At 69.6% G+C, this 107,746-nt stretch carries 111 protein-coding genes and 1 tRNA gene (2 of these 112 cut by a window edge); 55 read left to right on the forward strand and 57 right to left on the reverse strand.

Translation table 11 applies throughout. The annotated features are described in order from the left end of the window. A protein-coding gene (locus EOD42_RS09695; RefSeq protein WP_240655103.1) for a YjbH domain-containing protein crosses the window boundary here: on the reverse strand, window positions 1–1,469 show its 5' portion. It extends 631 nt beyond the left edge of the window; the window shows 1,469 of its 2,100 coding nt (coding positions 1–1,469); its start codon is at window positions 1,467–1,469; its stop codon lies beyond the left edge, outside the window. Further along, a complete protein-coding gene (locus tag EOD42_RS09700) occupies window positions 1,466–4,141 on the reverse strand; it encodes an SLBB domain-containing protein (RefSeq protein ID WP_240655104.1) in 2,676 nt (891 codons plus the stop codon). The genes EOD42_RS09695 and EOD42_RS09700 overlap by 4 nt, the downstream gene beginning before the upstream one ends. Window positions 4,142–4,308: 167 nt before the next feature. Here EOD42_RS09700 and EOD42_RS09705 point away from each other — a divergent pair, with 167 nt between their 5' ends. Continuing rightward, a complete protein-coding gene (locus EOD42_RS09705; protein ID WP_240655105.1) occupies window positions 4,309–5,712 on the forward strand; it encodes a heparinase II/III family protein in 1,404 nt (467 codons plus the stop codon). On the opposite strand, the gene EOD42_RS09710 is transcribed toward EOD42_RS09705, so the two are convergent. Then, window positions 5,709–6,977 carry a D-alanyl-D-alanine carboxypeptidase family protein gene (locus EOD42_RS09710; protein WP_240655106.1) on the reverse strand — a complete coding sequence of 423 codons (1,269 nt, stop codon included), beginning with the start codon at window positions 6,975–6,977 and terminating at the stop codon, window positions 5,709–5,711. The genes EOD42_RS09705 and EOD42_RS09710 overlap by 4 nt on opposite strands. Window positions 6,978–7,433: 456 nt before the next feature. On the opposite strand from EOD42_RS09710, the gene EOD42_RS09715 reads away from it, so the two are divergent. The 4 genes from EOD42_RS09715 to EOD42_RS09730 all read left to right on the forward strand — a co-directional run bounded on the left by EOD42_RS09715 (window position 7,434) and on the right by EOD42_RS09730 (window position 11,474). Next, the gene (locus EOD42_RS09715) at window positions 7,434–7,970 is read left to right on the forward strand and encodes a phasin family protein (RefSeq protein ID WP_127787335.1); all 537 of its coding nucleotides are present in this window, start codon (window positions 7,434–7,436) and stop codon (window positions 7,968–7,970) included. Window positions 7,971–8,230: 260 nt separating this feature from the next. Further along, on the forward strand, window positions 8,231–8,569 hold the full coding sequence (gene clpS / locus EOD42_RS09720) for an ATP-dependent Clp protease adapter ClpS (protein ID WP_127787336.1): 339 nt from the start codon (window positions 8,231–8,233) through the stop codon (window positions 8,567–8,569). Window positions 8,570–8,675: 106 nt separating this feature from the next. Further along, on the forward strand, window positions 8,676–11,051 hold the full coding sequence (gene clpA / locus EOD42_RS09725) for an ATP-dependent Clp protease ATP-binding subunit ClpA (RefSeq protein ID WP_127787337.1): 2,376 nt from the start codon (window positions 8,676–8,678) through the stop codon (window positions 11,049–11,051). Window positions 11,052–11,123: 72 nt separating this feature from the next. After that, complete coding sequence (locus EOD42_RS09730; RefSeq protein ID WP_164867859.1) at window positions 11,124–11,474, forward strand: carboxymuconolactone decarboxylase family protein; 351 nt, start codon at window positions 11,124–11,126, stop codon at window positions 11,472–11,474. 87 nt (window positions 11,475–11,561) lie between these two features. On the opposite strand, the gene EOD42_RS09735 is transcribed toward EOD42_RS09730, so the two are convergent. Beyond that, the gene (locus EOD42_RS09735) at window positions 11,562–11,969 is read right to left on the reverse strand and encodes a hypothetical protein (RefSeq protein WP_127787338.1); all 408 of its coding nucleotides are present in this window, start codon (window positions 11,967–11,969) and stop codon (window positions 11,562–11,564) included. Then, a complete protein-coding gene (locus EOD42_RS09740) occupies window positions 11,969–13,864 on the reverse strand; it encodes a propionyl-CoA synthetase (RefSeq protein WP_127787339.1) in 1,896 nt (631 codons plus the stop codon). Before EOD42_RS09740 ends, EOD42_RS09735 begins: the two co-directional genes overlap by 1 nt. 77 nt (window positions 13,865–13,941) lie before the next feature. On the opposite strand from EOD42_RS09740, the gene EOD42_RS09745 reads away from it, so the two are divergent. After that, the gene (locus tag EOD42_RS09745) at window positions 13,942–14,898 is read left to right on the forward strand and encodes an amidohydrolase family protein (RefSeq protein WP_127787340.1); all 957 of its coding nucleotides are present in this window, start codon (window positions 13,942–13,944) and stop codon (window positions 14,896–14,898) included. Between the two features lie 19 nt (window positions 14,899–14,917). On the opposite strand, the gene EOD42_RS09750 is transcribed toward EOD42_RS09745, so the two are convergent. Beyond that, window positions 14,918–15,907, reverse strand: a complete 990-nt coding sequence (locus tag EOD42_RS09750) for a quinone oxidoreductase family protein (RefSeq protein ID WP_127787341.1) — start codon at window positions 15,905–15,907, stop codon at window positions 14,918–14,920. A gap of 94 nt (window positions 15,908–16,001) precedes the next feature. Between EOD42_RS09750 and EOD42_RS09755 the strand changes: the two genes are divergently transcribed. Next, a complete protein-coding gene (locus EOD42_RS09755) occupies window positions 16,002–16,421 on the forward strand; it encodes a winged helix-turn-helix transcriptional regulator (RefSeq protein WP_127787342.1) in 420 nt (139 codons plus the stop codon). Here the strand turns inward: EOD42_RS09755 and EOD42_RS09760 are convergent. Genes EOD42_RS09760 through EOD42_RS09790 form a run of 7 tightly spaced genes read right to left on the reverse strand, consistent with a single transcriptional unit; the run spans window position 16,384 to window position 22,067 of the window. Further along, window positions 16,384–17,157 (reverse strand): short-chain dehydrogenase/reductase, encoded by a 774-nt coding sequence (locus EOD42_RS09760; RefSeq protein ID WP_127787343.1) that lies wholly within the window; start codon window positions 17,155–17,157, stop codon window positions 16,384–16,386. The two genes, EOD42_RS09755 and EOD42_RS09760, sit on opposite strands and share 38 nt — an antisense overlap. After that, window positions 17,157–18,140, reverse strand: coding sequence for a Bug family tripartite tricarboxylate transporter substrate binding protein (locus tag EOD42_RS09765; protein WP_127787344.1), 984 nt, complete (start codon window positions 18,138–18,140; stop codon window positions 17,157–17,159). Before EOD42_RS09765 ends, EOD42_RS09760 begins: the two co-directional genes overlap by 1 nt. Then, window positions 18,137–19,336 (reverse strand): pyridoxal-phosphate-dependent aminotransferase family protein, encoded by a 1,200-nt coding sequence (locus tag EOD42_RS09770; RefSeq protein ID WP_127787345.1) that lies wholly within the window; start codon window positions 19,334–19,336, stop codon window positions 18,137–18,139. The genes EOD42_RS09765 and EOD42_RS09770 overlap by 4 nt, the downstream gene beginning before the upstream one ends. Window positions 19,337–19,371: 35 nt before the next feature. Then, window positions 19,372–19,770 carry a VOC family protein gene (locus EOD42_RS09775; RefSeq protein ID WP_127787346.1) on the reverse strand — a complete coding sequence of 133 codons (399 nt, stop codon included), beginning with the start codon at window positions 19,768–19,770 and terminating at the stop codon, window positions 19,372–19,374. Then, the gene (locus tag EOD42_RS09780; protein WP_127787347.1) at window positions 19,771–20,160 is read right to left on the reverse strand and encodes a RidA family protein; all 390 of its coding nucleotides are present in this window, start codon (window positions 20,158–20,160) and stop codon (window positions 19,771–19,773) included. Then, complete coding sequence (locus EOD42_RS09785; protein WP_127787348.1) at window positions 20,160–20,399, reverse strand: DUF1272 domain-containing protein; 240 nt, start codon at window positions 20,397–20,399, stop codon at window positions 20,160–20,162. Before EOD42_RS09785 ends, EOD42_RS09780 begins: the two co-directional genes overlap by 1 nt. A gap of 18 nt (window positions 20,400–20,417) precedes the next feature. Next, entirely contained in the window at window positions 20,418–22,067 is a 1,650-nt protein-coding gene (locus tag EOD42_RS09790) for a fumarate hydratase (RefSeq protein WP_127787349.1), read from the reverse strand. Window positions 22,068–22,206: 139 nt separating this feature from the next. Here EOD42_RS09790 and EOD42_RS09795 point away from each other — a divergent pair, with 139 nt between their 5' ends. The 6 genes from EOD42_RS09795 (at window position 22,207) to EOD42_RS09820 (ending at window position 28,159) form a co-directional block, all read left to right on the forward strand. Then, window positions 22,207–22,482: a hypothetical protein gene (locus EOD42_RS09795; protein WP_127787350.1), complete on the forward strand. Its 276-nt coding sequence runs from the start codon at window positions 22,207–22,209 to the stop codon at window positions 22,480–22,482. 810 nt (window positions 22,483–23,292) lie between these two features. After that, complete coding sequence (locus EOD42_RS09800; RefSeq protein ID WP_127787351.1) at window positions 23,293–23,607, forward strand: hypothetical protein; 315 nt, start codon at window positions 23,293–23,295, stop codon at window positions 23,605–23,607. A 163-nt stretch (window positions 23,608–23,770) separates the two neighbouring features. Beyond that, on the forward strand, window positions 23,771–24,322 hold the full coding sequence (gene hslV, locus EOD42_RS09805; RefSeq protein ID WP_127787352.1) for an ATP-dependent protease subunit HslV: 552 nt from the start codon (window positions 23,771–23,773) through the stop codon (window positions 24,320–24,322). Then, window positions 24,322–25,626 (forward strand): ATP-dependent protease ATPase subunit HslU, encoded by a 1,305-nt coding sequence (hslU, locus tag EOD42_RS09810; RefSeq protein WP_127787353.1) that lies wholly within the window; start codon window positions 24,322–24,324, stop codon window positions 25,624–25,626. Before hslV ends, hslU begins: the two co-directional genes overlap by 1 nt. Before the next feature lie 242 nt (window positions 25,627–25,868). Continuing rightward, window positions 25,869–27,107: an MFS transporter gene (locus EOD42_RS09815; protein ID WP_127787354.1), complete on the forward strand. Its 1,239-nt coding sequence runs from the start codon at window positions 25,869–25,871 to the stop codon at window positions 27,105–27,107. Between the two features lie 95 nt (window positions 27,108–27,202). Then, a complete protein-coding gene (locus EOD42_RS09820) occupies window positions 27,203–28,159 on the forward strand; it encodes a Bug family tripartite tricarboxylate transporter substrate binding protein (protein WP_127787355.1) in 957 nt (318 codons plus the stop codon). 127 nt (window positions 28,160–28,286) lie between these two features. Here EOD42_RS09820 and EOD42_RS09825 read toward each other — a convergent pair whose 3' ends face one another. After that, window positions 28,287–29,261, reverse strand: a complete 975-nt coding sequence (locus EOD42_RS09825) for a Bug family tripartite tricarboxylate transporter substrate binding protein (RefSeq protein ID WP_127787356.1) — start codon at window positions 29,259–29,261, stop codon at window positions 28,287–28,289. 113 nt (window positions 29,262–29,374) lie between these two features. Here EOD42_RS09825 and EOD42_RS09830 point away from each other — a divergent pair, with 113 nt between their 5' ends. Next, complete coding sequence (locus EOD42_RS09830; protein WP_164867860.1) at window positions 29,375–30,016, forward strand: class I SAM-dependent methyltransferase; 642 nt, start codon at window positions 29,375–29,377, stop codon at window positions 30,014–30,016. Here EOD42_RS09830 and EOD42_RS09835 read toward each other — a convergent pair. The 4 genes from EOD42_RS09835 to EOD42_RS09850 all read right to left on the reverse strand — a co-directional run bounded on the left by EOD42_RS09835 (window position 30,010) and on the right by EOD42_RS09850 (window position 33,072). After that, on the reverse strand, window positions 30,010–30,942 hold the full coding sequence (locus tag EOD42_RS09835; protein ID WP_127787358.1) for a 2-hydroxyacid dehydrogenase: 933 nt from the start codon (window positions 30,940–30,942) through the stop codon (window positions 30,010–30,012). The genes EOD42_RS09830 and EOD42_RS09835 overlap by 7 nt on opposite strands. 68 nt (window positions 30,943–31,010) lie before the next feature. Continuing rightward, a complete protein-coding gene (locus EOD42_RS09840) occupies window positions 31,011–31,382 on the reverse strand; it encodes a DoxX family protein (protein WP_127787359.1) in 372 nt (123 codons plus the stop codon). Between the two features lie 107 nt (window positions 31,383–31,489). Next, on the reverse strand, window positions 31,490–32,335 hold the full coding sequence (locus tag EOD42_RS09845) for a prephenate dehydratase (RefSeq protein ID WP_127787360.1): 846 nt from the start codon (window positions 32,333–32,335) through the stop codon (window positions 31,490–31,492). A gap of 5 nt (window positions 32,336–32,340) precedes the next feature. Beyond that, a complete protein-coding gene (locus tag EOD42_RS09850; protein ID WP_127787361.1) occupies window positions 32,341–33,072 on the reverse strand; it encodes a 3-deoxy-manno-octulosonate cytidylyltransferase in 732 nt (243 codons plus the stop codon). 181 nt (window positions 33,073–33,253) lie between these two features. On the opposite strand from EOD42_RS09850, the gene EOD42_RS09855 reads away from it, so the two are divergent. Together EOD42_RS09855 and EOD42_RS09860 are read left to right on the forward strand one after the other, a co-directional pair. Then, a complete protein-coding gene (locus tag EOD42_RS09855) occupies window positions 33,254–33,799 on the forward strand; it encodes a c-type cytochrome (protein ID WP_127787362.1) in 546 nt (181 codons plus the stop codon). A gap of 4 nt (window positions 33,800–33,803) precedes the next feature. After that, window positions 33,804–34,583: an inositol monophosphatase family protein gene (locus EOD42_RS09860; RefSeq protein WP_127787363.1), complete on the forward strand. Its 780-nt coding sequence runs from the start codon at window positions 33,804–33,806 to the stop codon at window positions 34,581–34,583. On the opposite strand, the gene EOD42_RS09865 is transcribed toward EOD42_RS09860, so the two are convergent. Then, the gene (locus EOD42_RS09865) at window positions 34,580–35,167 is read right to left on the reverse strand and encodes a tetratricopeptide repeat protein (protein WP_127787364.1); all 588 of its coding nucleotides are present in this window, start codon (window positions 35,165–35,167) and stop codon (window positions 34,580–34,582) included. The genes EOD42_RS09860 and EOD42_RS09865 overlap by 4 nt on opposite strands. Before the next feature lie 160 nt (window positions 35,168–35,327). Between EOD42_RS09865 and EOD42_RS09870 the strand changes: the two genes are divergently transcribed. The 3 genes from EOD42_RS09870 (at window position 35,328) to EOD42_RS09880 (ending at window position 37,798) form a co-directional block, all read left to right on the forward strand. After that, window positions 35,328–36,068 (forward strand): maleate cis-trans isomerase family protein, encoded by a 741-nt coding sequence (locus tag EOD42_RS09870; RefSeq protein WP_127787365.1) that lies wholly within the window; start codon window positions 35,328–35,330, stop codon window positions 36,066–36,068. Beyond that, window positions 36,065–37,042 carry a Bug family tripartite tricarboxylate transporter substrate binding protein gene (locus tag EOD42_RS09875; protein WP_127787366.1) on the forward strand — a complete coding sequence of 326 codons (978 nt, stop codon included), beginning with the start codon at window positions 36,065–36,067 and terminating at the stop codon, window positions 37,040–37,042. Before EOD42_RS09870 ends, EOD42_RS09875 begins: the two co-directional genes overlap by 4 nt. Window positions 37,043–37,168: 126 nt before the next feature. Then, entirely contained in the window at window positions 37,169–37,798 is a 630-nt protein-coding gene (locus EOD42_RS09880) for a glutathione S-transferase family protein (RefSeq protein WP_127787367.1), read from the forward strand. A 49-nt stretch (window positions 37,799–37,847) separates the two neighbouring features. Here the strand turns inward: EOD42_RS09880 and EOD42_RS09885 are convergent, their stop codons facing one another. The 3 genes from EOD42_RS09885 to ygfZ all read right to left on the reverse strand — a co-directional run bounded on the left by EOD42_RS09885 (window position 37,848) and on the right by ygfZ (window position 43,514). After that, complete coding sequence (locus EOD42_RS09885) at window positions 37,848–38,972, reverse strand: S-(hydroxymethyl)glutathione dehydrogenase/class III alcohol dehydrogenase (RefSeq protein WP_127787368.1); 1,125 nt, start codon at window positions 38,970–38,972, stop codon at window positions 37,848–37,850. Next, entirely contained in the window at window positions 38,927–42,580 is a 3,654-nt protein-coding gene (locus EOD42_RS09890) for a hypothetical protein (protein ID WP_127787369.1), read from the reverse strand. The genes EOD42_RS09885 and EOD42_RS09890 overlap by 46 nt, the downstream gene beginning before the upstream one ends. A 124-nt stretch (window positions 42,581–42,704) precedes the next feature. Then, window positions 42,705–43,514, reverse strand: a complete 810-nt coding sequence (gene ygfZ, locus EOD42_RS09895; RefSeq protein WP_127787370.1) for a CAF17-like 4Fe-4S cluster assembly/insertion protein YgfZ — start codon at window positions 43,512–43,514, stop codon at window positions 42,705–42,707. Window positions 43,515–43,569: 55 nt separating this feature from the next. On the opposite strand from ygfZ, the gene EOD42_RS26160 reads away from it, so the two are divergent. The 5 genes from EOD42_RS26160 to EOD42_RS09925 are packed head-to-tail and all read left to right on the forward strand — an operon-like array spanning window position 43,570 to window position 48,396. Continuing rightward, on the forward strand, window positions 43,570–44,670 hold the full coding sequence (locus tag EOD42_RS26160) for a P-loop NTPase family protein (RefSeq protein WP_206020311.1): 1,101 nt from the start codon (window positions 43,570–43,572) through the stop codon (window positions 44,668–44,670). A gap of 36 nt (window positions 44,671–44,706) precedes the next feature. Then, on the forward strand, window positions 44,707–45,606 hold the full coding sequence (locus tag EOD42_RS09910) for a glycosyltransferase family 9 protein (RefSeq protein WP_127787371.1): 900 nt from the start codon (window positions 44,707–44,709) through the stop codon (window positions 45,604–45,606). After that, entirely contained in the window at window positions 45,603–46,367 is a 765-nt protein-coding gene (locus EOD42_RS09915) for a glycosyltransferase family 2 protein (RefSeq protein ID WP_127787372.1), read from the forward strand. Before EOD42_RS09910 ends, EOD42_RS09915 begins: the two co-directional genes overlap by 4 nt. After that, a complete protein-coding gene (locus EOD42_RS09920; protein WP_127787373.1) occupies window positions 46,364–47,377 on the forward strand; it encodes a glycosyltransferase in 1,014 nt (337 codons plus the stop codon). The genes EOD42_RS09915 and EOD42_RS09920 overlap by 4 nt, the downstream gene beginning before the upstream one ends. Next, window positions 47,374–48,396 (forward strand): glycosyltransferase family 4 protein, encoded by a 1,023-nt coding sequence (locus EOD42_RS09925; protein ID WP_127787374.1) that lies wholly within the window; start codon window positions 47,374–47,376, stop codon window positions 48,394–48,396. The genes EOD42_RS09920 and EOD42_RS09925 overlap by 4 nt, the downstream gene beginning before the upstream one ends. Here the strand turns inward: EOD42_RS09925 and EOD42_RS09930 are convergent. The 4 genes from EOD42_RS09930 to EOD42_RS09945 all read right to left on the reverse strand — a co-directional run bounded on the left by EOD42_RS09930 (window position 48,393) and on the right by EOD42_RS09945 (window position 50,521). Continuing rightward, window positions 48,393–48,713: a hypothetical protein gene (locus EOD42_RS09930; protein ID WP_127787375.1), complete on the reverse strand. Its 321-nt coding sequence runs from the start codon at window positions 48,711–48,713 to the stop codon at window positions 48,393–48,395. The two genes, EOD42_RS09925 and EOD42_RS09930, sit on opposite strands and share 4 nt — an antisense overlap. Beyond that, window positions 48,713–49,528: a GNAT family N-acetyltransferase gene (locus EOD42_RS09935; protein WP_127787376.1), complete on the reverse strand. Its 816-nt coding sequence runs from the start codon at window positions 49,526–49,528 to the stop codon at window positions 48,713–48,715. Before EOD42_RS09935 ends, EOD42_RS09930 begins: the two co-directional genes overlap by 1 nt. Further along, window positions 49,528–50,001, reverse strand: coding sequence for a Fur family transcriptional regulator (locus EOD42_RS09940; protein WP_127787776.1), 474 nt, complete (start codon window positions 49,999–50,001; stop codon window positions 49,528–49,530). The genes EOD42_RS09935 and EOD42_RS09940 overlap by 1 nt, the downstream gene beginning before the upstream one ends. 88 nt (window positions 50,002–50,089) lie before the next feature. Then, window positions 50,090–50,521, reverse strand: coding sequence for a MucR family transcriptional regulator (locus tag EOD42_RS09945; RefSeq protein ID WP_127787377.1), 432 nt, complete (start codon window positions 50,519–50,521; stop codon window positions 50,090–50,092). A 101-nt stretch (window positions 50,522–50,622) separates the two neighbouring features. Here EOD42_RS09945 and EOD42_RS09950 point away from each other — a divergent pair, with 101 nt between their 5' ends. Continuing rightward, the gene (locus EOD42_RS09950; RefSeq protein WP_276318137.1) at window positions 50,623–50,844 is read left to right on the forward strand and encodes a sulfurtransferase TusA family protein; all 222 of its coding nucleotides are present in this window, start codon (window positions 50,623–50,625) and stop codon (window positions 50,842–50,844) included. Here the strand turns inward: EOD42_RS09950 and EOD42_RS09955 are convergent. The 5 genes from EOD42_RS09955 to uvrB all read right to left on the reverse strand — a co-directional run bounded on the left by EOD42_RS09955 (window position 50,824) and on the right by uvrB (window position 55,922). After that, the gene (locus EOD42_RS09955) at window positions 50,824–51,261 is read right to left on the reverse strand and encodes a GNAT family N-acetyltransferase (RefSeq protein WP_127787379.1); all 438 of its coding nucleotides are present in this window, start codon (window positions 51,259–51,261) and stop codon (window positions 50,824–50,826) included. The two genes, EOD42_RS09950 and EOD42_RS09955, sit on opposite strands and share 21 nt — an antisense overlap. Continuing rightward, entirely contained in the window at window positions 51,258–51,875 is a 618-nt protein-coding gene (gene tsaB / locus EOD42_RS09960) for a tRNA (adenosine(37)-N6)-threonylcarbamoyltransferase complex dimerization subunit type 1 TsaB (protein WP_127787380.1), read from the reverse strand. Before tsaB ends, EOD42_RS09955 begins: the two co-directional genes overlap by 4 nt. Window positions 51,876–51,888: 13 nt before the next feature. Next, the gene (locus EOD42_RS09965) at window positions 51,889–52,686 is read right to left on the reverse strand and encodes an exodeoxyribonuclease III (protein WP_127787381.1); all 798 of its coding nucleotides are present in this window, start codon (window positions 52,684–52,686) and stop codon (window positions 51,889–51,891) included. A 48-nt stretch (window positions 52,687–52,734) separates the two neighbouring features. Continuing rightward, window positions 52,735–53,421, reverse strand: a complete 687-nt coding sequence (locus EOD42_RS09970; RefSeq protein WP_127787777.1) for a fumarylacetoacetate hydrolase family protein — start codon at window positions 53,419–53,421, stop codon at window positions 52,735–52,737. A 299-nt stretch (window positions 53,422–53,720) separates the two neighbouring features. Beyond that, the gene (uvrB, locus tag EOD42_RS09975; RefSeq protein WP_127787382.1) at window positions 53,721–55,922 is read right to left on the reverse strand and encodes an excinuclease ABC subunit UvrB; all 2,202 of its coding nucleotides are present in this window, start codon (window positions 55,920–55,922) and stop codon (window positions 53,721–53,723) included. 149 nt (window positions 55,923–56,071) lie between these two features. Here uvrB and EOD42_RS09980 point away from each other — a divergent pair, with 149 nt between their 5' ends. Next, complete coding sequence (locus EOD42_RS09980) at window positions 56,072–56,581, forward strand: DUF3421 domain-containing protein (protein WP_127787383.1); 510 nt, start codon at window positions 56,072–56,074, stop codon at window positions 56,579–56,581. Further along, complete coding sequence (locus tag EOD42_RS09985; RefSeq protein WP_127787384.1) at window positions 56,581–57,189, forward strand: GDSL-type esterase/lipase family protein; 609 nt, start codon at window positions 56,581–56,583, stop codon at window positions 57,187–57,189. The genes EOD42_RS09980 and EOD42_RS09985 overlap by 1 nt, the downstream gene beginning before the upstream one ends. On the opposite strand, the gene EOD42_RS09990 is transcribed toward EOD42_RS09985, so the two are convergent. Next, window positions 57,178–58,167 (reverse strand): sensor histidine kinase, encoded by a 990-nt coding sequence (locus EOD42_RS09990; RefSeq protein ID WP_164867862.1) that lies wholly within the window; start codon window positions 58,165–58,167, stop codon window positions 57,178–57,180. The two genes, EOD42_RS09985 and EOD42_RS09990, sit on opposite strands and share 12 nt — an antisense overlap. A 400-nt stretch (window positions 58,168–58,567) precedes the next feature. On the opposite strand from EOD42_RS09990, the gene EOD42_RS09995 reads away from it, so the two are divergent. Then, complete coding sequence (locus EOD42_RS09995) at window positions 58,568–59,584, forward strand: ABC transporter substrate-binding protein (protein WP_127787386.1); 1,017 nt, start codon at window positions 58,568–58,570, stop codon at window positions 59,582–59,584. Window positions 59,585–59,726: 142 nt separating this feature from the next. Then, window positions 59,727–60,767, forward strand: coding sequence for an ABC transporter substrate-binding protein (locus tag EOD42_RS10000; RefSeq protein ID WP_127787387.1), 1,041 nt, complete (start codon window positions 59,727–59,729; stop codon window positions 60,765–60,767). Window positions 60,768–60,866: 99 nt separating this feature from the next. Here the strand turns inward: EOD42_RS10000 and EOD42_RS25875 are convergent, their stop codons facing one another. Then, complete coding sequence (locus EOD42_RS25875) at window positions 60,867–61,040, reverse strand: hypothetical protein (RefSeq protein WP_164867863.1); 174 nt, start codon at window positions 61,038–61,040, stop codon at window positions 60,867–60,869. 171 nt (window positions 61,041–61,211) lie between these two features. On the opposite strand from EOD42_RS25875, the gene EOD42_RS10005 reads away from it, so the two are divergent. Further along, window positions 61,212–61,288 (forward strand) — tRNA-Arg (locus EOD42_RS10005). 253 nt (window positions 61,289–61,541) lie between these two features. On the opposite strand, the gene EOD42_RS10010 is transcribed toward EOD42_RS10005, so the two are convergent. The 3 genes from EOD42_RS10010 to EOD42_RS10020 form a co-directional block, all read right to left on the reverse strand. Further along, entirely contained in the window at window positions 61,542–63,620 is a 2,079-nt protein-coding gene (locus tag EOD42_RS10010) for an ATP-dependent helicase (RefSeq protein WP_127787388.1), read from the reverse strand. A 256-nt stretch (window positions 63,621–63,876) separates the two neighbouring features. After that, complete coding sequence (locus tag EOD42_RS10015; protein ID WP_127787389.1) at window positions 63,877–64,467, reverse strand: TetR/AcrR family transcriptional regulator; 591 nt, start codon at window positions 64,465–64,467, stop codon at window positions 63,877–63,879. Between the two features lie 120 nt (window positions 64,468–64,587). Continuing rightward, window positions 64,588–65,346 (reverse strand): SDR family NAD(P)-dependent oxidoreductase, encoded by a 759-nt coding sequence (locus EOD42_RS10020; protein ID WP_206020312.1) that lies wholly within the window; start codon window positions 65,344–65,346, stop codon window positions 64,588–64,590. Between the two features lie 101 nt (window positions 65,347–65,447). Between EOD42_RS10020 and EOD42_RS10025 the strand changes: the two genes are divergently transcribed. The 4 genes from EOD42_RS10025 to EOD42_RS10040 are packed head-to-tail and all read left to right on the forward strand — an operon-like array spanning window position 65,448 to window position 69,660. Next, window positions 65,448–66,233: an enoyl-CoA hydratase/isomerase family protein gene (locus EOD42_RS10025; protein WP_127787391.1), complete on the forward strand. Its 786-nt coding sequence runs from the start codon at window positions 65,448–65,450 to the stop codon at window positions 66,231–66,233. Between the two features lie 12 nt (window positions 66,234–66,245). Then, on the forward strand, window positions 66,246–67,424 hold the full coding sequence (locus EOD42_RS10030) for a thiolase family protein (RefSeq protein WP_127787392.1): 1,179 nt from the start codon (window positions 66,246–66,248) through the stop codon (window positions 67,422–67,424). Between the two features lie 45 nt (window positions 67,425–67,469). Then, window positions 67,470–68,453, forward strand: coding sequence for a Bug family tripartite tricarboxylate transporter substrate binding protein (locus EOD42_RS10035; RefSeq protein ID WP_127787393.1), 984 nt, complete (start codon window positions 67,470–67,472; stop codon window positions 68,451–68,453). Between the two features lies 1 nt (window position 68,454). Then, complete coding sequence (locus EOD42_RS10040; RefSeq protein ID WP_127787394.1) at window positions 68,455–69,660, forward strand: CaiB/BaiF CoA transferase family protein; 1,206 nt, start codon at window positions 68,455–68,457, stop codon at window positions 69,658–69,660. A gap of 156 nt (window positions 69,661–69,816) precedes the next feature. Here the strand turns inward: EOD42_RS10040 and galE are convergent, their stop codons facing one another. Together galE and EOD42_RS10050 are read right to left on the reverse strand one after the other, a co-directional pair. After that, window positions 69,817–70,830, reverse strand: a complete 1,014-nt coding sequence (gene galE, locus EOD42_RS10045; RefSeq protein ID WP_127787395.1) for a UDP-glucose 4-epimerase GalE — start codon at window positions 70,828–70,830, stop codon at window positions 69,817–69,819. A gap of 24 nt (window positions 70,831–70,854) precedes the next feature. Next, complete coding sequence (locus tag EOD42_RS10050) at window positions 70,855–72,270, reverse strand: WecB/TagA/CpsF family glycosyltransferase (RefSeq protein ID WP_127787396.1); 1,416 nt, start codon at window positions 72,268–72,270, stop codon at window positions 70,855–70,857. 293 nt (window positions 72,271–72,563) lie between these two features. On the opposite strand from EOD42_RS10050, the gene EOD42_RS10055 reads away from it, so the two are divergent. The 7 genes from EOD42_RS10055 to EOD42_RS25880 all read left to right on the forward strand — a co-directional run bounded on the left by EOD42_RS10055 (window position 72,564) and on the right by EOD42_RS25880 (window position 80,711). Next, window positions 72,564–73,820, forward strand: coding sequence for an oligosaccharide flippase family protein (locus tag EOD42_RS10055; protein WP_127787397.1), 1,257 nt, complete (start codon window positions 72,564–72,566; stop codon window positions 73,818–73,820). Between the two features lie 11 nt (window positions 73,821–73,831). Beyond that, window positions 73,832–74,770 carry a glycosyltransferase family 2 protein gene (locus EOD42_RS10060; RefSeq protein ID WP_127787398.1) on the forward strand — a complete coding sequence of 313 codons (939 nt, stop codon included), beginning with the start codon at window positions 73,832–73,834 and terminating at the stop codon, window positions 74,768–74,770. A 5-nt stretch (window positions 74,771–74,775) separates the two neighbouring features. Beyond that, window positions 74,776–75,777 (forward strand): glycosyltransferase family 2 protein, encoded by a 1,002-nt coding sequence (locus EOD42_RS10065; protein ID WP_127787399.1) that lies wholly within the window; start codon window positions 74,776–74,778, stop codon window positions 75,775–75,777. Beyond that, window positions 75,774–76,763 carry a glycosyltransferase family 4 protein gene (locus EOD42_RS10070; protein ID WP_127787400.1) on the forward strand — a complete coding sequence of 330 codons (990 nt, stop codon included), beginning with the start codon at window positions 75,774–75,776 and terminating at the stop codon, window positions 76,761–76,763. Before EOD42_RS10065 ends, EOD42_RS10070 begins: the two co-directional genes overlap by 4 nt. 69 nt (window positions 76,764–76,832) lie before the next feature. Then, window positions 76,833–78,044: a polysaccharide biosynthesis/export family protein gene (locus tag EOD42_RS10075; protein ID WP_164867864.1), complete on the forward strand. Its 1,212-nt coding sequence runs from the start codon at window positions 76,833–76,835 to the stop codon at window positions 78,042–78,044. Beyond that, window positions 78,028–79,539: a GumC family protein gene (locus tag EOD42_RS10080; RefSeq protein ID WP_127787402.1), complete on the forward strand. Its 1,512-nt coding sequence runs from the start codon at window positions 78,028–78,030 to the stop codon at window positions 79,537–79,539. Before EOD42_RS10075 ends, EOD42_RS10080 begins: the two co-directional genes overlap by 17 nt. Next, on the forward strand, window positions 79,539–80,711 hold the full coding sequence (locus tag EOD42_RS25880) for an O-antigen ligase domain-containing protein (protein ID WP_164867865.1): 1,173 nt from the start codon (window positions 79,539–79,541) through the stop codon (window positions 80,709–80,711). The genes EOD42_RS10080 and EOD42_RS25880 overlap by 1 nt, the downstream gene beginning before the upstream one ends. Before the next feature lie 2 nt (window positions 80,712–80,713). Here the strand turns inward: EOD42_RS25880 and EOD42_RS10090 are convergent, their stop codons facing one another. From EOD42_RS10090 to EOD42_RS10105, 4 genes are all read right to left on the reverse strand, one after another. Then, a complete protein-coding gene (locus EOD42_RS10090) occupies window positions 80,714–82,099 on the reverse strand; it encodes a sigma-54-dependent transcriptional regulator (RefSeq protein ID WP_127787403.1) in 1,386 nt (461 codons plus the stop codon). 3 nt (window positions 82,100–82,102) lie between these two features. Beyond that, window positions 82,103–82,456 (reverse strand): Hpt domain-containing protein, encoded by a 354-nt coding sequence (locus EOD42_RS25885; protein ID WP_164867866.1) that lies wholly within the window; start codon window positions 82,454–82,456, stop codon window positions 82,103–82,105. Window positions 82,457–82,730: 274 nt separating this feature from the next. After that, entirely contained in the window at window positions 82,731–83,279 is a 549-nt protein-coding gene (locus tag EOD42_RS10100; protein ID WP_127787405.1) for a HutD/Ves family protein, read from the reverse strand. Window positions 83,280–83,317: 38 nt separating this feature from the next. Next, entirely contained in the window at window positions 83,318–84,082 is a 765-nt protein-coding gene (locus tag EOD42_RS10105) for an IclR family transcriptional regulator (protein WP_127787406.1), read from the reverse strand. A gap of 118 nt (window positions 84,083–84,200) precedes the next feature. Between EOD42_RS10105 and EOD42_RS10110 the strand changes: the two genes are divergently transcribed. From EOD42_RS10110 to EOD42_RS10135, 6 genes are all read left to right on the forward strand, one after another. Further along, a complete protein-coding gene (locus tag EOD42_RS10110; protein WP_127787407.1) occupies window positions 84,201–85,319 on the forward strand; it encodes an LLM class flavin-dependent oxidoreductase in 1,119 nt (372 codons plus the stop codon). Window positions 85,320–85,436: 117 nt separating this feature from the next. After that, window positions 85,437–86,516 (forward strand): ABC transporter substrate-binding protein, encoded by a 1,080-nt coding sequence (locus EOD42_RS10115; RefSeq protein WP_127787408.1) that lies wholly within the window; start codon window positions 85,437–85,439, stop codon window positions 86,514–86,516. Continuing rightward, the gene (locus EOD42_RS10120; protein WP_206020313.1) at window positions 86,513–87,337 is read left to right on the forward strand and encodes an ABC transporter ATP-binding protein; all 825 of its coding nucleotides are present in this window, start codon (window positions 86,513–86,515) and stop codon (window positions 87,335–87,337) included. Before EOD42_RS10115 ends, EOD42_RS10120 begins: the two co-directional genes overlap by 4 nt. Then, window positions 87,334–88,128 carry an ABC transporter permease gene (locus EOD42_RS10125; protein WP_127787409.1) on the forward strand — a complete coding sequence of 265 codons (795 nt, stop codon included), beginning with the start codon at window positions 87,334–87,336 and terminating at the stop codon, window positions 88,126–88,128. Before EOD42_RS10120 ends, EOD42_RS10125 begins: the two co-directional genes overlap by 4 nt. Beyond that, window positions 88,129–88,581 (forward strand): hypothetical protein, encoded by a 453-nt coding sequence (locus tag EOD42_RS10130; protein WP_127787410.1) that lies wholly within the window; start codon window positions 88,129–88,131, stop codon window positions 88,579–88,581. Next, entirely contained in the window at window positions 88,578–89,180 is a 603-nt protein-coding gene (locus tag EOD42_RS10135) for a flavin reductase family protein (protein WP_127787411.1), read from the forward strand. Before EOD42_RS10130 ends, EOD42_RS10135 begins: the two co-directional genes overlap by 4 nt. On the opposite strand, the gene EOD42_RS10140 is transcribed toward EOD42_RS10135, so the two are convergent. The 5 genes from EOD42_RS10140 to purM form a co-directional block, all read right to left on the reverse strand. Next, a complete protein-coding gene (locus EOD42_RS10140; protein ID WP_206020314.1) occupies window positions 89,173–91,194 on the reverse strand; it encodes a putative bifunctional diguanylate cyclase/phosphodiesterase in 2,022 nt (673 codons plus the stop codon). The two genes, EOD42_RS10135 and EOD42_RS10140, sit on opposite strands and share 8 nt — an antisense overlap. Before the next feature lie 108 nt (window positions 91,195–91,302). Next, window positions 91,303–92,466, reverse strand: coding sequence for an FAD-dependent monooxygenase (locus EOD42_RS10145; RefSeq protein WP_127787412.1), 1,164 nt, complete (start codon window positions 92,464–92,466; stop codon window positions 91,303–91,305). 54 nt (window positions 92,467–92,520) lie between these two features. Then, a complete protein-coding gene (locus EOD42_RS10150; RefSeq protein WP_127787413.1) occupies window positions 92,521–92,679 on the reverse strand; it encodes a preprotein translocase subunit SecE in 159 nt (52 codons plus the stop codon). A 63-nt stretch (window positions 92,680–92,742) separates the two neighbouring features. Beyond that, the gene (purN, locus tag EOD42_RS10155; protein WP_276318138.1) at window positions 92,743–93,354 is read right to left on the reverse strand and encodes a phosphoribosylglycinamide formyltransferase; all 612 of its coding nucleotides are present in this window, start codon (window positions 93,352–93,354) and stop codon (window positions 92,743–92,745) included. Next, entirely contained in the window at window positions 93,351–94,430 is a 1,080-nt protein-coding gene (purM, locus tag EOD42_RS10160; RefSeq protein ID WP_408902156.1) for a phosphoribosylformylglycinamidine cyclo-ligase, read from the reverse strand. Before purM ends, purN begins: the two co-directional genes overlap by 4 nt. A gap of 108 nt (window positions 94,431–94,538) precedes the next feature. On the opposite strand from purM, the gene EOD42_RS10165 reads away from it, so the two are divergent. Further along, window positions 94,539–95,135 (forward strand): hypothetical protein, encoded by a 597-nt coding sequence (locus EOD42_RS10165; protein WP_127787414.1) that lies wholly within the window; start codon window positions 94,539–94,541, stop codon window positions 95,133–95,135. Next, the gene (locus EOD42_RS10170) at window positions 95,135–96,265 is read left to right on the forward strand and encodes an AI-2E family transporter (RefSeq protein ID WP_127787415.1); all 1,131 of its coding nucleotides are present in this window, start codon (window positions 95,135–95,137) and stop codon (window positions 96,263–96,265) included. Before EOD42_RS10165 ends, EOD42_RS10170 begins: the two co-directional genes overlap by 1 nt. 171 nt (window positions 96,266–96,436) lie before the next feature. On the opposite strand, the gene EOD42_RS10175 is transcribed toward EOD42_RS10170, so the two are convergent. From EOD42_RS10175 to EOD42_RS10185, 3 genes are all read right to left on the reverse strand, one after another. Beyond that, window positions 96,437–97,315: a sigma-70 family RNA polymerase sigma factor gene (locus tag EOD42_RS10175; RefSeq protein ID WP_127787416.1), complete on the reverse strand. Its 879-nt coding sequence runs from the start codon at window positions 97,313–97,315 to the stop codon at window positions 96,437–96,439. Between the two features lie 76 nt (window positions 97,316–97,391). Next, window positions 97,392–97,850, reverse strand: coding sequence for a carboxymuconolactone decarboxylase family protein (locus EOD42_RS10180; RefSeq protein WP_127787417.1), 459 nt, complete (start codon window positions 97,848–97,850; stop codon window positions 97,392–97,394). Between the two features lie 76 nt (window positions 97,851–97,926). Continuing rightward, window positions 97,927–99,474, reverse strand: a complete 1,548-nt coding sequence (locus EOD42_RS10185; protein WP_127787418.1) for a TSCPD domain-containing protein — start codon at window positions 99,472–99,474, stop codon at window positions 97,927–97,929. Window positions 99,475–99,605: 131 nt separating this feature from the next. On the opposite strand from EOD42_RS10185, the gene EOD42_RS10190 reads away from it, so the two are divergent. From EOD42_RS10190 to EOD42_RS10210, 5 genes are read left to right on the forward strand one after another with little or no spacing between them, the layout of a single operon-like run. After that, a complete protein-coding gene (locus EOD42_RS10190) occupies window positions 99,606–99,956 on the forward strand; it encodes an NADH-ubiquinone oxidoreductase subunit NDUFA12 family protein (RefSeq protein WP_127787419.1) in 351 nt (116 codons plus the stop codon). Next, on the forward strand, window positions 99,953–100,471 hold the full coding sequence (gene mlaD, locus EOD42_RS10195) for an outer membrane lipid asymmetry maintenance protein MlaD (RefSeq protein WP_127787420.1): 519 nt from the start codon (window positions 99,953–99,955) through the stop codon (window positions 100,469–100,471). Before EOD42_RS10190 ends, mlaD begins: the two co-directional genes overlap by 4 nt. Continuing rightward, the gene (locus EOD42_RS10200; protein ID WP_127787421.1) at window positions 100,468–100,680 is read left to right on the forward strand and encodes a hypothetical protein; all 213 of its coding nucleotides are present in this window, start codon (window positions 100,468–100,470) and stop codon (window positions 100,678–100,680) included. Before mlaD ends, EOD42_RS10200 begins: the two co-directional genes overlap by 4 nt. Then, window positions 100,680–101,045 carry a DUF2155 domain-containing protein gene (locus EOD42_RS10205; RefSeq protein ID WP_127787422.1) on the forward strand — a complete coding sequence of 122 codons (366 nt, stop codon included), beginning with the start codon at window positions 100,680–100,682 and terminating at the stop codon, window positions 101,043–101,045. The genes EOD42_RS10200 and EOD42_RS10205 overlap by 1 nt, the downstream gene beginning before the upstream one ends. Window positions 101,046–101,060: 15 nt before the next feature. Next, window positions 101,061–102,314 (forward strand): aspartate aminotransferase family protein, encoded by a 1,254-nt coding sequence (locus EOD42_RS10210; RefSeq protein ID WP_127787423.1) that lies wholly within the window; start codon window positions 101,061–101,063, stop codon window positions 102,312–102,314. 14 nt (window positions 102,315–102,328) lie between these two features. Here the strand turns inward: EOD42_RS10210 and ccmI are convergent, their stop codons facing one another. From ccmI to EOD42_RS10240, 7 genes are read right to left on the reverse strand one after another with little or no spacing between them, the layout of a single operon-like run. Beyond that, window positions 102,329–103,111, reverse strand: coding sequence for a c-type cytochrome biogenesis protein CcmI (gene ccmI, locus EOD42_RS10215; RefSeq protein ID WP_127787424.1), 783 nt, complete (start codon window positions 103,109–103,111; stop codon window positions 102,329–102,331). Next, window positions 103,108–103,551: a cytochrome c-type biogenesis protein gene (locus tag EOD42_RS10220; protein ID WP_127787425.1), complete on the reverse strand. Its 444-nt coding sequence runs from the start codon at window positions 103,549–103,551 to the stop codon at window positions 103,108–103,110. Before EOD42_RS10220 ends, ccmI begins: the two co-directional genes overlap by 4 nt. Further along, window positions 103,548–104,111 (reverse strand): DsbE family thiol:disulfide interchange protein, encoded by a 564-nt coding sequence (locus tag EOD42_RS10225; RefSeq protein WP_127787426.1) that lies wholly within the window; start codon window positions 104,109–104,111, stop codon window positions 103,548–103,550. Before EOD42_RS10225 ends, EOD42_RS10220 begins: the two co-directional genes overlap by 4 nt. Further along, window positions 104,108–106,069, reverse strand: coding sequence for a heme lyase CcmF/NrfE family subunit (locus EOD42_RS10230; RefSeq protein ID WP_127787427.1), 1,962 nt, complete (start codon window positions 106,067–106,069; stop codon window positions 104,108–104,110). The genes EOD42_RS10225 and EOD42_RS10230 overlap by 4 nt, the downstream gene beginning before the upstream one ends. Then, on the reverse strand, window positions 106,069–106,575 hold the full coding sequence (gene ccmE, locus EOD42_RS10235; protein ID WP_127787428.1) for a cytochrome c maturation protein CcmE: 507 nt from the start codon (window positions 106,573–106,575) through the stop codon (window positions 106,069–106,071). Before ccmE ends, EOD42_RS10230 begins: the two co-directional genes overlap by 1 nt. Continuing rightward, window positions 106,572–106,709 (reverse strand): hypothetical protein, encoded by a 138-nt coding sequence (locus EOD42_RS25890; RefSeq protein ID WP_164867867.1) that lies wholly within the window; start codon window positions 106,707–106,709, stop codon window positions 106,572–106,574. Before EOD42_RS25890 ends, ccmE begins: the two co-directional genes overlap by 4 nt. Then, entirely contained in the window at window positions 106,706–107,497 is a 792-nt protein-coding gene (locus EOD42_RS10240; protein ID WP_127787429.1) for a heme ABC transporter permease, read from the reverse strand. The genes EOD42_RS25890 and EOD42_RS10240 overlap by 4 nt, the downstream gene beginning before the upstream one ends. Window positions 107,498–107,557: 60 nt before the next feature. Between EOD42_RS10240 and EOD42_RS10245 the strand changes: the two genes are divergently transcribed. Next, a protein-coding gene (locus tag EOD42_RS10245; RefSeq protein WP_127787782.1) for an EVE domain-containing protein crosses the window boundary here: on the forward strand, window positions 107,558–107,746 show its 5' portion. 222 nt of this gene lie beyond the right edge of the window; only the first 189 of its 411 coding nucleotides appear in the window; the start codon lies at window positions 107,558–107,560; its stop codon lies beyond the right edge, outside the window.

Consider the following 107,746-nt stretch of genomic DNA (forward strand, 5'->3'; position numbering starts at 1 on the left):
CTGCGCACATGTGGCAGCACGGAGTTGCTGGGCAGCCCGCCATCCAGGTTCTGCGCCAGCGTCTGCTGCACGGAACCCGCGAGGGCGATGCCGTGCGCGATCTCCACCCGGCCGCCGGCGGCCACCCCCGCCGCATAGCGCGCGCCCGACCGCGCATCGCCCACCTGCAGGGTCACGCGCGGCTCGATGCCCCAGCTCCAGCGCGGCAGGGGCGCGCGCCAGCCGCCGGGCTCGGGGGTGGCGGGCAGCAGCTGGGCGGCGCCGAACACCTCCTCCGGGCTGCCCTGGCCGCGCGCCAGCCCCTCCATGCCCTCGCGCATCACCCGCAGCCGGCCGACCACGGCGCCGTTCTGCTCCCATATCAGCTGCAGGCGCTCCACCTGGCCCGGCAGATGCGGTTGCGCGGCGCGGGCCACGCGTCCGGCCACCTGGGCCAGGGTGCGGTATCGCCCGCCGCCCAGGGTGATCACGGCTTCCTCGCCCCTGATGTCCAGCGCCAGCGGCTCGAACCCCGCGCGGCGAAGGGCGGGAAACAGGCCGGCGGCGACGCTTTCGTTGGAGAAGCCTTCGACCGGTGCGGGGCGCGGCGCCATGGCGGGCGGGGCGCGATCCAGCAGGCGGGGCGGGTCATGCGGGTCCAGCCGGATGCTGGCGCGGGCCAGGAAGTCGGTCCCGTTCACGAAGCTGGCGCCGATGTCGAAGTGCTCGTTGCGCCACTGCACGCCCGCGTTCACGCGCGACGCCGCCCGGCCCAGCAACCCGCTGCTGCGCGCCGGATAGCCCCCGCGCTCGTCACGCAGCGCGTCGGCGGAATACTCGACCTTCACGCTGAGGCCGGAGAGCTCCCCCAGCGGCGTGCCGATGGCCGGCACATTCCACTCGATGCCGCCGAAGATGCCGGCGCGGGGCCCCCGGAACAGGCTGCGCAGATTGGGCACGCCGCCCTCGCCGACATTGCGGGGGCGGGTGCGCATGGCCGACAGCCCGACGCCGAGCGGGTTGTCGATATCGCTGCCGGTCGCCAGCCGCCCCCAGCCCATGCCCAGGCTGACATCCACCCCCCAGAACCGCTTGGACCCCACGATATACTCGCCGGCATAGATGCCGGTGCCGATCACGTCCTGCACGCCCACGGCCAGGGCCGGGCGCCAGTCATTCTCGGTCCAGAGCCGGGCGCGCAGGTCGAAGGAGCGGTCGGTGCTGCGCCCGCGCCCCAGCGTGCCGTTCAGCCTGTCCGTGACGCGGAAGGTGGCCTCCAGGAAGGGCAGGGCCTGCCAGTTCAGGAACCAGAAATTGCGCTGCCGCCGCAGCGACATGCCGGTCTCGATCACGCCGTCGCCGCGCATGCGGGCGTTGCGCATCTCTATCAGCCCCATGCCGCCGAAATTCGATCCGGTGGGTTCGATCTCCTCGGCGGCCCGGGCCGGTGCGGCCAGCAGCAGAAGGAGGGCAAGGGCCCTCAGCTTCACCTGCCTTGCCTTGAGATCACGGCCAGCGCGGCCGCCGAGATCGCCACCTGCCCGAACACGCTCGTCAGGTCGCGCAGGATGCCCCAATTCTCGTAGGGCGAGGGGTCCTGCGGGACCACCAGCACGGAACCCGGCGGCACCGGCGGCCCACCCGCCTGCCAGGCGCCGAGCCCCGCCGGCACCGATGTCCCGTTCGGCAGCACGATGAAGGCGCGGGAGGCATCGGCGAAGCGCTGCGGCCCGCCGGCGGCGCGCACATAGCGTTCCGCCCGCCAGCCGGTGGTGAATTGCAGGCTGCCCGGATTCAGCACGCTGCCCACCACCGTCACCTCATTGGGGCGCTTGGGCATCACGATCAGGTCGCCGGGTTCCAGCAGGACGTCCAGCTCCGGGCGCCCGGCCAGCACCACGGGGTTGGCCTCCACGACCAGGCGCCCCGCCGCGCGGGCCTGGCGCAGGGCGGTCGCCATCTCACGCCCTGCCGAGATCGCGCCGCCGATGTCGCTGGTGCCGGCGCGCGTGCCCGCCACCGCCTGGCCGGCGGCCACCTGCATCAGCCCCTGTTCCAGCTCCCGCGCCGTGCGGTCGAAGCCGTCCTGCTGGCGCTGGCGCACGCTTTCGCGCGTCAGGATCGCGCCATAGGGGTATGCCTGGGGCGTGAGGCCGCCCGCGCGGGCGATCAGTTCCGACAGGCGCTCCCCACGCCGGATGTCGTACACGCCGGGGCGCAGGAATTCGCCCATCACCGTCACGGGGCCCACCTCGCGGTCCGTGAAGCCGCGCGGAATGCGCAGCGCGTCGCGCGGGGAGAGCCTGACGGCGGCGAAGTTGCGGCTGACGAGGTCCAGCGTGGTGCGGTTGAGCGGGATGGAGCCGGTCTGTTCCGCGGGCTCCCGCGACAGCTCGATCGAGGCGAGGTCGGCGGTGTCGGTCACCTGGCCCGCGGCCTCCAGCACCGCCTCCATGCTGGTGCCGTCCATCACCGGGTACAGGCCGGGCAGGCGTACCTCGCCCAGCAGCAGCACGGACTGGTCCAGCAGGAAGGCCAGCAGGTTCGGGTAGTCGATGAAGATCTGCGGGCAGGGGGTGGTGCCGTAATCAGGGAAGCCCGCCGCGCGCGCATGGGCGAAGCGCTGCGGCGCGCTGCGGGCGGCGACGACCAGCTGCGTCAGGGCCGGGCACTCGCCGTCCATGGGTGCGGCGGCGGGCGCGGGCGCGCCAAGGGGGGCACCAGCGGGGGTACCCGTGGGGGCACCAGCGGGGGAAGCAGTGGCCACCCCCTCGCCGCGCAGGGCGCGCTGCACGGCGGGGCTGGCCAGCCACTGCACATCCGACAGGCCGAGCAGAATGACCTCATCGCCTTCCTGCAGCCGCACATCCGGCCCGCCGGCGAGCAGCCGCCCCAGGTCGAAGGGCATCAGCCGGCGCACGCGGGTGCGCGCCTCCGCCCGCCAGATCAGCCCCATGCGGATATAGGGGTCGGGGCGGACCATGCGCGGGTCGCTGATCAGCCCGCGCAGGCTGGCCCCGCGCCCGGCCGAGGCGCGGGTCAGCGGCGTGCCGACATGGCCCGACAGGCGCAGGCCGCCCGCCTGGGCATCGACGCCCGGCTGCACCATCAGCGCATCGCCCCGGCGCAGCGCGTCGCGGGCCGCCATCTCGCGGAAGCTGCGGCGGCCCTCGGAATCGGTGGTCTCCAGCAGGAAGCGGTTGCCGCTGGGGCGCAGCGCCTCGCCGGCCAGGGACAGCATGGTGTTGAGCGGCTGGGTGGCCGCGCGGGCGGGCAGTTCATAGATGCCGGGGCGCGACACCTCGCCGCCGATGGCCACCAGCGCGCCCACCGGCGGCACCAGGATGCGCTCGCCTTCCAGGATGCGCAGGTCGGGCTGCGGGCCGCCTTCGCCCGCGATGACCGGGTACAGGTCCACGCTGCGGTTGCCGACGCGGATGGCGCGCAGGGACCCCGTGCGGCGCGGGCCGCCCGCGCTCATCAGCGCGTCCAGCACGGTGGCGAGCGGCGAGAGCACCACCATGCCCGGCCGTGCCACCTCACCGCCCACGAAGACCGCGACCTGGCGCAGCTGCCCGATGGAGACAAAGACCTCGCTGCCCGGAAAATCGCGCGCGGTGCGGGCGCTCAGGTCGTCGCGCACGTCGCGCAGGGTGCGGCCGGCGGCGGGCACGGGCTGCATGTCGGGCAGGATCAGCTGCCCCTCGCGGTTCACCCGCGCCGAGACGCTGTGCCGGGCGCGGCCACGGAAGTTCAGCACCACCTCATCGTCGCGGCCCAGCACGTAATCCTCGGGCACCGCGCCGAAGCCGACGCCGGTGGTGGCGCCAGGGATGGTGCTGCGGAAACTGTCATAGCCGAACTGCCGCAGCGGCGGCGTGACGGGCAGGCGCGCCGCGAAAAACGCCTCAGCCGGGGAGAGCGGTTCGTCGGGCTGGGCAGGCCGGGCGACGGGCGGTTGCGGCGCCAGGGCGGCCGCGGGCGGCGTCATCGGCGAAGGCTGAGGCTGGCCCGGCGTGCCGCCCGGCGCCACGGCCCCGGCATCCAGCAGGCGCTGCAGAATGTCCTGCTGCGCGCCGCCCGGCAGGCTGGGAATGGCCGCCCCGCCCGGCAGCGCCGGCGGCAGGCCCGGCACGGTCCCCGGCAGGCTGGGCGCCGACAACAGCGCCCCGCCGGGCTGCTGCGCGTATGCAGGCCCGAGAATCATCCCGGGAATCAGCGCGCTGGATAAAATTAGACGACATGCCTGCCTCATCACGCGGCAGATGTTATCTCAGGGTGGTGAAGACTCCCAGCGCCACAACCTTAAAGAGAGGAAATCGGCTGCTTATGGCCGATGCCGCGTGGCGGCTGGGCTTTCGCAATGTAGGGTTGGGGCTGTGGGGCAAGGGGCCCGGCCATTGGCTGGCCGGGCGGCGGCTGGGGGTGAGCCTCGCGAACCCCCTCGGCGGCGCCGATATCCGACCGCTGTGGGAGGCGAATCGCTGGACCGTTCTGCCCCCGGCCCCTGAGGCCTTCTGCCGTGGCTGGATGGCCGAGAACCCGCCTTTCCAGGGCCCCAACTGGTTGTGCGGGCAGGAGGCGGCGCTGCGCGTGCTGCACCTGGCGCCCCTGCTGCCGCCCGAGCTGCCGGCTTGGGCGCGCGAGGTGGTGGCCGCCCATGCCCGACGCATCGCGGCCAACCCCGCCTATGCCCTGGCGCAGGACAACAACCACCCGATCAGCGAGGCGGCGGGGCTGCTGGCCTGCCGGTTGCTGCTGGGCGGGGATGCGCGCCGGGCGTCCCGCGCGCTGGACCGTTCGGTGGCCCGGCTGGTGGGCCCCGATGGCGGCTTCGCCCAGCCGAGCCCCGCCTATCACCGGCTGATGCTGGATGTGCTGACCGCCGTGGAGGCGCTGCGCCGGCAACGCGGCGGCCCGCCCGCCGCGCCCGTCACGCTGGAACGGGCAGCGGCGGCGGCGCGTGTCCTGGCGCAGCTGGCCTGCCCCGAGACGGGCGCCCTGCCGCGTATCGGCCACCAGGACGGCTCGGCCTTCGACGGCCAGCCGGAGGACGCGCGCGGCAGCCTGGGGCGCGCCGCCGCCCTGTTCGGCGCGCCTTCGACCAATGCCGAATGGCAGTCGGCCGGTTATCGCGGCTGGGCGTCGGGGCAGGCGCGCGCGGTGATGCGCCAGGGGCCGCTGCGCTTTCGCCCCGGCCATGCGGATCTGCTGCATCTGGACCTGTGGGACGGCCCGCTGAACCTGCTGCGCGACGGCGGGACCGGCGCCTACAACCCCGCGCCCGCCGATGCGTGGTGGCTGGACTATTTCCCCTCCACCGCCGCCCACAACACGGTGGAGTTCGACGGGCACGACCAGATGCCGCGCGTCTCGCGCTTCCTGCACGCGCGCTGGGCGCGGGGCGGAGAGGGCTGGGTGCGGGATTACGCCGGCAACCTGCACCGGCGCGCGGTGGCGGCGCGGGGGCGGGAATGGCGGGTGCGGGATGAGCTGGAAGGCCCCTTCGCCTCGGCCGCGCTGCGCTGGCGGCTGGCGCCAGGTGAATGGCGCCTGGTCGGGCAGGGGGTGGAAAGCAGTCTGGGGCGCATCGCCGTGACGGCCGATGCGCCGGTATCCGTCACGCTGGAAGCGGGCTGGGAAAGCCTGGCCTATGGCCAGGTATCGCCCTGCCCGGTGCTAGTGGCACGGGGTAGGGCGGGTTGGGTCGAAACCCTGGTGACGCTGCCCTAGCCCTCGCGGCCTGCGGTATCGACCGCCGTGCGGCGGATCGGGCGGGCGGGCTGCGCCGGCACGGCCGGGCGCATTTCCACCGTGCGGGGCCGCACGGGCTGGGCGCGCGGCGAGCTGGCGACGGCCGGCCGCGGGCGGGCTGCCGGGCGGGTCGAGGCCTCACGCACCGCGCGGGCGGCGGGCACCGGGCGAACCGGGGCAGAGCGCGCCAGCGTGTGCCGGGCGGGTGCGGCATGGCGGCCGGCGCGCGTGGCGGCGGCGCTACCCTGGGCGCTCCCCTGGGCGCTCCCTTGGGCCACCACGCGCTGCGGCGCGCGGCCGGTGCGGGCCGCGGCATGCGCCACCGGGCGGGCCGGGGGCTCCGCCGGGCGCATGTTGCCGCGATTGGTGGCCAGCGCGTCATAGCTGTTGGGCCGGCGCGCGACGCCGGAGCGGGTGAAGCCATCGTCCAGCAGTTCCGCCATGTGGCGGTCGCGCTCGATCCAGCTGCCGCCACCCATCACCACGCCCACCAGCCGCACGCCGTCGCGCTGGGCCGAGGTCACGATGTTGAAGCCGCTGAGGCGGGTGTAGCCGGTCTTGATGCCGTCCACGCCGTCATAGCTGGACAGCATGTGGTTGTGGTTGTGGATCGGCCGGTTGTTCCAGCGGAAATGCGTGGTGGCGAAATAGCGGTACTGCGTCGGGAAATCCGCCATCAGGCGGCGGCCCAGCGTCGCCATGTCGCGCGCCGTGGTGGTCTGCTCGGGGTCCGGCAGGCCGGAGGCATTGCGGAAGGTCGTGCGCGTCATGCCCATGCTGCGCGCGCGGTTCGTCATCATCTGGGCGAAGCGTTCCTCGCTGCCGCCCAGCAGCTCACCGATCGCGGTCGCGACGTCATTGGCGGAACGCGTGACGACGGCGAGGATGGCGTCCTCCAGCTCCAGCGAGTAGCCGGCCGGCACGCCCAGCTTGGAGGGCGGGCGCGAGGCGGCCTCGGCGGACATCGGGACGCGCGTGCCGGCCGGGACGCGGCCGTCGCGCATCGCCTCGAACAGCATGTACAGCGTCATCATCTTGGTCAGGCTGGCCGGGAAGCGGGGCTCGTCCGGGTTCGCGGAGGTGATGGCGTTGCCGCGGGCATCCAGAACGATGGAGGAATAATTCAGCCGGTTCTCGATGCCTGCCTGGGCCGCGCGGGCCGCGACCAGCCCGGTGGCCAGCGTGCACACCGCCATCAAACCGGAAGCCCAACGGGCGAGCCCGCCGCGTGCGAGAGCCGCCATGCGCGTTGCCGTCATTCCATTCTTCCCCAACCCTGGCGGCAGCCGGCCGGCTGCGCCACCCCCTGAACATCGCCCCGGCGCCGCCCAGGCGCCCGGAGAGGCCGCATACCACCCCCGCGATATGTGACACCCGCAGGGTAGCGGCATGGGGGTGTCGCTGTCCACCTCATGTTTCCAAATTTTTCTGTGGCGATATCAAGTGCTTGTTGAGGAAATCTACGACATTGCGTGATGTAAACGGTTTTTGTGCAACGCACAAAAAAGAGCTTGCATTCGGTATGGGCGGCTCCTACATGGCGGACATGTTGCAGCGCACAAAAAAGCTTGCGACAGATCGCCGAGAGTAGCTACTATGCGGCGCATCATGTCGTAGCATGATGTGACTGTGCCTTCCCGGGGCCTTTCCTCTGCCCCTCAAACCCCACGCAGCCCGGGCACTCCGGGCAGGAGCCCGAGATGAGCGCCACCACCAAGAAGATCGCCGCGGTCCCGATGACCGCCCCCACCGCCGCCGACGTGACCAAGATGGTCAGCGACAGCAGCGCCCAGGCCCAGAAGTTCTTCGCCGACGGCACGGCCCAGGCCCGCGCCGCGATGGAGAAGGGCGTCGAGGAGGCCCAGAAGGCCGCCGCCCAGTTCGTGAAGGCCGGCGAGGACGCCGTCGAGTTCAGCCGCGGCAACGTCGAGGCGATGACCCAGGCCGCCCAGTTCTACTTCACCGGCATGCAGGACCTGTCCCGCCAGGCGATCGCCTCCGCGCAGTCCCTGTCCGAGCAGACGATCGAGGGCGTGAAGGCGATGTCCGCCGCGAAGTCCCTGAAGGACGTGACGGAGCTGCAGACCACGCTGTTCCGCACCGCCTTCGAGAAGTCGGTCGCCGACATGAAGGCCCTGCATGAGGCCTCCGTGAAGCTCGCCGAGGGCAGCTTCGCCCCGATCTCCGCCCGCTTCACCCTGGCGGTCGAGAAGTTCGCGAAGCCGGTCGCCGCGTAATTTCAGCCTCCTCTCCTCCCAGGCTGAACCCGGGCCCGGCTGGCGGAATCTCCGCTGGCCGGGCTTTTTTGTGGCGGCGGAAACGCGCCGTTACACCAAACTTATACCGTCGGTGCGCGACACCCTTCACTCTGGGCACGCAGAACCGATATTCTCACCATGCCGCAGCAGCGAACTTCGCCGGGGCATCCCGGCCGGATTCGCGGTTTTGGCATCTGGCCGGGCTTTTTGGGCATGATAGCGTAATGGGCATGACACGGATGAGCGACGACAAGGATCAGAACGGCGGCGGGGCGCCGGGCGGGCCGAATACCTCGGTCGTCACCAAGCCGCGGCCGAAGACCAAGAAGCCGGCCATGTACAAGGTGCTGATGCTGAACGACGACTACACGCCCATGGAGTTCGTCGTGCACGTCCTGGAACGCTTCTTCCAGAAGAACCGGGACGAGGCGACGCGCATCATGCTGCACGTCCATCGCCGCGGCGTGGGGGTATGCGGGGTCTTCACCTATGAGGTTGCCGAAACGAAGGTGACACAAGTGATGGACCTGGCGCGCCAGAACCAGCATCCTCTGCAGTGCACGATCGAAAAAGAGTGACCCGTTCCGTGCAGGCATTTTTCAAGATTTTGACGGAAGCCGGGAGAGACACCAACTGAGTCCCGGATACGGGGTTTATACCCCGAGATGAAAAGGAGCGTTGACCATGCTGTCTCGTAACCTTGAACAGACGCTCCACCGCGCCCTCGGTCTGGCGAACGATCGCCGGCACGAATACGCGACCCTAGAACACCTTCTGCTCGCCCTCGGCGACGACGCCGAGGCGGTGACCGTGCTCAAGGCATGCGGCGTGGACGTCGACAAGCTGAAGCGCGACCTGACCGAATTTCTCGACAAGGACCTGGCCGGCCTCGTGACCGAGCGCGCGGGCGACCCGAAGCCGACCGCCGGCTTCCAGCGCGTCGTGCAGCGTGCCGCCATCCATGTGCAGTCCTCGGGCCGCGACGAGGTGACGGGCGCCAATGTCCTCGTTGCCCTGTTCAGCGAGCGCGAGTCCCATGCCGTGTATTTCCTGCAGCTGCAGGACATGACGCGCCTGGATGCCGTGAACTTCATCAGCCACGGCATCGCCAAGGCGCCCGGCCGCTCCGTGCCGCGCAACGTCCAGGGCTCGACCCCGCCGACCGCCAGCAATGGCGGCCCGCGTGAGGAAGGCGAGGGCGAATCGCGTGAGGAGAAGCCGCGCGGCAAGCAGGGCGGCCAGGACGCGCTGTCCACCTACTGCGTCAACCTCAACAAGAAGGCGCAGTCGGGCAAGATCGACCCGCTGATCGGCCGCGACTCGGAAATCGAGCGCACCATCCAGATCCTGTGCCGCCGCACCAAGAACAACCCGCTGTATGTGGGCGACCCCGGCGTGGGCAAGACCGCGATCGCCGAGGGCCTGGCCAAGCGCATCGTCGAGGGCGACGTGCCCGAGGTGCTGCTGAAGTCGACGATTTTCTCGCTCGACATGGGCAGCCTGCTGGCCGGCACGCGCTATCGCGGTGACTTCGAGGAGCGGCTGAAGGCCGTGGTGACGGAGCTGGAGAACCACCCCGGCGCCGTGCTGTTCATCGACGAGATCCACACCGTGATCGGCGCGGGTGCGACCAGCGGCGGCGCCATGGATGCGTCCAACCTGCTGAAGCCCGCGCTTGCCCAGGGCACGCTGCGCTGCATCGGGTCGACCACCTACAAGGAATACCGCCAGCACTTCGAGAAGGACCGCGCCCTGGTGCGGCGCTTCCAGAAGATCGACGTGAACGAGCCGACCATCGAGGACACGGTGAAGATCCTCACCGGCCTCAAGACCAACTACGAGAAGCACCACAAGGTCCGCTACACGCCCGAAGCCATCCGCGCCGCGGTGGAGCTCTCGGCCAAGTACATCCATGACCGCAAGCTGCCCGACAAGGCGATCGACGTGATCGACGAGGTGGGTGCTTCCCGGATGCTGCTGCCCGAGAACAAGCGCCGCAAGACGGTCACGCTGAAGGATGTGGAGGACACGGTCGCCAAGATCGCGCGCATCCCGCCCAAATCCGTCAGCACCGACGACAAGGAGGCGCTGAAGAACCTGGAGCGCGACCTGAAGTCCATGGTGTTCGGCCAGGACCGCGCGATCACGGCGCTCTCGGCCGCGATCAAGCTGTCCCGTGCTGGCCTGCGGGACCCGGAGAAGCCGATCGGCAACTACCTGTTCAGCGGCCCCACCGGCGTCGGCAAGACCGAGGTCGCGCGGCAGCTGGCCAAGACGCTGGGCATCGAGATCCTGCGCTTCGACATGTCGGAGTACATGGAGCGGCACAGCGTCTCCCGCCTGATCGGCGCGCCCCCGGGCTATGTGGGCTTCGACCAGGGCGGCCTGCTGACCGACGGCGTGGACCAGCACCCGCATTGCGTGCTGCTGCTGGATGAGATCGAGAAGGCCCACCCGGACCTCTACGCCATCCTGCTGCAGGTGATGGACCACGGTAAGCTGACGGACCACAACGGCAAGACCGTCGACTTCCGCAACGTGATCCTGATCATGACCACGAATGCGGGCGCGTCCGACATGGCCAAGCCGGCGCTCGGCTTCGGGCGTGAGACGCGCCAGGGCGAGGACGAGGAGGCGGTGAAGCGCATGTTCACCCCCGAGTTCCGCAACCGCCTGGATGCCGTCATTCCCTTCGGCGGGCTGACGCCGGAGATCGTGGGCAATGTGGTGGAGAAGTTCGTGATGCAGCTGGAAGCCCAGCTCGCGGATCGCAACGTCACCATCGAGCTGTCCTCGGCGGCGAAGGAATGGCTGGCCGAGAAGGGCTATGACCCGCTGTATGGCGCGCGCCCGCTGGCCCGCGTCATCCAGGAATACGTCAAGAAGCCGCTGGCCGAGGAACTGCTGTTCGGCAAGCTGGTGAAGGGTGGTGCGGTGAAGGTGGGGCTGAAGGACGGCGAGCTGTCCTTCGAGTTCATCGAGCCGCCGGTCGCCGCCCTGCCCAAGCCGGAAGGCGAGGGCGACGGTGAGGCGGAAAAGACCCCCGAGACCGCCGACTGACCTGGCGCGTACCCATCAAGGCACCGTGGCCCCTGGCCCCGGTGCCTTTTTCATGTCTGAAGGAGAGAAACGATGACGGCCCAGATCGAGGATTGGAACGAGTACAACGCCGCCCTGCGCGAACAGGGCAAGGTGTTCGCGGCCGCGGCTCCTGAGGCGATGAAGGGCTTCCAGGCCCTGTCGCGCGGCGCCAGCACCACCCAGCACCTGGATGCCAAGACGCGCGAGATGATCGCGCTGGCCGTGGCCGTCACCACCCGCTGCCAGGGCTGCATCGACGCCCATGCGCGCAAGGCGCGGGCCGCAGGCGCGACGAAGGAAGAAGTGGCGGAGGCGCTGGGGGTGGCCATCGCGCTGAATGCAGGGGCGGCGCTGACCTACTCGCTGCATGTGATGGAGGCGTTGGAGAAGGCGGGGACTTGAGGGTATTCTTCTTTTTCTGAAGAAAAAGAAGCAAAAAGACTTTTCGAGTTTAGAGGGGCGTCGCCTTGGAAGGGCGCCCCCCCGAAACTATACCAACCCTTCCGGCAGCCCGAACCTCTCCCGCCAGTCGATATCCGGCGCATGCGGCGCGCCCGCGATCACTTCCAGCACCTGCCACCCGCCATCGCGCCAACCCAGCAGCACATGGCAATCGGCCTCCGGTTCCGTCACGCGGCCCCGGAAATCCGTGTTCTCCCACAGGATGGGCCGCCCGCCCGGGCGGCGCGCCCGCACCCTTGCATAGGCCAGGTCACCCGACCGCCGCATCAGGCGCACCCGAAGCTGCACCGGGCCATAGGTCGCGTTGCGGAACAGGGGTTCCAGCAGCTCCGTCAGCGCGCGCCGGTCGGTGCTTTGCGGGTCCAGGCTTTCCACCTTCTGCGCCTGGGCGACGGAAGGAAGGGCCAGCAGCCCGAACAGCGCGCGTCGCAGCATCAGTCCCCGCCTCTCAGCTTCTCCGCGATCTCGTCCAGGATCGCGGGGTCGTCGATGGTCGCCGGTACCGGGAAGTCCTCCCCATCGGCCATCTTGCGCAGGGTGGCGCGCAGGATCTTGCCGCTGCGGGTCTTGGGCAGGCGGTTCACGATGTGAACCTCTCTAAACGCCGCGACGGGCCCGATGTGTTCACGAACGCGGGAGACGAGCTCGCTGCACACCAGCGCCTCCGGCCGGTTCACACCCGCCTTCAGCACCACCAGCCCCATGGGCACCTGGCCCTTCAGGCTGTCCGAACGCCCGATCACGGCGCATTCCGCGACATCCCGGTGGCCGGAGAGAACTTCCTCCATCTCGCCGGTCGAAAGCCGGTGGCCGGCCACGTTGATCACATCATCCGTGCGGCCCATGACCCAGACATAGCCGTCGGCATCCACCATCCCGGCGTCGGAGGTGTCGTAGTAGCCGGGGAAATGCGCCAGGTAGCTCTGGTGGAAGCGGTCCGGCGCGCGCCACAGCGTGTTGAGCGCGCCCGGGGGCAGCGGCAGGCGCAGGGCCAGCTGGCCCATGGCGCCGCGCGGCAGCTCGTGTCCGCCCTCATCCAGCGCCACCACATGGAAGCCCGGCGCCGCCTTGCCGCCGGAGCCATGCCGCAGCGGGAACATGCCCAGGCCGCGGAAGGCGCCGGTGATGGGCCAGCCCGTCTCGGTCTGCCACCAATGGTCGATCACGGGGTGGCCCAGCAGCTGCTCGGCCCAGGCCACCGTGTCGGGGTCGCAGCGCTCGCCGGCCAGGAACATCGCCTCCAGCCGCGACAGGTCGTGCTTTCGGGCCAGCTTGCCCTCCGGGTCCTCCTTCTTGATGGCGCGGATGGCGGTGGGGGCGGTGAACATCACCTTCACCCCGTATTCCTCGCAGATCCGCCAATAGGTGGAGGCATCGGGCGTGCCGACGGGCTTGCCCTCGAAGAACACGCTGGTCAGGCCGGCCATCAGCGGGCCGTAGACGATGTAGCAATGCCCCACCACCCAGCCGACATCGCTGGCGGTGAACATCACATCACCCGCGTGCAGCCCGTACATGTTGGCGATGGAGGCGTGCAGCGCGACCGCGTGGCCGCCGTTCTCGCGCACGATGCCCTTGGGCTTACCCGTCGTGCCGGAGGTGTAGAGGATATACAGCGGGTGCGTCGCCTCCACCGGCACGCAGGGGTGCGGGGCGGCGGCGGCCACGGCCTCGCGCCAGTCGACATCGCGGCCCGGCACCATGGTGGCGGGCTGCTGGTCGCGCTGCAGGATCAGGCAGTGGTCGGGCTTGTGGCGCGCCAGGTCGATCGCGGCATCCAGCAGCGGCTTGTAGGCGACGATGCGCCCCGGCTCGATGCCGCAGCTGGCGGCCAGGATCATGCGCGGCTCGGCATCGTCGATGCGGGCGGCGAGTTCGGGCGCGGCGAAGCCGCCGAACACCACGGAATGGATGGCGCCCAGCCGCGCGCAGGCCAGCATGGCCATCGCGGCCTCGGGCACCATGGGCATGTAGATGACGACGCGGTCGCCCTTCACCACGCCGCGCGCGGCCATCGCACCCGCCAGGCGCTCCACCTCGGACAGCAGCTCGGCATAGGTGATGCGGCGCCTGGTGCCGGTGACGGGGCTGTCATAGCACAGGGCCGCCTGGTCACCGCGCCCGCGTGCCACATGCCGGTCCAGCGCGTTGTAGCAGGTGTTCAGCTCGCCATCCGCGAACCACAGCCCATAGGCGCCCTGGCCCTCGAAGAAGGCGCGGGACGGCGGCTTGGACCAGTCCAGGCCCCGTGCGCATTCCATCCACCAGCCCTCGGGGTTGGCGGCCCAGGCCGCGCGCGCGGCGTCGTACCCGACGGTTGTTCCGTCCATGGTATCCTCCCTAGTCTTTGGACCATGGGATAGGGCGGCGCCACGCCGCATGTCCAGCAGATTGGGGGTCAGGCGCCATGAACCATTCGTATGCTCGCGGCAGGCGTGCGGCGCTGCTGGCGGCCGCCACGGCGCTGGCCGCACCGCCGGCCCTGGCGCAGGAGGGCGGGGAGCGCATCCGCCGCCGCGCCGCCGCCCCTGCCGCCGCCCCTGGCGAGCGGCCGCCGGGCGAGCTGACGCCCTTCATCGACGCCCATGTCCACCTGAATGACGAGGCCATGCAGCTGGAGCTGATGCAGCGGCATGGCGCCACCCGCGCGGTGGTGTTCTGGGGCCGCAACGGCGACAACGACACCATCCTGGCCGCCGCCACCCGCCATCCGGACCGCTTCATCCCCTTCGCCTGCGTCTCTCCGCTGCGCCGGGCCGACCGGCGGCAATGGGATGCGGACGACCCCGCCGTGGCGTCGGGGCTGGATGCCCTGCTGGCCACCGGCCGCTTCAAGGGCATCGGTGAGGTCTCGGCGGTCCACTTCCCCTCGCCCGGCCTGCCCGAAACCGACTACGACCCGATGGGCCCCACCATGCGCGGCATCATGGAGGTCGCGCGGCGGCACCGCGTTCCGGTGATGGTGCATATCGAGGTGACGCGCCTGCGGGAGATGCAGGCGCTGATTGAGGCCTATCGCGACGTGCCGGTCATCTGGGCCCATGGCGGCTATACGCCGCTGTTCCTGGCCGCGCGGTTGCTGGGGCAGCACCCCAACCTGACCTATGAGCTGAGCGCCCGCACCTGGCCGCGCCACCCGCGCTCACCCGACTATACCATCCTGCGGGACGGCATCGCGGTGTGGCCCGAATGGCTGCGGCTGATCGAGGAACAGCCGGGGCGCTTCATCATCGGCACCGATGCCAGCCACCGCACGCTGGCCAGCGACACGATGAAGTACGACAGCGTGCAGAACGTCCTGCGCCAGCTGACCCCCGCCGTGCGGGAGCGCGTGGCGAGGACGAACATGGAGGCGCTGCTCTGATCCCGAGAGTCCCCAGGCCCTAAGGCAGCAGCACCAGCTTGCCGATCGTATCGCGCCGTTCCATCCGGCGGTGGGCTTCCGCCGCCTGTTCCAGCGGGAAGCGGCCACCGATCGTGACCGTCAGCCGGCCATCGGCGACGAGGCCGAACAGCGTCCCGAGATCGGCCTTCAGCGCCGCCGCGTCCAGCAGGGGCACCACGGCGAAGCCCGTCACCGACTGGTTCCTGAAGATCAGGCCCAGCAGTTCCGGCACGCCCAGCGCGAAATCCTGGATGTTCAGCGCGCCGTAGATGACGATCTGCCCGAGGGGTGCCAGCAGTTGCAGGCTGTCCCTGGTCACGTCGCCGCCGGCGGATTCATAGATGATGTCGGGCCGGTGCCCGCCCAGCGCCGCCACCAGCTCCTCCGTCCAGCCGGGACGGGTGTAATCCACGCCGGCATCGGCCCCCATGGAACGCGCGAAATCCAGCTTCCGTTCCCCGCCGGCAGCCGCCGCGACCAGCCGCGCCCCGGCATGCTTCGCCAACTGCACCAGAAGGGAGCCGACGCCACCCGCGGCCGCATTGACCAGCACCAGCTTTCCCGCGGGCGGCGCCCGGCGCACCAGATGCAGCGCCGCCAGGCCCTGGACCATGACGGCTACAGCCTGCTCGAAGGACAGCGCCGCCGGCAGCGGCACCAGATAATCCGCGGGCATGACGGCATATTCGGCATAGCCGCCGAGGCCGGCGGCAGTGGCGAAGATGGGTGCTGCGACGCGCGCGCCAGGCTCCAGCCCTTCGACACCCGGGCCCAGCGCCTCGATCGTGCCGGCCACCTCGTTCCCTAGGATCGCGGGCAGCGGCGGGGTGACGGCGTAGCGGTCCCGCCGCATCAGCGTATCGGCGAAATTGACGCCGGAGGCCCTGACGCGGACCAACGCCTCTCCCGCGCCGGGAACGGGCAGGGGCATGTCGACCGGTTCGAGGGCTTCGGGCTCGCCGAAGCGGGTCAGTCGGATGGCTTTCATCGGGGGTGCTTTCGCGCTGTTCGGCGCCGTTCTGGCCGTAACCTCCGCCCCGCTTCTACGAACCAGTTCGTGCCATACGCACCCGGAGGTTCCCATGGCCGACCCGATCAAGAAGCTGCCGATCCTGCCGGCCGAGCGCACGCTGAAGCTCATCGCCGGCCGCTGGAAGCCGATCGTCATCTACTATCTGCTGGAGGCGCCCAGGCGCCTGTCGGAGCTGCGGCGCCTGATGCCCGAGATCAGCCAGAAGGTGCTGGTGCAGCAGCTGAGGGAGCTGGAGGCCCACGGCATCCTGCGGCGGGAGGTGTTCCGCCAGGTGCCGCCGCGCGTGGAATACAGCGCCACGCCGCTGGGGCGCAGCCTGGAGGGCGTGCTGATGGCGCTGTGCGACTGGGGCCGCAGCCACGCCATGGAACTGGACGAGCTGGACCGCCTGGTGGACTGCACGGTGCGGCCGCCGCGCTGGCCCGGCCGGGTCAGCCCCGATACATCCCCCCGCCATCCACATCGATGACCGTGCCCGACAGATACCCCCCGCGCGGGCTGGCGCAGAACACGGCCAGTTCCCCGATCTCGGCGGCTTCGATGGGGCGGCCGAAGGGCAGCTTCGTCAGCGTCTCACGCCAGCGATCGGCGTCGCCCAGCGCCTTTTCGGCGTTGAAGCGGGCCTGGCGTTCCATGCGCTCCGTCGCGGTCACGGCGGGGTTGATGCCCACCACGCGCACATTGTCGGCCGGCGTGGCGGCGCCCAGCGCCTGGGTGAAGGCGATCAGCGCCGCATTGCCCGCGCTGCCGGCGATATAGCCCGCCTTGTTGGCCCGGCCCGCCATGCCGATGACGTTCACGATCACCCCGTCCCGCCGCGCCTGCATGCGGGGCAGGAACAGCTGGGTCAGGTGGATATAGCCGAACACCTTCAGGTCCCACGCGGCCTTCCAGCGTTCCAGCGTCAGGTCCGCGATGCCGCCGGAGGGGATGGCGCCGGCATTGTTCACCAGCACATCCACATCGGGGTGGGACTCGAACAGGGCCTGGCGGTCATCCTCTCGGGACAGGTCGGCCGCGACGGCGGTGACGGAGACCTGGAAGCGCCCGCGCAGCCCCTCTGCCGCCTCGACCAGGGCGGCCGGGTCGCGCGCGGCCAGGATCACGGCCGCACCCTCGGCCGCGAAGGCCTCGGCGCAGGCCAGCCCGATGCCCTTGGAGCCGCCGGTGACCAGCACCGTGCGGCCGGAAAGCCCCATGTCCATTATTCGCGCCCCAGCCGGATGCCGGCCTGGTCCACGATCCGGCGGAACTTTTCGAGTTCGCTGGTCAGGAAGGCGCGGGTGGTGTCGGGGGTGGTGGGCGCGGCGGGGTCCACGCCCGCGTCGCGCATCCGGCGAGAGGCATCGGGCTCCGCCAGCACCGCATTGGCCTGGGCGCTGATGTGGCGCGCCAGCGCGGGGTCCATGCCCTTCGGCCCCAGCAGCACGTTCCAGGTCGTGACCTCGAAGCCCGGCAGGCCGGATTCCGCCAGGGTCGGGATGTCCGGGAACAGCGGGTGGCGCTGCAGGGACGTCACGGCCAGCCCGCGCGAGAGCCCGTCGCGCAGGTGGTTCGCCGTGCTGGCCATCACTTCCAGGCTGTATTCCACCTCGCCCTTGGCCAGCGCCTCCATCACGGCGGACCCGCCGCGATAGGGCACATGTTCGGCCACCAGCCCGCCGGCCGCGATCTTCATGTACTCGCCGGTCAGATGCCCGATGCCGCCCGCGCCCGAGGTCGCCCAGCTGGCCTTGCCCGGATTGGCGCGCACATAGTCGAACAGATCCCGCACCGTTCTGAACCGCGATGTGCCAGGCACCACCAGCACCATCGGGCCCCCGCCGACCATGGCGATGGGCGTGAAATCGGCCACGGGGTCATAGGGTGTCTGGCGCGGCAGGGCGGCCGGGTTGCTCGCGTGGGAGGAAGCGGTGCCCAGCAGCAGCGTGTAGCCGTCGGCCGGGCGGTTCTTCACCCATTCGCTGCCCACGGCGCCGCCGGCGCCCGCGCGGTTTTCCACGATGACGCGGCCATTGGCGCCGAGGCGCGGCGAGAGGCGCTCCGCCATGATGCGCGCCGCGATGTCGGTGCTGCCGCCGGCCAGGAAGGGCACGGTCAGCGAGATCGGCCGGTCCGGCCAGCCGGCGGGCTGGGCGTTTGCGACAACAGGGGCGGCCAGCGCCCCCAGGAACAGGCGGCGCTTCATGCGGTCAGTTCCTCCATCGCGGCGGCCACGCCGCCCGGGCGGTGCGGCACGTTGTTCAGCTTCAACGCCATTTCCACGCTGGCCAGCGTGCCCAGCACCATCGGCTCATTCAAATCGCCCAGATGGCCGATGCGGAACACGCGGCCCGCCAGCTTGTTCAGCCCGGCCCCCAGCGAGACGTTGAAGCGGTTGCGGCAGGTGGCGCGCACGGCATCCGCGTCATGGCCATCGGGCATCAGGATGGCGGTCACGCTGTCGCTGGCACGGGCATCGTCCTGGCAGTACAGCTCGGGGCCGCCAACATTGCTATTGGGCCCGTTGCCCGACCAGTGCTTCACGGCGGCCCGCACGGCGCGCGCCAGCCGGGTGTGCCGCGCCCAGACCTGCTCCAGCCCTTCTTCCTCCAGCAGGCGCAGGGATTCCGCCAGGCCATAGAACAGCGTGGTCGGCACCGTGCCGATGAAGCTGCGGTGGCGGCGGGTCAGCATCTCCGACCAGTCGAAGTAATGCTTGGGAATGCGAGAGCCCTTATGCGCCTCCAGCGCCTTCTCCGAGACGCCGGTGAAGGAGAAGCCGGTGGGCAGCATCAGCCCCTTCTGGCTGCCGCCCACCACGACATCCACGCCCCAGGCATCCATCTCGAAGGGCAGGGAGGCGAGGGAGGAAATCGTGTCCGCCAGCAGCAGGGCCGGGTGGCCGGCAGCGTCCATGGCGGCGCGCACCGCGCCGATGTCCAGCATGGTGCCCGCCGCGGTCTCGTTATGAACGGCGCAGACGGCCTTGATGCGGTGCTCGGTGTCGCCCGCCAGCTTGGCGCGCAGGGCGCAGAAATCGGCGCCCTTGCGCCAGTCCGCCGGCAGCGTGTCGATGCACAGGCCCAGCGCCTTGCCCATCTTCGCCCAGGATTCGGAGAAATGCCCCGTCTCGATCACCAGCAGCGTGTCGCCGGTGTTGAACAGGTTGGCCATGCTGGCTTCCCAGGCGCCATGGCCCGAGGCGGTGTAGAAGAACAGGTGCTGCTTCGTGCGCAGGACGCGCTTCAGCCCCGCCACGCAACGCTCGTACAGCTCGAAGAAATCCGCATCGTTGAAGTCGATGCTGGCGTGGGAGACAGCGCGCATCACGCTGTCGGGGATGTTGGTGGGGCCCGGGTTCGCGAAGAACATCCGGCCCCGCGGCTTCTGTATGGCGTTCATTTTCTTGTGTTTCCCCCTGGCGCCCCTCGGCGCCGCTAGTCGCCGTAGGTGCTGATCTCGATCAGGTTCCCGTCAGGGTCGCGGCAATAGACGCTGTTCATCGGCCCCAGCGCGCCGAACTTCACCACCGGCCCCTCGACGATGGCGATGCCGCATTCCTTCAGATGCTCCACCACATCGGCCGACTGCACGGTGACGATGAAGCACAGGTCCTGCGTGCCGGGCTGGGTGTTGGTGCTGCTGTGCCATGCCTCGGGCGAGGCATCATGCGGGCGCAGGTTCACCTTCTGCCCGCCGAAGCGCAGCGCGGTGCGGTTGTCCTTGCCGAACACCTCGCGCTCCATCCCGAGCACGCGCTGATACCAGGAGGCAGAGACCTCCACATCCAGGACATTGATGACCAGGTGATCCAGGCGATCGACGGCAAAGCGCATTCAGGCGTCCTTTGTCAGGCGGGCGGTGACTTCGATTTCGATGCGCATCGCATCGGTCTGCAAACCGGCATGGATCAGGGTGGAGGCCGGGCGGGCGGTGCCGAAATACTTCTTCACGACAGGCCAGCAGGGTTGCCAGTCCTCTCGCCGCGGCACGATGAAGGTGGCGCGCACCACATGGTCCAGGCTGGTGCCGGCCTGTTCCAGTGCCATCGCGATGTTGCGGAAGCACTGGTCGGCCTGGGAGACCACGTCATCCGCGATGGTCATGGTCGAATAGTCGTAGCCGGTGGTGCCGGAGACGAACACGTAGTCTCCATCCACCACCGCGCGGGAATAGCCGATTTCTTCCTCGAAGACGGAACCGGAGGAGATGAGGCGACGGGTCATCAGGCGCATTTCTCCGGGCGGTGCTTGCGTTCAGTGCTGGCGGGGAATTTCGCCAGCATGGCGGCGGGCCGGATGGGCCGCGCCACCAGATTGCCCTGGCAATTGGGGCATTTCATGCCGAGGCGCTTTTCCCCGCATTCCCGGCACCAGGTGCATTCGAAGGTGCAGATCAGGGCCTGGTCGCTGTCTGGCGGCAGGTCCCGGTCGCAGCATTCGCAGTTCGGGCGCAGGGCAAGCATGGCGTTCCTCGGTGTCTGTTACTCCAGACCGTCGTAGAAATCGTTGCCCTTGTCATCCACGACGATGAAGGCCGGGAAATCCTCCACCTGGATCTTCCAGACCGCTTCCATGCCCAGCTCCGGGTATTCCAGAACCTCGACATGCTTGATGCAGTCCTGCGCCAGGCGGGCGGCGGGGCCGCCCACGCTGCCCAGGTAGAAGCCGCCGTATTTCTGGCAGGCGTTGCGCACCGCCTTGCTGCGGTTGCCCTTGGCCAGCATCACGAGCGACCCGCCGGCGGCCTGGAAACCCTCGACATAGCTGTCCATGCGGCCGGCCGTGGTGGGGCCGAAGCTGCCGGTCGGCATGCCCTCGGGCGTCTTGGCGGGGCCGGCGTAATAGACCGGGTGGTCCTTGATGTATTGCGGCAGGCCCTGGCCCGCGTCGATGCGCTCCTGCAACTTCGCATGGGCGATGTCGCGGGCGACGACGATGGTGCCGGTCAGCGACACGCGGGTCTTGACCGGGTACTGGCTCAGCGTGGCGCGGATGGCGTCCATCGGCTGGTTCAGGTCGATCTTGACGACCTCCCCGCCCAGGATGTCGTCCGTGTGCTCGGGCAGGTAATGCGCGGGCTCGGTCTCCAGCTGCTCCAGGAACACGCCCTCCGGCGTGATCTTGGCCTTGATCTGCCGGTCCGCGCTGCACGACACGCCGATGCCGATCGGCAGGGAGGCGCCGTGGCGCGCCATGCGGATCACCCGCACGTCATGGCAGAAATACTTGCCGCCGAACTGCGCGCCGATGCCCAGGTTCTGGGTCAGCTTGTGCACCTCGGCCTCCAGCTCCAGGTCGCGGATGGCGTGGCCGGACTTGTCGCCGCTGGTCGGCAGCGCATCGAGATACTTGGTCGAGGCCAGCTTCACCGTCTTCAGGTTCATCTCGGCGCTGGTGCCGCCGATGACGATGGCCAGGTGATAGGGCGGGCAGGCGCTGGTGCCGAGCGTCTTGATCTTTTCCTCAAGGAACTTCAGCAGCTTGTCCTTGTTCAGCACCGCACGGGTCTGCTGGAACAGGAAGGTCTTGTTGGCGCTGCCGCCGCCCTTCAGGACGAATTGCAGGAAGAACTCGTCGGCGTGGTATTCGCCCGGGCTCGCCATCAGGTCGAACTGCACCGGCAGGTTGTTGCCGGTGTTCACCTCGTCATACATCGACAGCGGCGCCATCATGGAATAGCGCAGGTTCGTCTCGGTATAGGTGCGGGCGACGCCCCAGCTGAGCGCCTCCTCCTCGTCACCCTCGACCCAGACGCGCTGGCCCTTCTTGCCGAACACCAGCGCCGTGCCGGTGTCCTGGCACATGGGCAGCACGCCGCCGGCGGCGATGTTGGCGTTCTTCAGCAGGTCGAGTGCCACGAAGCGGTCGTTCGCGCTCGCCTCGGGGTCCTTCAGGATGTTGGACAGCTGCTGCAGATGCGCGGGGCGCAGCAGGTGAGAGACGTTGTGGCACGCCTCGAAGGCCAGCTTCTCCAGCACTTCCGGCTTGATCTTCAGGATCGTCTTGCCGTCCACCTCGACGGTGGACACGCCCTGGATGTCCAGCTTGCGGTATTTGGTGGTGTCCTCGCCGAGCGGGAACATGGTGCTGAAGGCGTAACCCTGAGGACGGGCGGGCTGGTCAAGCGGCATGGAAGGCCCCTGAAGCTGGCTGGTTATGGGAAACCTATAGGACTAGCTGGGGCGGGGGAACAGGTGCGGAAGAGGGATGGGTGTGGGCGCGAGGGTGGATGTCATTGAGGATCTGATCGCGGAGGGCAGGATTGATTACGTGAGCCTGTCCGACATCCTGTCGGAGGCATACCAGCAAGCGGGAAAAACGCCTGGCTTCGACAGGTTCGAATACGCGATGTCCCTTCTCGAACAGATGTTGGAATACGGGTTCTTCGCCGTCGATCTGGGGCCGGAGGCCGGTGGCTGCACCCCGTGGCAGGACCAGGACCATCAGACCATCCTGGCGCGCGTTCGACATGCCTGGAACGCTGCGCCAGACCCGAGCGTCGTGGCGCTGACCCACTGGTCCTGGCTGCCTGATCATCGGCACTGACGGCAGTTTCAGTAACGCGATCTCACATGTTCCTAGTTTGTTCTTGATTTTGAGTGTGTTTTGATATAGGAAAATAGGCTCATGACGTGGAGATCATTCCGCGGCAGGCCTCACACCAGTCCCCATGCCGGATGCGGGATCTTTCCGAAGCGCGGCGGCGAATGCCGCCAGAGGTCATGTAGCCCGCACCAGCACGCTGGTATCCGTCAGCGGCTATACCCGCGTGCGGGAAGGCCGGACCGAGCATGTGGGTCCGTATCAGCGCAGCAACCCTGGTCATGGCGATACGGGTGGCTTCTCGCTTGCGATGAAGCGGCCGATTCCCGGGCAGCAGCGACCGGGTGAGCCAATCAACCAACCGCTTGAAGGTGGCGGCGTCCTGAGGGGCGGTGGTGGTGGCGGGGGAGGTGGCGGATCAAGTGCAACATCCCCGCGTCCTGCCTAACCCCCTTTGGCGCCCCGGCAAAGCGCTCCTGCGGAATCACCCGCAGAGATCGTGGCTCCAGGTGGACGGCCTATCGGATCGGTGTGGCCTCGATCACGGCCACACGTTCGAAGCCTGCCCGGAGGCGATCAGGCTGCACGAGCGATGTTCGAGCGCCTCACTGCCGGTCGCGGTGGTGTGGAAATCACGCCGCCAGGACATTCAGGCCGGCTTGTCCTGCTGCCCGACGGCAGCAGAATTAGGATATCGGCCTACATCGTCAAGCGGGTCTACGGCCGTTGATATCAATATACCTGGGATGAGAGCTGTTAGAAAAATTCATTCTTTCGATTAGGAGGTATAAAATGTCAAATATAAATCATATCATGGATCAATTCATTGCGGAGGGTGAGATAGATTACATAGCACTGTACCTCATAATAGATGGCGCGAGAGATTATTTTCCCGATTTTACCGAGAAAAATCAAATGGAAAAAACTCTGCAGTTCATCGGTTTGATGATCGATCGTGGCTTCCTGGCAGTCGATCTTCTTCCCGATGGAAAGTGCAAGCCGTGGCCAGACCAGGAAAAATCCAGCATTCTACGCCGGATCGAGCGCGACTGGTCGAGAGACGGGGACGAAATGCGTGTCGGCATGGAATATTGGTTCCATTGGCCTTACCCTCCGCAGCCGGCCTGAGACGCCCCCAGGGCATTCTGCCAGTAAACAAGCTGGGGTGCAGGGGCCTTTCGGCTCCTGCCGGGGGTGTCGGGGGCAGCGCCCCTGACTGCTGCCACGCCCGCCTCCCTTTCATACCCCCCATGCGTTGCAACGCCGCACCGAACACGCCACATCGCCCCCCATGACAAACTCACACGACCCGCTCGGCTGGCATGGCACTACCATTCTCTGCGTGCGCCGGGACGGACAGGTGGCCATGGCCGGCGATGGCCAGGTCTCCATGGGTGCTACCGTGGTGAAGAACAACGCGCGCAAGGTGCGGCGTATCGCCGGCGGCAAGGTTCTGGCGGGTTTCGCCGGCGCCACCGCCGATGCCTTCACCCTTCTGGAACGCCTCGAAGCCAAGCTTGAGCGTTTCCCGGACCAGCTCGAGCGCGCCTGCGTCGAACTGGCAAAGGACTGGCGGACGGACCGTTACCTGCGGCGGCTTGAAGCGCTGCTGGCGGTGGCCGACGCCAACCGTTCCCTGTTGCTGACCGGCAATGGCGATGTGCTGGAACCCGAGGACAGCATCATCGGCATCGGTTCGGGCGGCAATTACGCCCTGGCCGCCGCAAGGGGCCTGATGACCGTGGAGGGCATCTCCGCCGAGGAGGTGGCCCGCCGTTCGATGAAGATCGCGGCCGATATCTGCGTCTACACCAACGGCAATTTCGTGCTGGAGACGCTGTGATGGAACTCTCCCCGCGTGAGATCGTGAGCGAGCTGGATCGCTACATCGTGGGCCAGGCCGACGCGAAGCGCGCCGTGGCCATCGCCCTGCGCAACCGCTGGCGCCGCCAGCAACTGCCCGAGGCCGTGCAGGCCGAGGTGGTGCCCAAGAACATCCTGATGATCGGCCCGACCGGCTGCGGCAAGACGGAGATTGCCCGCCGCGTGGCCAAGCTGGCCAACGCCCCCTTCATGAAGGTGGAGGCCACGAAGTTCACCGAGGTCGGCTATGTCGGCCGCGATGTGGACGGCATCATCCGCGACCTGCTGGAGGTCGCGATCGTCCAGCTGCGCGAACAGGCCCGCAAGGGCGTGGCGGCCAAGGCCGAGCTCGCCGCCGAGGAACGCCTGCTGACCGCGCTGGTGGGCGAAGGTGCCTCCGGCGAGACCCGCATGAAGTTCCGCCGCATGCTGCGCGCCGGCGAGCTCGAAACCCGCGAGATCGAACTCGCGCTGACCGAGCCTGCCGCCGCGCCCATCGGCGTGATGGAAATGCCGGGCATGCCGCCCGGCATGCAGAACATGCAGGAACAGCTGGCCAAGATGTTCGGCAAGGGTGCCAAGCCCCGCAAGGTCACGGTGGCCCATGCGCGTGAGGCCCTGCTGCGCGAGGAAGCCGACAAGCTGCTGGACGAGGATCAGCTGATCCGCGACGCGGTGCGCCATGTCGAGAACAACGGCATCGTCTTCATCGACGAGATCGACAAGATCGCGCGCGGCGGCGAGGGCGGGGTGCGCGGCGGCGATGTATCCCGCGAAGGCGTGCAGCGCGACCTGCTGCCGCTGATCGAGGGCACGGTGGTCAACACCAAGCATGGCGCGGTGAAGACGGACTTCATCCTGTTCATCGCGGCCGGTGCCTTCCATGTCTCCAAGCCGTCCGACCTGCTGCCCGAACTGCAGGGCCGCCTGCCGATCCGGGTGGAGCTGACGGCGCTGAGCCGTGAGGATCTGCGCCGCATCCTGACCGACCCGGAACACTCGCTGGTCAAGCAGTACATCGCGCTGATGGGCACGGAGGGCGTGACGCTCGACGTGACCGAGGACGCGGTGGATGCGGTGGCGGATCTGGCCGCGGACATCAACGCGCGGGTCGAGAACATCGGCGCCCGCCGCCTGTCCACGGTGCTGGAACGGCTGCTGGAGGAGATCAGCTTCACCGCCTCCGACCGCGGGGGTGAGACGGTGAAGGTTGATGGCGGGCTGGTGCGGGAGAAGGTGGCCCCCTTGGCCGGGTCGGCCGATCTGTCGCGCTATATCCTGTAGTGTTGGTGCGGCCCCCGGTTCTTCTTGGGTCGGGGGTCAGACCTTTGTTCTTTTTTATAAAAAAGAACCAAAAAATTTTTGATATTATTATTCGGCGCGGATGTGCGGTTCGTGCGCCCATAAATTCGCAAAAGTCTTTTTGCTTCTTTTTCTACGGAAAAAAGAAGATCAACCAACCACCGATAGCCATCCGCCGCCCGTCGTATAAGCTGCCCCTTCAGCCATGAACGAAGGGGGCGCCGATGCCTGCGAAAGCCTGGGCCTGGTGCCTTTACGACTTCGCGAACAGTGCCTTTCCCACCATCGTCTCGACCTTCGTCATCGCCACCTATTTCACCTCCGCCGTGGCCCCCAGCCCGGTCGAGGGCCAGGCCATGTGGGGCTGGATGCAGGCGCTGGCGGGGGTGGCGATCGGCATCCTGTCGCCCATCCTGGGCGCGGTGGCCGATGCGGGCGGGCGCAGGCGGGCGCTGCTCGCGCTGTTCACCGTGCTGACCGCGCTGGCCAGCGCCGCCATCTGGTTCGTGCATCCGCGCGCGGAGGACGCGCTGGCCGCGCTGCTGCTGATCGGCATCGCGACGGTGTCCTTCGAGCTCGGCACCGTCTTCTACAACGCCATGCTGCCCACCGTGGCGCCCACCGAGAAGATGGGCCGCATCTCCGGCATCGGCTGGGGCATCGGCTATATCGGCGGGCTGCTGTGCCTGGGCGTCAGCCTGGTGGTGCTGCTGAAGCCCGATCCCGCGCCCTTCGGCCTGGACCGCGGCGCCGCCGAGCATGTCCGCGCCACCGCCCTGCTGGTCGGCGCCTGGATCCTGGCCTTCGGCTGGCCGGTGCTGCTGGCCGTGCCGGACCCGCGAGAGAAACCGCCGGTCTCGCAAGCCATCCGTGAGGGGCTGCGCGGCATCCGCGACACGCTGCGGCAGCTGCCGCACCAGCCGGTGCTGGGGCGCTTCCTGCTGGCGCGGCTGTTCTACACGGATGGGCTGAACACCCTGTTCGCCTTCGGCGCCATCTATGCCGCCGGCCGCTTCGGCATGAAGGTCGAGGAAATCCTGCTGTTCGGCATCCTGCTGAACGTCACGGCCGGCGCCGGCGCCTTCGCGGGCGGCTGGCTGGAGGACCGGCTGGGTTCCCGCCGCACCGTGCTGGCCAGCCTGGCCGCCATCATCCTGATCGGCATCGCGCTGCTGATGGTCGAAAGCCGGACGATGTTCTGGGTGCTGGGCGGGGGCTTGGGCATCTTCTTCGGCCCCGCCCAGGCGGCCAGCCGCACGCTGATGGCGCGGCTGGCGCCGCCCGACCAGGCGGCGGGGTGGTTCGGGCTGTTCGCGCTCTCGGGGCGCGTCACCGGCTTCATCGGGCCTTCGCTGCTGGCGCTGGCCACCACGCTGTTCGCCAGCCAGGTGGCGGGCATGGCGGTGGTGCTGGGTCTGCTGGGGCTGGGCGCCCTTCTCTTGCTCAGGGTGCGCGCGGCCTGAGCATTCGCCGCGCGCCGGGTGGCCGCCATGGCCCGAATGGGGCTGGCGCGCGGGTTACGCCGGTGCAATTTGCTTCGAACCGAAGGAGATTGCCCATGTACCGCCGCTCCCTGATGGCCCTGCCGGGGCTTCTCGCGACGCCCGCGCTCGCCCAGTCCTGGCGGCCGACCGCGCCTGTCCGCTATGTCGTGCCTTTCCCGCCCGGCTCCAGCTTCGATCTGGTGGGGCGGCTGGTCTCCGAGGGCGTGGCCGCCACGCTGGGCCAGTCCGTGGTGGTGGAAAACCGCCCCGGCGCCGGCACGCTGGTCGCCGTGCAGGCCGTGAAGGTCATGCCGCCCGATGGGCAGACCGTGGTGATGGTCGCCAACAGCTTCACCGTGAACCAGACCCTGCACCAGCCGCGCCCCTATGATGCGGAGCGCGATTTCGACCCGCTGGCGCTGCTGGTGGAAACCCCGCATGTGCTGGTCTGCCACCCCTCCTTCGCGACCGACTTCGCCTCCTTCCTGGCCAAGGCCAAGGCGCCGGGCGCGGGCGTGGTGTTCGGCAGCAACGGCCAGGGCACCAGCCAGCACATGGGCCTTGAGCACCTGAAGCTGCTGGCCGGGCTGAACGCCGAGCATGTTCCCTATCGGGGCGTGGCGCCCATGATGACCGACCTGCTGGCCGGCCGGGTGAACTACACCCTGGCCAACCTGCCGGATGCGCTGGACCCGATCCGTGACGGGCGCCTGGTGGGGCTCGGCATCGTGTCGGCCACGCGCCACCGCCTGGTGCCGAACCTGCCCACCATGGCGGAGCAGGGCTTCCCGCAGCTGGTCTCCGACACCTGGTATGGCGTCGTGATGCCCTCTGGCGGCCGCCCCGAGGTGAAGGCAGCGCTGTCGGCCGCCATTATCGGCGCGATCGGCAAGCCGGAGCTGAAGCCGCGGCTGGAAGGGATGGGGCTGGATGTGATGGCCCAGGGCCCGGCGCAGCTGGCCGAGCGCATCCGGCGCGATACCGTGACCTATGCCGAGGTGGTGCGGCTGGCGAATTTGAAGCCGGAGTGATCTTCTTTTTCTGTAGAAAAAGAAGCAAAAAGACTTTTGCGAGTTCAGGGTGAAGGCGCGCCTTCACCCCCATAACCACACTTAACTGACAAAGATTTTTTGGTTCTTTTTTGTAAAAAAGAACAAATCACCCTTCCAGCGTAATTCCCGTCAGCGTCGCCATCTCATGCCAGCGCTCCACATCCTGGCGCTGGAACGCCGCGAATTCCGTGGCGCCCAAGGTGGCCGGGTTGAACCCGAAGCCCTGCACGCGACGGATGTTCTCCTGGCTCTGCATCGCCGCCACGAAGGCGTCGGAGTAGCGCTTCACCATCTCCTCCGGCGTGCCGTGCGGCGCGAACATGCCGAACCACGCATCGACGGCCATATAGGGCACGCCGGCCTCGGCGGTGGTCGGCACGTCCGGGAAGTCCGCCATCCGCGCGGGCCCGCCGATGGACAGCGCCCGCAGCCGCCCGTCGCGCACCAGCGCCATGACGGAGGGCCAGGTCGAGACATAGAAATCCACGAGCCCCGCCACCGTGTCCTGCGCGGCCGGGGCGGCCCCGCGATAGGGTACATGGGTGCTGTTCAGCCCCTCGCGGCGGGAGAAGGTCTCGCCCAGCACATGAGACGCCGAGCCCGCCTGGGAGGAAGCATAGGCCAGCCGCCCGCCGTTCTTGCCCATCGCCGCCAGCCCGGCCATGTCGCGCGCCGCATGGCCGGCGGGCACCACGGTGGCGTGATGCACGGAGGCCAGCCGCGCGATCGGCGCGAAGCTGTTGATGACATGATAGGGCAGGTTGCGCGCCAGCCACTGGTTGGAGGCATGGGTCTGGTTATGGCCCAGGATCAGCGTCGTGCCGTCCGCCGGTGCCTCGGCCGCGGCGCGCGTGCCGATGATGCCGCCGGCCCCGCCCCGGTTGTCGATCACGAAGCGCAGGTCGAGCGCGCGGCCCACATCCTCGGCCAGGGCGCGGGCCAGGATGTCGGTGGAACCGCCCGGCGGCGCGGGCACGATCAGGCGGATGGTGCTGCCGGCGCGCTGGGCGCGGGCAATGGCGGGGGCGGCCAAGGGGGCGGAAAAGACGGCGGCAAACAGGGCGCGGCGAGCGGTGAACATGGGTTTTCCTCCGGACCGGCCACCTCTGCGGCGGCCGGGCGTTCCGGTCAAGCCGCCGCTTTCCGCGAGATTACCACATGACATGCCCGTCCAGGTTGTGCGATTCCCTGGCCATGCTCGACAAGACCAGCCAGATGCGCCGCGCCATCGCCAATGACTGGCTGGTGCCCCCGTATTACGAGCAGGCGGAAAACTGGCTCGACCCCTTCTGGGGCGAGGAGACACACTTCCGCCGCTGGTTCGAGATGCTGGACCTGACGCGCGTGGTCGAACTGGCCTGCGGGCATGGCCGGCACGCGGCGCAATGCATCGGGCGGGTGGGCGAGATCACGCTGGTGGATGTGCTGCAGACCAACATCGACGCCTGCCGCGAGCGCTTCGGTGCCGACCCGCGCGTGCATTACCTGGTGAACAACGGCAACGACCTGCCGGGGTTGGAAAGCGGCGCCTATTCAGCCCTGTTCAGCTATGACGCCATGCTGCATTTCGAGCTGCTGGACGTGCTGGATTACCTGCGGGAGACGGCGCGCGTGCTGCGCCCGGGCGGGCGGGCGCTGCTGCATGTCTCCAACAACCTGGAAAATCCGGGCGGCCACTATCACCAGAACCGGCTGTGGCGGAACTTCGGCAGCCTGGACGTGGTGCGCCATGTGGCGGACCGCATGGGCCTGCGCACGCTGGAACACACCACCATCGACTGGGAGGGGCAGGAGGCGATCGACGGCCTCCTGCTGGTCGAGAAGGCGGATCAGTAACCCGCGGCGAAATCCACCAGGTTGATCAGCGGCCGGCCGTCCTTCAGGCGCGTCAGGTTCTCGACCACCTGCGGGGCCGCGCTACGCGGAATGGTGATGCTGCTGGCATGCGGCCACACCAGCACCTTGGGGTGGCCCCAATAGGGGTGGTCGGCCGGCAGGGGCTCGGGCTCGAACACATCCAGCGCGGCGGCGGCGACATGGCCGCTGTCGAGCGCCGCCAGCAGGTCCGCATCCACCACATGCCCGCCGCGGGCGGAGTTGATCACATAGGCCCCCTTGGGCAGCAGGCCCAGCGTGTCCTTGTTGATCACGCCGCGCGTGTCGGGCGTCAGCGGCAGCAGGCAGCACAGGATGTCGGTCTGGGCCAGCATGTCGCGCAGCCCGGCATCGCCGTGGAAGCACCGGATGCCCTCGACCTCACGCGGGTTGCGCGTCCAGCCCATGACGGGGAAGCCCAGGTGGCGGCACAGCTGCGCCGAATGCGCGCCCAGCTGCCCCAGCCCCAGGAAGCCCACCCGCCGTTCGGAGGTCATGGGCGCCGGCAGCTCGTTCCACATGCGGGCTTCCTGCTGGGCGCGGTATTCCAGGTCCTGCCGGTGGAAGCGCAGCACGTTCATCAGCACCCACTCGCCCATGGCGGTGGTCAGCATGTCGTCCTTCAGGCGGGCCACCGGAATGCCCGGCGGCGGGCCCGGGGCGCGCAGCAGGTGGTCCACGCCCGCACCCATGGAGACGATGAGCTTCAGGTTCGGATAGCGCCGCAGCTCACCCATGTCATGCGCGGTCCAGCACACGGCGGCCTCGATGTCCTCGGGGTTGCCGGCCTCGGGGAACAGGCGGATGTCCAGCGTGGGGTCCAGCGCCAGCAGCGCGTCGCGCCAGGCTTCCATGGCATTCAGTTTGGTGGACAGAAGGATCGCCATGGCCTGTTCGCTCTCGGTAAGGGGCAGGGAAGGGCTGCTCTACATCGCCCCCCGCCCCGCGACCAGCCTCAGGCGGCGGCCAGCCCCACGCCGGGGCGGCGGTGCAGCAGCATCAGCGACAGCGTCATGCCGAGTGCCACCAGGGCGGGGATGGTCATCGGCACCGGGTCACCCACGCGCAGGTGGCTGATCACGGCCCCCACCAGGATGGCGGCCATCAGCGCCGCCGCCGGTTGCAGGCTGCGCCGGTGCAGCAGGGCGAAGGCGCCGGCGAATTCCAGCACGCCGATCGCGTACATGAACCAGGGCGCGTAGCCGAAATGCTCGAAGCCATGGATTTCGAAGGGGTGCGCCGTCAGCTTCATGGCGCCGGCGATGGTGAACAGCACGACCAGCAGGGTCCTGAGGACCCGGTCGCTCCAGATGGCGATGTCCGTCATTGATCCGATCCTTGTTGGCCGAAGCCGCCGGCGGCCAGGTGCCGCCGACAGGCCGGATAGTGCAGGATCGTAACGGCGAAAATCGCCAGTTCTGTTGAGGCGGCGCCTCAGTTCCCCACGTTTTCGATGCGGTAGGGATGCGCCGTGTAGGTGCCCAGCACCCGCAGCTCATGGGAGAAGAACTTCAGCTCCTCCAGCGCGCGGGCCATGGCGGGTTCCTCGGGGTGGCCGTCGGCGTCGCACAGGAACTGCACGGCGGTGAAGCGCCCGCCCAGCATGTAGGATTCCAGCTTGGTCAGGTTCACGCCATTGGTCGCGAAGCCGCCCAGCGCCTTGTACAGCGCGGCCGGGATGCTGCGCACCTGGAACACGAAGGTGGTGACGCAGCGCGGCGTGCCGGGCTTGGGCAGGGCCGCATCGCGCGACATCACATAGAAGCGGGTGGTGTTGCCCGCCTCGTCCTCGACATTGCGGCGCAGGATCTCAAGCCCGTAGGTCTCGGCGGCCAGAGAGCTCGCGATCGCCGCGTCCTCCAGCCCGCCGCGCTCGGCCAGCAGCTTGGCGGCGCCCGCGGTGTCGGCCTCGATGACGGGCTGCAGCTTCAGCTCCTTCAGCACCTTCAGCACCTGGCCGAGGGCCATCGGGTGGGAATGCGCGCGCTTCAGCCCCTCGATGGTCGCGCCCTTGTTGCCCAGCAGGCAGTGCTCGACGCTTTGGAAATGCTCGCCCACCACGAACAGGCCGCTTTCGGGCAGCAGGCGGTGGATGTCGGGCACGCGGCCCGCGAGGTTGTTCTCACACGGCAGCATCGCGAGGTCCGCCTTGTGGTCGCGCACCGCCTCGATCGCCGCCTCGAAGCTGGCGCAGGGCAGGGTGGTCCAGCCGGGATAGGCGTGGTGGCAGGCCAGGTCCGAATAGGCACCGGGCATGCCCTGGAAGGCGATGATGGGCATGTCGTTCAGGCTTTCAACAGGGTGCGGGCGTGTTCCAGGTCCTCGGGCGTATCGACGCCGAAGGGGCCGTGCGGCACGCGCGCCACGGCGATGCGCATGCCCGCTTCCAGCGCGCGCAGCTGTTCCAGCTTCTCACGCCGTTCCAGCGGGCTTTCGGGCAGGGTGACGAAGCGTTCCAGCGCCGCCCGGCGATAGCTGTAGACGCCGATATGGTGCCACAGCGGGCCTTCGCCCCAGGGCACGGCGGCACGGCTGAAATAGGGGGCGGGCGCCACCTCGGCGCCTTCGGCGAAGACGCAGGCGCATTTCACGTAACTGTCCTTCGCGGCCTCGGCCGCATCCGCGATGGGCGCGACCAGGCTGCCGATATCCACCGCCGGGTCGGCCAGCGGGCGCAGCACGGCCGAAAGCAGTTCCGGCGCCAGGGTCGGCGCGTCGCCCTGCAGGTTCACCACCACGTCGTGCCGGCCCTCGGGGTCCAGCGCATCCACCGCGCGCTTCACGCGGTCGGTGCCGGAGGGCAGGTCATCGGCGACCAGCACGGCGGTGCCGCCCGCGGCCTGCACGGCGGCGACGATCTCAGGCTCACCGGCAGCGACCGCCACCGGGCCGATCCCGGCCTCCAGCGCGCGCCGCAGCACATGCACGATCATGGGCGCGCCGTGGATGTCGGCCAGAGGCTTGCCGGGCAGGCGGGTGCTGCCCATGCGCGCGGGGATGACGATGATCGGGTTCACGGAACTGACCTGGCCCTTCCCGGGGAGAGTTGATGGCGTTTTGTCACGCCTATATGGTGCGGCGCGTCTTAGGAAGCCCCTGCGCCCCTTGCCAAGCCGGGGGCTGGTGCAGCAATAAGGCATGAGGGCCGTGCGGACGTTTTCGCGCGGAGGCAAGGATACAGGAAGGTTACGGGTCCCGATGGCCAATCTGGAGATGAACAAGATCTTCGCCGCGCCGCTGGTGGCCGGCGTGGTTTTCATGGGCGCGGGCTTCCTGGGCGAATTGCTGGTCCACCCGAACAAGCCGCATGAGACGGCCATCCACATCCAGGGCGCCGCCCCTGCCGGCGGCGGTGCCGCCGCCCCGGCCGCGCCCCCGGCAGAGCCGCCGATCGGCCCGCTGCTGGCCAATGCCAATGTGGACAACGGCCGCACCATCGTGACGCGCCAGTGCGGCTCCTGCCACACCTTCACCGACGGCGGCCGCAACGCGGTGGGCCCGAACCTGTACGGCATCGTGAACCGCGACCACGCGGCGCATGAGGGCTTCAGCTACTCCACCGCGATGCGCGGCAAGGCCGGGCATCCGTGGGATTATGAGGCGCTGAACAACTTCCTGGCGCACCCGGCGGCCACCATCCCCGGCACCCGCATGGCCTTCGCCGGCATCCGCAACATCGAGCAGCGCGCGGACGTGATCGCCTATCTGCGCAGCCTGGCCGCCAACCCCGCGCCGCTGCCCTGATCGCATGACGCCGAACCCGGAGATCGTGGCGGCGGCCACCGAGGCCGCCGACATTGCCGGGCGCGTCATTCTTCCCTTCTTCCGCCGCCCCCTCGATGTTGAGGGCAAGTCGGACGAATCGCCCGTCACCGCGGCCGACCGCGGGGCGGAGCTCGCGATCCGCGAGTTCCTGGGCAAGCGTTTCCCCGACCACGGCATCTGGGGCGAGGAATTCGGCGCCGACCGCGCCGATGCCGAATGGGTCTGGCTGCTGGACCCGATCGACGGCACCCGCGCCTTCATCACCGGCCGGCCGCTGTTCACCACGCTGATTTCCCTGCTGCACCGGGGCCGCCCCGTGCTGGGCATCATCGACCAGCCCGCGACGCGGGAACGCTGGCTGGGCGTGGCAGGCCAGCCCACGACCTTCACCGGCCCCTTCGGCGGCACCGCCGGCTGCCGCCCCTGCGGCCGCCTGGCCGAGGCCGAGCTGAGCTGCACCTCACCCGAGATCTTCACCCCCGCCGACCTGCCGCGATTCGAGAAGCTGCGCGCGGCCTGCAAGCGCGTGACCTGGGGCGGCGATGCCTATGGCTACGGGCTGCTGGCGCTGGGCGCCATTGACGTGGTGGCCGAATCGACCCTGAAGCCCTGGGACTGGGCGGCGCTGGGCCCGGTCATCCAGGGTGCCGGCGGCAGCCTGACGGATTGGCAGGGGCGGGAGCTGACGCTCGATTCGCCCGGCGACGTGATCGCGCTGGGCGACAAGGCCCTGCTGCCCGAGGCGCTGCGGCTGCTGGCCTAGGCGTCATCCCCCAGCGCGCGGCGCCGTAACTCCCGCACGCGCTGGGCACCGCCGTTCAGCATCGGATAGATGACCATCGCGGCCTCCTGGCTGCGCAGCGCGCCCGCGAAATCCCCCCGTTCCTCCTGCCACTGGGACAGCAGCATCAAGGCGGTCCAGTAGCGCGGCTCCAGCCGCAGCGCCTGTTGCAGGTCGTTCACGGCCGCCTGGCTGTCGCCGGCGGCGTGGTTGGCCTGGGCGCGGGCCAGCCAGGCATCCGGCAGCTCCGGCGCCAGGGTCAGGGCGGCGTCGAAATCCTCCAGCGCATCATCGGCCTGGCGCGCGATCATGTTGCGCTGGCCGCGTGCCAGCAGCAGCGTCACGGCGGGCGTCGCGCGCGCCGCCAGCAATTGCAGCAGGCGGCGTTCGACCAGCGCCGCGCCCTCGGCATCCGGGGCGGTGCGCAGGGCGGCGAAGGCGCGGTCCAGCTCCTGTGCGGGGTTGGCGGGCTGGGCGGCGGGCGGCGGCGGCGCGGGTGAGACGCGCGGCTGGGCCAGCGCCGGGCCGGCCAGGCCGAGAAGCAGAAGGGATAGGGCTGCGCGCATCCAGCAGCATGTGCGCAGCCACCCGCCGGGCGTCAACGATTACCAGCGGCAACACGCCCGGCCGTTCCGAAAGTGCTTTGGCACATATCTTGCTCACCAAGCTATGTGGGCTGGTGCGGAATCCGCCGCATCTCCCTGATTTCGTTTGAAGGAGGGGTTCATGGACAACAAGGTTCGCCGTATCGGCGTTCTCGCACCGCCCGGAAACACGGCAATGGAGCGCGAATTGCCGCTCTATGTGCCGCCCGGCATCCTGGTCAACCACAACCGCCTGTCGCGCCCCGACAGCTCCATCAGCGCCGAGAGCCTGCGCGCCATGGCGCAGTCGCTGGACCAAGCCGCGCATGACATCGCCCAGGCCTACCCTGAGGTCATCATCTACGGTTGCACCAGCGCCAGCTTCCTCGAAGGGCTGGGGCAGGAGGCACGGCTGGCCGACCGCATCACCGCGCAGACAGGCATCGCCGCCGTCACCACCTCCACCGCCGTGGTCGAGGCGCTGAACGCCTTCAACGCCCGCCGCGTGTTCATGATCACGCCTTATCCGGATGCGGTGAACGAGAAGGAAGTGGTGTTCCTGGAGCACTATGGTTTCTCGGTCGGCGCCATGGATACCTTCCGCCGCGACACCAGTGAGAAGATCCGCGAACTGTCCTCCGACGACGTGTTCGAGATGGTGCTGGCCAACAAGACGGCGATCGCGGGCTGCGACACCATCTTCCTGTCCTGCACCAACCTGTTGACCATGGATCGCATCGCGGACATCGAGACCGCGCTGGACCGGCCGGTCGTCAGTTCCAACCAGGCCTCGCTGTGGGCTGCGCTTCAGCGCATGAAGGTGCCGCCGCGCGCCAATGGCGCGGGCCGGCTGTTCGAGACAAGCCTGGCGGTGCCGGCATGATTGCGCTGCCCCGCCGCGCCCTGCTGGGCGCACTTGCCACCGCACCGATCGCCGCCCCCTTCACCGCTTGGGCCCAGGAAGCCTGGCCGACCCGTTCCGTGCGGATCGTGGTGCCCTACGGCCCCGGCTCCACCGACATTCTCGCCCGCATGGTGGCTGAGCCCCTGACCCAGGCCTTCGGCAAGCCCTTCGTGGTCGAGAACAGGCCGGGCGGCGGCGGCATCACCGGCACCACGCTGGTGGCGCAGGCGACGGACGGCCACACGCTGCTGATGGCCACCAACGGCACGCACGGCATCAATTCCGGCCTGCATCCCAGCCTGTCCTACGATGCGGTGCGGGACTTCACGCCCATCATCAAGGTGGCCAGCGTGCCGCTGGTGCTGATCGTGCGGCCGGACATCCCGGTGCATTCGGTGGCCGAGCTGGTCGCGCTGGCCAAGGCCCAGCCGGACGGGCTGAACTTCGGTTCCGCCGGCATCGGCGCCTCGGGCCACATCGCGGGCGAGATGTTCAAGCGCCAGACCGGCACGGAATTCGTCCATGTGCCCTATGCCGGCGACGGGCGGGCGCTGACCGACATGATCGGCGGGCGGCTGACCTTCATGTTCGCCAACCTGCCGGCGACCATGGCCTTCATCCGCCAGAACCAGGTGCGCGCCATCGGCGTGACCGGGGACAGCCGCGCCCCCGCCCTGCCGGATGTCCCGACGATGAAGGAAGCCGGCCTCGCGGATTTCAGGATCGACCCCTGGTACGGGCTGATCGCGCCCGCCGGCATGCCGGGGCCGGTGGCGAATCGCATCAACGAGGTGGTGTCGATCTTCCTCGCGCAGCCCGTCGCCAAGGAGCGCCTGGCCGGACTCGGCGCCGAGTTCCGTCCCGAAAGCGCCCAGGCCTTCGCCACCGGCATCCGGGAGGACATCACGCGCTACACCGATACCATCAGGGCCGCGAACATCACGCTGAGCTGACCGGGGGGGTGCGTTGTCCCTGGACCCGACGCTGGGTCCAGGGCGCCGCCGCCCCGGCGCCCGGCTTGACAAGACCCTGCCGGCGTAAGGTGATCGGCGCCTTCGCTGATAACGGAAACGTCCACAATGTCGCTGACCATCTATGGTGTCCTGCGCTCGCGCGCCTCGCGGCCGGTCTGGCTCGCCCATGAGCTCGGGCTCGACTTCCAGCATGTGCCGGTGATCCAGTCCTACCGCCTGGCCGATGCGGCAGCCGCCGACGCGCCGCTGAACACCGCCTCGCCTTCCTTCCTGGCGGTCAATCCCAACGGGATGGTTCCCAGCATGAAGGACGGCGATTTCGTCCTGCATGAGTCGCTGGCCATCTGCCTCTATCTGGCGCGCAAGGCCGGCGGCGAGCTCGCGGCGCGCGACGCGCAGGAAGAAGCGCTGATGACCCAATGGGCGCTCTGGGCCGCGACCGAGGTAGAGCCGCGCAGCCTGTCCATCCTGCGCGGCGTCGAGGCCGAGGCCAATGCCGCCGCGCTGCGCCGCCCCTTCGCGGTGCTGGAGAAGGCGCTGAAGGCCGGTGGCGGCTTCGTGCTCGGCGGCCGCTTCACCGTCGCCGACATCATGGTGGCCGAGATCGTCCGCTATGCCGCGGCCAACAAGGCGCTGTTCGCGGAGTTCCCGGCGATTTCCGCCTGGCTGGCCACGGCCCAGGCGCGCCCGGCGCATCAGCGCATGGCGGCCGACCGCGCGAAGGAGCCGGCGTAAGCCGGCCCCGGAAGCTACATCGAGGGGCGCGAAGCCCCTCGATACGGGTTCAGTAGATCACCACGCTGCGGATCGACTTGCCTTCATGCATCAGGTCGAAGGCGTGGTTGATCTCATCCAGCGGCATGGTGTGGGTGATCAGGCTGTCGATCTCGATCTTCCCGTCCATGTACCAGTCGACGATCTTCGGCACATCGGTGCGCCCGCGCGCGCCGCCGAAGGCCGTGCCCTTCCACACCCGGCCCGTCACCAGCTGGAACGGGCGGGTGGCGATTTCCTTGCCCGCATCGGCCACGCCGATGACGATGCTCTCGCCCCAGCCGCGATGGCAGGCTTCGAGCGCCTGGCGCATGACGTTCACATTGCCGGTCGCGTCGAAGGTGAAGTCGGCACCGCCGCCCGTCAGGTCCTGGATGGCCTGGACCACCTTGTCGTTGCCGACCTCGGTGGGGTTGATGAAGTCGGTCATGCCGAACTTCCTGGCCATCTCGGCCTTGGCCGGGTTCAGGTCGATGCCGATGATCTTGTCCGCACCCACCATGCGCGCGGCCTGGATCACGTTCAGCCCGATGCCGCCCAGGCCGAACACGGCCACATTGGCGCCCGGCCACACCTTGGCGGTGTTGATGACGGCGCCGATGCCCGTGGTCACGCCGCAGCCGATGTAGCAGATCTTGTCGAAGGGCGCGTCCTTGCGGACCTTGGCCAGCGCGATCTCGGGCAGCACCGTGAAGTTCGCGAAGGTGCTGCAGCCCATGTAGTGGAACACGTCCTTGCTCCCGCCCACGCCCTCGCAGCTGAAGCGGCTGGTGCTGTCCGGCATCAGCCCCTTGCCCTGGGTCGCGCGGATGGCGGTGCACAGGTTGCTGCGCTGGGACAGGCAGGTTTTGCACTGCCGGCATTCGGGCGTGTAGAGCGGGATGACATGGTCGCCGACCGCCAGGCTGGTTACGCCCTTGCCCACTTCGCGCACGATGCCCGCGCCCTCATGGCCCAGGATGGCGGGGAACAGCCCTTCGGGGTCGGCACCCGACAGCGTGTAGTAGTCGGTGTGGCAGACGCCGGTGGCCATCACCTCGACCAGCACCTCGCCTTCCTTCGGCGGCTGGACCTTGATGGTCTCGATGGTCAGGGGTTTTCCGGCGGCCCAGGCGACCGCGGCGCGGGTTTCCATGAATAAGTGCTCCCAGCTATCGGCCAGGAGTGTGGCGCAGGGGGCCGTGGGCGCTCAAGGGTGGGGGGAGAATCCAGCCGTGCGAGCCACTGGCGTATCTCAGCTGCCCGCTTCCCAATCGGAATGTCAGTCGGGAACCGTCGGGCAATGTCCAGGCCAGCCTGGGCGGCCTCGCGTGCCAAGGCAGCAGCACTGTCGCCGGCCACCTGCACCCAGGCCTGTGTGGCGAAGCTCCAGGCCGAGATCGCCGTCCTCTGCATCTCGATATCGTCGGGATGGCGCGACGTGATGTCCGTGGTGAGTTTCACCGCCTCCGCGCAGCGGGGCGCCTCTCGGCCCAGCGGGACTTCCGCCCAGGCGTAGGCCTCGTAGAAGCGAGCCTCCGCCATGTCATGGACAGCTTTAGGAATATGCAGGGCGGGCTGCGCCAGGTCTCTTACCGCGTCGGCGGCCTTTCGTACCTTGAGCGCGGTCGCCCCATGCGGAACACACATCCAGGCATAAGCCTCGTACCTGCGTGCTGTTGCGGCCTCCATCTGTATCTCCACCTCATCGGGGAAGCGGGACGCCAGCGCGACCGCGGCATCCGCCGCTGCCTGTGAACGGTTCGCCTGAGCGCCCTGGGGAACTTGGTTCCAGGCAAAGGCTTCATGTGACCGGGCAAGAACGGCGCTCTGTTGAATGTTGATGTTGTCGGGAAAGCTTCGTGCGATCGCGACCGCTTCAGCCGCTGAACGCCGCGCCTGATCGGCGCCGATTCCGTGAGGTATCTTGCTCCATGCCTCGGCCTCGTTGGCGCGTGCGGCCACGGCGTGGCGCATGCTGCGGCCATGATCGAAGACGCCGAGCACACAGGCCATGGCAGCCTCTGCTGCTTCCCGTGCCTGCGCCGCCTGTGCGCCTTCCGGCACATTGGCCGCCGCAAAGCTGGCGCAGTAGAAGGCATGGGCAGTGGCCATTGCCATGATCCGATCGCCCGGGAATCGCCGTGCGATGGCCAATGCAGCCTCCGTCGCCTGCCGGCTCCTCAAGGACTGGCCGCCCCTATCGACGAGGCACCAAGCTAACGCCTCGTGTTGGAGGGTGCGGGCCGCCGCCTGCTGCAACAGGATGTCGGCCGGGAAGCGGGCGGCAGTCGCCGCTGCCTCATGGGCTATCTCATGCGCGCGGGCGCTCGCCGTTCCACCGGGAACGATGCTCCAGGCAACCGCTTCGCAGGAACGGGCAAGGACTTCTTCCTGTCGCAGCGCCGCGTCATCGGGCAGTTGCCGGGCCAACGCCGCTGTAACGTCCGCGGCCTGCCGTGCACGATCCGCCCCCTCGCCATTCGGAAGCCGCGACCAGCAGTCGGCCTCATAGCGATGGGCCATCGCGAGCTCGCGGAGAATGGCGGCATCCGGCGCCGTCGATGCCGCCAACGCCATCGCCAAATTGGCCGCCTCATGGGCCTGCTTCGGATCGCTGAGGCTCGCCAGCGTCGCGTAGCGGGCGGCGCGCGCTGCCCGGAGCGTCTTCTCCTGATCGGTGGCCGGCCGATCCTGGTCTGCATTGAACAACGCGCCCCAGACCGGGGCCAACTTTCCCCTCAGCCCATCAAACCAGTCCCACAGCGCTGCCGCGAACCGGTCGATGTCGCGCGATGTCCGCAGGAGGGCGGCGCTGCGGGCCATGCCATCGAGATCGCCCGGATCGCTCAGTTCGCAAAACATGGTCCGCTCGAAGAAAGTCAGCCACAGCCCGGGCGGCAGGGCGCCCGCCATGCTATTGGCCGCGTGGTTCATCAGGCGGATGGCGGCCGGGACCCGCAACTGCCGTTCCGCGCGCCGCTCGGCGGGAATGTCGCACAGCCGTGTCAGGCCATCGCAGAAGGCACGTTTCTGCTCGTCGTCGAGACGCTCGACGGCCCGCAACGCCTGCTCCATCGAGGCCTTGCGTGTTGCCGCCGTCGTGGGCGTGTCATCCGGCTGGCAGATGATCGCGACATCCGCCCAGGCCAGGGCGAACTCGACGGGGTCCAGCCATTCCTCCACGCTGTCCGGATCGAAGGCGGCCATGGCCTGGCCCATCGCGCTGCCGGGGTCGCGCAATGTGCGCCGCATGCCGCGCAGCATGGCGGCGGCATCGACCGTGCAGGCCGCCTCGACCAGCCGGATGGCATGGCGCGGCCCCATGGCCGCCAGCACCCGTTCGATGAAGACATCGCCGATGATCTCCGGGCGGATCGCCGGCAGGCGCCAATCATTGCCGGGCTGCAAGGGGTCGGCCGGGAAGCAGGCGCGTAGCTGCGCCGGCTCAGGCAATTTCGTCGCATTGGCCCATATCCTGGCGATGCCGGCCTCCACGCGCTCCCGCGAGGCACCGCCCACCAGGGTCGCCAGCGCCAGGGCGGCGCGTTGCGAATCCTCGCGCACGCCGCGCTGCTCGAAGGCGACCAGGATACGCGCTGCCCGGGCGTCCGAAAGCGCCTCCGCGGTGATGCGCTCGACCGGCTTGCCGTCGCGCAGCCATTCGATGGCGAGCTGAATGAGCAGCGGGTTGCCCTCCGTCACCTTGTACAGCTGTGCGCGGATGGTGCGTTCCGTCTGGAGGTCCCCCAGCGCATGGCCAGAGGCGAAGGCGATCTCCAGCGTCTCCTGCTCGCTGAACGCCTGCTGGGCGGGCAGGGAAACCGGCGGCGGGTCGGCGGGTTTGCCGCCTCGCTGCCAGCTGTCCGTGGCCGGTTCATAGGTCAGACCTGTCTCGGGGGGGACGGACTGGTTGATGACCAGAAGACAGACCGGATGGGCGAAAGCCCTGCCCGCGCCCAGTGCTTTCCAGCACTGCCCCAGCCAACCGGCCTCCTCAAGCCGTTCAGGCGGCGGGTCATCCAGCAGCAGGATGGTCGGGCGCCGGGGGCGCCATCCCTTCAGCCGTTCGCAGAACTGGGTGAAATCGGCATCGCCGGGCCCCGGCAGCAGCAGCCCCGCATCCCAGGGGTCGTCGGCGCGCCGCCGCAGGCCGGGCAGGGCGTGCCGCAAGTAGACGCCCAGGCGCCAGGACCGCGTGGCCTTCGGCCTGGCGCCGCCCAGCATGTCCCGGCGGGCCAGATGGCGGGCCAGCTCGTATGCCATGCGGCTCTTGCCCGCGCCGGTGCGCCCCACCAGCACCGCCTGGGAGAGGCGTTGCTGCCGATCGGGGGCAAGCTGGCCTTGGCACCAGCCCATCAGCGTCTTCCAGGCCGCGACCCGCTTGGGTGAGGTGCCAGGCCGCCAGGCCAGATCGACGAAACTGATGTCCGGCCCGTCCTCCCGGTCGGGGCGCAGCCTTTCCGCCACGGGCGCCAGCACTTCATCGTTGAAGGAGGCCAGGAAGCGTTCGTGCAACCAGTCGCGTGCCGCGGCGGGTACCGTGCCGCCGATGATGAAGCCGAACAGGATGGCCGTGCTTTCCGCCGGATAGGCGAGGAGTATGTCCCGGACACCGTAGATTTCCAGCAGGAAGCGGAAAATGCCCAGCTTTTCCTCGACCTGCTCCGACAGGGACTCGGTCTTGAGCCATCCGGTCCAGGCGACCAGCGCCAGCATGGCGCAGGCGGCAACCAGGCCGATCCCCGCGCGGAGCATGAGCATTTTACACGCCTTGCGCGTACTCCATGACAACCGCCGATCCGACCAGCCCTTCGTCACGCCTCAGCCCCAGACAGCTATCGAGAGGCTAGTTGGGCGGCCGTTATCCGTGAACAGAAATCTGTGCTCAGGCCTGGGCGGGCAGTTTCATCCAGGCCGGCACCTCCGGCCGCAGTACCGCCTCGCCGCAGCTCAGCGCCGGTGCCTCCAGCGCCGCCAGCCGCAGCAGCGCCATGCCGCGCGTGCCCTGGGCGGAGCGCATCTCGCCCACCTCCGCGCCGTCCAGCGTGATCAGCGCGCCGGGCTCGGGCGCCGCGCCCTCGATCGCCACCGGCACCAGCCGGCGCTTCACCAGGCCGCGATACTTGGTGCGGGCCGTCAGCTCCTGGCCCATGTAGCAGCCCTTGTCCCAGCTCACGCCGTGCAGCTCGTCAAAGCCGGCTTCCAGCAGGACCGAGTGTTCCGCGCGCATGTCCGCGCTGCCGTCCGGCAGGCCCAGCGCCAGGCGATGCGCCTCATAGGCCGCCGCGTCCTCCGGCGCGGAGCCGGGGGCGACCAGCGCGCGCCAGCCGGCCTCGGGCAGGCGGGGGTCGGGGGCGGCGCCCTCGGGCATCGGCGCGTCGCCCCAGCCGGCCAGCACGGCCAGCCGGTCGCTCGCATCCTCCAGCGCCACCTTGGCGCGCAGCCGGAACTTGGAGAGGCGCGCGACCAGCATGGGCGCCTGTGCGCGCTCCACATCCAGCAGCAGCGCGTCCTCCGCTGCGAAGATGAAGAAATCCGCCAGCCACTTGCCCTGCGGCGTCAGCAGCGCCGCCCAGACAGCCTGGCCCGGCGCGGCCCTGGCCACGTCGTTGCTGACCAGCCCTTGCAGGAAGTGCACGCGATCGGCGCCCGAAATGGCCACGACGCCGCGCTGGGATAGAATGGATACCGGCATGGTCCTGTATGTGGACGGGATGCGCGGGTGGCGCAAGACGGGGTAGAAGCGGCGGATGCGGCGCGTCCTCATCATCGGCCAGCCAGGGGCGGGCAAATCGACGCTGGGCCGCCAGCTGGCGGCGCTGACCGGGCTGCCGCTGGTGCATCTGGACCGTCATTACTGGCACCCCGGCTGGCAGGACAGCGACCCCGAGGCCTGGAAGGCCACGGTGGACCGCCTGGCGGCCGAGCCGCGCTGGATCATCGAAGGCAATTATCCCGGCACGCTGCCTGCCCGCCTGGCCCGCGCCGATACCGTGATCCACCTGGATTTCCCGCGCTGGCTCTGCTTCGCGCGGGTGGTCCGCCGCATCCTGTGGGGCAAGCGCCCCGGGGAACTGCCGCCCGGCTGCCCGGAGCGTTTCGATGCGGAGTTCCTGCACTACACCTGGCAGTACCGGCGCCGCCAGCGCGCCAAGGACCTGGTGCCGCTGGAAGGCTTTCCCGGCACGATGCTGCGCTTCGCCACGCCTCGTTCGCTGCGGGACTTCCTGCGCGGCCTGGGCCGGCCCCCGGCCCCCATGGACGCCCCCACCGCCTTCCGCCGCTATGCCGCGATGGGCGGCGTGCTGGATTTTTCCGTGCGGGAGGACGCACAGGGAAGCCGCGCCGAGATCCTCGCCGCCCTCGCCCAGCTGCTGGGGGAGGTGGATGTCGCCGCGCTGCGCCCGCGCCCCATCGAGCGCGACAGCTTCCTGGGCGACTGGCACGACGCCGCCCAGGGCCTGCTGCTGAAGCGCGGAGAGTACGTCACCGCGGATGGCGTCACCCTGGTCAACCCGCCCTTCACCCTGCTGGAAGGCGTGCGCATCCGCACCGGCATGGGCCAGGTGCCGGAAATGGGGGCGGGCGGCCAATTCGCCTACGCCTTCGCCGAACCGCCTTATCCGCTGACCGCCCCGCCCGGCGAGGTGCAGGCCGCCTTCGCCGGTATCCGCGACTTCATCCTGCCGCCCGGCCAGGCCGCGGAGATCCTGGACTGGAGCAGCCCGGAACTGGCCCGCGTCGCGCCGTATTTCGAGCAGGGGGCGGAATGGTGGGGCATGTTCCTGTTCAGCATCCATGTGCCGGCGCTGAAGCGGCTGACCATCATCGCCGGTTCCGCCACCGACTGAGTTGCAGCGCGCCCCATCCCGGCCTACGCAGCGGGGGTGCGCATCCTGTTCATTTCATCGACCCGCATCGGCGATGCCGTGCTGTCCACCGGCCTGCTCTCGCATCTGATGCGCCAGTATCCGGCCGCCCGCTTCACCGTGGCCTGCGGCCCGGTGGCAGAGGGCGTGTTCAGCCGCATGCCGCAGCTGGAACGGCTGATCCTGGTGCGCAAGCAGAAGCATTCCCGCCACTGGCTGGCCTTGTGGAAGCAGGTGGTCGGCACGCGCTGGGATCTGGTGATCGACCTGCGCGGCTCCGCCCTCTCCTTCGTGCTGTGGGCCGGGCGGCGGCTGGTAATGCGCGGCGGGCGCCGGCCCGGCCATCGCATCAACCACCTGGGTGCCGTGCTGGGGTTGAACCCCGCGCCGCTGCCGGTCGCCTGGTGGAGCGAGCAGGATGCCGAGGCCGTGGCTCATCTGCCGCAGCGCTTCCTGGCCATCGCGCCCACCGCCAACTGGGCGCGCAAGGTCTGGCCCGCCGGGAACTTCGTGGCGCTGGTGAAGGCGCTGCCGGAGATGCCCGTGCTGGTCCTCGGCGGCCCCGGCGAGGCCGAGGCCGCCATGGCCGCCCCCGTGCTGGCGGCCCTGCCGGGCGCCGTGGACCTGGTGGGCAAGCTGACCCTGCCGCAGGTGGCGGCCCTGCTGTCCCGCGCGGCGCTGTTCGTCGGCAATGATTCCGGGCTGATGCACCTGGCCGCCGCGGCCGGGGCACCGACCCTCGGCCTGTTCGGCCCCACCCCCGCCGACGAATACGGCCCCTGCGGCCCGCGCGCCCGCGTGGTGCTGGCCGACCAGCACGACTACCCGCCCGGCGCCGACGATCTGACGCGCTTTCCCTTCATGGAGAACCTGCCGGTGGAACGCGCCCTGGCCGCCGCGAAGGAGTTGCTGGCATGAAGCTCTCCGCCCTGGTCGTCGCCCGCAATGAGGAAGCCCGCCTGCCGCGCTGCCTGGCCGCGCTGTCATTCGCGGATGAGGTGGTGGTGGTGCTGGACCGCAGCACCGATGCCAGCGCGCAGGTCGCGCAATCCGCCGGCGCGCGTATCCTGGAAGGCGCCTGGGCCGTCGAGGGCGACCGCCGCAACGCCGGCATCGAGGCCTGCACCGGCGACTGGATCCTGGAGGTCGACGCCGACGAGATCGTGCCGCCCGAACTCGGCGCGCTGGTGCGCGACACCATCGCCGCCAGCACCGCCGACCGCCATCAGGTGCGTATCGACAACTACATCGGTGAGCGCCTGGTGCGGCACGGCTGGGCCGGCAGCTTCGGCACCACCAGCAAGCCCATCCTGTTCCGGCGCGGCGTGAAGGTGTGGGGGAAGCAGCGCGTCCATCCCTCCCTGCGCTGGACCGGGACCGAGGGCGCCAAGATCACCGCCCATGGCATCCGGCATGAGGTGGATGCCGATATCTCCGACATGCTGCGCCGGCTTGACCGCTACTCCAGCCTGAAGGCGACGGACATGCTGGAGGCAGGGGACATCGGCAGCCTGCCCAACAACATCCGCCGTTTCCTCAGCCGCTTCTTCAAGGCGCTGGTCAGCCGCAAGGGATACAAGGAAGGCGGCTGGGGGCTGCTGCTGGCCTTCTGCGCCGGGCTGTTCCCGCTGCTGTCCCACCTGAAGGCGCGGCTGGAGCCGGAGCGCCACCGGCCTTGAGAATCGTCCTGGCCACCGAGACGCCCCGCCTGCCGGCGGAACGCGCGCTGGCCGAGCCCTGCGGCGGGGTGGAGATCGCGACCGCGCTGCTGGTGCGTGCCTTCGCGCGGGCCGGCCATGATGTGACGGTGCTGTCCGGCACCGCCCCGGCCGAGCGCGACGCCGACGGCGCGCTGTGGGCGCCCGAGGCCCATGGCCGCGCCGACCTCGTCATCGCCAACCGCGCGCCCAAGCTGTTCCGCACCCTGCCGCAAGGGCGGCGGGTGCTGTGGATGCACAACCCCGCGCGGTATCTGCGCAAGCCGCGCCACATGTGGCCGCTGCTGTTGGCCTGGCCGCGCATCGTGGTGCTGGGGGGCTATCACCGCTCCAGCCTGCCGCGCATCGTGGCCGGGCGCGCAATCGAGATCCCGCTGGCGGTGGCCCCGCCCTTCGACGGCGGCGGGCAGGAACAGGCGGCCCCGCCGCCGCCGGTCGCGGTGTTCGCCTCCAACCCCATGCGCGGGCTCGACCCCCTGCTGGGGCTGTGGGCCGCGCGCATCCTGCCGGCGGTGCCGGAGGCGCGGCTGCATGTGTTCTCCGGCCCCGGCGTCTATGCCGGCGATGCCAAGCTGGCGGCCCGCGCCGCCCCCGTGCTGGAGCGCGCGGCCCACACCCCCGGCGTGGTGCTGCGCGGCCCGCAGCCGCGTGAGGTGCTGGCCCGCCAGTACGGCCGCGCGCGCGGCATGCTGTATCTGGGCGATGCGGGTGAGACCTTCTGCCTGGCGGTGGCCGAGGCCCAGGCCATGGGCCTGCCCTGCGTGCTGGGCACCGAGGGCTCGGTGCCCGAGCGCATCGTCGATGGCCGGACGGGCGTGCTGGCCCCCGACCAGGACCGCTTCGCCGAGGCCGCCATCCGCCTGCTGCGCGACGACGCGCATTGGCGCGCGCTGCACCACGGCGCGCTGGCGCGCGGCCCGGGGGCGGATTGGAACGAGGTCGCGGCCCGCTTCGTGGAACTGGCACGATGATCACGCTGCTGACCCAGTGCTTTCCGCCCGATCATGGCGGCATCGAAACGCTCATGGGCCAGATGGCCGAGGCGCTGCACGCGGCGGGCCACCCCGTGACGGTGCTGGCCGACCACATCCGCGGCGGCGCGCCGGAACCGGCCTGGCCGTTTCCCGTCCGGCGCTTCGGCGGGCCGCGCCCCTGGCGGCGCTGGCGCAAATCCCGCGCGGTGGGCAGCGGGCCCGTGATCGCCGACAGCTGGAAATCGCTGGAGGCGCTGCCGGCCCGCACCGGCCCCGTGCTGGTGCTGGCCCATGGCAATGAGGTGCTGCGCACCGAGGGCGCGCGCGGCGAACGCATCCGCGCCGCACTGTCGCGCGCCACGGTGGTGGCGGCCAATTCGCGCTACACCGCCGGGCTGCTGGCGGGCCTGCACCCGGACGTGAGCGTCATCAACCTGCCGGTGAAGCCGCCCCCGCCCGGCGGGCGCGTGGCGAGGCGCGGGGACCACATCATCAGCCTGGGCCGGCTGGAGCCGCGCAAGGGCATGGACATGGTGCTGCGCGCCCTGCCGGGCCTGCCGGACGCCCGCTACACCATCATCGGCGAAGGCGCCGACCGGCCCCGGCTGGAAGCCCTGGCGGCCGAGCTGGGTGTCGCGGAGCGCGTGCGCTTCGCCGGCGCCGTGGATGACACACGCAAGGCCGCGCTGCTGTCTGCCGCCGACATCTTCGCCATGCCGGCCCGGCGCGAGGGCGCCTCGGTCGAGGGCTATGGGCTGGTCTATCTGGAGGCCGCCTGGTTCGGCCTGCCCGGCGTGGCGGGGCAGGAGGGCGGGGCCGCCGACGCGGTGCTGGACGGCGAGACGGGCCTGCTGGTGGACGGCACCGACGCGGCCGCCGTGCAGGCGGCGCTGGCACGCTTGCTGGGCGACAGCGCACTGCGCGAACGCCTGGGTGCCGCCGCCCGCGCGCGGGTGGAAAACGAGCTGTCCTGGAAGGCAGTGCTGCCGCGCTACCTGGCGGCGCTGGGGCTTTAGCCGCGCCGGCGCCAGGCCCATTGCGCGGCCTGCGCCAGCACCGCCACCAGCCACAGCAGCAGCAAAGCCAGGCCGCTCGGCAGGGTGAACAGGCTGAGCCAGCCCATGACGAACATGCCGTAGAGCGTGCCGCCGGCATCCCACCCGCCGATCAGGCAGGGATGCGCGTCGCCTTCATGCAGGACGCAGCCGTAGTGCGCGGCGACCGTGGCCGAGGCGAAGACGGAGATCAGCGGCAGCGCCGTCCAGAGCAGAATGATCAGCAGGGCGATCGCGTAGCCTTTCGGCGTCACGATCCGCCTTCCCGCGATCCTCATCAGCTCGACTTGAAGCTGACATCCTCGGCACCGAGCTTGCGCTCGTAATGCTTGGAATACTTGCTGGTGATGAGGTCCGTCTTCACCACGATGGAGACATCGGTGGTGTTGAACGGCACATCCAGCACCGCGCCATCCCCCACGAAACCGCCGAGCCTGAGATAGCCCTTGATCAGCGGCGGCAGGTCCAGCAGCGCGCGCTTGGCGTCATAGGCCTCGGGCGGCAGCAGGTTCATGGATTCATAGCGGCTGGGCAGGGCCACGGGGCGGATCGCCTCGGGCGCCAGGTGCTTGTGATACAGGTACGAAAGCTGCGCGGCATTGGCCTGCAGGTCCACGCCGGGCAGGCTGGCGCAGCCGAACATCACCTCGATGCGGTAATGCGAGACATAGGCCGCGATGCCTTCCCACAGCAGCTGCATGGAGCCGCGGTTGCGGTATTCCACCGCCACGCAGGAACGGCCCAGCTCCAGAACCTCACCGGGGAAGTTCTGCATGCAGGAGATGTCGTATTCATCGGCGCTGTAGAAGCGCCCGACCTTGGACGCGGCCGCGCGTCGGATCAGCCGATAGCTGCCGACGACGGCGGCCTCGTCCTCACCGCGGTTGTGGTCCAGCACCAGCAGATGGTCGGCCACGGCGTCGAACTGGTCGGAGTCGATGCCGGTGGCGCGCGCCGCGTCATCGGGCTGCGCGCCCATTTCCTCGACGAACACCTTGTAGCGCAGTCGCTGGCTGGCGACGATTTCCGCTTCGCTTTTAGCGATCCGCACGCCGAGGTTGCCGGCGCGGATCTCCTCGAAGGGCAATGACATCACTTGGGCTTTTTCTGTTCGGGCCGCCTGGCGAAGAGCTGCAGCCTTACGTCGACGAGCTCGAAGCCCAGCTTGGCCGCGATATCGCGCGCCAGGGCATCATGTGCCTCGTCCTCGAATTCGATGACCTTGCCGGTATCGACATCGATCAGGTGGTGGTGCTGGCCGCGGTCCGTGGGGTCATAGCGGGACCGTCCCTCACCGAAATCCCGGCGGGCGACGATGCCCTTTTCCTCCAGCAGGCGGACGGTGCGGTAGACGGTGGCGATGGACACGTCGGCGTCGAGGGCGACCGCGCGGCGGTACAGTTCCTCGACATCGGGATGGTCTTCGCTCTCACTGAGAACCCGCGCGATGATACGGCGCTGCCCCGTCATCTTGAGGCCACGCTCGATACACATCTGCTCGATCCGCGAGGCCGGGCGGCTATCGGTATTCGCCCTCGACCGTCGCGCCGGGCCTGGCTGCGTCATCAACGCCAAATGCTCTCATCTCCCGCGCAATGGCCGGAACATACCCGCTGTTCCGTCCATCGCAAAGCGGGGAAGGCAGAAACGGGCTTCAGCCCTTCGCGCGGCCGGGGCGACCGCGGGGCTTGGTGCCCAGGCCGATCTGCTTGGCCAGGTCCGAACGCTTCTGGGCATAGGCCTCGGCGACCATGGGGTAATCGGCCGGCAGGCCCCACTTCTCGCGATACTGCTCGGGGGACATGTTGTAGGCGGTCTTGAGGTGGCGCTTCAGCATCTTCAGCTTCTTGCCGTCCTCCAGGCACACCAGATAATCCGGCGTGACGGACTTCTTCACGGGAACGGCCGGTTCCTGCTTCTTCGCCTCGGGCTCCGGCGCAGGCTTGCCCAGATTGGTCAGCGCGCTGTGAACCTGGGCGATCAGCCCCGGCAGGTCTGCCATGGCAACGGGGTTGTTGGAGACGTGCGCAGACACGATCTCCGCCGTCAGGCCCAGTAGATCCTGTGCCGATTCATTATCAAGCATGAAAACCGTCCCCTATTTGGATGATGAGTATCGATACGTGAGTTTCCCGTGTCGGGGCAATATCCTATAGGGCGGGACTTAGGAAAGAAATGTTGAAAAGTATGTCAGATCAGCCGGACCAACAGCTCGATATACGCAGCGAAACTTGCCCGATGACCTTTGTGCGAACTCGGCTGAAGCTGGATCGCATGGCGAAGGGTGAGCTTCTGGAGGTACTATATGCGGGCGAGGAGCCTGCAAGGAATCTCCCGAAAACCGCTACAGAACAGGGCCATGCGGTGATTTTACATGAGGAGGGAAGATTAATTATTCGGAAGGGATAACGATAGCACGAGAGCGTCGCTTCCATCGCTGTAGTAGTGCCGACGCAGGCCCTGCGCCTCGAATCCGCTCGTACGATACAAATGCAGCGCACCAGTATTGTTCGATGCAACCTCAAGGAAAATTGTTGTTGCCTCGACTTCTCGCGCCACGGCGATCGCGCCGCGCAGCAACAGCCCGCCCAGGCCCATCCGCCGGAAGGCGGGCGCGACGGCCAGGGTCAGGATTTCCGCCTCTCCGGCGATCGCGCGGGCCATGATGAAGCCCTGCCCCGGAAGCCACAGCGCATAGCAGCCGGGGCTGGCCAGCAGCCCCGCGATCGAGGTGGCGCTCCAGGCGTCCGGCCCGGTGAAGGCGGTGGCGTGCAGGGCGGCCAGATCGGCCGCCTGCCCGACGCCCGCGGGCTGCGGCTCGATCATGGCCGGGGCGATGTGGTGGCCGGGGCGTCGATATAGAGCGGCTCGGCCGCGCGGCGCGGCAGCTCGCCCGCCAGCATCGCGGCCGCGACCCGCGCCACGCCGCGCGCATGGGCCAGCAAGGGCGGCACGGCACGGGCATCGGCGCCGCGCGCCGCCAGCGCCGCCGCCGTGCGCTCCGCCGCGTCGCCGGCCAGCAGGATCGGGCCCTCGGGCATCGGCAGCGCCGCCTCATCCAGCGCCACCGGCGGCAGGGCAGGGCGTTCCAGGAAGATCCGGCCGCGCTTGTTGTCGATGGCGGCCCAGACAGGCAGCGCATCGGGGTTATCCGCCTCGGCGGCCAGGGCCTCTCCGGTTGTCACGCCCAGCAGCGGCACGCCCAGCGCCAGGGCCAGGCCCTGCGCCAGCGCCAGCCCGGCGCGCAGGCCCGTGAAGCCGCCGGGCCCCACCCCCGCCGCCACGGCCGAAGGCTGCCGTCCGGCCAGTACCTCCTGCACCAGCACCGGCAGGATGGAGGCATGGCCGCGCGCCTCGTCGCGTGAGGCCTCGGCCACCACCGCGCCGTCCCACAGCGCGACCGAGCAGCGCGGGCCCGCCGATTCCAGCGCCAGGATCATCCCAGTTCCACCATCACCCCAGTTCCACCATCACCGGCACATGGTCGCTGGCCTTCTCCCAGCCGCGCGCCTCACGCAGCACCTGCATGCCCTTCAGCGCGGGGGCCAGGTCGGGCGAGACCCACACATGGTCCAGCCGCCGCCCGCGATTGGACGCCGCCCAATCCTGCGCGCGATAGGACCACCATGTGTAGAGCTTCTCCTCCGCCGGCACGAAATGGCGCATGGCATCGTACCACGCGCCCTTTTGCATCCAGCGGTTCAGCGCCTCCACCTCGATGGGCGTGTGGGAGACGACCTTCAGCAATTCCTTGTGCGACCAGACATCGTGTTCCAGCGGGGCGATGTTCAGGTCGCCCACCAGCACGCGGCGCGGGGCGGCGGCATTGGCCACCGACCATTCCGTGGCCTCGGCCAGGAAGTCCAGCTTATGGGCGAACTTCACGTTCACCAGCCGGTCCGGGATGTCGCCGCCGGCGGGGATGTAGAAGTTGTGCAGCTCGATCGGGCCGCCCGGTGCGTCGAGCATCACGCCCAGATGCCGGCAGTCGCCCTTCAGGCACCAGTCCGGGGTGTCGGGCAGCACGGTGAACGGGTGGCGCGAGAAGATCGCGACGCCGTTGTAGCCCTTCATGCCGCGCATCGCGACATGCGGATAACCCAGCGCCTTGATGCCCTCCAGCGGGAAGAACTCGTCGGGGGTCTTGGTTTCCTGCAGGCAGATCACGTCGGGCGCCAGCGCATCGCGCACCCCCGTCAGCAAAGGCAGCCGCAGGCGGACGGAGTTGATGTTCCAGGTGGCGATGCGCATGACTACCAGCCGCCCCCCGAAGGGAGCGGCCCCAAAAAGTGAACCAGTTCAGCCGATCTTGACGGCGATGGTGCCCACGCCCTCGACCATGCCTTCCAGCAGGTCGCCGCGCTGCACGGCCGCCACGCCCTCGGGCGTGCCGGTCATGATCAGGTCGCCGGGGTGCAGCGTGACCAGGCCCGACAGGTTGGCGATCACTTCCGGCACCGACCAGATCATCTTGGACAGGTCGGAGGTCTGGGTGACCTTGCCGTTCACCTTCAGCTCGATCTTGCCCTTGCCGGGGTCGACGCCCTCGGCCGGCACCAGCTCGCTCATCGGCGCGGAGTGGTCGAAGCCCTTGCCCATGTCCCAGGGGCGGCCGGTCTTCTTCGCCTCGTTCTGCAGGTCGCGGCGGGTCATATCCAGGCCGCAGCAATAGCCCCAGACATGCTTCAGCGCGTCGGCGGGCGCGATGTCGAAGCCGCCCACGCCGATGGCGACCACCAGCTCCATCTCGTGGTGCAGGCTCTTGGTCGCGGGCGGATAGGGCATGCCCTCACCCGGCAGCACCACCGCATCGGCGGGTTTCGCGAAATAGAAGGGCGGCTCGCGGGTCGGGTCGCTGCCCATCTCGATCGCGTGCTCGGCGTAGTTGCGGCCGACGCAATAGATGCGGCGCACCGGGAACACCGCGTCGCTGCCCTTGATGGGCAGAAAGGCCTGCGGCGGGGCAGGGATCACGTATTCGGGCATCGGAGCCTCTTCGCGCATGAATGCTGGCCAAGCGTTACCAGCGCATCGCGGTGCAGGGAAGGGCGGCGGTACTTAAAGTAAAATCTGAGGAGCGCGCGACAACGATACGTTGTGAAACAAAAAAGCGCCCGACCAGGGGGGTGGTCGGGCGCCCATTGTTGTACTTCCGATCGGAGTGGTAGGGCGAGCCGGCAGGGGATACCGGGCCGTCCGCCGGCGTTCAACATGCGCCGACTAACGCCATACTAGCGCCAGACTCTCATTTTGGCAAAACCAGAATCTCGTGATGGTTGTGGGACTCAACGTCCACGCTTCTTCATCTTTGCGGGATCATAGCCGCCGCCGCCGGGGCCCAGCGGTTTCGGCTTCCAATCGGCCTTCGGGCGCTTTCCCTTGACCGGCACGCTGTCCTGCAGGGACCGCCCGGCCAGGTTGGGCGTGGCGGCGCTGTCCAGGCCAAGCTCCAGATTCTCCAGCCGCTTGATCTCGTCGCGGATGCGCGCGGCCTGTTCGAATTCCAGCTCGGCGGCGGCGGCGCGCATGCGCTTCTCCAGCTCCGCGATGCTGGCGCGCAGGTCCTTGCCGACGAATTCGGCGGTGGCGTCGCCCTCGACCGCTTCCACGGTGACGTAGTCGCCCTGCGACACGTCCTTCAGCACGTCCGAGATCTCGCGCCGGATGGTGGTCGGCGTGATGCCGTGCTCCTCGTTATAGGCCAGCTGCTTGGCCCGGCGGCGCTCGGTCTCGCCCAGCGCGTTCTTCAGGCTCTGGGTCATGCGGTCGGCATACAGCACCACCCGGCCCTCGGCGTTGCGCGCGGCGCGGCCGATGGTCTGGATCAGGCTGGTGGTGCTGCGCAGGAAGCCTTCCTTGTCCGCGTCCAGGATGGCGACCAGCGCGCATTCGGGGATGTCGAGGCCCTCACGCAGCAGGTTGATGCCCACCAGCACGTCGAACACGCCACGCCTGAGGTCGCGGATGATCTCGATGCGCTCCAGCGTGTCCACGTCGCTGTGCAGGTAGCGCACACGGATGCCGGCCTCGGTCATGTACTCGGTCAGGTCCTCGGCCATGCGCTTGGTCAGGGTCGTGACCAGCACACGGCCGCCCTTCTGGTTCACCTCCCGGCATTCGGCCAGCAGGTCGTCCACCTGGCCTTCCACCGGGCGGATGTCGCAGACCGGGTCCAGCAGCCCGGTGGGGCGGATCACCTGCTCGGCGAACACGCCGGCGGTGCGCTCCATCTCCCACGCGCCGGGCGTGGCCGAGACATGGACCGTCTGCGGGCGGAAGGCGTCCCATTCCTCGAACTTCAGGGGGCGGTTGTCGATGCAGGAAGGCAGGCGGAAGCCGTGCTCGGCCAGGATGGCCTTGCGCGCGAAGTCTCCGCGGTACATGCCGCCGATCTGCGGCACGGTCACATGGCTCTCGTCCACCACCAGCAGCGCGTCGGTCGGCAGGTATTCGAACAGGGTCGGCGGCGGGTCGCCCGGGTTACGGCCCGACAGGTAGCGGCTGTAGTTCTCGATGCCCTTGCAGCTGCCCGTCGTCTCCATCATCTCGATGTCGAAGGTGGTCCGCTGGTCCAGTCGCTGCGCCTCCAGCAGCTTGCCCTCGCTTTCCAGCTCCCGCAGGCGCTCCTTCAGCTCGATCTTGATGCGGCCGATGGCCTGGCTCAGCGTCGGGCGCGGCGTCACATAGTGGCTGTTGGCATAGATCGAGACCTTGTCCAGCTCCGAGGTGATCTCGCCGGTCAGCGGGTCGAATTCCCGGATGCCGTCCACCTCGTCACCGAACATCGAGATGCGCCAGGCGCGGTCCTCCAGCTGTGACGGCCAGATGTCCACGCTTTCGCCGCGCACGCGGAAGGTGCCGCGCTGGAAGGCGTTGTCGTTGCGGCGGTACTGCTGCTCGACCAGCCCCTTGATGAGCACGTCGCGGTCGATCCGCCCGCCACGCTCCAGCTTGACCACCATGCGGGAGTAGGTCTCGACCCCGCCGATACCGTAGATGCAGCTGACGGAGGCCACCACGACCACATCGTTGCGCTCCAGCAGCGCCTGGGTGGCGCTGTGCCGCATGCGGTCGATCTGTTCGTTGATCTGGCTGTCTTTTTCGATATAGGTGTCGCTGCGCGGAATATAGGCTTCCGGCTGGTAATAGTCGTAGTAGCTGACGAAATACTCCACCGCGTTGTTCGGGAAGAAGCTTTTCATCTCGCCGTACAACTGCGCGGCCAGGGTCTTGTTCGGCGCCAGGATCAGGGTGGGCTTCTGCACCGCCTCGATCACCTTGGCCATGGTGAAGGTCTTGCCGGACCCCGTGACGCCCAGCAGGACCTGGTCGCGCTCGCCGCTCTCGACGCCGGCCACCAGTTCCCGGATCGCCTGCGGCTGGTCGCCGTTGGGCTGGAACGGGCTTTCGACCTTCAGCGCCTTGGTGAACTCCGGGATCGGCCGGCGCTCGGGCTTGAAGGTCATCGGCATCAGCGTGTGGTCCATGGGCGCAAGATAGGCGCTGCCGGCGGCTTTCGCACCCCTGTTCTCGCGATGTTCCTTGCGGCGCCCGTGCCTGGCTCATGGCGCGATAAGGACCGTACATCCTGCCGGCACCGTGTTAACGTTTCTCACGAAATCCGGAGGAACCCCCCATGGCATTGATGTTGCGCGTGCTGTTGGCGGCGCTGCTGGCGCAGGCGGCGGTGCGGGCTGAGGCACAGGTCCGCGCCCCGCATGGCGGCATCGGCTGGGTGGAGCAGCGCGGCGGCCAGATGCCCTCCGGCGCGCAGCCCATGGGCCGGGATACCAACGGCCAGTCGCTCTATGTCTGCTCGGGCTTTCACCGTGGCGGCCAGCACCCCGGCAAGCTGCGCGAGGGCTTCATGGGCTGCGTCATCGGCTTCGGCGGCAGGGAGTTCACGACCGAACGCTACATGACCATGACCGGCAGCGGCCGCTGGACCCCCGCCCAGGGTGGGCAGGTGCCGGCCCGCGCGCTGCAGGCCGGCAATGAGGCCGACCAGCGCCCGCTGTTCGTCTGCCGTGGAGAGTTCCGCGGCAGCATCCAGCTCGGCAAGATCCGGCCGGGGTTCGAGGGTTGCAACATCAGCTACGGGAGCGCCGAATACACGCTGAACCGCTATGAGGTGCTGGAGGGCTGATGCGCGTCTGCTTCTTCGGCGACAGCATGGTGAACGGCACGGGCGACGATGAATGCCTGGGCTGGGTCGGCCGCGCCTGCGCTGAGGCACGCCGCGGCGGCACGGATCTCACCTGCTACAACCTCGGTATCCGGCGCGACACCAGCGCCGACGTCCGTGCCCGCTGGCGGAGGGAGGCCGAGGCGCGGCTGCCTGCCGCGCATGACGGCAGGCTGGTCTTCTCCTTCGGTGCCAATGACTGCTGCGCGAACGACGCGGGCGGCGGCGTGCGGGTCGACCACGCCGCGGCGCTGGCGCATGCGGAGGCGATACTGCTCGCGGCTGCCGCCTGGCGCCCGGTGCTGATGGTCGGCCCCTTCCCGATCCATGAGCCGGCGACGGACGCACGCATCGCGGCCCTGGGGCAGGGCTTCGCCCAGCTCTGCGCGCGGCTGGGCGTGCCTTATCTGTCGGTGTTCGAGACGGCGGCGGGCTCGGCCGCCTGGGCGCGGGAGGTCGCGGCCGGCGACGGCGCGCACCCGAATGCCCAAGGCTATGCCGAGGTCGCGGCGGTGTTCAGCCGCTGGCCAGCATGGCGCGCCTGGCTCGGCGCGGCCTCAGCGCCGTAGCGGCATTTCCAGGCGCAGCAGCGACCCGCCCTGCGGCTGCGCCGTCAGGCTGACGCGCCCGCCGAAGCGCTCGGCGAAGCCTTCCATGATGGTCATGCCCAGGCTGCCGTCCCGCATCGGGCCGGGGCCCGGCCCGTCATCGGCGACGCACAGCGCCAGGAGCGCGCCTTCACGCCGCAGCGTGATCGTGAGCTGCCCGGTGTCGCGCTGCGCGAAGGCGTGCTTGATGGCGTTGCTGGTCGCTTCCAGCGCCACCATGGCCAGGGTCGTGGCGCTGTCCTGGTCGGGCGGCGGGCTGGTGACGGAAACATCCAGCCGCACCGCCTGCAGCCCCGCATTGTCCAGCATGTCGCGCGCCAGGCCGTGCAGCACGCTGCCGAAGCTGGCGGTGGCCAGGGCGGGGTCATGCAGCTGGCGGTGCACCGCCGCCACACCGCGCAGCCGCGTCGCGGCGTCGGTCAGCGCCATCTCGGCGTCCTCGGCATCCGCGATAGTGGCCGCCTGGATGGACAGGATGGAGGCGAGGGACTGGATGCCGTTGGCCACGCGGTGCTGAAGCTCGTGATACAGGTGCTTCTCGTGGTTCAGCAGCTTCTCCACCCGCTCGCGCTCCTGCGCGAGTTGTTCCAGCGCGCGGTGCAGGAAGGCGAGCACCGCCGTCTCGGTGCCGGAGACCGCCAGGAAGAAGGCCAGCGCGATGTAGCCCTGCGGCCAGGGCAGCGCGAAGCTGGCATAGGGATGCAGGAAGAAGTACCAGGACGCGAAGAAGGACAAGGCAATGACCAGCACCGCCGGGCGCCACCCGGCGACGACGGTCGTGGTCAGGCTGGCCAGGAAGAAGGTGACGAAGGGCAGGTTGCCCATCGTCGGGCCTGCCCAATAGCGCACCGCGAACGCGACAATGAAGCACAGAAGGCCGAAGCTGTAGCCGGCGAGCGGCCGTTGCCGCAGGGGCGACATCCTCAATAGGCGATGCATGGGTGCTGGTCGGGATCCTTCTGCCAAGTCAGCCTGAACGCCAAGTCGTTCCGGCACCATAACACATGTTAGTCTGACTGATTTCCGCGACCGGGGGGCGGTCGCGCGGGCCGATGATGCCGATGCGGCGGCGCTGCGCCAAGAGCGGCCCGATTTACCCTGCGAATACAATCGCCTGTCGCTGCGGCATAACATTCTGCGTGATGCATGCCCTGTTTCTGCGCGCGCGGCGGGTCTTCGGCGTGCCTGGGGCCGGCCGACTTGCCCGCGCCACGGGCAGCCGCGCGGGTGGCTGCGCGCGGCGCGGGCGGTGGCTGCGTGGCGCGCCGCGCGGCCCATTGCTTGCCGCTTGCCGCGCCACCCCCGCTTCCTGTCCTGTGACGCGCATCAGGAGGACCCCATGATCTTTCGCCGCAGCACCCTGGCGCTGGCCGCCGCCCCGCTTTTCGCGCCCGCCATCGCGCGCGCGCAGCGCACGCCCGTGCGCTTCTCCTTCGACTGGATCTACAATGGCCCCTATGCCTTCGGTGCCGCCGCCGAGCGCGAGGGCTATTTCCGCGAGCAGGGCCTGGACGTGACCATCACGCGCGGCTTCGGTTCCGCCCGCGTGCCCATCGACATGTCCGCCGGCACCTTCGACATCGCGGCCTGCGACCCCACGCCGCTGCTGCGCTTCATGTCGCAGAACCCGAACAACGACCTGCTGGCGGTGGGCCTGATGTGGGACCAGGCGCCGGGCTCCGCCACCGTGCGCGCCGACGGCCCGATCACCCAGGTGAGCCAGCTGGCCGGCAAGACGCTGGCCGCCCCGGAATTCGACGGCGGCCGCCAGGTGTTTCCGGTCTTCGCGCGGCTGAACGGCATCGACCCCGCCAGCGTGAACTGGATGTCGGTCGCGCCCGAGCTGCGCGAGGTGATGCTGGTGCAGCGCCGCGCCGACGGCATCACGGGTTTCGTCACCTCCACCGCGCTGTCCCTGAAGGCGCTGGGCATGGACCTGCCCGCGCAGCGCATCTTCCGCTATCGCGAGCACGGGCTCGACTTCTTCTATGGCTCCGTGATCCTGACCACGCGCACCTTCGCCCAGCGCAACCCGGAGGCCGTGCGCGGCACGGTGGCCGCCCTGCTGAAGGGGCTGAAGTATTCCTTCCACAACCGCGCCGCCGCCATCCAGGCGCTGCGCGGCAAGGAACCGCTGACCGACGTGGCCATCGAGGGCACCCGCCAGGACATGGCGATGCAGGAGCTGGTGGACAGCCCGAATGTCCGCCGCCTCGGCCTCGGCATCATCGAGGCGCCGCGGCTGGAGCGGCAGATCGCGGCCGTGAAGGAGGCCTACAGCCTGGGTGAGATGCCCAGCGTGGACCGCTTCCACACCGACCGCTTCCTGCCTCCGGCGGCCGAGCGCATGCTCTAGCCCGTTTTCTGTGCGATCTCACGGGGCATGTGAACAGCCATGCCCCAACCCCTGCGCCGTGGGGGCAATCCGGCGCGTTTCCTGAATTGCTCCGCAGGGGGTGGGCGCGCCTCAATCGCCCATCTCACCCGGGAGCATCACGATGACCATTCTGCTTTCCCGCCGCACGGCGTTCGGCGCCGCCGCGGCCCTCTCGGCGCCGCTGGTTTCCGCCCCGCTGGATTCCGCCCGGGCGCAGGGCCCCGCCGTCCGCTTCTCGATCGACTGGATCTTCCACGGCGCCTACACCTACGCCGCCGTGGCCGACCGGCGCGGCTTCTTCCGTGAGGCAGGCGTGAACGCCACCGTTTCCCGCGGTTTCGGTTCCGGCCGGGTGCCCATCGACATCGCGGCCGGCACCGTGGACATCGCGACCTGCGACCCCACGCCGCTGATGCGCTTCATGTCCCAGAACCCGGACAATGACCTGGTGTGCCTGGGCCTGGTGTGGGACCAGCCGCCCCATTGCGCCACGGTGCGCGCCGACGGACCCATCAACAGCTTCCGTGATCTGGCCGGCAAGACGCTGGCGGCCCCCGAGTTCGACGGCGGGCGCCAGGTGTTCCCGGTGGCGGCCAAGCTGAACGGCGTGGACCCGGCCAGCATCAACTGGCTCTCCGTCTCGCCGGAGCTGCGGGAGCCGATGCTGGTGCAGCGCCGCTGCGACGGCATCACGGGCTTCATCACCAGCAGCATCATCAGCCTGAAGGCGCTGGGCATGGACACGCCGCAGCAGCGCATCTTCCGCTATCGGGAGCTGGGGCTGGATTTCTTCTACGGCTTCGTGATCGTCAGCACCCGCACCTTCGTGCGCAACAACCCCGAGGCGGTGCGCGGTTCGGTGGCGGCCATCCTGCGCGGGGTGAAGTACGCCTTCCACAACCGCGCCGACGCGGTGCAGGCCTTGAAGGAGCGCGAGCCCCTGACCGACGTGCCGACCGAGCTGGCGCGCCAGGACATCGCGATGGGCGAGCTGACCGACAGCCCGAACGTGCGCCGGCTGGGCCTGGGCGTGATGGAGGCGCCGCGTATCGAGCGCCAGCTGGCCGCCGTGAAGGATGCCTACAGCCTGGGTGCGATGCCTGCGGCCGACCGTTTCTACGACGACCGCTTCCTGCCGCCGGCCGCCGCCCGCGCCCTGTAAGGGGGGGCGGCCACCGGTGCCGGTACAGGGGTGGGAGAAGCCCGGCACCGGTGGCCATCGCGGATGGAAAGCGGCCATCCGCGATAGGTTGTGGCGCTGTCAGCGCCGGCGCGGCGCCCGCAGGGCCAGCGTGATCGCGGAGCGGTCCTTGGCGGCCGCGTAGTCCCGGGCCTGGGCCTCTGCCGCGGTGTCGCGCGCCGGGGGCGGGGCGGCTGTCGCGCTGCCGGTGGCCAGGGCCAGCACCAGGGCGGAAGCGGCGGCGAAGCGTGTCATCGGTCTCATCCTCTCGCGGCTGGAAGCGGCGTGTGAGGGGACCTTATGCCGGGCGGGGCGGGGCCGCGACGCCGGGCTTTCGATGGGCCGGATAGTGGTTTTCTATCGGCGGATTGCGGCCGCCGGGCGCTTTCCATGTCGCGACGAATGGGTTAGGTGTGGCGCCGGCGTGGACCCGTAGCTCAGCTGGATAGAGCGCTGCCCTCCGAAGGCAGAGGTCGAAGGTTCGAATCCTTTCGGGTCCGCCAATCAAATCAGTAGGTTATCTGACTGGTAGAGAGGCTGGCAGCCTCATCTGTCGCGCAGCGGGTTGCCTCGGCATGGCGATTGAGCCTTGTGCGGGAGATTGCATCGGTACGGCTGACCGACGCCAAACGCCTGGCATACCCGACGCTGGCTCGCTCTGTGTCCCCGGTGCCGACCCATCCATGGCGGATCCAGGGCATCAACACGCTAAACTCACCATGCATCAAAGCGGCAGCAGCTCAGTGCCCTGTCATCCTAGTCCCACATCGCCTTCATCCGGCTGCTGAGATCAACCCTGACCTTGCTCTTTGCCGGCGATAGGGCTTCGGGGTCCTGGCCGGCCCAATGATCCTGCTCGAAATGCTCCAGCAGTGCGTCGGGGATGAAGCGCGTGCGCGCGGCATAGACATGCCGGTCGCCATATTGCGCCTGCCGGTGCACGAAGAAGCGCTGCGGCACCATCAGGGTCAGGGCCTCCTTCGCGCGGGTCATCGCGACATACAGCAGGCGGCGCTCCTCCTCGATGTCATGCTGCTGGCCGGTGCCGATGTCGGACGGCATGCAGCCATCGACGACGTTCAGCAGGAACACCGACTTCCACTCCTGCCCCTTGGCGGAATGGATGGTCGATAGCGTGCAGTAATCCTCGTCACGGCTGGGGGCGCCGGCCTCGTCGCTCGTGGCGCCAGGCGGATCCAGCGTCAGCTCCATCAGGAACCGGTCGCGTGAGGGATAGCCGCCGGCGATCTGTTCCAGCTGCACCAGGTCGGCACGGCGGGTCTCGGCATTCTCATGCAGGCGTTCCAGATGCGGCTCGTACCAACGCCGCGCCAGGGCCAGCTCCGAGGGCCAGCCATGAGCACGCTCGTGCAGGGATCGCAGCGCGGTGACCAGCGCGGGCCAGGCGGTGCCGGCCTTCGGTGGCGGCGGGGCGTCGGCCAGCGCCAGCAGCGGTGACGGCGCGGGCGCGATGGCATCCAGCACACGCTGCGCCGCGGCCGGCCCCACATGCGGTAGCAATTGCAGCACCCGGAAGCCCGCCACCCGGTCGCGCGGGTTTTCCGCAAAGCGCAGCAGCGCCAGCACATCCTTCACATGCGCCGCGTCCAGGAATTTCAGCCCGCCGAACTTCACGAAGGGGATGTTGCGCAGGCGCAGCTCCACCTCCAGCGCCGCGCTGTGACTGCTGGTGCGGAACAGCACGGCCTGGTCCTTCAGCGTCATGCCTTCCTCGCGGTGGCGCAGGATGCGCTCAGCGATGCAGCGGGCCTGGTCTGCCTCGTCGCGCACGATGGTCAGCAAGGGGCGCTGGGTCGCCTCGCGATCGGTCCAGAGGTTCTTGGTGAAGCGCTCATGCGCCAGGCTGATCACGGCGTTGGCGGCGGCCAGGATGGGCCGGGTGGAGCGGTAGTTGCGCTCCAGCGTCACCACCCCGGCAGGCGGACTGAACTGCTGCGGAAAGTCCAGGATGTTGCGCACCGTGGCGGCGCGGAAGGCATAGATGGACTGCGCATCGTCGCCCACCACCACCAGCCCGCGCCCATCCGGTTTCAACCGCAGCAGGATCGAGGCCTGCAGCCGGTTGGTATCCTGGTACTCATCCACCAGCACATGATCGAAGCGCGCGCCCATTTCGGCCGCGATCGCGGGCTCGGCCAGGGCGTGGCACCAGTAGAGCAGCAGGTCGTCGTAATCGAGCACGCCTTGGGCCTGCTTGGCCTCGACATAGCCGGCGAAGAGCTTCCTGAGTTCCTCCTCCCACACACCACACCAGGGAAAATGTGCTGCCAGCACATCGCCCAGCGGCATCTCCGCATTCACGGCGTGGGAGTAGATGGCCAGGCAGGTGCCTTTGGTCGGGAAGCGTTCCGTCGTCTTGGAAAAGCCGAGCTGGTGCCGGACCAGGTTCATCAGGTCGGCGCTGTCCTCCCGATCATGGATGGTAAAGGCAGGGTCGAGGCCGAGCTGTTCGGCACAATCGCGCAGCAGCCGGGCGCCGATGCCGTGGAAGGTGCCGGCCCAGTGCAGTCCATCGGTGGTGAGCCGCGCATCGCGGCCGGCGAACTGGCCGGCGACGCGCTCCACCCGCCGGGTCATCTCGACGGCGGCTCGGCGCGAGAAGGTGAGCAGCAGCATCCGGCGCGGATCCGCGCCGAGGGCAATCAGATGGGCGACGCGGGTCGCCAGCGTGTCTGTCTTGCCGGAGCCCGCGCCCGCGATGACCAGCAGCGGCGGGCCAGGCCGCACGCCATGGGTGGCGATGCCGTGCTCGACCGCCAAGCGCTGCGCATCGTTCAGTCGCGCCAGCGGCGCGCGCGTTCCACTTTCCGCCACGGCGGCCCCCAAGAGACGGCGCCCGCCCCCCGGGCGCTCGGCGCCTATTGTAGGGTGCTGCGAACAGAGAGGGAACAGCCTTCCTCAAGCGGCTGCGGGAACGGTCAACGCCAGCCAACGGGAATGCAGCGCCTCCACGGCACCCTCCCTGGTCCAAGCGCGAGAACACCTTGACGATGCCCAGGTCCGGCGGAGCGTTGGGGCCGATATGCTCAGCCTCCAGCGATGCCGGACAGCGCTATCATTGGCGGAGCGTTCAGTCCCGCGCCTTGATCGCCTCGGTCAGCAGCGAGACATAGACCTCGGCGATCTCGGTGCCGGACAGCTCGCCGGCATTGTTAAACCAATGGGGAATGGCGTTGGTGGCGCCCATGAACCAGAAGGTGACCAGCTTGGGGTCGCATTCTCGGATCGAGCCGTCCCGCACCCCGTCCAGAATCATCTGCCGATACGCGGTGTCGAAGTAACGTCGCCTTTCGCGCAGCGTGGTGCGCTGTGTCTCGTTCAGATCCTTCAGGTCCGACAGCAGTGAATAGGCATAGAAATCGTGCGTGATCAGTTCGATGTACTTGAACAGCGCCCGCTGGATACGCTCTAGCCCGGTGGCGCCGGTCTTTGCGTAGTCCAAGGATTCCTCGCCCATGTCCAGCGCGTATTGGTGGCACTGAAACAGCAGGTCCTGCTTATTCTCGGCATAATAGTAGATGGTGGGCTTCGTCACCCCCAGCGCCTCGGCCACATCGTTTAGGGATGTGTTGTGAAAACCCTTCACCTTGAACGCGGCGCCCGCGGCTCGGATGATGGCGATGCGCTTGGCTTCCCCCACCTCCTGCCGGTTGAACGGCATGGGGAGCAGGTTCTTATCGAGGGCGGATTTTCGCACAGGCGCCACGCCGATCTTGTCCTTTGCTGCGCCCGCGAAGGGCGTATTCGACCTACATAAACCCGCGCGCCACACCCGGCCAGTTCACAGGTTGAAGGCGTATCCGCCATTGACCGACAGGGTCTGTCCGGTGATCCAGGCGCCTGCCTCGGAAGCCAGGAACACCGCCGCCCCCGCCACATCCGATGGTTTCCCCTGCCGGCGGATGACATAGCGCGCGAGCTTCTTCTTTACCCGCTCCGGGTCACTGTTGCGCTCGGCCAGGCCCGGCGTCTCGATGCTGGCCAGCGAGATGCAGTTCACCGTGGTCATGTAGCGACCCATCTCCTTGGCCATGGCCCGCATGAAGCCGGCCGCGCCCGCCTTGGCGCCGGAGTAGACGGCATAGCCGGGCTCACCCACCCGCGCCGCGTCGGAGATGACGGTGATGATGCGCCCCTGGTCGTGCTGCATCAGCAAGGGTGCGGCGGGGCGGCAGCAGTTCATCACCCCAATCAGATTGGTGGCCAGCCAGGGCTGCCAATCAGCCGGGTCCATCTCCCAGAACTTCGGCAATTCGGCGGGGATCAGGCCGGGGCCTGCATTGCCCGCATTATTCACCAACACGTGCAAAGCGCCATAGCGCGCCCGCACCGCCGCCATCATCGCGTCGACCGAGGTGGGGCTGGTGACATCCGCCTGCGCGGCCATCGCCTCCAGCCCCCGCGCCGACAACTCCGCTGCCACGGCCTCCGCGCGCTCCTGGAAGAAGTCGTTGACCACGACGGCGCGGGCGCCGCCCTCCGCCATGGCGGTGGCGATGGCGCGGCCCACGCCCTGGCCGGCGCCCGTCACGAGCACCACGCGCCCCTCTAGCGAAAACGGGCTCTTGCAAGTCATCCTACCCTCCGGTAACTAAACATACCTAGTGTTAGATCGATTGACCGAGGAGGGCAATCCGCAAGATGGAACCGCAAGAGGTCCTGGCATCCACCGTGGGGCGGGTGCGCATTCTGACCCTCAACCGCCCGGCGTCGCTGAACGCACTGACACCCAGCATGGTCACGCTGCTGATCGAACAGGTGGCGGGCGCCGTCGCCGCGCCCGAAGTGGGCGCTATCATCCTGACCGGCACCGGCCGCGGTTTCTGCGCGGGCGCAGATTTGAAGGAGAGCGAGAAGCGCGCCATGGCTGGCGTGGACAACACGCCCTTCATCCGCAGCATCTTGCGCCTGGGTTCGATGCTGGAGGGCGGCCCCAAGCCCGTGATCGGCGCGGTCAACGGCATCGCTGTGGCCGGCGGGCTGGAGCTGCTGCTGGCCTGCGACTTCCTGTTGGCCGCGTCCTCGGCGCGGCTGGGCGATGCGCATTCCAACTATGCGATGTTCCCGGGCGGGGGTGCCACCATGCGCCTGCCGCGCCGCATCGGCCTGGCCCGCGCCAAGCGCCTGATGCTGACCGGCGATATCTGGAGCGCGGACCAGGCACTGGAAGCGGGTCTGGTGGACGCCGTCCATCCCGACGACGCACTAATGCCCGAGGCGCTGGCGCTGGCCGACCGCCTGACGGTCAAGAGCCCGCTGGTGCTGGCCCGCATGAAGGAGGCGCTGACGGACGCCGTCAGCCAGTCGCCCGAGACCGCGCTGCGCCGCGAGCGCGACCTGAACGAACTGCACGCCACATCATTCGACCGCGCCGAGGGACTGGCCGCCTTCCGCGAGAAGCGCAAGCCGGCCTTCCAGGGCCGCTGAGAGGAAACGACCATGCAACAGCAATGCGCCGTCATCGGCATCGGCATGACGCCGTTCGGCAAATTCATGGACCGAGGCATCCGCGAGATGAGCGAGGCCGCGGTGGCCGAGGCGCTGGCGGATGCCGGCGTGGCCGCCACCGAGATCGGCCATGTGTATTTCGCCAATTCCGCCGCCGGGCTGATCACCGGGCAGGAGATGATCCGCGGCCAGGCCGCGCTGCGCTTCACCGGCCTCGCCGGCAAGCCGGTGTCCAATGTCGAGAATGCCTGCGCCTCCGGCAGCACCGCCCTCTACCACGCCTGGCTCGCGGTTTCGGCCGGGGAGATCGACCTGGCGCTGGTGGTCGGCGCTGAGAAGCTGACCCATCCGGACAAGACCGTCTCCTCCCAGGCCTTCGCGCGGGCGGTGGATTTGGAGGAGAAGCTGCCCGACCATGTGGGCGCCGGCAACGGCTCCATCTTCATGGACATCTACGCCGAGAAGACCCGCCGCTACATGGCCAAGACCGGCGCCACCGCCGAGGATTTCGCCGGCATCGTGGTCAAGAGCCGCCAGGCCGGTGCGCGCAACCCCTATGCCCAGTTCCGCACCGAGACCACGGCGGAGGCGGTCCTCGGCGCGCGGATGATCAGCAACCCGCTGACCCTGCCCATGTGCTCCGCGATCGGCGATGGGGCGAGCGCGATCGTGCTGGCCTCGGCTGCCGCCGTGCGGCGGCTCGGCAGCCCGAAGCCGGTGTGGATCGGCGGCATCAGCGTGGTGTCGGGCCTGGCCGACCTCAGCCTGCCCAACTGCGCGGAGCGCTGCGCCCAGGCGGTTTATGAGCGCGCGGGCATCGGCCCGCAGGACGTGCATGTGGTGGAACTGCACGACGCCACCGCGCCGGCCGAGCTGCTGCACTATGAGAATCTCGGCCTGTGCGGCCAGGGCGAGGCGCCCGCGCTGCTGCGTTCCGGCGCGACGGGCCTGGGGGGGCGGGTCTCGGTCAACCCCAGCGGTGGGCTGCTCAGCCGCGGCCACCCGATCGGGGCCACCGGCGCCGCGCAGATCGTCGAGCTGACCCAGCAGCTGCGCGGCACCGCGACGGGCCGCCAGCGGGAGGGTGCCAAGGTCGCGCTGGCCGAGAACAATGGCGGCCAGATCGGGCCCGATGCCGCCGTGGGCGTGGCGACCGTCCTGCACGTTTGAGATCAAAGGGCGCCGCAAGAGCGCCCGCCAACGGGAGAACCCAGAATGAGTGAATGGATGAGCCGCCCCGCGCGGCGGACCGTGCTGCAGGCCCTGGCGGGGACGGCGCTGAGCGCGCCTGCCTTCGCCCAGGCCTATCCGGCGCGGCCGGTGACGCTGGTGGCGCCCATGGCCGCCGGCGGCAGCACCGACTATGCCGCACGCCTGCTGGCACAGCGCCTGACCGAGGCCTTCGGCGTGCCGATGGTGGTGGAGAACCGCCCAGGCGCCACCGGCTCCATCGGCGCCAACTATGTCGCCCGCGCCAACCCGGACGGCTACACGCTGCTGCTGGGCAACAGCAGCGTGGTGGTGGTGAACCCGCTAACCAGCCAGGTGACCTATGACATGGCGCGGGACTTCCGGCCCGTCGGCATGCTGGCCACCGTGGAGACCATCCTGGTCGCCAGCCGCAAGAGCGGCATCCGCTCCCTGCCGGACCTGATCGCGCGCGCGAAGGCCAGCCCAGGCAGGCTCAGCTATGGCTCCAACGGCCAGGGCAGCGCCTTCCATCTGGCGGGCGAGTTCCTGTCCCTGACGGCGGAGATCGAACTGCTGCACGTTCCCTATCGCGGCGCGTCGGAGGCCGAGGCGGCGCTGCTGTCGGGCGACATCGATGCCGCGATCACCAACACCGTCTCGGTCATTCCCCATATCCGCGAGGGGCTGGTGACACCGCTGGCGATCATCAGCACGGCGGAGCCCTCGCTGCCCGGCGTGCCGCGCGGGTCCAGCGTGCTGCCGGGCTATGTGGTCGATACCTGGGTTGGTCTCTATGCGCCGCGCGCCACGCAGGACGGGCCGGTGCAGCGGCTGAACGAGGCGCTGAACACCTTCCTGCGCGCGCCCGCGAACGCGGAGGCCATGCGCGCGCGCGGACTGGAGCCCGCCCCGGGCACGGTGGAGGAAGCGATCCGGTTCCAGGATGCCGAGCGTGCCAAATGGGCGCGGGTGGTCGATTTCGTCCGGGCCGGCGGGCGGTTGAACTGAGATGGCGGCCACGCGACAGGGCCCCCTGGCGGGGCTGCGGGTCATCGATCTCGGCACCATGCTGGCGGGGCCGGTTGCCTGCACGCTGCTGGCGGATTTCGGCGCCGAGGTCATCAAGGTCGAGCAGCCCGGCACCGGTGATACGCTGCGCCATATCGGGCCGTTCCTGGAAGGCGAGAGCCTGTTCTGGAACGTGGAGGCCAGGAACAAGAAATCCGTCACCCTCAACCTGAAGGCGGCGGAGGGTCGGGAGCTCTTCCTCCAACTGGTGCGCGACGCCGATGCGGTGGTGGAGAATTTCAGGCCCGGCACGCTTGCCAGGCTGGGCCTGGACTATGAGGCGCTAAAGGCCGTCAACCCGCGCATCGTGCTGCTCAGCATCTCGGGCTTCGGGCAGGATGGCCCCTATGCGGGCCGCGCCGGCTATGACCGGATCGCGCTGGCCTTCGGCGGCCTGATGCACATCACCGGTTTTCCGGACCGGCCGCCGGTGAAGTCGGGCGTGTCCATCGCGGATTATCAGACCTGCCTGTTCGGGGCGCTCTCGCTGATGATGGCGCTGTATCACCGCGATGCCACGCCGGCGGGCACGGGGCAGCATATCGACCTGGCGCTGTATGAATCGGTGTTCCGCTTCACCGACGTGCTGACCGTGGCCTATGACCGGCTGGGCCAGGTGCGGGAACGCCAAGGCAATATCGGCCTGGCGGGCGCGCCGGGCGAGCACTTCCGCACGCGGGATGGCCGCTATCTGATCCTGACCATCTCCAACGACGCCATGTTCGGGCGATTGTGCAAGGCGATGGGCCGGGACGAACTGCCGAGTATGGAGAGGTTCAGCAGCCACGACCTGCGCTGGCGGCATATCCACGAGATCAATGCCATCGTCGCCGCCTGGATCGAGGGCAACGAGGTCTCAAGCGTCACGGCGGCGCTGGACGCGCATGGGCTGGCCTATGCCATCGTGCTGTCGATAGATGAGATTGTGGCCGACCCGCACTACCAGGCACGCGGCAACATCGAGACCGTCCGGCATCCGCGCCTCGGAGAGTTGCGGATGCAAGGCGTGGGACCGAAATTCTCGGCAACACCGGCAGGAAGCATCGCGGCGGCGCCGGCGCTGGGCGAGCACACCGACGAGATCCTGACGGGCCTGGGTCTCGACCCCGTCAAAATCAGAATGCTGCGCACCGCAGGCATCCTCTGACACCGGGTGCCTCAGGCCAGGGATCTGGTCCGGCATTGGGCCTCGTGAAAGCCGAGGTGGCACTTCCGTGCCAGTTGGCTCAGATCGCGAATCCCGGATCGTTAAGCATGCCGGCGCTCAGGATGGTCCGCCGCTCCTCCTCGATCGTGACCCCCCCTAGGCGGCCAGGGCCGCCTGGGGGGCCGCCGCCGCACCATGCGCCTTCAGGTGCCACCGCCAGGATGATTCGATGATCCGGCTCATCGCCGAATGCCGCGTCGTGAAGCCCAGCTCCTGCCGGGCCAGCGCGCCGTCGGCCACCAGCACCGGCGGGTCACCGGCGCGGCGCGCGCCGCTCACCTTGGCCATCGGCCGGCCGGTCACGCGCTCGATCTCGTTCAGCACCTCCAGCACGGAGGCACCGCGCCCGCTGCCCAGGTTGTAGGCGCCGAGCTTCTTGCCGCCGAACAGCGCGCCCAGCGCCAGCACATGCGCCTGCGCCAGGTCCCGCACATGGATGTAGTCGCGGATCGCCGTGCCGTCGGCCGTCGGGTAGTCGCTGCCATGCACCGCGAAATCCCGGATGCGGCCCAGCAGCGACATCATCGCCCGCGGGATCAGATGCGTCTCGGGGTCGCGCATCTCACCGATCTCGGCATCCTCGCTGGCGCCGCAGGCGTTGAAATAGCGCAGGCAGATGCTGTTCAGCCCATGGGCGGTGTGGAAGTCGCGCAGCACGCGCTCCACCATCTGCTTGCTGGCGCCATAGGGGCTGATGGGCGCCTGGGCCGTCGCCTCCGTGATCGGGCCGGTGCCGGGGTCGCCGTAGATGGCGCAGGTGCTGGAGAACACGATGGACCGGCAGCCGGCCTGGCGCATCCCCTCCAGCAGGCCCAGCGTGCCGCCGACGTTGTTGGCATAGTACAGGCCCGGGTTGCTGACCGATTCCCCGACCAGGGAGGCAGCGGCGAAGTGCATCACGCCGGCGCAGCCGTGGCGGGTGATGGTCTCCGCCACCAGGGCGGAGTCCGCGATGTCGCCCTTCACCTGCGGGCCCCAGCGGACGAAATCCGCATGGCCGGTGGAGAAGTTGTCCAGCACGACGGGCAGGTAGCCCGCCGCCGCCAGGGCCTTGCACGCGTGGGAGCCGACATAGCCGGCCCCGCCGGTCACCAGGATCGCGGTCTTCATGGCGTCATCTCCTCCGAAGGGTTCTCAGTAGGCGCCGCGGGCGGACAGAACCGCCGGGACGGTGCGCAGCAGGATGCGGATGTCCTGCAGGACAGAGCGGGTGGCGACATATTCCAGGTCCAGCTCGACCTGGCGCTCGAAGGGCAGGTCGGCGCGGCCGGAGACCTGCCACAGGCAGGTCAGGCCGGGCTTGGCGGCCAGGCGGCCGGTCTCGCGCTGGGTATAGCGCGCGACCTCATGCGGCAGCTGGGGGCGGGGGCCGACCAGCGACATGTCGCCGACCAGCACGTTCCACAGCTGCGGCAGCTCATCGATCGAGGAGCGGCGCAGCAGGCGGCCCAGCGGGGTCACGCGCGGGTCATGGCGCATCTTGAAGGTGACGCCCGCCTGGCCGTGCTGGTTGGAGGCCAGCAGGGCGGCGCGGCGCGCCTCCGCATCCTGGTACATGCTGCGCAGCTTCAGCAGGGTGAAGGGCTTGCCGTCCTGGCCGATGCGGGTCTGGCGCAGCAGCGCCGGGCCCTGGGAGGTCAGGCGGATCGCGGCCATCACCGTCAGCAGCATGGGCGCCAGCGCGACCAGCCCGGCGCCGGCGGCCGTGATGTCCAGCGCGCGCTTCGCGGCGGCATCGACGCGCGCCAGGGCCGGGGCGGCGGCGGAGCGCGCGGCCCGCGCCAGGAAGGCGGGGTTGCCCAGCACATAGCGGCGGGCCAGGCGGGCCGGCTCCTGCGCCAGGCGCCAGGTCCACTCCAGGCCGGCGGCGCGCAGCCAGGACGGCGCGCGGGAAACCCGCTCCGCCAGGAAGTCGAACAGCGCGCCGACGCCGATCGCGACGCAGGGGCGCAGCCGGCCGACATTGCGCTCCAGGAAGACATCCTGCGCGGGCACGCCCAGCGCGGTCAGCAGCACGTCGGCGCCGGAGTTGTTGACGGTGCGGATCACCTCATCCTCCTGCTCCGGGGTGAAGAAGCCGTGGGCGGTGCCGGCGATGATCAGGCCGGGATGGCGCGCCTGCAGGGCGGCGGCGGCGGCCTCGGCCACGCCGGGGGCGGCGCCCAGCAGGAACACGGAGCGCCCTTCATGCGCCAGGCGGCCGCACAGGGCGGGCACCAGGTCCGTGCCGTTCAGGTTGGCGCTCAGGCGCTGGCCCTGCATGCGGGCCGCGATGGCGACGCCGGAACCGTCGGGCAGCAGGGCCGAGGCGGTGGCGATGGCGCGGCGATAGCCGGCATCGGCCGCGGCGACATTGGCGCAATGGGCGTTCAGGAAGGCGATGCGGGTGGGCGTGCCGCTGCGGATGCGCGAGCAGATCCAGTTCAGGGCGGTCTCGGCCGTCGCATCCGCCACATCCAGGCCCAGCAGGCGGATGGCGGGCAGGGAGGGCTGGCCGGCGTGCCGGTTCAGTTCCGGCACCAGGGCATCGCGCTTGGACAGGTAGGACATGGCGGTCTCTCCGACTGGGGTGGTCGGAAGCCCCATTGCGGGAGACGTGCCGGTCTCTCAGGTCTTTGAATTTACTGAATATTAGGAATTGCCTTGTCGCTGCGCAGGACAAACCGTTGCGGAATGCAACGGTCGGCTGACGCAAAATCGGAAAACCTCCCATTCTGCAACGGTTTCGGGTTGGCACGCGGTTGGCACGGGGTGGGGGACGAGAATTAACCAAGCAAAAACAACTGACTAAAAATCTGGCACGCGTTTTGGAAGACACCTCTCGTCCTGAAGGGATCGAGATCATGTCCGCCACTTCCTCCTCCGCCTGCGCCGCCGACGCAGCCCCCAGCCGGCGCCGCCTGCTGGGCCATCTGGGCTGGTACGGCGCGGCCGAGGTCGCGGGGCGCGTCACGCGCCTGGCCACCACGGTGGTGCTCGCGCGCCAGCTTGAATCGGTCGAGCTGGGCGTGGCGGCGGCGGCGCTGACGGGCTTCGAGATCATCCGCGCGCTGGTGAACAGCGGGCTGGGCCAGGCGCTGATCCGCGCCCCGCAGGAACAGCTGGCCGCCACCTGCGCCACCGTGAACCGGCTGGCCTGGGCCATGTGCTGCGCGGTGGCGGCCTTCCAGGCGGCGATCGGGCTCGGCATGCAGGCGATGGGCATCGGCGGCGGCGCGGGGCTGATGCTGGCCGTGCTGGCGGGCGTCTATCTGGTGATGGCGCCCGGGCTGGTGCCCGTCTACCTGATCCTGCGCGACCAGCGGCTGCACGTCACGGCGGGCGTCTCTGTCGCGCAGGTGGTGGCGGACAATGTGCTGACCATCCTGCTGGTGCTGGCCGGCTTCGGCGCCTGGGGCGTGGTGCTGCCTAAGCTGCTGGTGGCGCCCATCTGGCTGGCGGGCGTGCGCCGCGCCCAGCCCTGGCGACGCGACCGCGCGGCGGGCTTCGCGCCCGCCGGGCCGCTGCTGCGCTATGCCGGGCCCGTGCTGGGCGCCGACCTGCTGGTGACCGCGCGCATGAACCTGGACAACCTGCTCGTCGGCTCGATCCTGGGGGTGGAGGCGCTGGGCTTCTACTTCTTCATCTTCAACGCCGGCATCGGCTTCAGCCTGTCGCTGACCAGCGCGCTGTCCAATGTGCTGTTCCCGCACCTGGCGGCCGCGCGCGGAGACCGCGCCGCGCTGGTCCGTGCCTTCGACCGGGCGCTGCGCAGCATCGTGCCGGGCGTGGCCGCGCTGATCGCGCTGCAGGCGGCCGCCGCCATCTTCTACGTGCCGCTGGTGTTCGGCGCCCGGTGGGAAGGGGCGGCGATGCTGGTCGCGCTGCTCTGCGCCTCCGCCGTCACGCGGCCCTTCGCGGATGCGGGCAGCCAGCTGCTGCGCGCGGCAGGCGCGGCGCGCACGGATCTGTTCATCTCGGCCGCGAACACGATCGTCTATCTTTCGGTCTTCGCCGCCTGCCTGCCCTTTGGCCTGTCCATTGCCATCACCGCGCTGACGCTGACCGCCACGGTCCTGCAGGTCGGCGCCGTGCTGGTCGCCCGCCACACCGTCCGTTGAGGAGCACGGATATGGAAAACCCGATCTTCTCCGTCGTGATCCCGGCCTTCCAGGCGGAAGCCACGGTCGCCGTCGCCGTCCGCAGCGCGCTGCTGCAGACCGAGCCCCGGCTGGAGGTCATCCTGGTCGATGACGGCAGCAGCGACGACACGGTGGGCCGGGCCATGGCCGCCGCCGGCGAGGACCGCCGCCTGACCGTGCTGCGCCAGGCCAATGCGGGCGTGGCGGCGGCGCGCAATGCCGGGCTGCGCCTGGCCCGCGGCGAATACATCGCCTTCCTGGATGCCGACGACCGCTGGGTGCCCCAGGCGCTGGAGGTGCATGCCGCGGCCTTCGCCATGGACCCCGGCCTCGGCCTGTCCTTCGGCCAGGTGCGCTTCCATGACCCCGCGATGCAGATCGGCGGCCGCCTCTCGGCGCCGGTGGGGCGGATCGGGCTGGTGGACATCCTGGGCGAGAATCCGCTCTGCACCACCTCCAACATGGTGTTCCGGCGCCGCGTGCTGGAGGATGTGGGCGGCTTCGATGAGGCGCTGAGCCATGCCGAGGACCAGGAACTGGTCGCCCGCGTCCTGGCCGTCACGGGCTGGAAGGTGCAGGGCATCGCGCAGGAGCTGGTGCACTACCGCACCTCGGTGGGCGGCCTCTCGACCGATCTGGGGCGCATGCAGCGCGGCTGGACCGCGATGATGGATAGCCTGGCAGCCCGCGCGCCTGCCGCGATCAGCCGGGCGCGGCCGCGCGCCACCGCCCGTTTCGGCCGCTATCTGGGCCGCCGCGCGCTGCGCACCGGCCAGGGCGGGGCGCTGGGCCACCTGCTGGGCGCTTTTCGTGCCTCGCCGGTCGAGCTGCTGCGCCATGATCCGCACCGCAGCCTGTTGACGCTGCTGGGCGCGCTCGGCGCCGCCCTGCTGCCAGGCCGCCTGATCCGCAACCTCGTGAGCCGGTGACCGCCATGACCCAGAACCTGCCCGCAGTCAGCGTCGTGATGCCCGTCTACAACGTCGAGCGCTTCGTGGCCGCCGCCATCGATTCCGTGCTGGCGCAGAGCTTCACGGATTTCGAGCTGATCATCGTGGACGACGGCGGCAACGACCGCAGCGTCGAGATCTGCGCGGCCTATGCCGACCCGCGCATCCGCATCCTGCACCAGGCCAATCGCGGCCTGGCGGGGGCGCGCAACACCGGCATCGCCGCCGCGCGCGGCCGCTACATCGCGCTGCTGGATTCCGACGACATCTGGCTGCCCGGCAAGCTGGCAGAGAATGTGGCGCACCTGGATGCCGACCCCGATGTCGGGGTCAGCTATTCCGGCGCCATCCTGGTGAATGAGCGCGGCGAGGACCTGGGCGTGCGCCAGACCCCGCTGGTCGGGCGCATCGATGCGCGCCAGGTCTTCTGCGGGCGGGGCGTGTGCAACGGCTCCATCCCGGTGTTCCGGCGTGAGGCGCTGGAGCAGGCGGCCCTGCCGCGGGATGCCGAGGGCCGGGTCTGGTATTTCGACGAAAGCCTGCGCCGGTCCGAGGATGTGGAGTGCTGGACGCGCATCGCGCTGCGCAGCCCGCTCGCCTTCGAATGCCTGCCGGGCTTCACCACCCTGTACCGGGTGAATGCCGGCGGCCTGTCGGCCGACATCCCGCGCCAGCTGCAGTCCTGGGAAGATGTGGTGGACCGGATCGCCGCCTTCGCGCCCGAGTTCATCGCCCGCCACCGGCGAGAGGCCCGCGCGCGTGAGGTGCGCTATCTGGCGCGCCGGGCCGTGGCCATGCGCGATGCGCGGTTGGCCGTCTCCCTCTCGGTGGAGGCCGTCACGCTGCAGCCCGCGCTGCTGGTGACGGAACCGCGCAAGACGCTGACGACGCTGGGTGCCGCGCTGGCGCTGCGCGTCCTCTCGCCGTACCGCTTCGAGCGGCTGCTGCGCCGTGTGAAACCTGGCCTGGCCGGAGATGTGTCATGATCCGCGTGCTGCACCTGATCGACGATGCGAAGCTTGGCGGCGTCAACCGCACGCTGGATGCCCAGGCGGAGCTGCTGGCCGGCGAGATCGAGGCCCGCCGCCACCTGTTGGGCCCCGGCCAGCCCGAGCCCGACCTTGAGGGCATCGACGTCGTCATCGTCCATTTCACCCTGGCCTGGCGCAAGATGCCCTTCATGCTGCGCCTGTGGTCGCGGCTGGGCGGGCGGTGCCTCGTGATCGTGGAGCACAGCTACACCGAGGCCTATGAGCGGTGCCTGGTGCCCAACCGCCTGCGCTTCCGCAGCATGCTGCGCCTGGGCATGGCGCTGGCGGACAAGGTGGTGGCCGTGTCCCACGGCCAGGCGCGCTGGCTGCGTGAGGCCGGCATCGCGCCCGCCCGCAAGGTGCAGGTGATCGAGCCGCTGTCCGATCTGGCGCCCTTCCATGCCGTGCCGCCCCTGCGGCCCGGGCGCGGGCCGCTGCGCCTGGGCTATTACGGCCGCTACGCGCCGCAGAAGGGGCTGGAGCAGCTGATCGACGCCATGCGCCTGCTGCCGCCGGGCACTGCCACCCTGGCCATGGCGGGCTATGGCCCTGACGAGGAGGCGCTGCGCGCGGCCGCCGCAGACCTGCCGGAAGTGACGATCGGCGGCCCGACCTCCCACCCCGAGGCCTTCCTCGAGGATGTTGACGCCATCGTGATGCCTTCCCGCTGGGAGGCGTATGGCCAGGTGGGGGTGGAGACGCGGGCCGCCGGGCGTGCCCTGCTGGTGGCCGACCTGGACGGGCTGACGGAGCAGGTGCCGCCTGAGCTGCTGATCCCGAATGCCACGCCTGAGGCCCTGGCCGCGCGCATCCGCTGGTTGAGCCACCAGGATGTGGTGGGGCTGGGTGAGTCGCTGCGCGCCACGGCGGCCGATGCGCAGGACCGCCATCACCGCGGCTGGCTGTCGCTGCTGCGGGGCCTGAAGCCCGAACTGGCCTAGGGAAAGCGGGGTGGCTTTCAATCAATGACTTGGTGCAGACTTCCCGCAGCAAGTAAGGGGATAGGAATCGTGCGCCGCCTGGCGAGCCTGCTGCTTCCGCAGCTTGCCCTGCTGCCGCTGTGCGGCTGCCTGGCCTGGCAGGAGCCGGATAACCCCGGTGACCTGCAACGCGCCGGCTATATGGCCGAGCGCCGGGCCGTGCCCGATGAGCCGGTCGAGACCGCGCATGACGCCACGGCCTGGAACCTGGCGCGCTGCACGGAACCCCGCACCCGCCCCTCCACCGTGATGCTCGACGCGGCGGACCCGCTGGTGCTGTCGCAGGGGGACCTGCTGCGCATCGTCGTGACGAATGACGAACTGCCCACCGGCAATTACGAGGTCGGCAATGACGGCGCCATCGCGCTGCCGCGCATGAACCCGCTGCGGGTGGTGGGCATGACGCCGCGCCAGGCCGAGGTCGCGGTCGAGCAGCGCCTGGTCGCGGCGGGCTGGTATCGGCCGGGCCACGGGCGGGTCGCGCTGTCGCTGCTGGAACGCGGGCCGGTGCGCGTCATCGTCTCGGGCGCCGTGTTCCAGTCGGGGCGGGTGGTCATCAACCAGCGTTCCCCGCAGGAGACGGACACGGCGCGCCAGGGCGCCATCGGCGCGCATGCCCTGACCAGCACCCTGTCCAGCGCCATCACCTTCGCGGGCGGGGTGCGGCCCGACGCGGACATCGCCCATGTCGAGGTGCGGCGCGGCGGCCAGGTCTCGGTGGTGGACCTGTCGGGCATCGTCTCGGATGAGCCGGTGAACGACCTGATGCTGATGGACGGCGACCGCGTGGTGGTGCCCAGCAGGCGCTGCTTCCAGGCGGAGCTGGCGCGCCCCACCCCCATCACCCCGCCGGGCGTGCGGGCCTATATCTCCAACCTCAGCGTGCCGGCGAACAACAATGCGGGTGCTGCCATCGGGCGGGATTCCAGCAACTTCCCCTATGGCATCCGGCTGCTGCAGGCGCTGGCCTCGATGAACTGCATCGGCGGCGCGCAGATGACCAACGCGGACCGCTGGGCCATCCTCATCTCGGTCAATCCGCTGGATGGCCAGACGGAGGTGATCCAGCGCCGGATCGAGGGGCTGGTGCGGCGGCGCGACCGTGACGCCTACAACCCCGTCATCATGCCGAACGACGCCATCGCCTGCTATGATTCGGCCGTGACCAACGGGCGCGAGCTGCTGCGCACATTGAGCGACGCGGTGCTCTCGGGAAGCCTGAGCCGTGCCATCACCCGCTGACCCGCCCGACACCGCCGTGAAGCCCGGCTTCGGCATGCGGCTGCGCCGCCGCCTGATCATGGGCGGCGCGCGGGGCGGGCGTTGGCGGCGCTATGTGCTGACCATGGTCATCGGGCTCAGCGTGATCTGGGGCATGTCGATCGCCTATCTGGTGCTGGCGCCGCGCAGCTATGCGGGGGGCTTCGTCTTCGTGCTGCCGGGCACCGGGGCGGGCACCAGCGTGAACCTGGAATCCATCGGCCAGGCGGTCAGCACCTCCGCCTCCGCCTTCTCCAGCCCCGATTTCAGCCCGACGCAGAACTACCGCCGCATGCTCCTCAGCCGGCGCGTGCTGCTGGAGACGGCGCAGCGCCTGGGCATTCCCGAATCCGCCTTCCCGCAGCCGCGGGTGGACCTGGCTGACCAGGCCAAGCTGATCACCGTGACGGTGCGCGGCCCGACGCCCGCGATAGCGGAGGAACGCGCCCAGGCCCTGCACGACACTTTCCTGGCCGTGCTGGACGACCTGCGCCGGCGAGAGATCGAGACGCGCGACGTGTCCTACCGGGAGATGCTGACCGGCTATCAGGCGCGGCTGGATGCGGCGCGGCAGCGGCTGGTGATGCACCAGGCCGAGACGGGCCTCGTCTCGCTCGACCAGTACGGCACCATCGTGGCCTCGGTGGAGCGCCTGCGTGAGCAGCAGCGCGACGTGACGGCCCGCCTGGCGCAGAGCCGCGCGGGCACGGAGCGGCTGGTCACGCTGCTGGGCGCGGGGCCCGAGACCGCCAGCGCCGCGCTGATGCTGCGCGCGGACCCGATCAGCCAGGAATTGCTGGGCCTGCTGGCCCGGCAGGAGGCGGAGCTGTCCACCCTGACCGGCACGCGCGGCCAGGCCAACCCGCGCGTGGCGGACCTGTCGGCCGAGCGCGCCAGCACCATCCGCCGCCTGGCGGACCGCGTGCAGGAGATCACGGGCCAGCGCCCTGCCAATGTGCTGCGCCTGCGCGACCTGAGCCTGCGCGAGGAACGCGCCCGCCTGTTCGAGCGCATGGTCAGCGCCATGGCCGACGAGACCGCGCTGGAGGGCATGCAGGCCGAGATCGCCCGGCAGATCGCGGCCGAGCAGGCGCGCAGCGTCAGCCTCGCGGGCCAGGCGTCGCGGCTGGATGAGCTGCGGCGCGAGATGCAGGTGGCGGAGGCCGTGTTCTCCTCCGCGCTGGCGCGCATCGACACCAGCAAATCCGACATCTTCGCCTCCTACCCCATGCTGCAGACGCTGGAGGCGCCGAGCCGGCCGGAGCGCCCGGTCTCTCCGCTGCCCATCCTGGCGGTGGCGGGCGGCATGGGGGCTACCTTCTTCCTCTTTTTCGCATTGGGGCTGACATGGTTGCGCGCCGCATTGCTGCACAGAATCCTGAGGAGCGGATCGTCTTCGCAGCCCTCGCCGGCGCCTGGGGATGGTACGTCATCGGCGCCCTCTATATCGTCGGTCCCGCAGCGGCGGCCTGCCTGATGATCCTCTATGCCTGGCGCGCCTTCTCGGCGCCCTGGCAGCCCGAGGAACGCCGCCCCGCCCCGGTGCCGCCCGGCGTCTGGGTCTGGGTCATGGGCATGTTCGGCATGCTGCTGGCGCTGTGGGTGGCCCATGCGGTGGAGCAGCTGGGCACCGGCCAGACCATCAAATCCACCATCGGCTGGGTGAAGGGCTGGGCGCTGCTGGCGGCCTTTCCGCTGGTGGGCGCCTGCCTGGCCATCAGGCCGGAGCTGCTGATCCGCGCCATGGGCTGGTTCGCGCTGCAGACGCTGATCCTGATCCCCATCCTGGTCGCGGCCGCGCTGGTGCGCCTGCCTTCCAAGCTGTTCGTGTCGCCGCTGCAGGCGGTGGGCGGGCCGGGGCCGGAGTTCTTCTCGGTCTATCTCTACACCATCGATCCCTCGAACGGCGCGCTGCGCTGGCAGTTCATCGCGCCCTGGGCGCCGGCGGCGGGCATGATCGGCTGCCTGATGTTCGTGATGGCGGTGTTCGAGCGTGACCGCTTCTTCCGCTGGGTGGGCATCGCCACGGCCATCCTGATCTGCCTGATGACGAAATCCCGCATGGCGCTGCTGTTCGTCATCATGTTCCCGCCCGCGCTGTGGATCGCCTCGCGCCTGACGCGCAGCTCCGTGCTGCTCGGCTTCTCCGTGCTCAGCGCGCTGTTCGGGGTCGCGGCCAATGCCGTGATCGTGGCGGTGCAGGACGCGATCGCGGCCTTTCGCGGCGCGCGCGCCGATTCAACCCGCGTGCGAGAGGCGCTGGGCCGGATCGCGACCGGCCGATGGCGTGACGAGGCACCGCTGTGGGGCCACGGCATCGTCGAGCGCGGGCCGCATTATGTGGAGTTCATGCCGATCGGCAGCCATCACACCTGGTTCGGCCTGCTGTTCGTGAAGGGGCTGGTGGGGTTCATCTCCCTGGCCGTGCCCCTGCTCTGGACCTTCGTGGAGATGCTGTTGCTGGCGCAGATCTCGGCGCTGGGGCGGATGGGGCTCGCGGTCGCCTTCATCCTGTTCTTCTTCAGCTTCGGCGAGAATCTGGAGATCCTGGCCTATCTGTTCTGGCCCGGCCTGGTGTTGCTGGGCGCCGCCTTCACCGAGGCGCACCGCCTGGCAGCCCCGGCGGTGGAGGCGATGGCCGCCGAATAGGCTCAGGCCGGGCCCGCCGCCTCCCAGCTTTCCTTCTTGCGGTAGATGGTGGAGGGGCTGACCCCCAGGCGCCGCGCCGCCAGGTGAATGTTGCCGCCGCAGCGCCGGATCGCCTGCTCGATATAGCGCTGCTCCATGTCCTTCAGCGGCAGCAGCTCGCCTTCCGGGTTCCACTCGGCGGGCTGCGGGGCGGCTGCCGGCATGGCGGGATCGGCCGGCGGGCGCGTGACGCGCAGCGGCGGCAGCATGTCCGCGGTCACCACCTCTCCCTGGTTCAGCACCGTGACGTTGCGCACGATGTTCTGCAGCTGCCGCACATTGCCGGGCCAGTTGTAGCCCAGCAGGATCGCCTCGGCCTCCGGCGCGAAGGAGCGGAACCGCCGCCCTTCCGACTTCGCGAATTGCAGCAGGAAATGGCGGGCGATCAGCAGGATGTCGTCCCCGCGCTCACGCAGCGGCGGCATCACCACCGGCACCACATGCAGGCGATAGAACAGGTCCTCTCTCAGCGTGCCCTGGCGGATCGCTTCCTCGGGGTCTCGGTTGGTGGCGGCCACGAAGCGGATGTTGGCGGTCATCAGCCGCGTATGCCCCACCGGCTGATAGGTGCCGGTCTGGATGAAGCGCAGCAGCTTGGTCTGCAGCGGCATCGGCATCTCGCCCAGCTCGTCCAGGAACAGGGTGCCGCCGTCGGCGCGCGCGGCCGCCCCCTCCTGGTCCGCGATGGCGCCGGTGAAGGCGCCCTTGCGGTGGCCGAAGATCGTGCTTTCCAGCAGGTCCTGCGGGATGGCGCCGCAGTTCAGCGGCACGAAGGCCTTGTTGCGGCGCGGGCTGAGGGAATGCAGCGCCTCCGCGGCCAGTTCCTTGCCGGTGCCGCTCTCGCCCGTGATGAACACGCTGGCGGTGCTGGGGGCCGCTGCCTCCAGCACGCGATAGACGGTCTGCATCGCGAGCGACCGGCCGACGAAGCCGCCGAACTGCGCGCGCTGGCTGGTCTTGCGCAGCGTCTCCACCTCTCGCCGCAGCTCGGTGTTCGCCAGGGAGTTCTCGACGGTGGTGCGGATGCGCTCCGCGCTGAAGGGCTTGACCAGATAGTCGAAGGCGCCCGCGCGCACCGCCTGCACGGCGGTGGTCAAGGATGCATTGGCCGTCACGATCACCACCGCCGGCGGGCTTTCCCGCGCGCGGACCTCGGCCAGGATGTCCATGCCGCTCATGTCAGGCAGCATCAGGTCCAGCAGCACGCAGTCGATGACGTTGGCGTTCAGCGCCTCGAAGGCGGCGCGCCCGTCCTCCGCCACCAGCACCTGGTGGCCCAGCGGTTCCAGCTGTGCGCGCCAGGTGAAGGCCAGCGGCGCGCTGTCCTCGATGATCAGGATGGTGCGCATGCGTCAGTCCGGCTCAGGGCACAGGCGCTCGATCTCGGCCTGCGCCTCGGCCGCCATGGCCATGAAGGCGTTGACCGCCCGCCGCAGCTCGGCGGCAGGCGCGGTGGGGGCCATGTCCTCCAGCTGTGTCGAGGCATCGGCCAGGGCCATGGCGCCCATATTGGCGGCGGAACCGCGCAGCTGGTGGGCCTCCACCGCCAGGCGCGCGCGGTCCTCGGCGCGGGCGGCGCTGTCCAGCGCGCGCAGCCGCGTCACCAGGTCCTTGGAGAACAGGCCGAGCAGGGTGGCGAACTGGTCCGGCCGCATGCTGCCGCGCAACGCCAGCAAAGTCCTCGCATCGACCGTGGGTGCCGGCATGTCCTCTCCTCCTCCTGCGCCGGCACGGGGGTGGTTCCCTCTTGCTGCGCGGCGAAAGCGACGATGGGCACGGCCCTTCGCGGACGCAAGCACGATATCGCGCGTGACCGCCCCGCGATGCAGGGCCAGGGGCAGGGGCAGGGGCAGGGGCAGGGCGGGGGCGGCTGCGCCGGGGGCTGCATGAAGTGCCATGAAAGCCAGTGTGCCGGGGCGCGCGCCCCGGCACCATCAAACTCGCGGCCCGCCCCGCTTCACATGGCCGGGAGGAAGCGTCTCAGCCGGCGGGTGCCACGTCGATCACCAGCACCATGGCGGTGCCGCCCTGCGCGGCCATCGTCACGCGGCCGGCGGGCATGGCGGTGTCGCCGGCGGCCAGCACGTCCTCGCCCACCGCCAGGCTGCCGGCCAGGCAATGGATCGCGGTGGCCTGCAGCGGCACCGGATGGCCCGCCGCCAGGCTGCGCGCGGTCACGTTGCCGCGCCACCGCGCGCGGTCCAGCATCAGGTTGAAGGCGCGGCCTGGAATGCCGTCCAGCGTGCAGAAGGTGGGCAGGTCACCGGGGAAGCTGGCGGGCACGAAGGGACGGCAGCGAATGGCCCCGCTGCCTTCCAGCGTCAGTGTCGCGCCCTGGCCCTCGATGATGGTGAAGATGCGGTCGATGCCCTGATAGTCGGAGAAGGCGGCATCCTCCGTCAGATCGGCGGTCGCGATCAGCCAGCCGAAGCCGCACACGCCTTCCCCGTGCTGGGCGATGTTGCGGCTGATGCCGAGCCCGTTGGCCCAGGGGCGCGGCTGAAGGGAGGCGGCGCGGATGACGGTCATGGCTTCGTCCTTTGAAGGCGCGCCACGATACGCGCGGATCAGCCGGTGCGCGCCCCCAGGCTGGCGGAAATGCGCTCACCGGCCTCGATGGCGCGGGCGGTCAGGCGTTCCAGCCCGGCCTCGCCCATTTGGGCGCGGGGCATGGACAAGGCCATGGAGGCCAGCACCTTGCGCGAGAAATCGCGGATCGGCACGCCCACCGACACCACGCCCCGGAACGCCTCGTCATCGGCCACGGCATAGCCGCGCGCGCGCACCAGCCCGATCTCGTCCATCAGCTGCACCGTGTCGATCTCGCTGCCCGGGCGGCCCTGCTGATGGAAATGGATCTTCTGGAGGATCTCCTCGTCCGGCAGCTCGGCCAGCATCACCTTGCCCATGGAGGTGCGGTGCGCCGGCGCCTCGGAGCCCGGGGACATCCGGACGTTGATCGGGCCGTTGTCCTGCATGGCGCTGAGATAGACCACGCGCGACCCGCGCAGCACGCTGAGGAAGGCGTTGTATTCGCCTTCCTCCACGATCGCGCGCATCACGGGCGGCGCGCAGCTTTCGAGGCGCGCGGATTTCAGGAAGGCACGGCCGACCTCGAAGGCCTCGGCGCCCACGCGATAGCGCGCGCTGGCCTCGTCCTTTTCCAGGAAGCCCTCGGCATGCAGGGAGGTGACGAGGCGGTGCACCACGGTCGGGCTCCAGCCCAGATGGCGCGCCAGTTCCCGCACGCCGATCTCGCCCTGGAATGCCACCTGGCGCAGCACATGCAGCCCCTTGTGCAGCATCAGGCTGCCACCGCGGGATGCCTCCATCTCACCGGCGTCATTTTTCGCTTGTCGGGCCAAGCAACCTCCGACATCATAAAAATAGAAATGATGTTCCGAATATAGAAACGATTCGGACGGTCTGCAACAGCTTTCGGAGCAACCGATGCGCGTCTTCCTGTTCCACGAAGCGATCTGCCCGGAGGGCACGAGCTGGGCGCAGCGCTATGCCGAATGCGTCGAGGAAGCGGTGCTGGCGGAGGCCGAGGGCTTCGACGGCTACTCCGCGTCCGAGCAGCACTTCGCCAAGGGCGAGGCCATCATCACCGCGCCCGAGGTCATGCTGGCTTATGTGGCCGCGCGCACCAGCCGCATCCGGCTGCGCATCGCCTCGGTGAACTTCCTGCCCTTCAACCACCCGCTGCGCGTGGCCGAGCAGGTGGGCACGCTGGACATTCTGTCGGGCGGGCGGATGGAGCTGGGCGGCGCGCGCTCCAACAACCCCTACACGCTGGACGGCTTCGGCGTGGACCCGTCCCTGACGCGCGAATACCGCGACGAGCACCTGACCATCTTCGGCAAGGCGCAGAGCCAGGGCGCGGTCGAACACGACAGCCCCTATTTCCGCATCCCGCACCGGAAGATCTCGCCGTTGCAGGCGGGGCACCACAACATCCCGGTGCACCTCTCGGCCACCAGCATCGACTCGCATGAGGAAGCGGGCGCGATGGGCGTGGGCGTGATGTCGGGCCTCAGCATCCTGGGCTGGGATTACCTGCAGGACTGCGTGAACGCCTACAATCTCGGCGCCGACCGTGCCCAGCCCATCGCCGGCAGCCTGACGCGGCGCCAGGCGCTGTTCTCGGTGGGCGTGAACTGCCATGCGGACCGCGCGACGGCGCTGGCGGTGACGGAGGAAAACTCGCTGCGCTTCATCGAGGTCATCATGGACTGGATGACCCGCCTGGCGAAGCGCAGCGCCAACTACGAATACTTCGCCCAGATCGAGCGCATCCGCGCCAACATGCGCAACCTGGAAGCCCTGGTGGAGGCCGCGCCCTACATCATGGCCGGCACCCCCGACGACATCATCCGCCGCTGCCGCCGCCTGTATGAGATGGGCATCGACGACGTGCTGTGGCGCATCGACGGCATGGGTTACGAGGCCAACCGCGCCGCCATCGAGATGCTGGGCCGCCATGTGCTGCCCGAGCTGCATTCCTGGCCCGAGCACCCGAAATCCACCTTGCCGGCCCCGCCGCAGGTGCCGGGCCTCGCGGCCTGATCTTCACCCGCCATCCGGCCCCGTGGGGGGGCCGTGGCGGGCACTACCAAGAAGGCCCGGGCCAAAGCAGCCCAGGGCCGGGAGACGCTGGCTGAACCAGCCTGAGGAGTACACTCGATGTCGCTGTTCCGTGGATGGCGCCGCTGGGCCCTGGGGGCCCTTGCTTCCCTGACTTTCGCCTCCCCGGCGCTTGCCCGGGACAATTTCACCTTCGCCTGGCCGTCCGCCATCAATTCCGGCGTGGCGCCCTTCACCTTTGCGCGCCAGCTCGGCTACTTCGCCGCCGAGGACATGGACCTGCGCATCCAGGTGCTGACCGGTTCCGGCGTCATCATTCCGCAGCTGATGGCGGGGCAGATCGACGCCGCCTATGCCAGCCTGGAGCCGCTGGTGATCGCCCGCCAGCCCGGCCGGCCGAACTTCCCGCTGCGCTTCATCTACAACCTGTTCCCGCGCTCGATCTGGGAATTCGCGGTGCTGGACGGCAGCCCGATCCGCAGCGTGGCCGATCTGCGCGGCAAGACGATCGGCGTGCTCGCGCTGAGTTCGGGCAACATCTACATGACGCGCGCCATCCTGCAGGCCGCGGGCGTGCCGTGGAATGAGGTTCGCCTCCAGGCCGTGGGCACCGGCGTCTCGGCCTTCGAGGCGCTGCGCACCGGCCAGATCGACATGCTGAACCTGTTCGACACCGCGCATATCCGCATGGAGCAGGCCGGCACCGCGATCCGGCGCCTCGACATTCCGCCCGCGCTGCTGAACGCCTCCAGCCACGGCGTGTCCGTCACCCAGGCCGCCCTTCAGCGCAACCCCGGCCTGTTCGAGCGTTTCGGCCGCGCGCTGACCAAGGGCACCATCGCCTGCAACGCGAACCTTGAGGCCTGCGTGCGCTCCTACTGGGCGGCCTATCCCGCCCTGCGCCCGACCACCGGCACCGATGAGGAAAACCTGCGCCGCGAGGTGGAGGTGCTGACGCTGCGCATGCGCAACCTGCTGCCGCCGGGCAGCGGCATCACTCGCCCGCACGGCCAGTTCAGCGATGCCGACTGGACCGTGCTGATCGAGGCCCTGCGCGCCGGCGGCGAGGTGACGAACACCAACATCCCGATGGACACGCTGTACACCAACGCGCTGGTCCCCGCCTTCAACCGCTTCGACGCGGCGGCGGTGGAGGCAGAGGCCCGGGCAGCCCGATGAGCGCCGCCATCCTGCCCATGCGCCGCGACGGGGCGCAGCCCCCGCCGCAGCTCTCCATCCGGGGGCTGGGCGTCGTCTATCGCGGCCGCAAGGGTGATGTGCGCGCCCTGGGCGGGGTGGACCTGACGATCCGCGAGGGCGAGTTCGTCGCCGTTCTCGGCCCCTCGGGCTGCGGCAAGTCCACGCTGCTGCGCATCGTCTCCGGCCTCATCGCGCCCAGCGAGGGCGAGGTGATGCTGGACGGCGTGCCGGTGCGCGGGCCGCAGCCCTCCGTCGGCATCGTGTTCCAGCAGCCGACCCTGCTGCCGTGGAAGACCGTGATCGACAATGTGCTGGTGCCGATCCGCGCCCAGGGCAAGCCCACCGGCCCCATGCGCGACCGCGCGCTGGAACTGCTGCGGCTGGCCGGGCTGGAAGCTTTTTCGGAGTCCTATCCGCATGAGCTGTCGGGCGGCATGCAGCAGCGCGTGGGCATCGTGCGCGGGCTGATCCACGACCCCAAGCTGCTGCTGATGGACGAGCCGTTCTCCGCACTCGATGCCATGACGCGCGAGCGCATGGCCGGGGAACTCCAGGCGATCTGGATGGAAACCCGCAAGGCCGTGCTGTTCATCACCCACTCCATCCAGGAGGCGGTGATGCTGGCCGACCGGATCGTGGTGCTTTCCGACCGCCCCGGCCGCGTGGTCGAGGTGTTGGAGGTGGACCTGCCGCGCCCGCGCCTGGCCGATGTCGTCGCCTCCCCGCGCTTTGCCGAGATCACGGCGCATCTGCGCGCCTTCTTCCAGGTGGATGGCCCCCTGCGCGGAGCACGCCGATGAACGAGCGCCTGCTGAATTGGCTGAGCCCCGTCCTGACCTTCGCGGTCTTCCTCGGCCTGTGGCACTGGGTCGCCGCCGCCGGGATGGTGCCGGCCTATCTCATTCCCGCCCCGGCCGCCGTGGGCCGCGCCATCTTCACCGTGTATCGCGAGGGCACCATCTGGCCGCACCTGTTCGCGACCGGCACCGAGATGCTGCTGGGCTTCGCGGTGGGCAGCGCGGTGGCCATGGTCGCGGCCGCCATCGTGGCTGAGTTCCGCGCGGTGGAGCGCTGCGTCTATCCCTACATCGTCGCGCTGCAATCCATGCCCAAGGTGGCGCTGGCGCCCCTGCTGATCGTGTGGTTCGGCTTCGGCCTCGCCTCCAAGATCGTGCTGGTGGCGCTGATCTGCTTCTTCCCGGTCTTCGTGAACGTGCTGACCGGGCTGCGCGCGACCAGGCCCGACCTGATCGACCTGTACCGCGCCTTCGGTTCCTCGCGCTGGCGCATCTTTTGGGATGTGCGGCTGCCCTCGGCCGCCGGTGCCGTCTTCGCGGGGCTTCAGGTGGCCCTGGTGATGGCGCTGCTGGGTGCCGTGGTGGGCGAGTTCGTGGCGGCGCAGGAGGGGCTGGGCAGCCTGATCCAGGCTTCCTCGCTGAATTTCGAGGTGCCGGTGATGTTCGCCTGCATCCTGACGCTGGCCGCCATGGGCGCCATCGCCAACACCATCGTGCGCTTCGTCCAGCGCCGCGTCGTGTTCTGGGAGGGTGCCGGCGGACGTGGCGGCACCGTGGTGAAGGGGGAAGGCTGAATGCCGCTCGATCCGTTCGACGTCTGGGCGGACCAGACCATCAAGGTGTGGCCCGAGAATTACTGGCTGGTCGAGATCGGGCCGGGCGGCGAGGCGCTGGCCGGGCGCGCGCTGGCCATCAGCGCCGGCCGCTATGCCTGCGTCATCCGCGACCAGACCGGCTTTTCCGTCGTGGTCGACGACCCGGCGCATGAGGCGCTGCGCGGCGACCCCGCCATCCGCCAGGCCCTCGGCCCGCTGAAGGTCATCTCCACCGACAGCCCGCTGCCCTTCGACGTGGTGGGCTTCATCCGCGCGGCCCTTCAGGTGGTGAACGGCGCGGGCTTCAAGGCGGCCCCGCAATGCGGGGCGGGCGCCGACCATTTCTTCACCGGGGCCGCCGACATCGACCAGGTGCGGGCGCTGTTCGAGCGCCTGATCGCCGATGCGCGGGCAAGGCGCGCCGCGGCATGAGGATCGACGCCCACAGCCTGAGCAAATCCTCGGCCTACAAGCTGCTGACCGGGGTGGTGGTGCCGCGGCCCATCGCCTGGGTCTCCACCGTCTCTCCCATGGGCGTGACCAACATCGCGCCCTTCAGCTGCTTCACCTTCGTCTCGGCCGACCCGCCGATGCTGGGCTTCAACGCCGGTCTGCGCGACGGGCAGCGCAAGGACACCACGCGCAACATCGTGGCCGGCGGCGGCGCCATGGTGCACATCGTGGATGAGGCGCTGCTGCACCCCATGCACCGTTCCGCAGCCGATTACGGCCCCGATGAAAGCGAGATCGAGCTGCTGGGTCTGGAGACGGTGCCCGGTGAGCTGGTCGAGGCCCCGCGCCTGGTGGCCGCCCCCATCGCCATGGAATGCGTGTTCGAGCGCGCGGTCAGCTTCGGCCGTTCGGGCGCGGAGTTCGTGGTGTGCGAGGTGAAGCGCTTCCACATCGCGGACCATCTGCTGGCGGGTGACCGGGTGGATACTTCCCTGCTGCGCCCCGTCGCGCGGCTGGCCGGGCCTGTCTATTCCACCCTGGGTGAGATCATCCGCTTCGAACGCAGCGAGATCAGCTGACGTCCTCCGTGTGGCGCAGCCAGTTCAGCGCCTCCTGCCGGGACATCGGGCAGCCCAGGTAATAGCCCTGCATCGCCGGGCAGCCGAGCTCGCGCAGCATCTGCACATCCTCCTCGGTCTCCACCCCCTCGGCCACCACCTGCACGCCGAGCGAATCGCCCAGGCTGAGGATGGTGCGCAGCAGGGCCTGGTTGTCGGGCGAATCCCCGATGCCCGAGATGAAGCTGCGATCCACCTTCAGCCGGTGCGCCCGGATCTGCCGCAGCGCCGCCAGCGAGGAATAGCCCACCCCGAAATCATCGATCGCGAGCCGCACGCCGCTGCCGGCCACGCGCGACAGCTTCTCCTGCACGGCCTTCAGGTCCATCACCGCTTCCTCGGTGATCTCCAGCTCCAGCATTGAGGGCGGCAGATCCCGCTGGCGCAGGGCACGGGCCACCAGATCGTCCAGGGGGAACTGCGTGACGTCGTGCGGGGAGACGTTCATCGCCACGCAGAGATGCCCAAGACCCATGTCGCGCAGCACCGCCGCCATGTCGCAGGCCTCACGCAGCACGAAGCGCAGCAGCGTCTCGGACAGGCCGGCCGTGGCCGCGGCGGTGATGATCTCGGGCGGGGAGATCCAGCCATGCTGGGGGTGCGGCCAGCGGATCAGCGCCTCGAAGCCCGCCAGGTGGCGGCCGCCCCGGTCCATCTGCGGCTGGAACCACAGCTGCAGCGGCCCCTCGTTCATCGCGCGCAGCAGCCCGTGCTCGGCGTCACGCAGGCGCTGCAGGCGCTGGCGCAGCGCCTCGTCGAAAAGGTAGCGGCGCCCGCGCCCGCTGGCCTTGGCGGCGTCGAGCGCCGCATCGGCGGCCAGCAGCAGGCCGGTCACGTCCTCCTCCTGGCGGTGATGGATGCCGACGCTGGCGCTGACGCGCAGGTTCTCGCAGCCGGGAAACGGGCGGCCGATGGCGGCGATCAGCCGGTCGGCCAGGTGCTCCGGTGTTTCGCCCAGCCGGCGGGCATCGACCAGGATGGCGAATTCGTCGCCGCCCATCCGGCCGATGGCGGCGTGGTCGGGCAGTTCGTTGCGCAGCCGATCCGCCACCTCGCCCAGCAGGTTGTCGCCGGCGCGGTGGCCGTACATGTCGTTCACCGCCTTGAAGCCGTCGATGTCCAGCAGCAGGCACAGCGCACCGGGGGCGGCGGCGAGGCGCTGCGCGGCCTCCCGCATGAAGCCTTCGCGGTTCAGCAGGCCGGTCAGCGCGTCATGCGTCGCGCGGTGGCTCATTTCCTCGGCCACGCCGGTGGCGCGGTCATGGGCATCGCGCATGGAGCGCGCCATGCCGGTGGCCTCGTTCTGCAGGCGGCTCGCCTCGCGGAACACGCCCTGGCTCTGCAGGGTGCTGCGCAGCAGGGCCGCCAGATACAGCAGCACCGTGAAGGCCAGGAAATTATTGTCCCAGCCGCCCGCATAGATCAGGCAGCCCGCGACCGAGAGCAGGGGCGGCGTGATGAAGGCCGCGGGCACGGGCGCATAGGCCGTGCCATGCACCACGGCCCCCGCGCAGATGCCGCACACCACGATCAGGAAGAAGCTGGTCTGGGGCGAGGTATAGCCCGCGCAGAGCAGCGGCACCGCCGCCCAGACGAGGCCGGAGGCGAGCGCGAGCATCCATGCGATGCCGAAATGCCTGTCGATGCGCGCCGATGCTGCTTCCCTTGCCATCTCCGTCACGGCCTCACGCGGGTGAACGAAGGAGAGGCGGCACCACCAGATCCGCACCAGGTTGACCAGGCTGGACAGGGTGAACCAGGCGACGCCCAGCTCCGCCTGGCCATAGCGCAGCGCCATCAGCAGATTGCAGATGCCCAGGATGGCGTTGACGGGAATGGAGATCAGCACGCTGCGCCTGACGGCCGCCAGCTGGTCGGCGCGGATCAGCCGCTCCAGCAGCGTGCTGTCCGCGCCGGAGCCCTCGATGCCGCCTGTCGGCGTGCCGGGCAAGGGCTGCGGGCTGAAGCGCGACAAGACAGAAACCCCGGCTGGTGCTGGATCGCGCGATCATATTGCGCATGGCGCAGAAGTGCCTGTTCCCGGGCCTTCATCGCAAGCTTTGTATGCCTGGGCCCTTATCGCTCAAATCGAGTCGGGAATATATGTATAAAGCTGCTTAAGCATTGAAAGGAAAGGCTCCTTCCCCTTGGCGCGCGAACCGGCCACCGGATCTGCTCGCAACATTGTGTCCGAGGCGGCGACGCTGAGGCGCCTCACCCACTCGACGCGCGGGTCCCTCAGCGCCGCGATCCGGGCCGCGCCCCCGCCCGCGCGCAGCACGGCCCCCGTCAGTACCGCATCCTCAACGGCCTGTGTCGCGCCCTGGCCCAGCGTGGGCACCATGCCCTGCGCGGCATCGCCCAGCAGGATGACGCGCCCCTGCATGGTGTGGCGCAGCAACGGGCTTTCCTGCAGCCGTGCCCAATGGATCTGTTCCGGCATGGCGCGCAGCTTGGCGCACATCCAGGCGACGGCGGGGCAGGGGGCGGCATCCGCCGGCTCATACAGGGCAGGCTGGTAGCCGGGGGCGCGATAGGCCGCCGGCACCTCCGCATCCGGTGAGGGAAGCGGCACGCTGCCCGCGATATAGGCGGCGCCGCCCGGCAACGGGAAGGCCAGCAGCCGGGCATGGCCGTTGAACCACTGCCCGTATTCGTCAAAGGGGCAGTCCCGGGCATCGGGCACCAGCAGCCGCGTCAACGCCACCCCGAAGAAGCGCGGCGTGACCGTGCCGTCCGTGATTTCCCGCAGGCGGGAGTATCGGCCGTCGCAGCCGATCAGCAGGTCGAAGTCGCCGTCGTCGAACAACTCGCCGTCCGGGCCGCGGAAGATGGGGCGCAGCTTGCCGCCGGCCGCTTCCTCCAGCGCCTCGAACCGGGCGGAATGGCGCGTCAGATGCGCGACCGGCGCGCGCAGCACGCGGTACAGCTCGGACCAGCGCAGGCGGATGCCCGGTTCCTCGGCCACGCCCAGCAGGTCGATGTCGGCCAGGCGCTCACCGGCGGCGGTGTCGATGAACCAGCGCGTCCAGGGCAGGGAGGCGGCGCGGACGGCGTCATGCCGTTCCGGCAGATACAGCCGCAGGGCCTTCATGGCATTGGGCCCGACATTCAGCCCGGTGCCGGCCTCCGATTCCTCGCCGGCCGCCAGCCGGTCGAAGGCACGCACGGAAAAGCCGGGTTGCCCGGCCAGCATTTCCGCTACCAGGCTCCCGGCCACACCAGTGCCGATAATGGCAATCCGCATCGCGATCTCCGCCTAACGGCGAAGGCGAAGCAATTCCGATGCCAGTAAGGAGCGTCAGCCCCAGATGAGGTAGATCAGCACCAGCAGCACGATGGTGGCGATGATGCCCCACTTGGTCGCGGCGGTGAACGCATCCCACATGCCCGCGCGCTCGGCCATGATGTCCTGGGACTTCACCTCGATGTAGTCGTAGTGCGTCTGCTGTTCGGCCATGTGGGGAGCCCCTTCCTCGCTGCCTGCTTCCATAGGAAACCGTTGCGAGAGAGGCAAGTGGTCCTACAGCTTCCAGCCCCGCAACGCCGCTTCCGGCAGGGGCTGGGCGGGCCTGGCGCCGCCCGCCAGCGCGGCCAGCACGGCGGGATACAGGATGTGTTCCTGCGCCAGCACCCGGGCGGCAAGCGCGGCCTCGGTATCGTCCGGCAGCACGGGAACGGCGGCCTGGGCCAGGATGGGCCCCTCATCCACGCCAGGGGCCACCCAATGCACCGTGCAGCCGTGCAGGGTCACGCCTGCCTCCAGCGCGCGGGCGTGGGTATCGAGCCCCTTGAAGCTGGGCAGCAGGCTGGGATGGATGTTGATCATCCGCCCTTCCCAGGCGCGCACGAAGGGCTCGGTCAGCACGCGCAGGAAACCGGCGAGGACCACCATCTCCACGCCATGGGCTTCCAGCACCGCCTGCAGCTCGGCCTCGAATTCCTCACGCGGGCGGCGGCGGCTTTCGACCACGGCGGTCGCGACACCTTCCGCCTGCGCCGTCTCCAGCCCCTTGGCGTCCGCCTTGTTGGACAGCACCAGCACCGGGCGCGCCGGATAGTCCGGGTCGCGCGCGGCGGCCAGGATCGCGGCCATGTTGCTGCCGCGACCGGAAATGAGCAGCGCCGTCCTCACAGCCCGATGGCGCCGTCCATGACGACTTCCGCCTCGCCGTTGCCGGGCAGCAGGCGGCCGATGCGATAGGCCGTCTCACCCGCGCCGGCCAGCAGCGCGATCGCGGCCTCGGCCTCGGCCGCGGACACCACGACCACCATGCCGACGCCGCAGTTGAACACGCGCAGCATCTCGGCCTCGGCCACGCCGCCGGCCTTGGACAGCCAGGAGAACACGGGCGGGATGGGCCAGGAACCGCCCTTCACCTCGGCCGCCACCCCTTCGGGCAGCACGCGGGGCAGGTTGCCGGGCAGGCCGCCGCCGGTGATGTGGGCGGCCGCCTTCAGCAGCCCGGCCTTATGCAGGGCCAGCAGAGGCTTCACGTAGATGCGGGTGGGCACCAGCAGCGCCTCGCCCAGCGTCTTGCCTTCTTCCCAGGGGCAGGGGTCGGTCAGGGTCTTGCCCGCGACCTCAAGCACCTTGCGCACCAGGGAGAAGCCGTTGGAATGCACGCCCGAGGCCGCAAGCCCCAGCAGCACGTCGCCCGGCCCCACATCGGGCTTCGGCAGCAGGTTGGCACGTTCGGCCGCACCCACCGAGAAGCCGGCGAGGTCATAGTCGCCCTTGTGGTACATGCCCGGCATCTCGGCGGTCTCGCCGCCCACCAGGGCGCAGCCCGCGATGTGGCAGCCCTCGGCGATGCCGGCCACCACGTCCCGCGCCTGGGCCACGTCCAGCGCGCCGGTCGCGAAATAGTCCAGGAAGAACAGCGGTTCCGCGCCCTGCACCACCAGGTCGTTCACGCACATGGCCACCAGGTCGATGCCCACGGTGTCGTGCTTGCCGGCATCGATCGCCAGGCGCAGCTTGGTGCCGACGCCATCGGTGGAGGACACCAGCACCGGGTCGGAGAAGCCGGCCGCCTTCAGATCGAACAAAGCGCCGAATCCGCCGAGGCCACCCATAACCCCGCTGCGGTTCGTGCGTTTGGCATGGGGCTTGATCGCCTCGACCAGGGCATCACCGGCATCGATGTCCACGCCGGCGGCGGCGTATGTCAGGCCCCCGCCTGACAGATTGTCGCTTGAACTGGTCAGGGCTGCCTCCAATACGGTAAGGGCAAATAATTGGTTCAGGGGATCCCGATGGCGCCTTTTAATCGCCTCGCGCGGCGCGCGATACCTTTCTTGGCGCTGGCGGGGGCGTTGTCCACCGCATGGCTCGTGCCCGCCCTCGCGCAGGACAGCCCGTTGCGGCAGACCGGCATCGTGGTCGAGGCCACCGCAGCCGACGCCGTCCAGGCGCGTGAGCGCGCGATGGTGCAGGCCCGGCGCACCGCCTATCAGCGCATGCAGGCCGCGACAGGCGGCTCCGGCGACGGCGCCTCCGATTCGCAGATCGAATCCATGGTCGCCTCCACCATCATCGAGCAGGAGCGCATCAGCCCCACCCGCTATGTCGGGCGGGTGACGGTGGTGTTCCGCGGCGGCGGCGGCGGGGGTGGCGGCGGTGTCGCCGCCGTGCCCAACCCGATGGCCGGCCAGCCCGCCAGCAGCTTCCTGGAGGCCACGGCCGGATTCTCCAGCATGCGCGAATGGCTGGAGCTGCGGCGCCGGCTGGTGCAGGCCCCGCCTGTCGCCAATGTGGACATCCTGGGCCTGACGGTGGACAGCGCGCGCCTGCGCCTGGGCCTGCGCACCCCGGGGCCCGAGGCCGCGGCCGCGCTGCAGGCCGCCGGCGTCACGCTCATCCCCGGCACCATGCCTGGTGAGGCCTGGCGGGTGGGCCTCGGCGGGGGCTGATGAGCCTCTCCCTGCCGCCTCCCGCCCCCGGGCGGGGCCGCCCGCTCTCACCCGGGCCCAACCACGCGACACCCCGGCAGCGGCGAAACCTGGTGCTGGGGCTGCTGGCGGCCGCGATATTCTGCCTGTGGCTGTTCTCGGGCATCCTGACGCCCTTCGTGCTGGCCATCTGCATCGCCTATTTCCTGGACCCGCTGGCGACACGCCTGGCGGGGCTGGGGGCGCCGCGCACCCTGTCTGCCGCGGGGCTGGTCGTGTTGCTGATGCTGTCGGCGCTGCTGATCGTGCTGCTGGTCTATCCGCTGCTGCTGGCCCAGATCGGCACCCTGCTGACGCGCCTGCCCGCCTATGCCGCCAGCATCGGCCAGCAGGTGCGAGACCTGCTGGTGCGCCTGGAAGACGCCGCCGGCCCGGAGATGCTGGACGCCCGCCTCAGGGAACTCGTCGTCTCCCAGGCCGGGCAGATGGTCAGCTTCCTGGGCACCGCCGCCACGCGGCTGATCGGGCAGGGCCTCGCGCTGTTCAGCGTGTTCACCTACGTCGTCGTCACGCCCATCGTCGCCTTCTATCTGCTGCGCGACTGGCCCGGCATCATGCTGCGCATCGAGGCCTGGCTGCCCCGCCGCAGCGCCCCCACCCTGCGGCAACTGGCCAAGGAGACCGACCGCGTGCTGGGCGGCTGGTTCCGGGGGCAGCTGATCTGCTGCGTGTTCCTCATGGTGTTCTATGCCGTGGGCCTTTCCGCCGTCGGGCTGGAACTGGCGCTGATGGTGGGGCTGTTCGCGGGGGTGCTGTCCTTCATCCCCTATGTCGGCACCTTTACCGGCTTCGTCACCAGCATCGTGCTCGCCTCCGCCCAATGGGGCAGCTGGTCAGGCATCTGGCCGGTGATGGTGGTGTTCCTGGCCGGGCACATCATCGAAGGCTACATCATCTACCCCCGCCTGCTGGGCGACCGGGTGGAACTGCACGCCGTCTGGGTCATCTTCGCGCTGTTCGCGGGCGGCGTGGCCCTGGGCTTCCTGGGCGTGCTGCTCGCCGTGCCCATCGCGGCAGCCCTAGGCGTGCTCGCCCGCTTCTGGATGCGCCGCTACCTGGAAAGCCCGCTCTACCTGGACCCGCCGCGGTAAGGGCGCACGCCGGGGTTTCACCCCCGGACCCCCGACCAGGGCTTTGCCCCTGGACCCCACCAAAGGCCGTAAGGCCTTTGGTGGGGTCCAGGGGCCACAGGCTCCTGGCGGGGGTGCCGGGGGCAGCGCCCCTGGCTGGGGGTTCGGGGGTGAAACCCCCGGCGTGCCCCCTCACCCCGGCCAGCGCAGATGGGCCAGCTTGTCCGGGTTGCGCATGATGTGGATGCCGATGATGCGGCCTTCGATGATGTCCAGCGCGGTGGTCTGGATGCCGCCATCGGCCGCGATGGAGACGAAGCCTGGCATGCCGTTCACCGGGTGGAACTGCACGGATTGCGGGGGCGACTTGGCGGCGAGTGCCAGGAGGAAGCGCTCCACCTTATCCTGGCCGATGATGGGGTTCAGGGCGGCCGCGCGCTTGCCTCCGCCGTCGCTCATCAGCACCACGTCGCGCGCCAGAAGTCTGGACAGGGCGGAGGCATCCCCGCTGGCCGAGGCGGCGGCGAAGGCACGGGCCAGGCGCTCGCCTTCCTCGGGCGGGATGCGGTAGCGGGGGCGGGCCTCGCGCAGGTGCTCGCGGGCGCGGGCGGCCAGTTGCCGGCACGCGGCCGGCGTGCGGGAGATGGCGGCGGCCACTTCCTCGAACTCCGCGCCGAACACGTCATGCAGCAGGAAGGCCGCGCGTTCGAGCGGGGACAGCCGTTCCAGCGCCAGCATCAGCGTGGTGGAGAGGTCGAGTGCGGCGTCTTCCTCGTATTCCGTGGGTTCCAGCACCGGTTCCGGCAGCCAGGGGCCGATATAGGTCTCGCGCCGGTGGCGGGCGGATTTCAGCGCGTCCAGCGACAGCCGCGTGACGGTGCGGGAGAGCCAGGCGCCGGGGTTGTCCACCGTCTCGGGCCCCGCGCGTTGCAGGCGCAGCCAGGCGTCCTGCACGATGTCCTCGGCATCCGCCGCCGAGCCCAGCATGCGATAGGCGATGCCCTTCAGCCGGCGCCGGTGCCGCTGGAACTCGAAGAGCGTCTGATCCGCTCGCGTAGGCTCGCTGCTCATCCGCTCGCTTCCTCTGTGCGGGCATCTTTACCTAGCCCGCCGTACCGGCGGGCCAGGCGATGCACTTTCGGGTCCATCAGGCGGCGGCCTTTTCCGGCATGGCGTGCAGGAAGCGGCCGGCGATGGCCAGCCTGTTCCAGGCATTGATGGCCATGATGGCGAAGGTGAGCGTCACGGCCTCCTCCTGGCTGAACTGGGCCAGCACTTCCTCATAGACCGCATCGGGGGCGTGGGTGGTGGAAACCAGGGTCAGCGCCTCGGTCCAGGCCAGGGCCGCGCGTTCGCGGGCATCGAACAGGGGCGATTCGCGCCAGGCGTTCAGCAGGTACAGGCGCTGTTCGGTTTCACCGGCGGCGCGGGCGTCGCGCGCGTGCATGTCCAGGCAGAAGGCGCAGCCGTTGATCTGGGAGGCGCGCATCTTCACCAGTTCGAGCAGGATCTTGCCCAGCCCGGCGCGCTGGATCTGCATCTCCAGGCCGAGCATCGCCTTATACAGGGCGGGGGCCACGGCGGGGGCGTCGAAACGAGGGGTCATGGAAGTCGTCCTTTCGGGTTGATGCCCTCAGGACGAGATGGACGCGCGGCCTGTGACACGGCCGCGCGATTTTTTCTCAGGCGACGACCCTGAAGGACTTGCGGCGGGCCCGCACGCTGTCTTCGGGTGCCGACTGGGTCGGCAGGTCCAGCGGCAGCAGGGGGGCCTGCTGCGGCGCGCTGGACAGGCTGTCGCCAGCGCAATCCTCGTCGGTCGGCTGCGGCAGGTCGTGGCGGCCCAGATACTCGATGGCCAGGCGGCGGAACGCCCAGTCGAGCACGGAGGTGGCGCGCGTGATGTCCGGGTCTCCCTCCACCACGCCCGAGGGCCCGAAGCGGGTGTAGGAAAACGCGTCGACGAAGCTTTCGAGCGCGAGGCCGGCCGTGAGGCCGATGGAGACGGACTGCGCGAAGGCGTCCATCAGGCTGCGATAGGCAGCGCCTTCCTTGGCCAGGGTGAAGCTGATCTCGCGCAGCTTGCCCGCGGCGTCCTCGGCGGTGCGCATCGCCACGCGGTGGCCACCGACGACGGCGTAGAAATTATTGCCGGCGCTGCGCGGGTGGGCGGCCAGCCCGCGCTCGGCCGGGCGTTCCACATGGGGGCGCGCGGGGGCGGGCAGGGCGGCGGGGGCCGGCGGGGCGGCGTGCAGGAAGGGCAGCACGGCATCGGCCATCGCACGGCGCGCGGCGTCGCCCACCGGGGCCAGGATCTGGCCCACGCGCTGCGGGGAGCGCTGGGCGGCAGCGATCGCGGCCCGGGTCGGCACCTCGGCCGCGCCCGAGTCGGTCGCGACCGCGCGGGTGGCGCCGGCGGCGGGAGAGATGCCGGCGGTCTCGGCACCCAGCAGCGCCTCGGCCGCATCGGCGCCGGCCAGCACCACGATGGTGGAATGGCGCAGCCCGGGCGAGGCAGCGGCACGGTCCAGCGCCATGCGGGCGGCGCCGGCCAGGCCGGGAATGGCGGTGCAGACGGGAGGCGCGGGCCACAGCAGGGCCACGGGCTCCCGTGCGCCCAGCTTCGCGGCCAGGCGGCCGCTCTCGGCCTCGGCGGCGCCACGGGTCAGGGCGGCGATGCAGGCGCCGACGCTGCGCGCGGCCTCCGTATCGTAAGGCAGCGGCAGGGCGGCCAGCAGGCCCGCGAGGTCCGCGAAGCCCAGGCGCAGCCTGGTCGCCTTGCCCTGGCCCAGCGACTCGAGGAAGCGCACGCCGAGGGCCACGGCTTCCTCATAGCCCTCGATGTCGAAGCCGCCCTCGGGTTCCAGGAAGGCGGGCAGGTTCAGCACGAAGCGGGGCTCGCCGGCCTGGTTGCGCCAGGTCTCGGCACCCGCCGCGCCGCGGCGGGCCAGCAGCAGGCCGCGCAGGCCCTCGGCCAGGTGGTGGGCCTCGGCCTCGTCCAGCACGCCCGCCTTGCGGCCGCGCGCGATGCCGCGCTGGATCCAGGCCTCGGCGGCGCGGGGCAGGGTGGTGGGGGCATCGCCGGGCGCGAGTGCCGCCAGCGCCTCGCCGGCCTCCACATCCCACGCGACCGGGATGGCGACCGCGCGGGGCGCCGCATCCGGGTCAGCGCCCAGACGGTAACGCGCGAGGGTGATGCCTTCCCACAAGGTGCCGGTGAAACGTGCCATGACCACAGGATATTGTGGCTGTGCGGCACAAGGAAGGCGCATGTTGTGGGTGGCGCCCGAGTCGCTGAGAAATCCCTGTGGAAAAGCCCGCTCTCTGGCGTTCCGCGCCGCATCATGGCATGGTGCGCGCCATGGCATTCTTCGCAGCGCTCCATGCCCGGATGACCGGCCGCAAGGTCGGCCAGGACCGTTTCGGCAACACCTATTACGAAAGCCGCAAGATGATGCCGGTGTACAACCGGTATCGGCGTTTCGTCGTCACCGCCAACGGCCAGGACCCCACCAAGGTGCCGGCCGAATGGCATTGCTGGCTGCATCACCTGACCGATGCGCCGCTGCCAGAAGACAAGCGCCTGCCATGGCAGAAGGAGCACGTGCCGAACCTGACCGGCACGCGCTATGCCTATCGGCCCAAGGGCCACCTGGCGATGGGCGGCCAGCGTCAGGCATCCGGCAGCGACTACGAAGCCTGGACTCCATGAAGGGTCGCAGCGCGCTGGAAGTCGTCACCGGCGCGGGTGTGCTGGTGGTGGCGGCGCTGTTCCTGTTCTACGCCGTGGTGCATGGCGGCCGGACCATCCGGACGGAGGGCATGGCCCTTTCCGCCCGTTTCGACCGTATCGACGGCCTGCCCCAGGGCGGTGACGTGCGCATCGCGGGCGTGAAGGTCGGCAGCGTGACCGCCATGCGGATCGACCCCGAGACCTTCAACGCCGTGGTCGAGATGCGCGTGGACCAGGCCCTGCGCCTGCCCACCGACAGCAGCGCGGAGATCACCTCCGACGGCCTGCTGGGCGGCAAGTATGTCTCGATCGTTCCGGGCGGCGCCGAGCGCTTCCTGGCCGATGGCGGTCGCATCACGGAAACCCAGGGCTCGGTCAGCCTTGAAAGCCTGCTCGGGCGCTTCATCTTCTCGGTGACGCAGCTGAACCAGCCCCAGCAGGGTGCCGGTGCGGCCCCCGCCACCCCGAACGCCCCGGCAACCGCACGCCCATGACCACCCCTCCGACACTTTGGCCAGGCAAGGACGGCGCGCCCGTCTCCTGCCTGGAGAAAGTGAAGGTGCTCAACGAAAACCACGTGGAGGCCGCCCAGGTGCTGGCCGACGCGCTGGAGGACGCGGTGCTGATGGGCGTGGACGAGGCCGCGATGCGGACCATCCTGGCCGATCTGGTGGCGTCCCTCCCCTCTCCCCGGAAGAAGTGATGCGCCTTTCCCTTGCTGCCCTGGCACTGCTGCCCAGCCTTGCCCTCGCCCAGTCCGATCCGGGTTGGGTGGCCAGGCCGACGGCCCGCCTGCAGGCGCTGGACAAGGTGACGGCCCGCATCACCGTGGTCGAGGCACGGGTGGGCACGCCCACCCAGTTCGGGTCGCTGTCCATCACCGTGCGCGCCTGCAACGCCCGCCCGGCCGATGAGGTGCCCGATGCCGCCGCCTGGCTGGAGATCACGGACAGCCGTGCCGCCCAGGGCAGCCCGCCAGCCTTCCAGGGCTGGATGTTCGCCAACGCCCCGGCGGTGAACACGCTGGAACACCCGGTCTACGATATCCGCATCCTCGAGTGTCGCTGAAGGAGAAGCAGCCGAATGGAAACCCTGGCCGAAACCGCGTCGCGCGTGCTGCCAGGGGGCAGCTTCGGTAACTTCCCGGCCAACTTCACCGCGGCGCGCGGCCATGGCGGCCATATCTGGGACACCGAGGGCCGCGAATACATCGACTACCTCATCGGGTCCGGCCCCATGTTCATCGGCCATGCCCACCCGGCCGTGACCGAGGCGATCCTGGCGCAGGTGCCGCTGGGCACCACCTATTTCGCCAACAACCCCTCCGGCATCGAGCTGGCCGCCGCCATCGTGGACGCCGTGCCCTGCGCCGAGCAGGTCCGCTTCGTGTCCTCCGGCAGCGAGGCCGATGCCTATGCCATGCGCCTCGCCCGCGCCTTCACGGGGCGCGAGAAGATCCTGAAGTTCGAGGGCGGCTATCACGGCATGAGCGACAGCGGGCTGATGTCCCTGGCGCCGAAGCGCGAGGCCAATTTCCCGCAGGCCATCCCCGACAGCCCCGGCATTCCCTCCAGCGTGGCCGATGCCATGCTGGTGGCGCCCTTCAACGACCTGGAGGCGGCCCTCGCGCTGCTGGAGGCCCATGCCGATGAGCTGGGCGGCGTGATCGTGGAGCCGCTGCAGCGCCTGATCCCGCCCAAGCCCGGCTTCCTGGCCGGCCTGCGTGAGGCGACGGCGCGACTCGGCATCCCGCTGATCTTCGACGAGGTCGTGACCGGCTTCCGCTTCGCCTATGGCGGCGCGCAGGAGATGTATGGCGTGACGCCGGACATCTGCACCCTGGGCAAGATCGTGGGCGGTGGCTTCCCGCTGGCGGCCGTGGCGGGCCGGGCCGACATCATGGCGCTGTTCGACCGCGCGAAGGCGCCGGAGGACAAGTTCCTGACCCAGATCGGCACGCTGTCGGGCAACCCGGTGGCGTCCGTCGCGGGGCTGGCCACGCTGAAGGTCCTGCGTGAGCCCGGCACCTATGAGGCCGTGTTCGCGCGCGGCGAGGCGATGATGGGCGCCATGAACACCCTGCTGCGCAAGCACGGCGTGCCGGGCCAGGCGCTGGGCGTGCCGGTGCTGTTCGACATCGTCTATGCCGACGGCACCATCGCCAACTACCGCGACATGCTGAAGTCCAACGCCGCCCATGCGGCGCATGTGAACAAGTGCATGCGCGACAACGGCGTGCTGAAGGGCGACAGCAAATACTACCTGGCGACGGCCCATACCGACGCCGACATCGCCCACACGCTGGAAGTGTTCGAGAAGGCGCTGCGCACCCTGTAACGGGGAAGGGGGCCTTACAGCCCCCGTAGGCGCTGCTCCAGCATGGGGCGCCAGGGCGCGTCGGCCGGCGTGTCGTTCAGCAGGGACTGCCACACGCTGCGCGCATTGGCCGCACGCCCGGCCGCCTGCTCGGCGGCGCCCGCCAGGAAGCGCAGGCGCGGCTCGGTGGGGGCTGCCTCCAGCGCGCGGGTCAGCACTGCCACGGCGGCCTCATGCTGGCCGCGTGCCAGCTCCACCTCCGCCAGATCACCCGCCAGGCCGGGGTCGAAGCGCGCGGCCAGGGCCTCGCGCAGGGCCTCGGCCGCGGCGTCGTTGCGGCCGCGATTGCGCTCCGCGTTGGACAGCAGGATGAGACCCTGGCGGCGCTGCTCGCCGACCGGCATCTGCATGATGCGGGCGCGCAGCTGGTTCAGCAGCGCCTCGTCGCGCGCCGCCACTTCCTGGCGCAGCGCGAAGCCGGCCGAGGGCATCTCGGGCGTGCCGCGCATCAGGTACAGGCCCAGCGCCATGGCGGGGGCCGCCAGCATCACGAACAGCAGCGTGCCGCGATGGCCGGAATGCACGGGCTCGGGCGCGGGGGCGGCCAGCAGGCGGCGCTGCACCTCCAGCACCGCATCGCGATGGCCGGCGGCTTCCAGCCGGCCCTCGGCCAGCTCGCGGTCCAACTCGGCGATCTGGGCGTGGAACAGGGCGCGGTCGGCCTCCGCGCGGCCGCGCGCGCGCGGGGCGCGCCACAGCGCCCAGCCCAGCGGCGCCATCACCACCAGCGCCGCCACGGCAATCCAGACCCAGATCATGGGGTGTCCTTCAACTTGGCCAGCGCGGCTTCTTCCTCGGCCGAGAGGGCGGGCACCGGGGGCGCGGCCCGGCGGCGCAGCAGCACCAGCATCAGGATGCCGAAGCCCAGCGCCAGCACGGGCGTGGCCCACAGCAGCGCGGTCGCGGCGGAAAAGGGCGGCCGCAGCAGGATGAAATCGCCATAGCGCGCGTGCAGGAACTCGCGGATCTGCCCCTCATCCTGCCCGGCCACCAGCTTCTCGCGGATGATGCGGCGCAGGTCGCGCGCCAGGTCCGCGTCGCTGTCCTCGATGCTCTGCCCCTGGCAGACCATGCAGCGGATCTCGCGGCCGATGGTCTGGGCGCGGGCCTCGGCGGCGGGGTTCGGCAGGCGGTCGGCGGGCAGGGGCTGCGCGAAGGCAGGCAGCGCCCACAGCGCCAGCAGCGCGAGCCACCTCATGCGTAGCGCCTCAGCAGCGGTTTCAGGTCCTGTTCCAGCACCTCGGGCGTGACGGGGCCGGGCCAGCGCCAGCGGATCAGGCCCTGGCGGTCCACCAGATAGGTCTCGGGCACGCCGTAGACGCCCCATTCGATGGCGACCCGGCCGGGCTCGTCGGCGGCCAGCCGGGTGTAGGGGTTGCCGCGGCGTTCCACGAAGGCGCGGGCGTCGGGCGCGCGGTCCTTGTAGTTCACGCCGAAGATGGGCACGCCCTCGCGGTGCAGGGCCATCAGCTGCGGGTGCTCGATGATGCAGGGCACGCACCAGCTGGCCCAGAAATTCACCAGCACGGGGCGCGGCAGGTTCAGCAGATCCGCGCGGGCGAAGCCGGGCAAGGGCTGCTCGGCCACCGGGTTCAGCGTGAACTCCGGCACCGGCCGGTTCAGCAGGGCGGAGGGCACGCTGCGCGGGTCATAGCTGCCGTCCTGCAGCCCGCTCAACATGTACCAGAAGCCCACGCCGCCGGCGGCGGCCAGGCCCAGCGGCGCGCCCAGAAGCACGCGACGGGAAAGCTTGCTCATGCGGAAACGGCCTTCGCCCGGCGTTGGGGGGCGGCCACCCGCACCCGGCGATCGCCGAGCGAGACCAGCGCGCCCAGCCCCATGATCAGCCCGCCCAGCCAGATCCAGGGCGCCAGCACATTGTCGTGGATGCGCAGCACGGCCTGGCCCTCCCGCTCCTCGCCCAGCACGGCATAGAGGTCGCGCATCAGGTTGGTGCTGATCGCGGCCTCGGTGGTGGTGCTGCGGCCGATGGGGAAGTAGCGGCGCTGCGGAAACAGCGTGACGACGGCGCGGCCGTCGCGGGTCACGGTCACCTCGGCGCGGCGGGCGGTCCAGTTGGGGCCCTGCGCGTCGCGCACGGCCTCCAGCCGCCACTCATACCCGGCGAAGTTCGTGGACTGGCCGGGGGAAAGCGCCACCAGCGTCTCGCTGGCCAGCCCCATGCCGGCCACGCCCAACGCCGAGACGCCGAGCCCCGCATGGGCGATCGCCGCCCCCCAGGCCGAGAAGGGCAGGCCGCGCGCCCGCGTCAGGGAGGTGCGGAACGGCACCCTGAACAGCTGGATGCGTTCCCAGATATCGGCCTTGGCGCCGGCGATCAGCCAGATGCCCGCGCCGAAGCCCAAAGCCGGCCAGAAGGGCACGCCCATCACCGTCCAGGCCGCCACGAAGGCGCCGGCCGTGATCAGCGCCGCCCACCACAGCCGCTGCACCACGGGCCACAGCGCCGCGCGCTTCCAGGGCATCAGCGGCCCCAGCGCCATGGCCGCGATCAGCGGCAGGGCCAGCGGCAGGGTGGCGGTGTTGAAGAAGGGCGGGCCCACCGAGATCAGCCGGCCGAAGATCAGATCGAGGAACAGCGGGTACAGCGTGCCCACCAGCACCACGGCGGCGATGCAGCACAGCAGCAGGTTGTTCAGCACCAGCGCGCCCTCGCGGGAGATCGGCGCGAAGGTGCCCTGCGGCACCATGGAAGGCGCCCGCCAGGCGAACAGCGCGAAGGCGCCGCCGACATAGAAGATCAGCATGCCCAGGATGAACACGCCGCGCGCCGGGTCCGCCGCGAAGGAATGCACGCTGTTCAGCACGCCCGAGCGGACCATGAAGGTGCCCAGCAGCGACAGTGCGAAGGCCAGCAGAGCCAGCAGCACGGTCCAGATCTTCAGCGCGCCGCGCTTCTCCACCACGATGGCGGAATGCAGCAGGGCGGTGGTGGCGAGCCATGGCAGCAGGGAGGCGTTCTCCACCGGGTCCCAGAACCAGTAGCCGCCCCAGCCCAGCTCGTAATAGGCCCACCAGGAACCGAGCGTGATGCCGGCGGTCAGGAACGCCCAGGCGCCCAGCGCCCAGGGGCGTACCCAGGCACCCCAGGCGGCGTCCACGCGCCCTTCCAGCAGGGCGGCCACGGCAAAGGCGAAGGTGACGGCCGTGCCGACATAGCCGCCGTAGAGCAGCGGCGGGTGGAAGGCCAAACCCGGGTCCTGCAGCAGCGGGTTCAGCCCCTGCCCGTCGGGTGCCGGCGGCCACATGCGGGTGAAGGGGTTGGACGTCATGAGCATGAACAGCGCGAAGCCGGCCAGGATCAGCCCCAGTATCGCCAGCACGCGCGCCTGCAGGGCGCTGGGCAGGTTGCGCCCGAAGCCCGCCACAGCCGCCCCGCACAGGGCCAGCACCAGCAGCCACAGCAGCATGGAGCCCTCATGGTTCCCCCACACGCCGCTGATCTTGTACAGCAGCGGCTTCGCCGAGTGGCTGTTCTGCACCACGTTCACCACGGTGGTGTCATTCAGCACATAGGCCGCGACCAGCGCGCCGAAGGCGATGATGACCGCGAGCGTCGAGCCCAGAGCCAGCGGCGCCGCGGACCCCATCAGCCGCGAGTCCCGCCAATGCGCGCCCATCAGCGGCAGCACCGCCTGGGCGCAGGCAAGCGCCAGCGCGAGGGTCAGCGCGAAATGACCGATCTCAGGGAACATCAGCTTCCAGTGGCGCGCTGGGGTTGCAGGCGGTTCCAGCCGGCGGCCGGCGGCGGGTCGCCGCTGGCGGGGTTCCAGTGGCCGGACCGGCGCAGGGCGTCGGCCACCTCGGGCGGCATGTAGTTCTCGTCGTGGCGGGCGAGCACTTCGCGCGCGTGGAAGATGCCGTCCGGGCCGATCTGGCCCAGGGTCACCACGCCCTGGCCCTCCCGGAACAGGTCGGGCACCACGCCGCTGTACTGCACGCGCACGGTATGCGCGCCGTCGGTCACGCGGAAGGTGATGTTGGGGCGGCCGTCCAGCGTGCCGCGCTCCACGCTGCCCTGTTCCACCAGCCCGCCCAGGCGGAAGTTGCGGCCGGGCGGCGGGGGCTCTGCCGCGATGTCGGCGGGCGAGCGGAAAAAGACCAGATTGTCCTGGAAGGCCGTCAGCGTCAGGGCCGTGGCGGTGCCCAGGCCCAGGGCGGCGAGCAGCAGGATGGTCAGGCGGCGGCGCCGGGGTGTCATCGGTCGGAACCTTCCAGCCGGGCCAGGCGCTTCTGCGCCGCCCGCGCCCGGGCCGATATCATGAGGGCCAGCAGGGCGAAACCGCCAAGCACCGCGACCCAGCTCAACGCCACATGCCACCAGTGCCAGGTCATGCCCGTTCCCCTGGGGCCGCATCAGCCCGGCGGGCGGCCGCCAGTTGCAGGGCGCGCAGGCGGCGTTCCAGCAGCCCGGCGCGGGTGGCGGCCAGCGCCAGCGCGGCGAAGGCCAGGGAAAAACCGAGCCCGTTCACCAGCAGCGGATACAGGATATCCGTGTGCAGCCCCGGCGCGCCGAGGCGCGTGACGCTGGCAGGCTGGTGCAGGGTGTTCCACCAATCCACGCTGAACTTCACGATCGGCACATTCACCGCGCCTACCAGCGCCAGGATGGCGCCCATCCGCGCGCCGCGGTCGGGGTCGTCGAAGGCCCGCGTCAGCGCGGCGTGGCCCACCCACAGGAAGAACAGCACCAGCACGCTGGTCAGCCGCGCATCCCACACCCACCAGGTGCCCCACATGGGCCGGCCCCACAGGCTGCCGGTCAGCAGGCACAGGGCGGTGGCGACTGCGCCGATGGGCGACAGCTCCCGCGCCGCGACATCGGCCAGCGGGTGCTTCCACACCAGCCCCAGCACCGACAGCACCACAAGGCCGCTGTAGCCGCCCATGGCCAGCCAGGCCATCGGCACATGCACATACATGATGCGCACCGTCTCACCCTGCTGCCAGTCGGGCGGGGACCAGACGAGGCCCCAGACGGCGCCCAGCGCCAGCACCAGCAGGGCCGCGACGGACAGGGTGGGCAGCAGCCAGCGCGCCACGCGCAGGAAACGCCCCGGGTTGGCCAGGAACTGCCAGCGGGAGGCCTGGCGCGGGGCTGGGGCTGTTGTTGCGGTGCTCACGGCGGCAATCTAGGTGTTCAGGGGACGCGGGAAAAGCTCCGCGCCCGGAAAGGTGGAATGATGGCCCATTGGCTGGTGAAAAGCGAACCGGACGCCTTCAGCTGGGAACAGCAGGTGGCCAACAAGATCGAGCCCTGGACCGGCGTGCGCAACCACCAGGCGGCGGCCAACATGAAGGCGATGAAGAAGGGCGACCTGGCCTTCTTCTATCATTCCAACATCGGCAAGGAGATCGTGGGCGTGGTGCGC

The organism is Rhodovarius crocodyli, from assembly GCF_004005855.1.
Taxonomy (GTDB): domain Bacteria; phylum Pseudomonadota; class Alphaproteobacteria; order Acetobacterales; family Acetobacteraceae; genus Rhodovarius; species Rhodovarius crocodyli.

What these genes read in the sequence shown, in the direction of transcription:
- EOD42_RS09935 (WP_127787376.1), bottom strand. Translation starts at nt 49,528, where the DNA reads ATGTCATTGCCCTTCGAGGAGATCCGCGCCGGCAACCTCGGCGTGCGG.
- EOD42_RS09825 (WP_127787356.1), bottom strand. Translation starts at nt 29,261, where the DNA reads ATGTTCACCGCTCGCCGCGCCCTGTTTGCCGCCGTCTTTTCCGCCCCC.
- EOD42_RS09865 (WP_127787364.1), bottom strand. Translation starts at nt 35,167, where the DNA reads ATGCGCGCAGCCCTATCCCTTCTGCTTCTCGGCCTGGCCGGCCCGGCG.
- EOD42_RS10145 (WP_127787412.1), bottom strand. Translation starts at nt 92,466, where the DNA reads ATGCGGATTGCCATTATCGGCACTGGTGTGGCCGGGAGCCTGGTAGCG.
- EOD42_RS09785 (WP_127787348.1), bottom strand. Translation starts at nt 20,399, where the DNA reads ATGCTTGCCCTGCGCCCGAACTGCGAATGCTGCGACCGGGACCTGCCG.
- EOD42_RS10205 (WP_127787422.1), top strand. Translation starts at nt 100,680, where the DNA reads ATGCGCCTTTCCCTTGCTGCCCTGGCACTGCTGCCCAGCCTTGCCCTC.
- EOD42_RS09745 (WP_127787340.1), top strand. Translation starts at nt 13,942, where the DNA reads ATGAACCATTCGTATGCTCGCGGCAGGCGTGCGGCGCTGCTGGCGGCC.
- EOD42_RS10065 (WP_127787399.1), top strand. Translation starts at nt 74,776, where the DNA reads ATGACCCAGAACCTGCCCGCAGTCAGCGTCGTGATGCCCGTCTACAAC.
- EOD42_RS09970 (WP_127787777.1), bottom strand. Translation starts at nt 53,421, where the DNA reads ATGCCCGAATACGTGATCCCTGCCCCGCCGCAGGCCTTTCTGCCCATC.
- EOD42_RS09925 (WP_127787374.1), top strand. Translation starts at nt 47,374, where the DNA reads ATGATCACGCTGCTGACCCAGTGCTTTCCGCCCGATCATGGCGGCATC.
- EOD42_RS09980 (WP_127787383.1), top strand. Translation starts at nt 56,072, where the DNA reads ATGGCATTGATGTTGCGCGTGCTGTTGGCGGCGCTGCTGGCGCAGGCG.
- EOD42_RS09715 (WP_127787335.1), top strand. Translation starts at nt 7,434, where the DNA reads ATGAGCGCCACCACCAAGAAGATCGCCGCGGTCCCGATGACCGCCCCC.
- EOD42_RS10105 (WP_127787406.1), bottom strand. Translation starts at nt 84,082, where the DNA reads ATGGAGGCATCCCGCGGTGGCAGCCTGATGCTGCACAAGGGGCTGCAT.
- EOD42_RS09740 (WP_127787339.1), bottom strand. Translation starts at nt 13,864, where the DNA reads ATGGACGGAACAACCGTCGGGTACGACGCCGCGCGCGCGGCCTGGGCC.
- EOD42_RS10210 (WP_127787423.1), top strand. Translation starts at nt 101,061, where the DNA reads ATGGAAACCCTGGCCGAAACCGCGTCGCGCGTGCTGCCAGGGGGCAGC.
- EOD42_RS09840 (WP_127787359.1), bottom strand. Translation starts at nt 31,382, where the DNA reads ATGACGGACATCGCCATCTGGAGCGACCGGGTCCTCAGGACCCTGCTG.
- EOD42_RS09780 (WP_127787347.1), bottom strand. Translation starts at nt 20,160, where the DNA reads ATGACCCGTCGCCTCATCTCCTCCGGTTCCGTCTTCGAGGAAGAAATC.
- EOD42_RS09945 (WP_127787377.1), bottom strand. Translation starts at nt 50,521, where the DNA reads ATGCTTGATAATGAATCGGCACAGGATCTACTGGGCCTGACGGCGGAG.
- EOD42_RS09750 (WP_127787341.1), bottom strand. Translation starts at nt 15,907, where the DNA reads ATGAAAGCCATCCGACTGACCCGCTTCGGCGAGCCCGAAGCCCTCGAA.
- galE (WP_127787395.1), bottom strand. Translation starts at nt 70,830, where the DNA reads ATGAAGACCGCGATCCTGGTGACCGGCGGGGCCGGCTATGTCGGCTCC.
- EOD42_RS10135 (WP_127787411.1), top strand. Translation starts at nt 88,578, where the DNA reads ATGAGGATCGACGCCCACAGCCTGAGCAAATCCTCGGCCTACAAGCTG.
- EOD42_RS10100 (WP_127787405.1), bottom strand. Translation starts at nt 83,279, where the DNA reads ATGACCGTCATCCGCGCCGCCTCCCTTCAGCCGCGCCCCTGGGCCAAC.
- EOD42_RS09835 (WP_127787358.1), bottom strand. Translation starts at nt 30,942, where the DNA reads ATGGCGATCCTTCTGTCCACCAAACTGAATGCCATGGAAGCCTGGCGC.
- ccmE (WP_127787428.1), bottom strand. Translation starts at nt 106,575, where the DNA reads ATGACACCCCGGCGCCGCCGCCTGACCATCCTGCTGCTCGCCGCCCTG.
- EOD42_RS10200 (WP_127787421.1), top strand. Translation starts at nt 100,468, where the DNA reads ATGACCACCCCTCCGACACTTTGGCCAGGCAAGGACGGCGCGCCCGTC.
- EOD42_RS10000 (WP_127787387.1), top strand. Translation starts at nt 59,727, where the DNA reads ATGACCATTCTGCTTTCCCGCCGCACGGCGTTCGGCGCCGCCGCGGCC.
- EOD42_RS10180 (WP_127787417.1), bottom strand. Translation starts at nt 97,850, where the DNA reads ATGACCCCTCGTTTCGACGCCCCCGCCGTGGCCCCCGCCCTGTATAAG.
- EOD42_RS09880 (WP_127787367.1), top strand. Translation starts at nt 37,169, where the DNA reads ATGTCGCTGACCATCTATGGTGTCCTGCGCTCGCGCGCCTCGCGGCCG.
- EOD42_RS09790 (WP_127787349.1), bottom strand. Translation starts at nt 22,067, where the DNA reads ATGCCGCTTGACCAGCCCGCCCGTCCTCAGGGTTACGCCTTCAGCACC.
- EOD42_RS10070 (WP_127787400.1), top strand. Translation starts at nt 75,774, where the DNA reads ATGATCCGCGTGCTGCACCTGATCGACGATGCGAAGCTTGGCGGCGTC.
- EOD42_RS10220 (WP_127787425.1), bottom strand. Translation starts at nt 103,551, where the DNA reads ATGAGGTGGCTCGCGCTGCTGGCGCTGTGGGCGCTGCCTGCCTTCGCG.
- EOD42_RS09965 (WP_127787381.1), bottom strand. Translation starts at nt 52,686, where the DNA reads ATGCGCATCGCCACCTGGAACATCAACTCCGTCCGCCTGCGGCTGCCT.
- EOD42_RS09915 (WP_127787372.1), top strand. Translation starts at nt 45,603, where the DNA reads ATGAAGCTCTCCGCCCTGGTCGTCGCCCGCAATGAGGAAGCCCGCCTG.
- EOD42_RS09760 (WP_127787343.1), bottom strand. Translation starts at nt 17,157, where the DNA reads ATGGACATGGGGCTTTCCGGCCGCACGGTGCTGGTCACCGGCGGCTCC.
- EOD42_RS10035 (WP_127787393.1), top strand. Translation starts at nt 67,470, where the DNA reads ATGAGTGAATGGATGAGCCGCCCCGCGCGGCGGACCGTGCTGCAGGCC.
- EOD42_RS10185 (WP_127787418.1), bottom strand. Translation starts at nt 99,474, where the DNA reads ATGGCACGTTTCACCGGCACCTTGTGGGAAGGCATCACCCTCGCGCGT.
- EOD42_RS09710 (WP_240655106.1), bottom strand. Translation starts at nt 6,977, where the DNA reads ATGGCGGCTCTCGCACGCGGCGGGCTCGCCCGTTGGGCTTCCGGTTTG.
- EOD42_RS25890 (WP_164867867.1), bottom strand. Translation starts at nt 106,709, where the DNA reads ATGACCTGGCACTGGTGGCATGTGGCGTTGAGCTGGGTCGCGGTGCTT.
- EOD42_RS10015 (WP_127787389.1), bottom strand. Translation starts at nt 64,467, where the DNA reads ATGCCGTTCAACCGGCAGGAGGTGGGGGAAGCCAAGCGCATCGCCATC.
- EOD42_RS09940 (WP_127787776.1), bottom strand. Translation starts at nt 50,001, where the DNA reads ATGACGCAGCCAGGCCCGGCGCGACGGTCGAGGGCGAATACCGATAGC.
- EOD42_RS09885 (WP_127787368.1), bottom strand. Translation starts at nt 38,972, where the DNA reads ATGGAAACCCGCGCCGCGGTCGCCTGGGCCGCCGGAAAACCCCTGACC.
- EOD42_RS25885 (WP_164867866.1), bottom strand. Translation starts at nt 82,456, where the DNA reads ATGCCGGCACCCACGGTCGATGCGAGGACTTTGCTGGCGTTGCGCGGC.
- hslV (WP_127787352.1), top strand. Translation starts at nt 23,771, where the DNA reads ATGACAAACTCACACGACCCGCTCGGCTGGCATGGCACTACCATTCTC.
- EOD42_RS10130 (WP_127787410.1), top strand. Translation starts at nt 88,129, where the DNA reads ATGCCGCTCGATCCGTTCGACGTCTGGGCGGACCAGACCATCAAGGTG.
- EOD42_RS10150 (WP_127787413.1), bottom strand. Translation starts at nt 92,679, where the DNA reads ATGGCCGAACAGCAGACGCACTACGACTACATCGAGGTGAAGTCCCAG.
- EOD42_RS09705 (WP_240655105.1), top strand. Translation starts at nt 4,309, where the DNA reads ATGGCCGATGCCGCGTGGCGGCTGGGCTTTCGCAATGTAGGGTTGGGG.
- EOD42_RS09815 (WP_127787354.1), top strand. Translation starts at nt 25,869, where the DNA reads ATGCCTGCGAAAGCCTGGGCCTGGTGCCTTTACGACTTCGCGAACAGT.
- EOD42_RS10055 (WP_127787397.1), top strand. Translation starts at nt 72,564, where the DNA reads ATGTCCGCCACTTCCTCCTCCGCCTGCGCCGCCGACGCAGCCCCCAGC.
- EOD42_RS09890 (WP_127787369.1), bottom strand. Translation starts at nt 42,580, where the DNA reads ATGCTCATGCTCCGCGCGGGGATCGGCCTGGTTGCCGCCTGCGCCATG.
- mlaD (WP_127787420.1), top strand. Translation starts at nt 99,953, where the DNA reads ATGAAGGGTCGCAGCGCGCTGGAAGTCGTCACCGGCGCGGGTGTGCTG.
- EOD42_RS10115 (WP_127787408.1), top strand. Translation starts at nt 85,437, where the DNA reads ATGTCGCTGTTCCGTGGATGGCGCCGCTGGGCCCTGGGGGCCCTTGCT.
- EOD42_RS09855 (WP_127787362.1), top strand. Translation starts at nt 33,254, where the DNA reads ATGGCCAATCTGGAGATGAACAAGATCTTCGCCGCGCCGCTGGTGGCC.
- EOD42_RS10030 (WP_127787392.1), top strand. Translation starts at nt 66,246, where the DNA reads ATGCAACAGCAATGCGCCGTCATCGGCATCGGCATGACGCCGTTCGGC.
- EOD42_RS09985 (WP_127787384.1), top strand. Translation starts at nt 56,581, where the DNA reads ATGCGCGTCTGCTTCTTCGGCGACAGCATGGTGAACGGCACGGGCGAC.
- EOD42_RS10175 (WP_127787416.1), bottom strand. Translation starts at nt 97,315, where the DNA reads ATGAGCAGCGAGCCTACGCGAGCGGATCAGACGCTCTTCGAGTTCCAG.
- EOD42_RS25880 (WP_164867865.1), top strand. Translation starts at nt 79,539, where the DNA reads ATGATCCTCTATGCCTGGCGCGCCTTCTCGGCGCCCTGGCAGCCCGAG.
- clpS (WP_127787336.1), top strand. Translation starts at nt 8,231, where the DNA reads ATGAGCGACGACAAGGATCAGAACGGCGGCGGGGCGCCGGGCGGGCCG.
- EOD42_RS09950 (WP_276318137.1), top strand. Translation starts at nt 50,623, where the DNA reads ATGTCAGATCAGCCGGACCAACAGCTCGATATACGCAGCGAAACTTGC.
- EOD42_RS10190 (WP_127787419.1), top strand. Translation starts at nt 99,606, where the DNA reads ATGGCATTCTTCGCAGCGCTCCATGCCCGGATGACCGGCCGCAAGGTC.
- EOD42_RS09990 (WP_164867862.1), bottom strand. Translation starts at nt 58,167, where the DNA reads ATGCATCGCCTATTGAGGATGTCGCCCCTGCGGCAACGGCCGCTCGCC.
- EOD42_RS09820 (WP_127787355.1), top strand. Translation starts at nt 27,203, where the DNA reads ATGTACCGCCGCTCCCTGATGGCCCTGCCGGGGCTTCTCGCGACGCCC.
- hslU (WP_127787353.1), top strand. Translation starts at nt 24,322, where the DNA reads ATGGAACTCTCCCCGCGTGAGATCGTGAGCGAGCTGGATCGCTACATC.
- EOD42_RS09930 (WP_127787375.1), bottom strand. Translation starts at nt 48,713, where the DNA reads ATGAGGATCGCGGGAAGGCGGATCGTGACGCCGAAAGGCTACGCGATC.
- EOD42_RS09860 (WP_127787363.1), top strand. Translation starts at nt 33,804, where the DNA reads ATGACGCCGAACCCGGAGATCGTGGCGGCGGCCACCGAGGCCGCCGAC.
- EOD42_RS09770 (WP_127787345.1), bottom strand. Translation starts at nt 19,336, where the DNA reads ATGAACGCCATACAGAAGCCGCGGGGCCGGATGTTCTTCGCGAACCCG.
- EOD42_RS10090 (WP_127787403.1), bottom strand. Translation starts at nt 82,099, where the DNA reads ATGCGCACCATCCTGATCATCGAGGACAGCGCGCCGCTGGCCTTCACC.
- tsaB (WP_127787380.1), bottom strand. Translation starts at nt 51,875, where the DNA reads ATGATCCTGGCGCTGGAATCGGCGGGCCCGCGCTGCTCGGTCGCGCTG.
- uvrB (WP_127787382.1), bottom strand. Translation starts at nt 55,922, where the DNA reads ATGGACCACACGCTGATGCCGATGACCTTCAAGCCCGAGCGCCGGCCG.
- EOD42_RS09735 (WP_127787338.1), bottom strand. Translation starts at nt 11,969, where the DNA reads ATGCTGCGACGCGCGCTGTTCGGGCTGCTGGCCCTTCCTTCCGTCGCC.
- EOD42_RS10110 (WP_127787407.1), top strand. Translation starts at nt 84,201, where the DNA reads ATGCGCGTCTTCCTGTTCCACGAAGCGATCTGCCCGGAGGGCACGAGC.
- ccmI (WP_127787424.1), bottom strand. Translation starts at nt 103,111, where the DNA reads ATGATCTGGGTCTGGATTGCCGTGGCGGCGCTGGTGGTGATGGCGCCG.
- EOD42_RS09870 (WP_127787365.1), top strand. Translation starts at nt 35,328, where the DNA reads ATGGACAACAAGGTTCGCCGTATCGGCGTTCTCGCACCGCCCGGAAAC.
- EOD42_RS10060 (WP_127787398.1), top strand. Translation starts at nt 73,832, where the DNA reads ATGGAAAACCCGATCTTCTCCGTCGTGATCCCGGCCTTCCAGGCGGAA.
- EOD42_RS09830 (WP_164867860.1), top strand. Translation starts at nt 29,375, where the DNA reads ATGCTCGACAAGACCAGCCAGATGCGCCGCGCCATCGCCAATGACTGG.
- EOD42_RS10025 (WP_127787391.1), top strand. Translation starts at nt 65,448, where the DNA reads ATGGAACCGCAAGAGGTCCTGGCATCCACCGTGGGGCGGGTGCGCATT.
- EOD42_RS10225 (WP_127787426.1), bottom strand. Translation starts at nt 104,111, where the DNA reads ATGAGCAAGCTTTCCCGTCGCGTGCTTCTGGGCGCGCCGCTGGGCCTG.
- EOD42_RS09875 (WP_127787366.1), top strand. Translation starts at nt 36,065, where the DNA reads ATGATTGCGCTGCCCCGCCGCGCCCTGCTGGGCGCACTTGCCACCGCA.
- clpA (WP_127787337.1), top strand. Translation starts at nt 8,676, where the DNA reads ATGCTGTCTCGTAACCTTGAACAGACGCTCCACCGCGCCCTCGGTCTG.
- EOD42_RS10120 (WP_206020313.1), top strand. Translation starts at nt 86,513, where the DNA reads ATGAGCGCCGCCATCCTGCCCATGCGCCGCGACGGGGCGCAGCCCCCG.
- EOD42_RS10230 (WP_127787427.1), bottom strand. Translation starts at nt 106,069, where the DNA reads ATGTTCCCTGAGATCGGTCATTTCGCGCTGACCCTCGCGCTGGCGCTT.
- EOD42_RS09995 (WP_127787386.1), top strand. Translation starts at nt 58,568, where the DNA reads ATGATCTTTCGCCGCAGCACCCTGGCGCTGGCCGCCGCCCCGCTTTTC.
- EOD42_RS09775 (WP_127787346.1), bottom strand. Translation starts at nt 19,770, where the DNA reads ATGCGCTTTGCCGTCGATCGCCTGGATCACCTGGTCATCAATGTCCTG.
- EOD42_RS09800 (WP_127787351.1), top strand. Translation starts at nt 23,293, where the DNA reads ATGGATCAATTCATTGCGGAGGGTGAGATAGATTACATAGCACTGTAC.
- EOD42_RS25875 (WP_164867863.1), bottom strand. Translation starts at nt 61,040, where the DNA reads ATGACACGCTTCGCCGCCGCTTCCGCCCTGGTGCTGGCCCTGGCCACC.
- EOD42_RS10050 (WP_127787396.1), bottom strand. Translation starts at nt 72,270, where the DNA reads ATGTCCTACCTGTCCAAGCGCGATGCCCTGGTGCCGGAACTGAACCGG.
- EOD42_RS09765 (WP_127787344.1), bottom strand. Translation starts at nt 18,140, where the DNA reads ATGAAGCGCCGCCTGTTCCTGGGGGCGCTGGCCGCCCCTGTTGTCGCA.
- EOD42_RS09730 (WP_164867859.1), top strand. Translation starts at nt 11,124, where the DNA reads ATGACGGCCCAGATCGAGGATTGGAACGAGTACAACGCCGCCCTGCGC.
- EOD42_RS10125 (WP_127787409.1), top strand. Translation starts at nt 87,334, where the DNA reads ATGAACGAGCGCCTGCTGAATTGGCTGAGCCCCGTCCTGACCTTCGCG.
- EOD42_RS10170 (WP_127787415.1), top strand. Translation starts at nt 95,135, where the DNA reads ATGAGCCTCTCCCTGCCGCCTCCCGCCCCCGGGCGGGGCCGCCCGCTC.
- EOD42_RS09845 (WP_127787360.1), bottom strand. Translation starts at nt 32,335, where the DNA reads ATGCCCATCATCGCCTTCCAGGGCATGCCCGGTGCCTATTCGGACCTG.
- EOD42_RS09755 (WP_127787342.1), top strand. Translation starts at nt 16,002, where the DNA reads ATGGCCGACCCGATCAAGAAGCTGCCGATCCTGCCGGCCGAGCGCACG.
- ygfZ (WP_127787370.1), bottom strand. Translation starts at nt 43,514, where the DNA reads ATGCCGGTATCCATTCTATCCCAGCGCGGCGTCGTGGCCATTTCGGGC.
- EOD42_RS10040 (WP_127787394.1), top strand. Translation starts at nt 68,455, where the DNA reads ATGGCGGCCACGCGACAGGGCCCCCTGGCGGGGCTGCGGGTCATCGAT.
- EOD42_RS09955 (WP_127787379.1), bottom strand. Translation starts at nt 51,261, where the DNA reads ATGATCGAGCCGCAGCCCGCGGGCGTCGGGCAGGCGGCCGATCTGGCC.
- EOD42_RS26160 (WP_206020311.1), top strand. Translation starts at nt 43,570, where the DNA reads ATGCGGCGCGTCCTCATCATCGGCCAGCCAGGGGCGGGCAAATCGACG.